This window comes from Nitrincola nitratireducens (assembly GCF_000585235.1).
Lineage (GTDB): Bacteria > Pseudomonadota > Gammaproteobacteria > Pseudomonadales > Balneatricaceae > Nitrincola > Nitrincola alkalisediminis.
On record NZ_AONB01000001.1, the window covers coordinates 344,561 to 458,746 of the forward strand.

Below are 114,186 nucleotides of genomic sequence, written 5' to 3' on the forward strand. Positions count from 1 at the left end.
ACTGGCATCTTGCTGTAAACAGTCCTCTAGTGTTCGGTTAAGTGCGTGCCAACACGCCAAATCAAATTCGGACCAATCCTGTTGTGGACTGACCCAATGACCTGAGTCGAGTGTATGGGGCTCGTGCTCTAGTTGTGCTTTGGGTCGTGCATTGGCGAAACGTAAATACACCAAGGGCAGGGCTAACAGGCAGCTGCAAAGCAAGACCAGTCCCATAAAATAGAGCCCCCATCCCGCTTGCCAAATATGGTATAGGCCGACGAATGACAAGCCTAGAATAGGAAGAGCAAAGAGGCTGGCTAACCAAGGTAGATAGCTCAGGAGGCGTTCAATGTTTCGAGTAGTGGGCGTTGTTGTCTTAGAGGAGTGCTCTGAAGCATGGGGCTTAGGTTGAGGTTTCACGTGTTGCGACCTCTCGGATTTCATTCAATGCTCGCCAGTAGGTTTCTTGCAGCTTAACAGGAGAGGAGGTGAGTCCTTTCTGTTGATTATACCAATATTGGCATGCGACACGTCCGAGCGCGTAGGTTGAGGCAAAGCTCAGAGCAGCAGCACTGATGGCGCCGACGGACTGCCCATACACAGGTATCAATTTCAATAATTGGCGAATGCCCAGTTGCGAGGCATAGTGAATGCTAATACTGACGCCTAAGGCCGCGAGCAATTGCGTGAGCTGTTGACGAGACCAGGGTTGATTGTAACGTGCAGCAAGGCCTTGCAGCATTTTGCTTTGGATGACAGGCACCGTGATAGCGCCCACGACAGGAACACAGTCGGTGGCTGCGGCAACGCCAGCAAAGCGTAAAATTTCGTTGCGATGATCTGCAAAAATTTGAGCTTCTGCCTCTTTATGACTCTGATTGTTTAAGGCTTCAGTGACCGCGGGTAAAAACTTGGCAATGGCCAGCTTTAAGGATGCGACGCCCAGTGGTTGCGCCTCATTTAAGTCCACATGCACTTGAGGGAGGGTGTGTCCCCAGCGTTGTTCAATGTTCTCCTGATTCAGATCTGAGCAAGGTGATGGCCCTGCACTGTGGGTATGAACGCACAGTAAGTGTTTTAATTTTGAATCATTGCGAATCTGTTTGAGTGCATCGAATAGGGCGCTTTGTTCAGGATCATCAGCACGCATCAGTAGGAGTACTGCATGACTTGAGCCTTGGCACTGGGCAATGTCCTCTGTGGCATCGTACATCGCTTCCCCCAGTCCTCGAGTGTCTAAGAACCTGAATAAGGGGTCGGCTGCAGGGAATGCATAGGTATGTGCATGCTGGGTACAGGGTCTAAAGCCACGACCTATTTGAATCTGATTTTCGCCTGTCAGAACCCTAATCAGAGACGATTTTCCGGCTCCTGTTTTTCCCAATAACCATAAGGTCGGTAAGTTGACCTCCGAATCATGAGAGGGCTGCACCATACTTGGGTGAGGCGGTGGTGTGAAAAATGCTGTCAATCGATCAGGTAGTTTCATGAGTAAGACTTTAGAGTCTAGTGTGATTATTGCAAGTCTTGCGCGATTAAAACTAAAAAAAAGCCGAAGCGATATGAACGCTTCGGCCCTAACGTGCTGAATAAGCACTTTGAACTTATGTGCGATGAGGGCACGAGTTCAACCTGTCAATGAGGTTTTAATGTAATGCAAATTATTATCGTTTGCAATAGTGTTTGTGGTTTTTTTTGGTATGCGTGAGATTTTTCGTGAGTACACACTTTACTCTTGGCGGGTTAAGAAGCCTTGGCTCAGCTGAGCTTCCAGTTCAATGTTAAAGGCCTCGGCACTGCGCATGTGTTCCGCCATCAATTGGTGTATTTTTGCGGTGTCTTGAGCTTTAAATGCACTTAGCAGTTTTCGGTGATACTCAAGGTTAGCTTTAGAAAATTCACGTTGCTCGGGCAGTTGTACTTTTTTAAAAATGACAAGATCCTTAATCAAGTCATTCAAAAAGCGCCCCACAAATCGCAGCAATGGGTTGCCGCAACGATCGGCAAGATGATTGTGAAAATCCAGCTCTGCAATACGTTGTTGCAAGCGTTGTTCAATATTCTGAGCGGGTTCGGCGCAGAGCTCGGTTAATCGGGACAGTTCGTCCAAGTCGCTTTCGCTGAGGTGGGCGCTGGCAAGCACTGCAATTTCAGGCTCAACGAGTTTGCGCAGTTGGTAGATGTCCGGGCCTGTTGGGTGTTGGAAGTGGAAAAAATTGCGGAGCATATCAGAGGCAAGTGCATAGGGGACTTCAGCCAAAATAGCCCCTCCATTCGGGCCTGTTTTGACGGTGATCAGTCCCTGAACTTCCAGTGATTTTAACGCTTCACGCACGGTTCCTTTGGAACATTCGAATAACTCCATCAAAGCTTTTTCATTGGGGAGTTTATCACCAGCTTGAATCCCCTCGACAACAACCCAGCGTTTTACCGATTCAACAATTTGGTCTGCACGTTTGACACGCTTCGTTGAGTTGATGCCGGAAAACTGAGTATCCATTTAGACTGTTTCTCGTTGAGCTGAGGTGATTGTAAAGACTTATTAAGCACTATCGATTTTTAAGTCTAGACTATATTAACGCTTGGCAGAGGTTTCGAACAGTGTGTTTTTTATGCCTATGCCACATGAATCATGACTCTTTTCGTGATGCGATAGAAAAAACTTGATTTATGCTATTTATTATAATAAATATAACAAATAAAATCTGTACCCAACAACATTAAATCAAACACGAGGTTTTCCATGACATCTTTTCAGTGGGATGATGCATTACTGCTAGAACAGCAATTAACAGAAGACGAGCGTCAGATCCGTGATGCTGCTCGCGCATACTGCAGCGAAAAGCTTCAGCCTCGTGTTATTTCGGCTGCACGTGAGGAACGATTTGACGCTGAGATTATGAAAGAAATGGGGGAAATGGGGCTGCTCGGTCCAACGGTTGATGAAGCCTATGGCGGTGCAGGTGTTGGCCATGTCGCGTATGGTTTGATCGCACGTGAAGTTGAACGTATTGACTCTGGCTATCGTTCTGCAATGAGTGTTCAGTCTTCGCTGGTGATGTACCCCATTGAGGCCTATGGCACCGAGGCGCAAAAGCAAAAGTACTTGCCAAAACTGGCAACAGCCGAGTTGATTGGGTGTTTTGGTTTGACTGAGCCTGATCACGGTTCGGACCCTGGCTCTATGATTACACGCGCCCGTAAAACGGACGGAGGGTATTTGCTGACAGGTCAGAAAATGTGGATTACCAATAGCCCCATTGCTGATTTGGCGGTTGTTTGGGCGAAATCCGATGCACATGACGGCAAAATCAAAGGATTTATCGTAGAGCGCGGTACTCCTGGTTTTTCAACGCCAAAAATTAACGGAAAACTATCCCTGCGTGCATCGATTACGGGTGAGATTGTCTTAGACAATGCATTTGTGCCTGAAGAAAACCTGCTGCCGGGTGCCAGCGGTCTGTCCGGTCCTTTTGGGTGCTTGAATAAAGCACGCTTTGGTATCGCCTGGGGGGTTTTAGGTGCGGCGGAGTACTGCTGGCATGCGGCGCGTCAGTACACCTTGGATCGTAAACAATTTGGTCGTCCTTTGGCACAAACGCAATTGGTACAGCTGAAGTTAGCCAATATGCAAACCGAAATCACTTTGGGTTTACAGGCGGCACTGCAAGTTGGTCGTTTAATGGATCAAGGTAACTGGGCACCTGAAATGGTGTCTCTGATCAAGCGTAATAACTGCGGCAAGGCACTGGATATTGCGCGTATAGCACGCGATATGCATGGCGGAAACGGTATTTCAGAAGAGTACGGAGTGATGCGCCATATGGTCAATCTTGAAACGGTAAATACCTATGAAGGGACGCACGACGTGCATGCTCTGATACTTGGTCGTGCACAAACGGGTCTACAAGCCTTTTTCTGATTCATCATGATTGAGTAAAGAGGTGAAGTTATGTCCGCACAACCCTTGAAAGGCTATCGAATTCTTGATTTATCTCGAATTTTGGCAGGCCCATGGTGCAGTCAGCAATTGGCAGATTTAGGGGCTGAGGTGATCAAGATCGAGCGCCCAGGCGAAGGTGATGATACTCGCCGTTGGGGGCCTCCTTGGTTGCCTGAGTCAAAAGAAGCCGCGTATTATTTGGCTGCAAACCGAGGTAAGCAGTCGGTTACAATTGATATGGCGCAGGCACAAGGACAAGCCTTGATTCATGAGTTGGTTAAGCACTGCGATGTTGTGCTTGAAAACTTTAAAGTCGGTGGTTTGAAAAAATACCATTTGGATTATGAAAGTTTAAAAGCCATTAAAAACGATATCATCTATTGCTCCATCACTGGCTTTGGCCAAGATGGGCCTTATGCGCATCGTGCGGGTTACGACTTCATGATTCAAGGGTTGGGTGGATTAATGAGTTTGACAGGGCTGCCTGACTCCGAGTTAGGTGGTGGCCCTGTAAAAGTGGGCGTAGCGATTACCGATATATTCACCGGTATGTACGCTGCGAATGCGATTATGGCGGCGCTGTTGCAAAAAAGCCGAACAGGAGAGGGAGCCTATATTGATTTGGCTTTATTGGATGTTCAGGTGGGGGTCTTGGCGAATCAAGCTTGAATTACCTCACGTCCAATCAAGTACCACAGCGTTTAGGGAATGCGCATCCCAATATCGTTCCTTACCAAGCGTTTCCAACGTCGGATGGGTTTATTATTTTAGCAGTCGGCAACGATGCGCAATTCAAGCGCTTCTGTGAAGTCGCTAAATGTGACAATTGGATTGACGACCCTAGGTTCAAAACCAATGCACTGAGGGTAGAGAATCGTCAGATTTTGGTTGAGCTCATCAAGCGTGAGATGGTTAAACAGAGCACCGATACCTGGTTGGCTGAACTAGAGGTCGTGGGGGTTCCCTGTGGGCCCATCAACACGCTTGATCGTGTGTTTGCGGATCCGCAAGTGCAGCATCGCCACTTAAAAATTACTCTGCCACACCCGGTTGATGGACAAGTGGATTTGGTGAGTAACCCTATTCGTTTCAATCATGAAGCGTTAAATGCCACGCTGCCTCCGCCCTTGCTAGGACAGCACACCTCTCACGTCTTACAAGGCGTGTTGGGGTTAAGTGACATTGAGTTAGCAGAATTAAAAGAAGCGAAGATCATTGCGTAAAGTGCCTCATTAATAAAAATGAGGCAGATCGCAGGAGGTACGCACATCATCAGGCGTTGCTTAAACAGAGAGAAAGCGACGCCTGATCCGTCTGATTAAAGGTCTTCGATCTGCTTGCGTAGATCGGCGATTTTACGCTGAACAACTTTTTCAAGATGATCAATCTCTTCAAGAATCAGCTCTTTACGGTCTTTTGATGAGTTAGCTTGGGAAACAAGCTGCTCAAGCTCTTGCATTGCTCTTAAAAAGTAGGGCGATGATTCCGTTGTGTCCCGATAGGCAATTTGCCCCTCATTGACTCGAATACGTTTATTTAGGCGTTTAAATTTGAATTTTTTACTGCGCCCAAACCAGTCGCCTTGCTCACGGTGAAAGTAGATTTTAAGAATATCAGTATCGCCTTCAATGCGAGATGAAAAACGTTCGATTTCTGAAACGTCATCAAACCCCATTTCTTTAAGCGTAGGAAATTGCTGAGTTGTCATGAAAAATAGCTCCTGCTCAGTGTAAATGACTCTTTAGTATTATAGAGAATACGGAGCTAAGAAGCACCTTAGACCCGAGGATTACAGGCTTGACTTAGCGCAATAAAATGTAAAGTACTGGATTGAAACAGGATAAGACCAGTGGGAAGTCGTTTCCCACTGGTCAAAGTAAGATTAAACCAGTTCAGCGAAGCAGGCTTTAATGATTTGGATGCCTTCTTGCAATTGAGCGTCTGGAATCGTCAGTGGAACTAAAATACGAACAACGTTACCGTAGAGTCCACACGAAATCAGAATTAAGCCTTTTTCACGCGCTTTAGCAACCAATGCAGCGGTTAGCTCCGGAGCAGGCTTGCCTTCCTTCATTAATTCCATCGCGATCATGGCGCCTAAACCACGGACCTCTGCAATGACGGGGTAGTCCACAGACAACTGATTGAGAGACTCCGTTAGCATTTGGCCCAGTTGGTTGGAGCGATCCAGCAGCTTTTCTTCCTCGAAGGCTTTAAGAACACCTAGGGCAGCAGCACAGGCAATCGGGCTACCACCGTAGGTTCCACCAAGACCACCTGGATTAATCTTATCCATGATTGAGCTTTGCCAACGATACCCGAAAGTGGGAAGCCGCCCGCAATTGATTTCGCGAAGGTGGTGATATCGGCACTGACACCCATTTGCTCCATCGCAAAGAAGGTGCCTGTTCTACCCGCACCCGTTTGAACTTCATCGGCAATTAGTACGATGCCATGCTCATCGCACAGGTCGCGCAAGGCCTTCATGAACGACTTAGGTGCTACGTAGAATCCGCCTTCACCCTGAACAGGCTCAAGTATAATGGCGGCAATGTCACAAGGTTCTGCATCGAACTTAAAAATACGCTGTATCGAGGCTAGGGCATCTTCAACGCTGACGCCGTGCATTTCGCAGGGGAACAATGCGCGATAGACATCCCCAGGCATTAAGCCCATTCCGCTACTATAAGGCGCGACTTTGCCTGTGAGTGCGAGTGTTGCCATGGTGCGTCCATGGTAACCGGCACCAAATGCAATCACACCTGTACGGCCCGTATGGGCACGCGCGATTTTTATGGCATTTTCGACCGCTTCTGCACCGGTTGTAAACAGGGCGCTTTTCTTCTCATATTCGCCAGGGGCCAGTGCATTGATTTTCTCGCACACTTCCACGTATGGCTCGTAACCCAGTACCATAAAGCAGGTATGAGTGAGCTTTTCGAGTTGTTCAGTAACCGCCGCGACCACACTTGGGTGTAAGTGGCCTGTGTTTAACACAGCAATTCCGCCTGCAAAGTCGATGAACTCGCGACCTTCGACATCAATCAGTGTTGCATTTTTAGCAGATTCAATAAAATGCGGATGCGCAAGGCCTACACCTCTGGCAACAGCTTGATTCTTACGCTCGATTAACGCTGCGTTCGTTTGACTCATTTCTTTCTCCAGAGACTAAATTAGATATTGATGCAGAGATATTTCATTTCGAGGTATTCTTCGATTCCGTGGCGTGAACCTTCGCGGCCTAAACCGGAGGATTTCACTCCACCAAAGGGGGCGACCTCAGTCGAGATAACCCCAGTATTAATTCCAATCATGCCGTACTCCAATGCTTCAGCCACGCGCCAAACACGGCTTAGGTTTTGTGCATAGAAATACGCAGCCAATCCGTATTCGGTGTCGTTGGCAAGCTCAATGACATCCTGTTCATCCTTAAAACGGAATAAAGGTGCTAAGGGGCCGAAGGTCTCTTCACGCGCAACGAGCATGTCTTTCGTTGCATTGGCAATGAGTGTGGGTTCAAAGAAAGTTCCACCGAGGGCATGGCGTTGTCCACCCGCGATCAGTTTGCCGCCTTTCTCGAGCGCATCTTTCAGGTGCTGCTCAACCTTTTGTACGGCTTTTTCATCAATGAGGGGTCCAGTTGTGACTCCTTCATCAAGACCATTGCCAACTTTTAATGATTGCACGGCCGTTGCCAATTTTTCTGCAAAGGCTTCGTAAACGCTGTCTTGTACGTAAATACGATTTGCACAGACACAGGTTTGGCCTGCATTGCGGTATTTTGAAATCATCGCACCTTGAACAGCGGCATCTAAATCGGCATCTTCAAAGACAATAAAAGGCGCATTACCACCGAGCTCTAACGACAGTTTTTTGAGCGTGGGGGCGCATTGTTGCATGAGTTTGATGCCAACACCCGTTGATCCTGTGAAGGATAATTTACGCACAATTGGACTGTCGCAAAGCACCTTGCCTACACCGATTGAGTCATCGAGATTGGCCGTGACAATATTAAAAACGCCAGGTGGGATACCGGCTTGGTGCGCGAGCTCCGCCAGTGCTAAAGCCGAAAAGGGGGTATCGGGTGCGGGCTTCAGCACCATTGTGCATCCTGCTGCTAATGCAGGAGCGGCTTTGCGGGTGATCATTGCCGATGGAAAGTTCCAGGGGGTGATGGCGGCCGTAACGCCAACAGGTTGACGAATAACAACAATCCGCTTATCCGTTTGATGCCCTGGAATGGTTTCGCCGTATACGCGTTTGGCTTCTTCAGCAAACCATTCAATAAAAGAAGCTGCATAGGCAATTTCACCTTTAGCTTCGGCTAAAGGCTTGCCTTGTTCTAAGGTCATGAGTCGGCCAAGGTCATCTTGGTGTACCATGATGAGATCGAACCAACGGCGAAGGATGACAGCGCGCTCCTTTGCAGTTAGGTCACGCCAAGCTGGCAAGGCGGCTTCTGCTGCTTCAATTGCACGCTGGGTTTCTATGCCAGTCATAGCGGGTACTTGACCAAGTAGCGCTTGGGTCGCTGGGTTATAGATGTCGTAATGACGCTGGTCATCCGCATCGACCCATTGTCCATTGATGTATGCCTTTTGTTTAAACAAGGCGGTATCGCTTAATTGCATGGTGCACTCCAAATTATAATAAAGGTCATGAATCGAGTGGTTATCGATTGATACGCATTTTTTCGCTACGACGACGCAGCATCTCCATGACCAGCAGCAATAACACCGACAACAAAATCATGATGGTGGCCATGGCTGCGATTGCGGGGCTGATATTCTCTCGAATACCGGAAAACATTTGCATTGGAAGGGTGCGCTCAGTGGGGCTTGCAATGAACAAGGCCACAACAACTTCATCAAATGAGGTTGCAAAGGCAAAGAGTCCACCGGATGCAACCCCTGGAATAATTTGAGGAAGAACAATCGTAAAAAAGACACGAAGGGGGTGTGCTCCCAAACTCGCACCTGCCCTTACTTGATTGTAGTCAAATCCTTGTAAGGTTGCGTTTACCGTTATCACCACAAAAGGCACACCCAAGACCGCATGGGCTAGTACTAAACCTGCATAACTGTTGAGTAAGCCGATTTGGGCAAAAAAGAAGTACATGCCAACAGCAACGATGACCAAAGGTACAATCATGGGGGAGATTAATAAGGCTAAGATAAAGCTCTTGCCGGGAAAGTCGGCTTTATTCAAGCCAACTGCTGCCAGAGTGCCAAATGCCATTGCAAGTAGGGTTGCTAAAGGCGCAACAATCAAGCTATTTTTTAACGAGTCCAGCCAAGGCCCTGCACTGAAAATGGTTTTGTACCAATGCAATGAAAAACCAGGTAATGGGTAGGTGAGAAAACTACCACTACTGAAGGATAGAGGGATGATGACCAATACCGGAATCATTAAAAATAATAATACCAGTGCGCAGAATCCTCTGAATGTCCAGTACCAGATGCGTTCAATCGGAGATGAATAAGGTTGTAAGCTCATCGTATTAGTTCCTGATTAATTGCTTTTGATTGACCAGTTTGTGGTAAACCAGATACAGAAGTAGGGTGGCAATCAGTAAGAAGGTACCCAGTGCCGCAGCCATTCCCCAGTTGTTGGTGGTATTGGTGTAATAGGCAACAAAGTAACTGACCATCTGGTCTGATGGGCCGCCGACTAATGCTGGGGTAATGTAATAACCAATCGCCATGATAAAGACGAGAATGGTACCTGCCGCAACACCTGAGAGGGTTTGAGGAACATAGATCTGCCAGAAGGCGGCAAACGGGTGGGCGCCTAGCGATGTTGCCGCACGTTGATAAACAGGCGATATACCTTTCATCACGCTGTATAGGGGTAAAATCATAAAGGGCAATAAGATATGGACCATGGCAAAGAATACGCCAATACGGTTGAATACCAGTTGCAAAGGCGACTCAATCAGTCCAAGTGTCATGAGGGTTGTATTGACCAATCCTCCGGACTGCAGCAACACGATCCAAGCCGCCGTTCTGACCAACAAGGATGTCCAGAAAGGCAGTAGAACAAAAATCATCAATAGGTTGCTTTGGCTGGTTGGCAGTGTTGCCAATAGATAGGCCAAGGGAAATCCCATGAGTAAGCAAATGAGTGTAACACCACCAGCGATGACCAAAGTGCGCACAAATACTTGTTGGTAGACGCGTTGATTTTCATCAATACGTTCAATGCTGCCATCGCTTCCACGTTGTAAATCAAGTGCTGCTAACAAGTAACGATCCGTGGTGGCGGGCGCAGCACGCTGCAAGGCAAGCCAAGTGTCTGTTTCGCTCCAGCGAGGATGAATGCTTTGTAAGGTCTCTGACCAAGTTGTCTCAGTGGTTGCAGGTAATGTGCGCAACGTCTGAGTCAGCAGCGTTCTAAAGGTTGGGTCTTCGTAATTAAGACGCCGTCCTATACGGCCTAAACCACCCCCCGTTCTAGAATCACGAAGTTCTTGAGCGAAAACGCTAAACACAGCCTCCGATGGGAGGTCTTTTCCATCCCATTCTGTAAGTAAACGAGCGGTTTCTGGCATCACCTGCATGACTTCGCTGTTATCGACACTGCGCCACAGCATGTTGCTAATGGGGATAACGAAGGCAATCACAAGAAAAATAGCCAAAGGGGCAACGAGCGCAATTGCTTTTAATTTACGCAAGCGTTCAGCACGTCTGAGTTGTGCTTTTAAACCCGGCACTTTCTCCGAGATTGCGGGTTGAGACATTGCAAGTGCACTTGTCATTCGGTCCTCCGGTCTGCTGCAGACCTGTTTAATCACGTCAGTAGATACAGTAAGCGTTTTAAGAACCTGCTCTGGTTACAGAGCAGGTCAGTGGCTAAGACGGTTAGCGAGTTGCCCAAGAATTAAAGCGTTGCTCTAGCTCTTCACCAAAATCAACCCAAAAATCCGTGTTAACTGCGATAGCTCCTATGAGATTATCTGCGTGAGTTGGCATACGCTTAGCCTGTGCTTCAGATAGTGCACCAATGGCAGCAGGATTTACTGGGCCGTATGGAATGTTGCTTGAGTAAACGGCTTGAGTGTCCGCTTGGCTCGCAAAGCGGATAAATTCGTACGCATCTTCAACTTGAGTTGAGCCTTCGATAATGGTCCAGTAGTCCAAGTCGTAGAGACTTTCATTCCAAGTAATGGCAAGGTTACGTCCTTCTTCTTGCGCAGCCGCAATACGGCCATTATAAGAAGACGACATCACGACATCACCTGCAACCAGCCATTGCGGAGGCTGGGCACCGGCTTCCCACCATTGAATGTGTTCTTTGATTTCATCCAGTTTAGCAAATGCACGCGCTACACCTTCTTCGGTGGCAAGCACATCGTATACATCACTGCTTGAAACTCCATCGGCCATCAGTGCAAACTCAAGCGTGTACTTAGCCCCTCTACGTAAGCCGCGTTTCCCTGGAAAGGTTTCAAGGTCCCAGAAGTCTGCCCAGCTTAGCGGTGTGCCTTCAAGACGGTCGGCGTCATAAGCTAAAACTGTTGACCATACGAAACTACCCACGCCACACTCGGTGACTGCTTCAGGAATTAATTGATCTTCTATGCCTAGCTTGGCCCAGTCGATGGGTTGAAACAGCCCTTCAAAGCAGCCACGAACCAGTTCGGGAGATTCAACTTCAACCACATCCCAGCTGACATTGCCTGTTTCGACCATGGCACGAATGCGGGCAAATTCACCGTTGTAATCACCGGGCGTGAGGGTTTTTCCAGTTTTTTCTACGAAGGGGGCATAATAGGCTTTTTGCATGGCGTCCCCTGAGGAGCCACCAAACGAAATAACCGTCATGGCTTGAGCACTGAGTGCAAGAGACGCCGTTGCGATGGCAAGACCTGTGACCAGGGCTGTTTTACGTGTGTTGAGCAGGGTATTTTTCATGTTCATTTGACTCTCCATACAATTAAATAGTGCATCTAACAGTGAGTGACTTACAGGTAATCCAACGCGCGCACATCCTGATCACTCCATCCAAGCTGAATGCGATCACCCGCTTTCAAGTTTGGGCAAAGCTCATTGACAGGAACCTTTACATAAAACTGATCGTTACCTGCCAACTCACATCGAAGTCGCAAGTGATCCCCTAAATAAATAAACTCGTGTAAGGTGGCATTAAACTGGTTTTCTAAATTCAGATGGCCTGAGTTTAGTCGGACCCGCTCTGGACGAATCGAGAGTTGTGTTTTATCGCCGCTGTTAAGGTTCTTTCCTGCGAGCGCGCGGGTTGTAAATCCATCACCAAAGCTGACTTGGCAAGTATTTTGCTCTTTCGATTGAATTTTGCCAGGAAGCGTATTGTTCTCACCGATAAACTGGGCAACAAAGGAATTTGCAGGGTATTCATAGAGGTTGTGGGGCGTGTCGATTTGTTGAATGACACCATCGTTAAATACGGCTACTCGGTCTGACATGGTCAGCGCTTCAGATTGATCGTGGGTCACAAAGACAACGGTTAGGCCCAACTGCTCGTGCAAATGCTTTATTTCTAACTGCATGTGCTCTCTGAGTTGTTTATCCAGCGCCCCTAAGGGCTCATCCATTAAAACCAGTTGTGGCTCAAACACGAGCGCACGTGCAAGCGCAACACGCTGTTGTTGACCACCGGAGAGCTGAGAAGGGCGACGGTGCGCAAACTCTTTGAGTTTGATCTTAGAGAGAATTTTGTCGACCTTTTCTTTAGCAATTGCTTTGGAAATTTTACGCGTTTTCAGAGGGTAGAGTAGATTTTCTTCTACCGACATATGGGGGAATAACGCATAGTTTTGGAAAACCATGCCGATGTTGCGTTTGTGCGGAGGTAAGGTGTTTAATCTTTCTTGGCCCAGAAAAATGTCACCGCTGGTTGGGGTTTCAAACCCCGCAAGCATCATTAGGCAAGTCGTTTTTCCTGAGCCAGAAGGGCCTAGTAGGGTAACAAACTCGCCTTTCTGTATGTTCAGGTTGAGGTCTTTGACAACTAGATGCTCGCCATCATAGGTTTTCTGTACGCCTGAGAAACGAACCAAAGGTTCCATTTCAGTCGTTAGTTGCATATTCTTCTCCTACTGCGTTGGTTGAAGCCAACTTGTTAATTATTATTGACAGCGAGGACGAAAAATAACACTCCACGTGAAGAGTGGGTATTATAATTGTATTTCCTGTTCTTATTAGGAAAGAAACTGTCAGTTATCGTGCTTCTTTGCATGATTTGTGCCAGTTTTCTTTCAATACATGATACGTATTGCGAATCATGTGTTAAGTTTATTTATCGCATATTTTGAGTCTATTCTGCAAGAAGAAAATGTGCACAAGTGTGGTGCTTAATGAAATAGTATGAACCAAAATAATGCATGAAATGGGTGGTGTAAATGAGCAGTCCAAGTAGTAAAGACGAGTTTGATTTAGGCGCTCAGCTTCGTTTTGTTCGCCAAAATGCAGGTTTGTCGCAGCGAGAGTTGGCCAAGCGGGCAGGTGTAACGAATGCGGCGATTTCCTTGATTGAAAACAATCAGAGCAGCCCTTCCGTATCCTCTTTGAAAAAGATCCTTGAGGTGATACCCATTTCTTTAACAGATTTTTTCTCGTTAGAGGCTCCTGAGGAGAGTCGGGTCTTTTTTAAAGCGAATGACTTAATGCCGATTACACAAGGCGAAGTAAAGTATCGTCAGGTCGGCGATATGCGTTTTCATAATTTGCAGATACTGCATGAGCACTATGCGCCGGGGGCCGATACTGGGCGTGCGATGCTTCAACATGAGTCTGAAGAGGGTGGGATTGTTATTTCTGGATCAATTGAGTTGACGGTAGGTGACCAAAAAATGATTTTGAAAGAAGGGGATGCGTATTTATTTGACAGCCGCAAGCCACATCGCTTTCGAAACCCGGGTAAGGAGGTCTGTGTCATCATTAGTGCATGCACCCCGCCTTACCTCTAAGCGATTCGTGAGTGAAGTTATACGAAGGAGATCTTTACACTGACACTTTGCGTAAAGGTTAAAAAGCATAGGAGATGATCAATGACGGATAAGCTGCCAAGGCTGTTTTATGATGGAAAATGTCCGCTGTGTGAAAAGGAGATCTGTTATCTAAACCCTAAGTTGTTAGGAAAGATTGCCCTGATTGATATCAGTGAGGCGGGTTTTGAAGGGTGGGGCGGGGTGAGTAAGCAGGCGATGATGAAGAAAATTCATGTCTGGACCGGGCAGAATTTTTTAATTGGCTTGGATGCAACGCTTTACTACTGGCGCTTGGCAGGCTTGTCTTTGCCCGCTAAATTGCTCAGCTTGCCGCTTGTCTATTCAATTGCAAACGCAGGCTATAATATTTGGGCGCACTGGAGGTATCGACGTCTTTAGATTTTCTTGAAAAGGGGAGGCGCTCCGACCTAAAGCGAAGCGTCTTGAGCTAAATCGAATTGACCCTCTGTTTGGTAGCTGCGAATGACATCGCGAGCAACGCACACGCATTTTCCACAGCAATTGCCGACGCTTAGGTTCTTATTCAGATCCTTAATGCTGGACATGCCTTCGCTGAGTGCTTGGCGAATATCACTATCAGTCACATTGTTGCAAATACAAACATACATGGCTACTGAACCTCAGTGTTAAAGTACATGCAAATGATAATGCTTATCGGATAAATTGCAATGAAGATTTATTAATTATTCTTGCCGTATTGATAAAGTATTGCAATGATTCCAGCGCACGTCGGATTTAAGCATGCGCTGAAGGTGTCATGGCATTCAACAGAATTATTCAATTGGCCAGTCAGCGGCATCTACTCGGTGCGTGGGGAGCATGTGTGTATTGCCTTGCCAGCGCTTGATGAACACAAGCTGAGGATCGTAGGTTTGAGTTTGCTTATCGATATTGAAGCGCCTTAAACCTCTAGGGTCAGCTCCAACACCAGCCAAATATTGCCAGTTTCCCCAATTTGATGCAGCGTCATAGTCAATCAAGTGCTGTTCGAACCAGTCTGCACCGTAGCGCCAGTCGATTTCTAATTCGTTAATTAAGCAGCTTGCGGCAATTTGGCGGCCTCGGTTGGACATATAGCCTGTCGCACGCAGTTGCTTCATGCAGGCATTGACGAGTGGAAAAGCCGTTGTTCCCTCGCACCATGATTTGAAGCGTTGCGGATAAAAGCTGGTGAGCGGTTTGCGCGACTTGATGCCTTTAAAGTGGAAAAGCTTTGCGCCGTGCTTGAGGGCATACCATTGAAAATATTCACGCCATAAAAGCTCGAAAAAAATCCAATAGGTCGAATCGTTAGCTCCCTTAACTTTTTCATAGGTTCGAAGAGTTTCGTAAATACGTTTAACCGAAATACAGCCCTGTGCTAACCAAGGTGAGAATTTGGTTGAATGTTCCCATTGATCTAACGCATTGCGTGTTTCTTTGTAGATTGAGGGGGCTGAAGAGGCAAAATATTGATGCAAGTGGAGGTAACCAGCTGTTTCACCACCCTTGAACTGGGAAGGGCTGTTTTGCACATTGGGGAGATGGCTTGACCATTCACGTTTGTGAAGAGGCGTTTTAGGTAGCTGAGCTGGCCGATCGTAAGGTGTCAGGATTGTACGTTTTTCCACCTGCTTTCTAAATTGGGAAAAAATGTCGGGTAAGTCTTCAAGTGAGAAGGGGAGTTCATTAAGCGACCAGAGGGTATTGGACGCATACTCTTCAAATGTTATATACGGATAAGACCGCTTGAGTGTCTGCCAATAGGCTTGTTCGTTCCAGCCAACCTGTAAACTGCGATATACGGCTGTGATGTCGTACTCAGTAATCATCTTGGGTATTGTGTCTTTTGGCGATTCAAAGTGGATCAGGAGTTGCTGTCCGAGCTGGCTTAAAGCGCTTGCTAGCGCGGTGATTGACTCTTTTAAAAATTGCCATCGAGGTGCCGCAATCGGCTGATGACTATAATGGCCGGGTGAAAAAAGGATGGGATCAAGACAGTAGACGCATACTAAAGTATCACAGGATTTGATGGCGTTGAGCAGGGCTGGATTGTCGTCCACTCGCAAGTCATTGGTAAATAAAAAGAGATGATTGGCTTTCATGGTCGGCCCCAATGCATAAAAACGTCTTTACGATTCGCCGTTATGATTGGAGCCTTACGTGTGTTTAATTTAACGGTCTAGAGCGGTTGATCCGGCGGCTCATTAATTAATGGACTGTTCAACGCGATCACGGAGTTCTGGTTGGGTTTGAACAGCCATGGCGATGGCATTGTAATGTTCAACAGATAGGCCGGCGGCCTCAACCGTTTCAACCATTTTGCTGCCTGCTTCTTGCTGAAGTTCAGCGGCCTCGTCAGGATTGGCGGCAGCAGCTAAACGATCCGCATAGTCGCTACGAATACCATCCAGTTCATTTTGAACAGCAATGAATTTTTCAATATCAGCATCAGTGAAATTAGATGCTTGATGCTGGGTCATATGAGGTTCTTCATTGGCCGGATAGCTAGTTTCCGCCAATATCGCAGGGACCATCGCAAAGCTTAATAATGCAGTGATAAGACCAGCGTTAAGAATTTTCATAATGTCGCTCCTTTTGTTGATTTCACACTAGATAAAGCGATAACCGTGCCAATTTGCTAAAAAGTAAATTAAGTAATTGATTTTAAATTACTATAATTATTTTTGATTGATTTTTAGGCTGTCTGGCAAGGCTTTAAAATACCGGAATAGTGTGTCATTATGGCTCATGTGTCATAAGGTTCTGCTGTGAAGGGGTTGTTTTCATGCGATTTCAGCTGATGTTTTCAAGTTTAAAGCGAGTGTTGATTCTGCAGGTCGTTGCACCTGTGTTGATTATGCTCGGCGTGATTTTAGCGGGTGGGCAAATGGTAATTGAATCGTTTATTGAGGAGAGAATGCAGCGAGACCTGCAACTGGTTGCACGGGCTATTTATCTGCCCGTCAATCAAGCATTGGAGCGTCAAGATCTCGAACAGCTTGAAGAGAGCTTAGCGTCAGTGTTTGGTATTACCGAGGTTTACGGGGCGTATTTATTTGATACAGAAGGCAATCGGCTGATTAGTTTTGGTGCTGTAAATCCGACGAAGCGCCAGGCGACGACAGCATTAGAGAAAACATTGGTTGGAGAATTTGCCCATTATGAGCGGATTCGTGGCCGTAATGTGTATTCATTTTTTCTGCCTTTGTTTGATGCGGGAGGAACCCCGAGTGGTTTGTTGCAGGTGACGCGTCGACGCAGTGATATGGATCAGGCTCTGGTGACGATTCAATACGCATCTTGGGGCGGTTTTGCCGCCGTTGCACTCTTAATCTTGGGTGTTTTAACTTACGCGCACCAGCGTGCGGTGGGGCGCCCCATTGAAAAACTATTAACCAGCATGCGAAAAGTCGAGCAGGGTGATGCGTCTCATCGAGCCGAATTGACGGGGCCTACTGAGATTCGGCAACTTGCCAATGGCTTAAACGGAATGTTGGATGCGATGAAGGCGGCCGAGGAGCGTGAAATCGCACAACGAAAAGAACAAGCATTAATGTCAGATCGGCTCAGGCAAAGCGAAAACATGGCGTCTTTGGGTCAAGTATCGGCGGGGGTGGCGCATGAATTGGCTGCCCCTTTAACCGTGGTGGACGGTCGTGCTCGGCGCTTGCTCAAACGAGCACAATCGCCGGATGAGCAACGCGAACTTGAGGATATCCGCCATCAAACAGGGCGTATGACCTCCATTATTCAACAGTTATTAACCTTTGGACGCGCCTCGAGTGCTTCACAGCAGAGACTGTCTGTCCGCTCTTGGGTGCATCATGCCGAATCAATTGTTGCAGATGAGGGGTATCCTGTTGAGGTGATCGATGCCGAGGATATCACGATTCAGGGCGATTCTTTGGGCTTAGAGCAGGTGTTGATTAATTTGCTGAGAAATGCACGACAGGCCTGCCCTGAAGGGCGGGTACAGGTTTCATGGCAGTCATTGGATGAGGGTAAAACCTTGGCGCTTTGGGTTGATGATGAGGGGGGAGGGGTCGATGAGGCGATAAAAAGCCAACTGTTTGACCCGTTTGTGACCACAAAGCTTCCGGGACAAGGCAGTGGTTTAGGCTTAGCGATAGTGAGTCGAGTCATTAAGGAGCATCAGGGCCGTATTGACATCAGTGAGAGTGCTTTGGGGGGAGCGCGTTTTTTAATAACCTTGCCAACGTTAGTCGAAGGAGACGTTTTATGAGTGCAGTCAAGGTGGGTGCCACTGTATTGGTCTTGGAGGATGACAAAGGCCTTGCGGCATTAATTGCAGATGAGTTGGATGCACAAGGATACACGCCCTTGCTTCATTATCGATTGCAAGATGCACTGCAGGCCCTAAGCCATGATACGCCTTCATTGATCGTGACTGATCTGCGTCTACCTGACGGAAAAGGGATGGATCTAGTACGGTTTGTAAGTGAGCGTTGGTCAGAGGGTGAGCGACCCGGTCTCATTGTGATTACGGCATTTGGCAGTGTGAAGCAGGCGGTTGAGGCGTTACAGGCAGGTGCGGATGACTTTATTACCAAGCCTCTGGACATGGACCACTTTTTATTGAGTGTTCATAAAACCCTGCAAACACGACAACTACAAGATGAACTGCAGCGTTACCGACAACTCTCAAAAGATGCAGGCTTTCACGGTATGTTTGGCTCCAGTCAGGTGATGCGAAATCTGTTTAATCAGATCAAAGTGATTGCTAAGGCGCAAGGGCCTGTCTTGATTATTGGTGAAAGCGGAACAGGTAAAGAGCTCGTTGCAAAGGCGATTCATGCTGAAAGTGACCGTGCTCACGGGCCTTTTTTAGCGGTGAACTGCGCCGGAATTCCTCAGGACTTATTGGAAAGTGAGTTTTTTGGTCATGCGGTGGGTGCATTTACGGGGGCAAAAGGCGCTCGCAAAGGTCTGTTGCAGGAGGCAAATGGCGGTACCTTATTGTTAGACGAGATAGGCGAAATGCCACTGACGTTACAAGCTAAACTGCTTAGAGCCCTTCAGGATGGTTCTATCCGTCCCGTGGGCCAAGACACAGAAGAGCATGTGGATGTCAGGGTGTTAGCTGCAACTCATCGCGATTTACAGTCCAAAGTCAGCGATGGCACTTTCAGAGAGGATCTATATTACCGGCTGGAAACCTTCAGTCTTAAGGTGCCAGCATTAAGGGAGCGTGAGGATGACTTGGAGGCGTTGGCAGCACGTTTTATGCAAACCTTGACGATCTCGCAGCAAAAGCCGATTCAGGGATTTAGCCAAGAAGCTTTGGTGTTGATCAAGTCCTATGAATTTCCGGGCAATGTCAGGGAATTGCAAAATGTAATTGAGCGAGCGGTGACCTTTTGCCGTCACACCTATATTCAAGTTGATGACCTACCCACACGGCTCCTTAAGCCGAGTCAGCCGTCTTTGCAAGAGAGCTCCCATCACGCAGGTATAGAACAGTCGCTTTTATCTGGATCCGTTTTGCCAACATTAGAGGAGTTGCAGCGGCGTTATATTCATTACGTACTCAACGAAGTGGATGGAAATAAACGCCGTGCAGCCGCATTGCTGGGAATTGGTCGAAGAACGCTGTATCGCTGGCTGGATGAGGATGAATAGCAAAGGTTTTTTTTCAATACCCTTTGCGGTAACATCTTGTTTAGAGATCGAATATTCGTAGAGAAAAACTGAGTGATCAGGCCATAGATGTTGGCGATGACAATCACTCAGTGATCAAGTGATCAGGAGAGGTCAAATGAGCGGGCGAGAATGGTATCTAGTGCAGTGTAAGCCCGGGGAGACCCTCAGAGCACAAGAAAATTTAGAAAACCAAGGGTACGAATGTTATCTGCCCTTTCATGAATGCGAAAAAATTCGAAACCGTAAGCGTGTTGTGTTGCAAGAGCCTCTGTTTCCTGGGTATCTGTTTATCTATCTCGATAAATCGATGGATAACTGGCAGCCCATACGTTCAACACGAGGTGTTTCAAGAATGGTGTCCTTTGGTGGATATCCTCTATCGGTTGATCAGAGGATTATCTTTGAACTGAAGCGCCGTTGTTCATCCATCCAAATGGCTCAGGCATTGGAGAAGGGGGAGTCCATCCGTATCACTGAAGGCGCTTTTAAAGAAATTGAAGCCATCTTTGAGTCATTTGATGGTGAAGAGCGCGTCGTTATTTTATTAAATGTGCTACATCAACAGCAAAAAATTACATTGCCCGTGACCAGTATCAAAAAAGTCTAAGATGTTGGGCTTTCTATTTTGAGTATTCATACTTTTCCGATGTTAAAAGGAGGTCATTATGATGACCGAAACGTTTGTAAACGCTAATGTTACCCCTATTAACAGTTTAAATACGCTTTCTCCTTTCGAAATTGCCCGTCTGCAGGATCGCAGTAATAACGGCTTGTACGCGTTATTTCGTCAATGCACGCTGGCTGTGTTGAACACTGGAAGTGAAATGGACAGTACGCGCCAAGTACTTGAGCGCTATCGTAATTATGACGTTAATATCAGCCAGAAGTATCGTGATTTGCAGTTGGAGCTCATCAATGCCCCTGCATCGGCGTTTGTCGATGGTGAGATTATTCAAGGGATACGGGAGCATTTGTTTTCCGTATTACGTGATTTGCTCTATATCCAAGACGATATTGAGAGTTGCTGTGATGGATTGAGTCAGTCGGAAACGATCAGCAATCATGTTTTTCATATATTGCGGCACGCTGGCGCAATTCGTCCTCGTATTAAGCCTGATATGGTGGTGTGTTGGGGCGGGCATTCGATTAGTCGTTTTGAGTACGAATACACGAAAAAAGTCGGCTATGAGCTAGGTCTGCGCAAGCTTAATATTTGCACGGGCTGTGGTCCTGGTGCCATGAAAGGGCCAATGAAAGGTGCGACCATTGCACATGCCAAGCAGCGTATGGACCGAGGTCGATACCTTGGCATCACCGAACCGGGCATTATCGCAGCTGAATCACCGAACCCGATTGTCAATGAATTGCTGATTATGCCGGATATCGAAAAGAGGCTTGAAGCATTTGTTCGTGTCGGACATGGGATTATTGTCTTTCCGGGTGGGGCAGGTACCGCAGAGGAAATTTTGTATATTCTGGGTATTTTGTTACGCGAAGAAAACGCGTCGATGCCTTTTCCTTTGATATTTACTGGGCCGGCGGGCAGTGAATCGTACTTCGATACGGTTGATAAATTTATTCGCACGACCCTCGGTGAACGTGCCGCTTCGTTTTACGAAATTATAGTCGACGATGCTCACTTAGTTGCGCAACGTATGCGTGAAGGTTTAAACGAAGTGACGCTTCATAGGCGCACGTATGGTGAGTCCTACCATTTCAATTGGCAATTAAAGATTCCGTATGAGTTGCAGTTGCCATTTGAGCCGACCCATGAAAATATGGCGAATCTTAATTTGTCGATGCATCAGCCTGACTATGAGTTGGCCGCCCAGTTACGACGTGCCTTGTCGGGTATTGTGGCTGGCAATGTCAAAGAGCCGGGCGTCAAAGCCATAGAGGAGTTTGGACCCTTCCAATTGACAGGAGATCCTCAGGTTATGGATGCATTGAATGAGTTGCTGAGTGCATTTGTTCAGCAGCGCCGTATGAAAATTAATCACGAAGACTACGTGCCTTGTTTTGCCTTGGCCCATCGTAGCTGAGCTTAAGGCGTCATTGAGTTTTGCTCATGCTTTGCTTTGCATCGTTTAACGCTTGCTCACGCAGCACTCGTCGCAACACTTTTCCGACAGGGCTGCGAGGAAGCGTTGTGCAAAACTCAATCGATTTAGGCACTTTGTAGCTGGTTAAGCGCTCTTTGCAATAGTCCCTGATTTGTTGTCCGCCCATTTTGGGGTGGCGGCTGATCACGAATAGCTTAATTTTTTCGCCAGTATGCTCATCAGGTAACCCAATCGCTGCACAGTCCTCAATCTCGGGCATGGCCTTAACAATATTTTCAATTTCCGTTGGATAGACCTTAAAGCCTGAGACATTAATAACCTCTTTGCTTCGGTCAACAATGCGCAACACGTTCTGCTCATTGAGCATGCCGATATCACCCGTTGCAAGCCAGCCGTGTCGTGTGATGACTTTGGCCGTTTCTTGCGGTTGTTGCCAGTATCCGGCCATGACCTGAGGGCCTCGAACTTCAATTTCCCCTATCTCACCGCGCGGGAGAATTTCGCCAAGTGGACCAACAACGCGCACTTGCGTCTGAGGTAACAAAGGTCCAGCTGTTCCAATCTGGACTTGATCTGGTAAATTGACACTGACAACAGGTGAGCATTCTGTGAGTCCATAGCCCTCTGCGATAGGGCATCCTGTGGTGACTTCCCATTGCTGTGCGAGGCTTGGGGTCAAGGCCATTCCACCCGAAATAGTGATGCGTAAGGCCTTAAAATTGACTTTTTTAAAATGCGAGTGCTGGAGTAGTGCTGAAAATAGAGGATTAATCCCTGAAAAAATTGTGGGTCTTTGCCGTTTAAACAGTTTGATTAAGCCTGAGATATCCCGTGGGTTGGGGACAAGTTCGGTGCGACAACCGATGCTGAATAATGACAAGGTCAGCATAAATGCGTAGACATGGTAGATAGGCAGAGGTTGTATTAGTCGCTCTTGTCCTTGCTGGGTATAGTGTCGCAGCAGTTCGTTTAATTGAGCCAAATTCGCGATTAAATTGCCGTGGGTCAGCATGGCACCTTTGGCAATACCTGTTGTGCCTCCAGTGTATTGTAATAGAGCGAGCTGATCGCTTGAGATTTCAATCGGTGTAAAGTCTTCAGCTCGAGCCATCTGCAACAGCTCCGGCAGCGAAATTGCATTGCTCAAATCGGGTGTACAATAGCGTAGTTTAAAATGCCTCAAGTAGGCATTGAGGAGCAAACGCTTTGGGTAGGCATGCAGGTCGGCAAGTTCGGTTAAGATCGTCCATCTCACTTGAGTATTTGGCAAAATCCTCTTTAAATCTTTTGCCAGCGGTGTAAACGCGACGAGGGCTTTGGCCCCGCTGTTAATCAACTGGTTTTCAAGTTCGTTTGATGTGTACAAAGGATTGGTGTTCACAACAACCAAACCTGCTTTGAGGGCACCAAATAAGACCACTGGATACTGAATGCTATTGGGGAGTTGAATGGCTATGCGATCACCCGGTTGAAGTTGGGTGTGCTGCTGTATCCATGCTGCAAAGCGTCTGGCTAGATTGTCGAGTGCAGTAAAGCTTAGCTCTGCCCCAAGATGAGAAAATGCAGGTTTTTCGGAAAATCTCAATACGACTTGATCAATGACTTGATTCAGGTTTTGATATTGAGTCTGAGGCTGATCGGTTATTGTTATCATGATTTCCTCTCCCATCGCTACATCAATTGTCGTACTTCAAGTCAAACTATGCAAATGCCTTACAGGAATACCCTCAATAAATATAACCATTTCACCGGTTTTATAACGATTCCAGTGTTCGTTGTTGGTTAAGGGCTCGGTTGCAATCACCGTGACGATGTCATTTGGTGTCGTGACCGCTTCAAAATTGACCGCTATTTCGCAATCGCTCAGACGGGCTTCTCCAAAAGGAGAGCGACGTGTGATCCAGGAAAGTTTACTTGTGCAGTAAGTAAACAGATGCGTTGACTCACTCAGTAGCATGTTGAAAACGCCTAATGCTCTGAGGGTTTCACAGCGAGCATGGACAAACTGAATAAGCGCGTCCATCGTGTCTGGAGGGGTAGGGAAATGATGGCGAATCTCACCAAGCAACCAACAAAATGCATACTCGCTGTCGGTTGTGCCAACCGGTTGATAGTAATTCAAAGGCCATGAAAATAGGACAGGGTCAAGCTGACCGTTATGTGCAAAGCACCATTGTCGTCCCCATAGCTCGCGGCTAAACGGGTGTGTGTTCTCTAAGCTAATATTGCCAACGTTGGCTTGCCGTATGTGACTAATAACAGTACAACTTTTGATGGGGTACTCGGCGATTAAGCGTGCAATTTTTGAATCAACACTGGGAGCAGGGTCATGGAAGGTTCTCAGTCCTTTACCTTCATAAAATGCGATACCCCAGCCGTCTTTGTGTGGCCCAGTGCCTCCTCCGCGTTGCATAAGTCCGGTAAAACTGAAGCAGATGTCTGTAGGTACATTTGCACTCATGCCTAATAGTTCACACATAGGTCAATTACTCTTGTTTTGTTAGGGTAATACGATCAGGGAGCGAGTCTATCAGTTGCATGGCGTTATCAATCATCAGCTCGCTAGATGAGTAGGTCGAGTGGTGCTCTGTGGGCTTAGGTCGTTCAGATACGTCTGCTGCCGATAATGCATCAGGTAAGGTGCGCTCACCGATAAAGTGTCCGTCATTATCGATTTGTAATTTCGCGCAACACAGGCGTCCATTGACCGTGCCGCCTTTCTCAATATGAAGGTGGTCGCAGATGATTTCACCTTCTAAGCGTCCGTTCACATAAATGGTTTTCGCAAAAATTTGTCCTGCAACTACACCGTTGCGACCGATGGAAATATCATCGGTAGAGTGTAGGCTGCCTTCGAATGTGCCGTCAATATGCATTTTACCGCTGATGACAGTGTCACCATAAAAGCGATTTCCTTCAGCAATGATGGTTACTGCGGACCCGCCTGATTTAGCGGATATATGGCGCTTAATGATTCCCACGGAATATCCTCTACGGCGTTAAAAATATAATCAAAATTACTCAGTCCCCAACGTGCAAAAGGATAAGGGTCTAGAGGGGTGAGTAAGTGTCGCACTTCATAGTGTAAATGAGGGCCTGTGACACGCCCAGTTTTACCCACGGTCCCGATCAGTTGGCCTTTATGGACATATTGTCCCTGTGCGATCTTTATTTCATTTAAATGCGCATAAAAAGTTTTAAAGCCGAAATTATGCTGCAAGATGATGAGATTACCAAATCCTGAACCAGACTCCAAACCTGCACGCTCAACAATACCGTCTGCCGTGGCGTAAATGGGTGTTCCAATCGGTGAGGGGAAGTCGATGCCGTTGTGTTGTGAGCGACGTCGTGAAATTGGATGTACGCGTTCACCGAAGCCAGAACTGATTTTAGCCCCTTTAACGGGGAGGCCATTGGGTATTGAGTGTAATAGAAATAAACGTTGTAAGGCGGCTGCTTTCAGAAGGTCTGTGCGTTCCTCAGGAGAGGCAGGTTGTTCGGGTGAGGGTATAATGCCAAGGATTGATTCCATTTCATTTAAATCGGCATCAAGGCGAATCACTTCTTCTTCTAGCTGATACTTTTCATTTTCCAGCTGATACTTCTCATAAAACGTTTCAGTGAAGAGCTCGCTCAGCTCAATCAGGTTTTTCATATAAGATTGCTGAGTCCCAAGTGCTTCTATGTACTGCTCTTCAAGCATCAGTTTTTCTTGTGCGAGTCCGTTAAGGTGATCTCGGGTTTTTACAAGAAGAAGGTTTGAAACAAAAAAGCTTAAGGCCGAGAGGAGAAGAAAAAGCCCCACTAGGTATTTAGCGAGCTGATTGAGGGTGTACTGTTTTGACCCTCTCACGGTGGTGAGGGTGATAATTAACTTCTGACGCAAGCGAATAACCTAGACATAATAAAAGGCATAGCTCCATGAGCTATGCCGTACAATCAAGGCAGACGTATGTCCCTAATTCTGCCTCGAGTTTTTAGCGTGCTCGAGAGCTTGAGGCATTGCTTGAACGCTTTCCATTCGCTGGAGCGCGGCGCTTGCTTTTGTTGCCAGGTGCGCTGTTGCGATCAGTGCCTCTTTCCTTTCCATCTTCAACCCATGGGCGGATGTTTAGGGCTTGGCCACAAATGCGTGCACGCTTGAGTGTCTGTATTGTATCCGCTGTGATACCTGCAGGTAAGTCAACGGTGCTAAACATCTCGCTAATGTCGATACGTCCAATGTGTTGGCTTTCAACACCCGCTTCATTTGCGATGGCGCCAACAATATTGCCTGGCTTAACCCCGTGCTGATAGCCAACTCCAATCCAATAACGCTGCATTCCTTCTGAAGGGGCATCATTACGAGGTGCGCCGCGACGAGGTTTTTCGTCACGAAGGGATTCGCGAGGACGTCTTTCGCGTGCTGGAGCAGGCTCGCGCTCATCCATGAATAAAGGCTTATCGTTATACATAAGCTTCAGTGCGGCGGCTGCAATTTGCTCTGGAGTTAGCTCACCTGACTCAGTTAAGGTCTTAATTATTGAGGCAAACTGAGTTGCTTCGTTGCTTTCAGCGGCAGCAATTAATTGGCTTTGCAAACGTTGAACGCGTAGCTCATTGATCTGCTTGGCTGTTGGTAGCTCCAGCATTTCAATAGGCGAGCGTGTTGTGCGCTCAATTTGTTGCAACAGACGTTGTTCGCGAGGTGCAACAAACAGTACAGCATCTCCGTTACGACCAGCACGACCTGTACGACCAATACGGTGAATATAGGACTCGGCATCGTAGGGAATGTCGAAGTTGATAACGTGGGTAATACGCTCAACGTCTAAGCCACGAGCTACAACGTCTGTTGCTATAACGATATCTAAATCGCCACGCTTCAGTTTATCAACAACACGCTCACGCTGCGCTTGAGCGATATCGCCATGAAGTGCAAATGCCGGAAAGCCTGCGCGCGTTAATTGCTCTGCGACTTCTTCAGTCGCATTTTTGGTTCTGACGAAGACCAGTACGCCTTCATGCTCGCGAAGTTCGAGTAAGCGAGTTAGAGCCATGATTTTTGTCATGCCACGAACCGTCCAAACGCGTTGGCGAATGGTGCTGGCGGTAGCCGTTTGACTTGCAATCTTAACGACCGCTGGGTTGGTCAAGTAGTTATCCGCGATGCGACGAATCGCAGGTGGCATCGTTGCTGAAAAGAGTGCAATTTGGCGTTGAGCAGGGGTGTGCTCAAGGATCCATTCCACATCATCAATAAAGCCCATGCGCAGCATTTCGTCGGCTTCGTCTAGAACCAGCGTTTGCAGTTTGTCGAGTGCCAGCGTGCCACGACGGATATGGTCCATGACACGGCCAGGTGTGCCAATGACGACATGCGCACCGCGGCGAAGGCCACGCAGCTGCTCATCGTATCCTTGCCCACCGTAGATTGATAGGGTGCGGATACCGTTTAAATGCTTTGAGTACTTCTCGCACGCAGTGGCAACCTGAAGTGCAAGTTCACGCGTTGGTGCTAGGATCAGCAACTGCGGATGAGTTTTAGATGGATCAAGGCGTTGCAACAAAGGGAGTGCAAATGCCGCGGTTTTACCTGTACCTGTTTGAGCTTGGCCTAAGAGGTCGCGTCCTTCCAAAAGAGGAGGAATAGAGCCTTCTTGGATTGGGGATGGGGTTTCATACCCCACGTCGTTAAGTGCTTCAAGAATAGGTGTAGAGAGGCCCAAGTCACCAAAAGTGGTGGGGCGAATATCAGTATTCGACATGCTGTGATTTTTTACCTGGTAGAAGAGAGGTGTTTCGTGAAACGTGCCGCTCAGTTAGCTTAGCAAAGAGGCTGGCCGCACACATCAGCAGCAGTGCCTCAGAAAAGAGGTAGTATTCTACTTAAAGTAATTGTATTTGTCTATAGCCTCTGCGAATCATATTCATCTACTCGTTAAGGAAGGGTCTAAGTGCCTGCCCGATCATTCGTGCATCCGCTAATGCACGGTGCGGACGTTCTTGGATATCTAAGTGGCGATTTAACTGACTTTGCTGTTCGGGAGTTAAAAAGGAGTAAAACCCGCTGACTTTAAAACGCATGGGTTTAGAGGCTTTATCAAACAAACGTTGTAGCCACATGTAATCAAAGTCGGGTGCGTCAGAAATGACGACTTGATCGATCCCTAGGTTGAGTCTGTCACATGCGTCTTCGAGGCTGATGCCTTCTTTATCCAGCAGGTTACGTGAGATGTTATGAATCGATTCTGCATTACTATCCCAGTACTCCCAAGAGGCATCGGGCTTGATTAGAAAGCTGATCGATGTCTCTGGGTGCTGGGTGTCATACACGCCGATCTCAATCGGGTAGGATAAATCTGGATCGAGACCTGATGCCTCAATGTCAATCACTTGCATGCGTGAATAGCCTGTAGTTATATACACTTATTACTTTTTTGTCGGCGTTAGCTTATCATCAGCCGTTGGCGTAGTAACAACTTTTTAAAGTGGTTTTCCGTATTTTGTGTGGTGCCTTTGCTGTGCATCAAATGTTAACTTATTAGGATTGGTTTCTGTATGCAAACGATACAGTCAGATGCAGTAGTTAGTTTTTATTATACATTAAAAAATGAGCAGGGTGAGGAGCTTGAATCAAATCAAGGTCATACGCCGATGGCCTACTTGCACGGTCACAACAATATGATTCCTGGGCTGGAAGCCGCGATGGAAGGTCATGCCGTTGGGGACGAATTTACCGTGACCTTGTCGCCTGAAGAGGGTTACGGCGTGCGCGAAGAAGGGTTGGAAATGAAAGTGCCTGTTAAGCACCTGCAGGGCTTGCCGCAGGGCGCTAAAACCTGGAAGCCTGGGATGATTGCGCTGGTTGAAACCGATCAGGGTCGTCGCCATGTAACGGTTGTTAAAATGGGTCGTTTTATGATTACCGTTGACACCAATCATCCTTTGGCGGGTCAGACGTTGTCCTACGATATTAAAATCGAAGATATTCGCGCTGCTTCAGATGATGAAATCGCACATGGACATGCACATGGAGTCGGTGGTCACCACCATGATTGATACAGATGCGAAGGCATCTGGATTGGAGTTGGTAGGTTGGCGAGAGTGGGTCGCACTGCCTGAGCTTGGTGTATCAAGCTTGAAGTGTAAAGTCGATACGGGCGCGAGAACCTCTGCCTTGCATACGTTCCATATTGATGAATTTAAAAAGGACGGTCAGCGTTGGGTGAGGTTTGGTTTGCATCCCCAGCAAAAAAACACACAGCTTGAAGTGTGGTGTGAAGCGCCAGTGAGTGATGTGCGTCAGGTCACAGATTCCGGCGGGCATATGACGGAGCGCTATTTTATAGTGACACCTTTGTTAATAGGTTCGCATCGATTTGATGTTGAAATGTCCTTAACCAGCCGTGACAACATGTTATTTAGGATGTTATTAGGGCGGCAGGCCTTGAAGCGCATGTTTTGTGTCAACCCTGCAGCATCCTATCTGCAGGGTAGACCGAGTCTGTCTTAAGTTGGAGTTGCCTAGATGCCTTGGCTGTGAAAGGTTGCCATCGCATATTCAACGCGATCATCAGCCAAGCGGTGAGGCTTGCGGATTTTTTCGATGTGACGCAGTCTAGGCAGTAACCCCTTTCCGTTAGCAACTTGGATAGATAAACCGGGGCGGGCGTTCAACTCTAGTAGTTGAGCGCCTCGGCTTTTATCTAGAACAATGTCTGTTCCTATATAGCCCAAATTGCTCATCTCGTAACAGCGCGAAGCCAGTAATAGCATGTTTTTCCAGTCTGGAATTTTCAAGTCGCCGAGGGGCATTTTTGTATCTGGGTGCAGGGTGATTGGGTTGGAAAATTGAACTGCTTTGAGTCCTTGGCCAGTTGCGATGTCCAAGCCAACGCCGACTGCGCCCTGGTGCAGGTTTGCTTTGCCATCGGATGCGTGTGTGGCGAGCCTCAGCATTGCCATAACCGGATAGCCTCTAAAAACGATGATGCGGATGTCGGGTACACCTTCATGGGAGTAACCTTTGAAGGTGTCATCAAACTCGATTAAATCCTCAATAATAGCAACATCGGGTGCTCCGCGCAGTGAGTAGAGGCCTGCTAGTGTGTTGGTCAGATGACGACGTATATCTTCGATGCTAACTTCGGTGCCTGAGGATTTGATGAACTGATTGCCCTTGCGGCCGATGATGACCAGTATGCCCTTGCCGCCAGAGCCGCGTGAAGGTTTGATGGCAAAACCATTCAGATCCATAAGTCGGTCTTCTATGTGACCTATTTCATGCTGAGTTTTCACAACAAAGCGCAGTGTTGGCGTCGCTACGCCGTACTCTTCGGCAAGCAGTTTGGTTTTCAGTTTGTCATCAACCAAAGGGTAAAAGCGGCGAAGATTGTAGCGGCCGATAAAATCAACATTGCGACAGTTCATGCCTAAAATGCCGGCTTTGGCGAGCCTGAATGGACTGACCCAGTTCATGCTTTATCTTCCTCAATCATGGCTCTAAAGCGACGCAGTCAGATAGCTTGTACCCGGTATATTGTCCCATCAGCATGATAATGGCCAGAATGATCAGATTGAGTTCTGGGAAGTTGAAGCTCAAGTGGCCAGATAATGGCAACTGCATGAGTAGGTAGGCAAGTACCGCGACAAACAGGCTGCCACCGCCTTGCGTGACCACTTCGCGAGGGCCTTCCTCTTCCCAGAGGATCGACATGCGCTCAATGGTCCAAGCGATAATGATCATTGGGAAGAAGGTAATTGTCATGCCAGTGCTAAAGCCCAATTGGTAACCGACTAGGCTTAAGAATGAGACTAAAAATACAACCAATACCACCAGTGTTGCAATACGGGATACCAGCAGTAGATTGAGGCGTGAAAGGTAGGTACGTATGACCAGCCCCATGGCGACAATGCTAATAAAGCTAATTAAGCCAGTACCAGGGATGTTTGTAAAAATGCCAAGGCAATCAGAATGGGCATAAAGGTTCCAGATGTCTTTAAGCCCACAATAATGCGCATAAAGACGACAACCATGGCGCCAAGGGGGAGTAAGAACAAGAGTTTAAACATGCTTTGTTCTTCGATGGGTAGCGTGTGAACACCTAGCCATGCAAATCCTTGTCCTGCAAATTGAGTTTGCGCGAGCTCTAGCGCAGGCAGAGTCTGCTCTATCATCGAAAAGCTCACTCTGGAGTTTACCCCTCCGACCACATCGAGTAGCGAGTTTGAGCCACGTTGCCACAGTAAAATGTCTTCGGAGAGCCCTTGTTGCCCAGTGCTCGGGTCGAACACGAGCCAGCGGTCTTTTGCAAAAATTTCAATCACAGGGACGAGAGATTGCCGACGTCGAGCGTCTTCAAGTTGAAGCCCCATGGAAATGCGTGCTGGAATGCCAGCTTGATTTAAGAGTTTATCCATGACAATCACAGGCGGTTGGTTGGCTAAAAGAAGCCCTGTGTTTTGTCCAGGCTCAGGGTTGAGAAGTAAACGCATCAGCTCGCGAGTGAAACTCTCGGGCGAGCTGGATTTGCTCTGCGCCATTTCGATCACGTATTCGGCAGCGGTGGCTTCGGGGCCGTCCCAAAAAACGGGTTGGGGATTGGGGGTGACGTCGACAAGCTCAGTGTCTAGGTTTTTAGATCGAATCAGCTGCGCTTTGTAATAGAGTGTTTGCGCCCCATCAGCGGAGTTTTTTGACCATTCACCGCGCCGTCTTCCATCGTTTTCGATAATTGAAAATCCATAGCCTGGGGAGGCGGCCAGTTCGTTTAGAATTGCATATCCGGGCGGATTGTCGGGTAAGTCTAAGCTAGCAAGAACCGGCGCGTTTTGGGCATTAAAATCAACCCTTGCTTCAATCAGCCAGACTTTTTCTTGCTGTCCGGGTAGGAACGGAATGCCAAGTTGGACGTGTCTAAGTAGGGCTGTGCACAGCCCTGTAAAAATTAACAACGCAACGATTGTATAAAATGGAACTCGGGATACCATGCGGATACCTGTCTAAAAAGCCTGAGGTGCTCAGGCTTAAGGTGTGGTCTGATTAATGTTCAGTGGTGCAATATGTTGTTTGCTCACATCCACCACCATGAGGTCTCTTAGAATATTGCGTCCAATAAGTACAGGGAAGTCCAGATGGCTACGGTCGGTTAATGTGAACTCTGCCGTTTGCGAAATGTTACCCAGTGTAAAGCGCAGCTCAATCACGGGTCTGCGCTCGTAATCATCGGTAATTGACTGACTGATGCGGACTACACGAACAACTTGCCGTTCAAATGTGGCGTCGTCCCCCGTGGTGGGATGCACAAAGTCAAAGCGAACCCAGCGCTTTCCATCGCGTTCAAAAAAATTAATATTGCGTGCATCAATTGAAGAGGTTGTTGCACCTGTATCGATTCGAGCAGGTAGTACGACGTCCAGGTTTGCCAAATAAACGCGTTCAGCTTCACCGACCACTTGTTTTTCGAGGCCGCCAAGCACCAGTGTTCCTGAACTGCCTTGTGGTGGGCAGACCAAGCGTGGTTGGGGAGCGCACTTAGGTGGTTCCACATGGGTTTTGATGGTGTTGGTGAGCCGTTCAATCATGCTCTCAGATACGGCATCGTAAGACGATAGAATATGACTGACTGCAAGCTCTTGCTGTTCAGATAATGAAGAAATCTGATCAGATTGAGCGTCCAGCTTAGTATCAATCCTTTCAACAACACCTTCTTCGATGTACATGTGCCCGGGTGCACAAGCCGCCAATAAAGACGCAAGCGAGAGTGTTAACAGAGTGTGCCGAAAGTGCATCTAAAACTCCAATAGTGAGCAAAATTAAATTGCATAGATTTTACTCGAAAATTGAACCAGTTAAAAATCAATCCATGAATTGTTGCAAAAAATATTCTCGCATGGATGTTTTACGTGCGAAACGTTACTATTATCACTTAAAACTGGATGCGCTAATGCACAGGAATTTTTTCTAAAAACAGTTATAATATAAGTACGTTTAATACGTACTGTTCATACAAGGAGCTTTAAATGATAATTCAAGTCAATACCGATAGCAGTATCGAAGGCAATGAGGCCTTAAATGCCCACGTACAAGCCACTGTCGAAAAAGTTTTAGGGCGGTTTAGTGAAAAAGTTACCCGCATTGAAGTTCATCTTCACGATGAAAATGCCCATAAATCGGGTGACAATGATAAGCGTTGCAATATAGAAGCACGTGTATCAGGGTTACAGCCTATTGCGGTATCTGACCACGCCGACTCAACCGGTAAGGCGGTTAGCGGTGCATGCGAAAAAATGAAAAGCGCGCTCGAGAGCACATTGGGCCGCTTAGCAAATCACTAATCTTCATTGATTTGCGCCCCCGTCAGTCCATGTGACGGGGGTTGGCATGAATAAGAACCACTTAAAGTAACGCTTCAATCGCCTCGATTACTTCACGAGCGTCTGGTCGAGTTGTGCTAGGAAACGCCTGAACAACCTTACCGTCACGATCAATCAGATATTTGTAGAAATTCCATTTAGGTGCGTGGGTTTGTCTGGCAAGCTCTGCAAAAATTGGATGCACATCGGACCCTCGAACATTGATATGTGTGAACATATCAAATGTCACCCCAAAATTCTGGAAGCATACACGCGCTGTATCGGCTTCATCTTTTGATTCTTGTAAAAAACTATTAGATGGAAATCCAGCCAAAATAAGCCCACGGTCTTTATAACGCTGATGCAGCGCTTCGAGCGCTTCAAATTGCCCTGTAAAACCGCAGTGGCTCGCCGTATTAATAAAAAGTAAGGGCTGTCCTTGGTAGTGATCTTTAAGATGGACAATCTCGCTGGAATGTAATCGTTTTAGATCGTGCTTCAAAAGGGCATCAATCGTAGACGCTGGTTGTGCCGAAGAGGTTTGCGAAAACAACATGATACATCCTAAAAGTATATATTTAATGGTAGGCATGGTTTTACCTCATAGAGTCTTGAAGGTATTTACGGGTGAATGGGCATTTTGGATTCATTGTGCTTTTGTCTGTAAACAGTTTTGAATGACTGTCTTTAAAAGGGTGGCTAAACGCCTAACACCGGGGTGAGCGTATTCACCGTCACTTAAAATTAAGTAAATAGGGACCTCCCGTACAGCACCGCTCACCAAAGGAAGGGCTTTTAAGTTTCCTGCTTTAAGTGGCTGTGCAATTTTAAGCGTGGGGTACCATGCAAATCCTAATCCTTGGCAGGCACTTTTAATGGATGTGTGAACGCTGCTAAATGTCCAGCGTTGATGGGCGCCTAGCAGCCTGCATCGAGCCGTCTTGAGCCAGAATCCTTAACAACCAGTTGTCTATGACTTTTTAAATCATCTAGTGTTAAGGGGGCGTCATTGTGATGAAGAGGGTGTGAGGGGTGTGCAACCGCTAGAAACTGAATATTCAACAAAAAGTGTCCAGTAAATCCAGGTGGAACGTGCCCACCAATGACTAAGTCAGCTTCATGTCGTAACAGTGCTTCATCTGTGCCACTCAGCGCGCTTTCCACCAAGGTGATGCGAATCTGCGGATGTTCGCTCGCAAATGCATTTAGAACGGACAGCATCAAATCTTCAGGAAAAATAGTGTCCATGGCAATTCGAATTTCGGGTTCCCAGCCTTGTGTAAAATAATTGGCGAGTGTTTCGATGCGTTCAGCATTTTCCACTAATTGCCGCGCATGTCTTAGCAAGGCTTCACCTGGAGCGGTTAGGACGCTTTTCGGCCATCAATCTTAAACACGGCAACGCCCAGTGCTGATTCTAACTTTGAAATAGCGTAGCTAACCGCTGATTGACTTTTGCGAAGTGCTTCAGCGGCTTGTGCATAGCCACCTTCATCGACAACTGCGATTAACGTTTGCCATTGCTCCAACGTGACGTTCATGGGGTAAACCTATCAGTTTTTTCGATCATATTTAACAGTTTTTATGGGTTTATTATTCATATTATAGATCACATAATGCGCATACTGAACTCAAGGAGATACCTTAATGAAAACATTACTTCAAGTTAAAAGCAGTATTTTTGGTGATCAAGGGCAATCTGCACAATTGGGTGCTGTCCTAATTGAAAAGTGGAAAGCGGCATACCCTGAATCCGCTGTGGTCGTACGTGATCTGGTGGCAGACACTATCCCGCATTTTGATATGTCTGTTATTTCAGCGCTCATGACAGATGAAGCAGATCGTACAGATGAGCAGCGTGCTGTAGTGGCGCTCTCTGACGACTTGGTGAATGAAATTGCATCAGCCGATGCATTGATCATTTCGGCGCCTATGTACAACTTTGCAGTGCCATCTCAGCTTAAAGCTTGGGTGGATATGATTGCACGTAATGGTGTGACATTTAAATACACGGAAAATGGACCTGTTGGTTTGTTGGCAGACAAGCCTGTTTACATTTTGGCTACACGTGGTGGAATGTATAAAGATGCTGGATTGGACCATCAAGTACCTTGGTTGAAGCAAATTCTGGCATTTTTGGGGCTAACAAGTGTTCAAGTGATCTATGCTGAAGGCTTAAACATGGCTGAAAAAGAAGCCTCTCTCGCTGAGGCTCAGGAGATCATTGCGAGCATTTCAGTTTAAGCGCTAGGTTGGAGGAAACGATATGCAATTACGTTCAATCAAAAAGGTTATCAATGCTATTGATAGCCAAGACGGTGCAGGTGTTAAACTCAAACGCAGTCTTGGGCAGCGTCAAAATATGCGGATCGATCCGTTTTTGATGTTGGATATGTTTTCATCTGATAATCCTGATGACTATATTGCGGGGTTTCCTCCACATCCTCATCGTGGGTTTGAAACCGTCACTTATATGCTCGAAGGCAAAATGCTGCATAGAGATCATATGGGGAATGAAGGATTGTTGTGCTCTGGCGGCGTGCAATGGATGACAGCGGGTCGAGGTGTTATTCATGAAGAGCGCCCTCAGCAAGATCAAGGGTTAATGCGTGGGTTTCAGTTGTGGGTGAATTTGCCTGCAGCTGAAAAAATGAAGCCCGCAGCCTATCAAAATATAGACCCGGAAGAGGTGACTCGCTTTTCGTTTGAAGGTGGTACGGCGAATTTAGTTGCAGGTGCTCTGACCTTGGATGGAAAGGACTACCAAGGGCCTGTTGCAGGAATAGTGACCGCGCCTTTGTTTGTTGATCTGACGTTAACCGCTAACGCGACACTGGATGTTCCTGTGTCAGCAGAGCTTTCTGGGTTCATCTATGTGTTTGAAGGTAGAGCGAAAGTGGCCGATCAAGCACTGAGAATGCATGCAGCCTATGAATTAGATGCGGGGGATACGGTTCGTATAGAAGCAGGTGATCAAGGTGTACGCCTACTCTTGATTGCGGCAAAGCCTATCAATGAACCGATTGTGCAATATGGTCCGTTTGTGATGAACACGACGGCTGAGATTGAGCAAGCCTTGCAAGACTACAGAGATGGTGTGCTGGCTCAGTAGATACTTCAAAATTGTCAAGTCCAAAAGCATCAGGTAGACCATGTCTATGCTTGGTGCTTTTTTATTGGGAGTAGGGTGACCCTTTTGCTATATATCCACCTAGTTCTACTGTCACATCTTGTCTAGAGTTGTTGTATGCCCTCTTCACTTTGTAGATAATTCGCTTCGATTAAAGACTGCGAGCCTCTTTTAGTGATTCACGCAGTTTTTGACTGCAATTCAGTCTAGTTGATGCTAGATCTATGCTTTAACTTATTTTGATATTGAACTCGGTGATGTGAATGGCGGATTTGCACGGATACTTGAAACTCATGGTTGAGAAGAATGCATCCGATATTTTTTTTAGTAGTTACGCACGTATTCAAATCAAGATTAATGAAGTGATGCGTCCTGTCGGTGAAAAACGTCTGTCTCCGCTCACGGTTCGAGAGGCTATTTATAGTTTGATGACAGAGCGTCAAATCGAAGAGTTTGAGCGCGAATGGGAGATGAATTTTGCCTACTCTTTAGCCGGTGTTGGGCGCTTTCGCATTAATGTGTTTAAGCAAAGGGGCGATATCTCCTTTGTCATCCGTCATATTCGTAATCAAATTCCGTCCATTAGTGAGTTGAATTTACCGCTTATATTGGAAGACTTGGTGATGGAGCGCAGGGGGCTTGTGCTGTTGGTCGGTGCGACGGGGTCAGGTAAATCGACGTCTCTTGCCGCGATGGTTCAAAGTCGAAACATACGAACAACAGGGCATATATTAACCATAGAGGATCCTGTTGAGTATTTGTTCACTAATCAAAAGTCACTGATCAGTCAGCGAGAGGTAGGTATGGACACCCACTCCTACGCACATGGCTTAAAGAACGCATTACGTGAAGCTCCAGATATGATTGTTATTGGAGAAATTCGCGATAAAGAAACCATGTCACATGCTGTTCGTTATGCCGAGACAGGGCATTTATGCATATCCACCCTTCATGCAAATAACTCCTCCCAAGCCATCGAGCGAATTTTAAGTTTTTTTCCAGAGGCGGATGCGCGAAAGTTGCAGCTTGAATTGGCTCAAAACCTGAAAGCGATCGTTTCCTTGCGTTTGGTGAAAGGGATAGACGGTCAGCTAGTTCCAGCGTCGGAAGTGCTAATTAATTCACCTTACATTGCCAGCTTAATTAACCGTGGTGATTTAGGGAAAATTAAAGAGGCTGTTGAGCAGGGGGGAGATGGCTCTATGTTTACATTTGAAGACTCTCTGTTTGCACTCTACGAGGCCGGTAAAATTAGCTATGATGAGGCTGTTTACAATGCCGACTCGAAAAATAACATGGCCTTAAAGTTAAAGTTGTTGGGGCGTGAGCCTTAAGGTTTTAGCCGCGGTTCTTTTTTTCAACATTTACTTGAGCCAACGCCTGAGCTTCTGTTTCAAGCTTTGCGATGAGTTGTCTGATATTCATCATTTGCTGGGAAAGTGAGTGATCTTTATTGAGACGCTTAAGCACCATAAGCGCACCTCTGAACTTGTGCAACGCAACCCGTGGTCCATGATCCTCTGTTTGTTCCAATGCTTCTAGCAGCGTAATATCGACGCTGCAGCGCTTAAATCCCCGTTTTAAGTCCATTGCTAACGCGTAAGCCGTTGTCTGCTGAACTTGCTGGGCTTGATGTAATTGAGCAAGGATCTGAACGGACTCTCGGATCATCGCTCTGGCTTGCATGGCTGAGTTCCTATCACTGAAATACGTAATGTTGTTTGCCGATAAGGGAATATCCGATGGCTCAACACTTTCCAATGCGGTTAATTCGTCGAGTTTGTATCGATGCTTTTCACTTCTTTCGAGTTGAATAATCGTTTGCCAAATGCGCTTTAATGCACCAATTAGGCATAAGCGCAACGCAGGAGTCTGAAATAAGACGGGTAGGTTGAGCAAAATGTGTTCTATTCCACGTGTTTGGTCGAGGAGGTGTAAGATTTTGATGTGTCGTTCGCGACGTTCATCCTCTGCGTGCTGAACAGCAATCGCAGCAATTGTCATAATGCGACGCCGATCAATATCACAGCCGTGGTTTCAGTGGGACCCATCCAGTACCTTACGCAGTTGTAGCTAACGATTTAATCTTACTCTAGAGTGGAGTCATTAATGTAATGAAAAATTTATTAATTTTTTTAGAAATAAGGGTTGACGTAAAAAGGTCTTATACGTAATATATGCGCCACTTCAGCAAGCAACTTAACTTGCTGAAGTAGCACGAAAGTGCAGGCTGCGTCCCATTCGTCTAGTGGCCTAGGACACCGCCCTTTCACGGCGGTAACAGGGGTTCGAACCCCCTATGGGACGCCATCTCTTTTGAGATAGTGCGGGAATAGCTCAGTTGGTAGAGCACGACCTTGCCAAGGTCGGGGTCGCGAGTTCGAGTCTCGTTTCCCGCTCCAAAGTTTTAGAAGTAAATGCGCCACGTCCCATTCGTCTAGTGGCCTAGGACACCGCCCTTTCACGGCGGTAACAGGGGTTCGAACCCCCTATGGGACGCCATCTCTCTTGAGATAATGCGGGAATAGCTCAGTTGGTAGAGCACGACCTTGCCAAGGTCGGGGTCGCGAGTTCGAGTCTCGTTTCCCGCTCCAAAGTTTTAGATGTAAACATGTCACGTCCCATTCGTCTAGTGGCCTAGGACACCGCCCTTTCACGGCGGTAACAGGGGTTCGAACCCCCTATGGGACGCCATTTACTTCTATACTTCTATTTCATCCTTCATGTATTCAGTCCTGTTTCTTATTCTATTACGCATTTCAAATGCAAATGTCTGTTGCTTCGAATAATTAATTCAAAAAAATGGCGTTATCAGTCTTATCAGTCTTATCAGTCTTATCAGTCTTATCAGTTGTTCGGTGTATCGATTGAGAGGGTGGTGACCCCCTCAATCGATTCTGTTTGGTTTTTATGTGCTAATGCTAGCTCAATTTGAATTGCTGAACGCTTTGTTGTAGCTGAGCAGACAGGCTGGCCAGCTCTTGACTGGCCGCGGTGACCTGTGAAGCCGCAGAGGCTGTTTCCTCAATCGACTGTGAAACATTGTTGATGTTCTGGTTGATTTCTTCGGCAACGGAGGACTGCTGCTCAGCCGCTGTTGCGATTTGGGCATTCATGCTATCAATCGTCATAACGGCGGCTGTGATGGCTTGTAGGGCTTCTCCCGCTTGATTTGCCTGAACAACGCTTTGCTCGCCTTGGTGCTTACTGGTTTGCATCAGTGTCGCAGCCGAACTGGAGCTGTGTTGCAATTGACCAATGCGTTTGTGAATGTCTTCGGTCGATGATTGGGTGCGGCTGGCAAGGGATCTAACTTCATCCGCAACAACCGCAAACCCTCGCCCTTGATCGCCGGCGCGAGCGGCCTCAATGGCGGCATTCAGTGCAAGGAGATTGGTTTGTTCAGCAATCGATTGAATGACCTCCAGCACACTGCCAATTTGTTCGCTGTCTTTGACCAAGCCAGTCATGCTCTGCGAGGCTTGATCGATATTGGTGGCTAGGGTGTTAATAGCGCTCACTACGTCGGATACAATCCTCATGCCTTTGTCGGCCTCGTTGCGAGACGCATTCGCTGCGCTGGCCGCGGCGGTTGCATTTTTGGCAACATCGGCAACCGTGGCGGCCATTTCATTCATCGCCGTTGCGACTTGGGTCATTTCTGATTGCTGGAGTTGAACCTGTGCATTAGTTTGAGCGCTTGAGCTAGAGAGCTCCTCCGCCGCAGCGGTGACGTGTAAGGCAGCTTGAGTGATTTCACTCATGATGTTGCGCAAAGTGATAACCATGGATGAAAAGGCAGCCAATATGCTTGTATTGTCGCCAGATTTGAGTTGGATTTTAACAGTTAGATCGCCTGCCGCAACTCGGCGCACAATTTCATTGACTTCAGAGGGTTCGCCTCCAATCAGTCGCATAACGTAACGTGTAATGCTAAGGCCTGCGACCAATGCAATGATAAAGCCAAAGGCAACAATAATCGAAGTCAGTATGATGGCGTTTTTGGCGCTGCTGGTTGCCTGCTCGACAGTTGTATTGGCAATGCTCAGGTTTTGATCTGATAAATTGTCCAGTAAATCGCCAAGTGCTCTGGATGCTGGCAACATCGCATTATAGGCTTCTCTGTATTCTAAGTAAGGTGATAAGTAGTCACGTTGTGAGTTAGCTAAAACCATAGACTTCATACCAGTCTCCAGCGTTTCGTAGTGCTGTCGCCAGACACTAATCAATAGCTGTAATTGTTCGAAGTTTTGTTGTTCCTCTTGTGTGCTCTTGGGAATGCTGGCGTATTGGCTGATGAGTTTGTTGATTGTATTCCAAGAGTCTTGGCGAACCTCAAGGACGTCTTTAAGCGTGGTCTTAGCTTGATCAGAATACACAGTGTATCTAAGTACATCCAATGTTTGTGTACGAATACGCAGCCGTTCTACATTCAGTTGATTGAGCAAAGCCACGGATTGAAGACGGACTTCCCCAATGTTTGTTATGTCCTTACTCATGCTGAGTTCAGCACGTATTCCTAAGAAACCTACAATAAGCAGTATGATTGCAACACCCGAAAAGCTAGTGGCCAGTAAAGTGGTTAAGCGAATTTTTGGCATACAAAAACCTTTATAATTGTTTTACAAATCCATAGATATGCAATCAGCTGATCGAAGCTGAATGACGGAGTAAATTGATCATAGACCAAATGCTATTCGCTTTGCATCTTTATGTGAACTTTCCATTGGTTAGATTTGTTTTAAACTCGATCTATTTTTCTGTATTTAGAAAGCCCACAAGGTAGTTCCAGCTTTTCTGATCAGCTGATGCATGGTAAGCAACACCGCGTTCTGGGGATTGTGCGTCCGGTATCGCAAACGAATGCATCGCATGACCCAAATCCACAAATGTCCAATCAATATTCATTGTATTAAGGTAGGCGCGCGTGCGCTCAATATCCTCAATGGGGACCATAGGATCGGAAGCACCATTAAGGATGAGCAATGAAGCATTCTCTACAGAAGCAGGTGTTTTTGGGAAGTTTAATAAGCCGTGCAAACTCACGCCTCGTGTGACGTCCTCTACCCACAAAGTGCTCTGAATTGCGCACAACCCTCCTAGACAGTATCCCATCACGCTGACAGTGTCTGAGTGCGCATCTTGCTCAAGGGCGAATTTGGCAAAGTTGCGAAGTGTGTTCCGCAACTCTTCGTAATTGCTCAGTAGTCTGCTCATGGCATCGCTACGCTTCTCCAAGTCAGATAGATCCGTGCCTCCTCCAAATACATCGATAATCCAAACATTCCATCCCATGTGAGACATTCGTTGAGCTATCTCGCGCTCGAAATCAGTGATTCCTGCCCAAGTTGGGTAGAGTAAAAGGGTTTTTGAATTGCTCGTATTCTTTGCTTTTACGTATTGGTGGGAGAATTGGATGTTGTTTAGCGTTTGCGTGATGGCTTGTGTCATGGCTATTTCCTTTAATTAAGATACAAGAGTGTATCTATTTTGGAATGGTTTTGTAATAGATTGTTTGTTGTTCGATCAGTTTTAGACTAAAGTCTAGTAGGTGTCAAGATGCCCATATCCGATTTCAATTCATAAATCATATAATCTATTTGTAATTAATATATTGAAAAATATATAATTTTTTAAAATTATACGTGTGTTTTTTAGATTGAATATCAGCCTACAGAAACTAAGCCTTTTCTATTGACAGATCTTGTGAATCAACTCTAGAATAAAAATACACTACTGTATGTTTTTGAGGTTTAGGCAATGCAAGAGTCAGATCGTAAATTTGTACAAGCGGCAGGGCACGCGACGGCTTACTTTGAAGTGGGTACCGGTCCTGCATTGTTGTTGTTGCACGGTTCCGGGCCTGGCGTTTCGGGGTGGACGAATTGGGCGGGTGTGATGGATGAGCTCGCAACACGCTATCGAGTGGTTGTGCCTGATATTGCGGGCTTTGGTTTTACAGAGTTTAAAGATGACACGCATTACGACATTAAATTCTGGGTGAACCACTTGGTCGAGTTTATGGATGCGGTTGGCATTGATAAGGCCTCTTTGGTTGGTAATTCATTCGGTGGGGCGATGGGGATAGGGCTCGCGCTGTTTAACCCCGAACGTTTAGATAAATTGGTTTTATTAGGAACACCTGCGGGTACCTTTACACAAACAAAAGGTTTGGCGGGTGCTTGGTTGTACGAGCCATCAGTCGACAATATGCGCGCCTTGATGGAATTGTTTCCGTACAACAAAGAGTTAATTACCGATGCACTGGTTCAGTCACGATATGAAGCCAGTGCGCGTCCCGGTGCACAAGATGCGCTACGCAAACTCCTGCCGAAGCCCAATGAAGAGGGTGAGACTCTGGTTAAGGGTTTCCCAGAAAAAGCACTCAAGAATATTCAAGCACCCACGTTGATTCTGCATGGTCGTGAAGATGGTGTTGTGCCTATGCAATGCGGGTTAACGCTGTTAGCGAACATACCCAACAGTGATTTGTTTGTCTTTGGACAGTGTGGTCATTGGGTTCAAACCGAGCAGCGCGCAAAGTTTTTGCAGCAAGTTTTTAACTTTATTGGCGAGTGATGTTATGAAACGTGATGTGTTGGAGCGCATTTTGTGGAGCCTCTCGGTGGACCGTTTTTCCAAGTCCAAGTTTAAAGAGGACCCAGAAAAGTACCTGAGTCGATTTCCACTCGCGCCTGAGGATGTGGAAATGATCCTCAGTTTTGATGTGAAAAAAATGCAAGAAATGGGTGTGAACCCGATGCTAACGATGGGGTACTGGATCGAAATGTCTCCTGATCGTCGCATGTCTTCTTATAACAAAAAGCTGGGCTCAGATGCTCAGTATTCCGCTTCAATTAAAGGGTGATCCCATGGCAGAAATAGTTGGTGGCTTTCTTGTCCTCATGATCCGGTGATGTTTGTTGCACCCGATGCACCTCCTGCTGAGCAAGCGAAAGCTGTCTGGGATGCATACGAAACCTGTGCAAAGCGCCTTGCCGAACTGGACGCCTCTACCGTCATTATTATCGGTAATGATCATTACATGTTGTTTGGAACAACCTGTTTGCCGCAATACTGCATTGCAACAGGGCATACCGAAGGGCCTTTGGATCAATTGCCAGGCTTAAAGAAAGAAGAAATACCCAATAACGAATCCTTGGCTCGCTATATTTCGAACGAAGGCAAGGCATCAGGGTTTGATTGGGCTGAAGCACGCTCCTTTACGACAGATCATTCCTTTTCAATTCCCTATCAGTTGATCGTAAAGCGCGCATCTGAAATCAAAGGCACAACCATTAAAGCGATTCCTGTTTACATTGCCAGTGCAGTGGATCCCTTTATCACAAAAGAGCGGTGCATTGAATTAGGGCGTCATTTGAACTCTGCGATAACACAGTTTCCAGATGCTGAGAAAGTGGCTGTTATCGGCAGTGGTGGTATTAGTCATTGGGTGGGGACTAAAGAGTCCGGTCGTGTGAATGAGGCATTTGATCGACAAGTGATTGAACACTGCTGTTCGATGCAGGTTGATGCGCTTGCCGCTTTAACCGATGACATGGTGTTAGAAAATGGCGGCAATGGTGCCATGGAGATTCGCAACTTTATCTGCGCGATGACCGCAATCGATGCCAAGCGTGGTCATTTAATTGAATACCAGCCTGTGCCGCAATGGGTGACAGGTTTGGGCTTTATAGAATTATGCGTGGAGTGAGTGCAAACATGGAAAAGGTATATCTATGCAAGCTCTCGGAGTTGGCCGAGAACCAAGTGAAAAAAATCGAGAATAAAGCCCATGGTGATATAGCGGTCTATAACCTTGGGGGGCAGGTGTATGCCACGGCTGATCTGTGTACACATGCCACCGCATCCTTAGCGGATGGGGATATCGAAGACGACATGATTGTATGCCCCGTTCATTGGGGGCAGTTCCATATTCCTACCGGAAAGGCGCAAGGGTTTCCCTGTGAGATAGATCTGCGCACCTATCCCGTTGAAATCGACGATGACGCGATTTATGCGTTGGTCGAAGTCGACGCCAATATGATTGCAAAAGGCTGAGGAGCGATTGAATGAGCAATATTATAAAAACCTTAGATGTCACTGAACGCTTAGACAATTTAAAGCAGGTTTGCGATCTGGACGAAGGGCGCATCGCGGGTGAGATTTTCTACAGCCAATCCATATACGAGCAGGAGTTAGAAAAGATCTTTGCACGCTGCTGGCTGTTTGTAGCCCATGAATCTCAATTGGTTAAGACAGGCGATTACATCACGACCACCATGGGTGAAGATGAAGTCATCGTTGTTCGCCAGAAAGATGGCTCCATTAAAGTCTTTTTAAATGCATGTCCTCATCGTGGCAATAAAGTGTGTTTTTCGGAGTCTGGAACAACGCGTGGATTTATTTGCAATTATCACGGTTGGTCATTCGATACCGCTGGAAACCTGGTTGGACAGCATGAGTCCGGCATTTATGAAGCCAGCGAGTTTGATAAGTCGAAATGGGGGCTGCGCGAAGTTGCAAAAGTAGACACCTATAAAGGTTTGGTTTTTGCGACCTTTGATCCCGAAAGCCCGAGCTTACAAGAATACCTAGGTCCTATGACGTGGTACTTGGATGCCTTATTTGATAACCAAGAGGGCGGAACTGAATTTGTTGGCGGCTGCATACGTTCCACGTATGAGTGCAACTGGAAAATCGCAGCTGAAAACTTCGTAGGCGATATTCTGCATGCGGGTTGGACGCATGACTCAGCCGCAAGAGCAATGCTCGGCGGTGCCGTTGCCAAAGTGAGTGATTTCGAAGAGTCCTACTCTGTGAACTGGAATGGCCATGGCTACGAGTTTGCGTTGGATACCGTTGGCAATGTCGCGGTTCTAGGGGAGAGTAAGCTGAATCGCTATATTCACACCATTAAACCGTCTGTCGCAGAGCGTTTGGGCGACTTCCGCTCTAACATGATTGCATCGGTTTCCTCTTGCACGATTTTCCCTAATTTCTCTTTCTTGCCGGGTCAGAATACGGTTCGTGTTTGGCAGCCAAGAGGCCCTAATAAAATAGAGTTGTTTACTTGGGTTGTTGTCAATAAATCAGCCCCGGACGACATCAAAGAAATGTGGCGTAAAGGCGCCATGATGACCTTTTCACCAACCGGCGTCTTTGAAATGGACGATGGTGAAAACTGGGAATATTGCACGAAAACAGCCAAAGGCCGAGTCACCGCTAAGCAAGATTTGTACGTCGGATTGGGCATGGATACCTTCATGGAAGAGACTCGCTTACCGGGCAATGTCTACCAAGGGCAACTTAACGAAGCCAATTCAAGAGCCTTCTATCAATATTGGTATGATCTCTTAAGTGCTCACACTTGGTCTGAAGTCCCCAACAGAAACAAAGGCAAGGTGGAGGCTGAATAATGTTTACTCAATCAGCAGCGTTAGAGAGCGTATCGCAGGATGTATTTTTTGAAGTGGCGGCGTTCCTGAATAAAGAAGCGCGCCTTTTGGATGAGGAGCGCTTTGAGGAGTGGCTCGGGCTTATTCATGAGGACATTCATTATTGGATGCCGGGTATTGAAAATCGCCGTCGCGAGAATCCCTTGAAGCAAGGTTTCTACGATAAAGACCATATGGCGTATTTTGATGACAGCCTGCGCGACTTGCAGCGTCGGGTGGCTCGTTTTCGTCAGCCTTCGGCTTGGGCAGAAAACCCTGCGACGCGCAATGTGCATCAGGTCAACAACCTTGAGGCTTTTATCGCGCAAGAGCCCAATACCTATGAGGTGTATTCCACCTTTACCAGTATTCGCAGCCGTGGCTTGGATGAAGAGTATGTGATTTACGGGCGTCGCTATGACACCTTGATCAGAACCGAGTCAGGTTTGAAGCTCTTAAAACGTCTGATCTTGATTCCGAACGCAACGCTCAGTTGTAAAAACATCAATACCTTCTTGTGAGTGAATTATGAGCGCATTGGAATCCAAAGTTGCATTCGTCTCTGGGGGCGCTGATGGGATAGGGCTGGCTGTTGTCGAGCGCTTTATCCAAGAAGGGGCTCGTGTTGCGGTCTTAGATATTAATCAAGAAAAGCTCGCAGCCCTTCAGGTGCAACACCCGGAGCGAGTCTGTACCGTTTGTGGTGATGTAACCTCCTATGAGGACAATCAAAAGGTCGTGGAGCTGGCTGTGCAGCGTTTTGGTCGACTGGATACCTTTGTTGGCAATGCTGCTATTTTTGACTACTTTGCCCCGTTAAGTCGCATTCAGTCTGAGCAATTGGCCAGCAGTTTTGATCGGCTATTCCGCGTCAACGTGCTGGGGTATATGAACGGTGTGAAGGCCTCATTAGACGCCTTAAAAGCCAGTCAGGGAAATATAGTATTGACGGTGTCCAACTCTGGTTTTTATCCAGGGGGCGGCGGCATTTTATACGTGACGTCAAAACATGCTGTGGTGGGGCTGATTAAACAGTTGGCCTATGAGTTAGCACCGGATATTCGTGTCAATGGTGTGTCACCGGGTGCTACGGATACTGAAATGAAGTCGGTTGAAGGCGTTTCGCGTAAGTCTCAGCCCCTGAATCATATCGACGGCTTCCATGAAAAAGCAGCGCAAGCAGTGCCCTTAAAGCGCATTGCTGCCCCTGCCGATCACACATCGCTTTACGTGCTCCTAGCGTCAAATGAACAATCTCCTATGACAACCGGATGTGTCATTCACAGTGATGGTGGCTGGATCGCCCGCTAGAGGAATGTCGAAATGAACGTGATTAAAACAATAAAACTGCCAATGATTGTTGCACCCATGTTTTTGGTATCGTCACCTGAATTGGTCATTGCAAGTTCAGAAAGCGGTCTGATAGGCAGTTTGCCCGCGCCCAATGCGCGTAATCCAGAGATACTCGATGGCTGGTTGGCGCAAATTAGTGAGCGTCTAAATCCACACCGATTACCCTGGTTGCTCAATATGATTGTGCATTCAACCTATGATCGTTTTGATGCAGAAATCGAACTGGTGAAAAAATACCAACCCTCGGTGGTATCTACCGCTTTAGGGTCTCCTGCACGTGTTATGGATGCTGTGAAAAGTTACGGTGGTGACGTGATCGCTGACGTGATTTCTCCCGCACTGGCTAAAAAAGCTGTGAAGGCGGGTGTAGACGGTTTGATTCTGGTCGTGAGTGGAGCCGGTGGTCATACCGGTAAATACAACCCCTTAGCATTCATTCAAGAAGTGCGGGAATTCTGGGATGGCCCATTAGGTGTGGCTGGCTGTATTTCGCATGGGCGCGATATTTTAGCCATGCAAGTCGCAGGTGCAGACTTCGTAGTGGCGGGGACGCGCTTTATCGCAGCAAAAGAAAGTTTTGCCAGTGACGCCTATAAAGCCATGCTGGTCGACTCTCGTATTGAAGACATTATAGAGACGACATCCGTCAGTGGTGTACCTGCGAATTGGATGAAAGGTAGTCTCGAAATGGCCAACATTGATCCAGGTTCAGCATCCACGGCCAAGATAGATTTCTCCGGTAATATCTCAACCGCGAATAAAGCTTGGAAAGACGTGTGGTCCGCAGGTCAGGGGGCCGGGAGCATCGTACAGGTTGAATCGACCGCTAGCATTGTCGAGTCCCTGTGCCATGAATACCGCAGCGCCATGAAAACACTTAATGACCTTTCTAGCGAGTACTTAAAAAATGTCTGATGCTTTGTATCACCAATTAGCCACTGAAATCCTGGATGCGCGCACTCGTGCCGTCGCGGTTTCTCCATTTTCAGCGCGTTACCCTGAACTTAATGTTGCCGATGCCTATGCCATACAGTCACGTGTAAATGCACATCACATCAACAGCGGAAAGCGCCTTGTTGGCTACAAAATAGGGCTCACGTCTAAAGCCGTACAGCAGCAGCTCGGAGTCAATGAGCCTGATTTTGGCGTCTTGTTCTCGGATATGGAGTTATGTGGACAGGATCGAGTCATGACTCAGGGGCTAATTTCGCCTAAAGCGGAAGGGGAGATCGGTTTTGTGTTTAAACGCGATCTGCTGCAGACCGATTTAACCTTTGCTGAGTTATTGGCCGCCATCGATTTTTTCGTGCCAGTGATTGAGATTGTCGATTCGGTGGTGAAGGACTGGAAGATTACGCTGGTCGATACCGTTGCTGATAATGCTTCTTCCGCCTTGTACATGTTAGGCGCAAAGACCTTCGATCCCCGAGGTGTCAATTTTGCGGAATTACGTCTAACGATTCACACCGCAAGCGGCGACGTTGAAGGCGTTGGTGCCGCCTGCCTTGGCAATCCTCTGTATGCTGCTTGGTGGTTAGCTCGCAAGATGGCTGAATTGGGCACGCCCATCAAAGCCGGTCAACTTGTGTTGTCAGGAGCGATGGCACCCATGGTGGCGATTCAGCCAGGCGATGAAATTCGATTTGACTTTAAAGGCTTGGATGTTTTAACACTGGTTGCTGAATAAAACATAAGACAACAATAATAAAGGTTATTGATATGGGTACAACTGTCTATGCTCAGATGCCTACGCCATCTGCGATTAAGCGTGAGTTAGGCGACGGCTCCTTTGTCGTTGAATCTGCAAATCCTCTTTTGCCTTTCGATCGCTGCGTGGGCGATTGGCTTGAAAAATGGGCAAAAAAACGTCCTGAACAACTCTATATTGCTGAGCGTGCAGGGGATGGCTGGCGCTCACTAAGCTACAAAGCGTTTCGAAATGCCGTGCGCTCAATTGCGCAAGGATTGATAGATCTTGATCTCCCGCAAGGGCGGCCCTTAATGATCATCTCAGGGAATTCAATTGATCATGCGTTAATGAAAATGGCAGCGATGTATATCGGTATTCCAGTGACGTCAGTCTCTGTGGCCTATTCATTAATGTCCAAATCGCATGACCGTTTGCTTGGAATCGTTGAGCGTCTGAAGCCGGTAGCGGTTTTTGCAGAAGATGGCGCGTTATTTCAAGCCGCTCTGAATGCCTGTGACGGTATTGCGGTGAAAATTGTATCGCGTGGGCAGGAGGCAGTGTCGAACACGATCCTGTTGGAAAGTTTGCTTAATTTGTCGCCAAGCGATGAAGTGGACACACGCTTTTCAAAGGTCACTCCAGACACGCATGCCAAGTATATGTTGACCTCTGGTTCAACTGGCCATCCGAAAGTGGTGGTGAACACCCAGCGTATGATGTGCTCAAACCAGCAGATGATTGCTCAGTGCTGGCCCTTTGTTGAGACACAGATACCCAGAGTGCTGGATTGGCTGCCCTGGAGTCATACCTTTGGTACCAATCACAACTTTAATTTGGTTCTGCGCAATGGCGGGTCGCTCTATATTGATGCGGGCAAGCCAGTGTCGGGTTTAATTGAAACGACGCTTCGTAATTTCAAAGAGATTAAGCCCAATTTGTTTTTTAATGTTCCTAAAGGCTATGAAGCGATTCTCGACCATTTGCGTCAGGATGATGAGCTCAAAAATATCTTTTTCTCCAGTTTAACCATGCTGTTTTACGCTGGCGCTGCGTTATCTAAGCCCGTATGGGATGAGCTTAAGTCTATGTGTGCAGAGACTGGACATGAGGTGTTCTTCACAACGGAGTGGGGAGCGACTGAAACAGCACCCGCCATTACAAATGTGCATTGGTATCTCGACAAGCCCGGCAATATTGGGATTCCGATGCCAGGTATGTCGATGCGATTTGTGCCCAACGGCTCGAAGTTAGAGCTCAGAATCAAGGGCCCAATCGTCTTTACCGAGTACCTTGATGATCCTGAGATTACCAAGCAAGCCTTCGATGAACTTGGCTATTACCGCATCGGTGATGCGGGGCGGTTGGCAAATCCTGACAATCCATCAGAGGGGATTATTTTTGATGGACGCGTTTCAGAAGACTTTAAATTAAGTACAGGAACTTGGGTCTGCGTGGCATCGGTTCGTGACTTGGTGCATAAGCACTTTGGTGCTTTGGTGTCGGACGTGGTTGTCACGGGACACGATCGTGATCATATAGGCCTGCTCGCGTTTCCAGGGGAGGCGTTACGTCGTTTAGCTGATGACGCGCAATCCCGTTTAACGGGGACCGATTTGATGTCTCTCCCATCTGTGCGTTCGGCGCTAAAAGACGCACTGGATAGCATGGCCAAACACGCAAAAGGCTCTTCTCAACGCGCCTGCTTATTAAGCCTGCTGGATGCACCGCCGTCTATTGATTTAGGCGAAATTACGGATAAAGGGAATCTGAATCAGCGCAAACTTTTAGAAACCCGCAGTGCGGATGTTGAGCGTCTATACGATGAAAAGGGCCATGAAAGCCTGATTAGTCTTTTGTAAATAAGTGAGTGAAATATGAGCAATAAACTTAAAGCGGTGATCATAGGTCCAGGCAACATCGGCACAGATCTACTCATGAAAATGCAGCGTTCAGAATGGATCGAACCTGTCTGGATGGTCGGTATAGACCCTGAATCGGAAGGCCTGAAACGCGCCAAAGAAATGGGCATTAAAGTCTGTGCAGAAGGGGTGGATGGCATCTTGTCGCACATAGTTGAAGACGATATTCGTGTTGCTTTCGATGCCACATCTGCCTACGTGCATGCTGAAAACAGTCGTAAGTTGAATGAGCTTGGCGTGATTATGATCGATTTAACGCCAGCGGCAATTGGTCCGTTTTGCATCCCACCTGTTAACTTGACGGATCATGCCAAAAACTTGGAAATGAACGTCAATATGGTGACCTGCGGTGGCCAAGCGACGATCCCGATGGTCGCCGCTGTTTCAAAGGTTCAGCCATTGACATATGGCGAAATCATTGCGACGGTGTCCTCACGTTCAGTGGGGCCAGGGACGCGTGTCAACATTGATGAGTTTACACGTACCACGGCTGGGGCTGTAGAAAAGGTAGGCGGTGCTAAACAGGGTAAAGCCATCATCATTATTAACCCAGCTGAGCCACCCTTAATGATGCGCGACACGGTGCATTGTTTGACTGAATCCGAACCAGATCAAGACGCTATTACCGAGTCGGTCCATGCGATGGTTAAAGAGGTGCAGAAATATGTACCGGGGTACCGATTGGTTAACGGGCCAGTGTTTGATGGAAATCGTGTGTCCATGTTTATGGAGGTGGAGGGCTTGGGTGACTTCCTACCTAAATATGCAGGCAACTTAGACATCATGACGGCTGCAGCACTGCGTACAGCGGAAATGTTCGCTGAAGAAGCCGCTGAAGGCAGCATTACACTACCCGCTCGCGGTTAACAGGAGAAAGTAAATGAATTTAGAAGGTAAGCAAGTCACCCTGCACGATATGAGTTTGCGTGATGGCATGCATGCAAAACGACACCAAATCAGCCTAGAGCAAATGGTCGCTGTTGCCTCTGCGATGGATGCGGCGGGGATGCCATTGATTGAAGTGACCCATGGTGATGGTCTTGGTGGCGCGTCGGTGAACTACGGTTTTCCAGCGCATACAGATGAAGCCTATTTAAAGGCGGTTGTGCCTCAGATGAAGCAGGCCAAAATTTCGGCCTTGCTCTTACCGGGTATCGGTACCGTTGACCACCTTAAAATGGCGCGCGATTGCGGTGTGCACACAATACGTGTTGCGACCCATTGCACCGAAGCCGATGTTTCTCAGCAGCACATTGGCATGGCGGCGAAAATGGGCATGGACACCGTCGGGTTTTTAATGATGGCACACATGATTACACCCGAAAAAGTGCTTGAGCAAGCTAAGTTAATGGTGAGTTACGGTGCAAATTGTATTTATTGCACAGACTCCGCAGGTTACATGCTCCCAGATGAAGTGAGTGCAAAAATTGGTTTGTTACGAGCCGAGTTACCCTCTGAAATAGAAATCGGCTTTCATGGTCACCACAACATGGGTATGGCGATTGCGAACTCCTTAGCTGCGATAGAAGCGGGTGCGGTGCGCATTGATGGATCGGTTGCGGGACTGGGTGCGGGGGCGGGCAATACTCCTTTGGAAATTTTGGTGGCTGTCTTAAATCGTATGGGCGCTGAAACCGGCATCGATCTCTATAAGATTATGGATGTGGCTGAAGACTTAGTCGTCCCGATGATGGATCAACCGATTCGTGTTGACCGTGATTCTTTAACGCTTGGTTATGCCGGAGTCTATAGCTCCTTCTTACTCTTTGCTCAGCGGGCTGAAAAGAAATATGGCGTGAGTGCGCGCGATATTCTGGTTGAGCTTGGTCGTCGTGGCACCGTCGGTGGGCAAGAGGACATGATTGAAGATTTGGCGCTGACCATGGCAAAAGCAAAGCAGGCCTGACGATGACCTATCATGTTGAGATACAGCCAGTTGGAAAACACTTTGAAGCAGACGCATCCGGAAGTGTTTTAGATGCCGCCTTAAAAGCAGGCATTATGCTCAAGCACGGATGCCGGGATGGTCGATGTGGAGACTGCCGCACACCCTTAATCTCAGGGCAAGTTGTCTATCCAGACGGCCTTGAACTGTCCAGTACTGATCAAAATGGGGAAACGCTGCTCACGTGCCAAGCACGCGCAACGACAGATCTAGTGATCGATGCACCAGAAGTCACTGAGTTTGAAGGCATTAGCATTCAAAAAGTGATTGGACGCATTATGGGCAAAGATCAAGTTGCAGATGATGTGGTTATTTTGGAGTGTATGCTGGCACCGGGCACGCAATTTAACTACTTGCCGGGTCAGTATGTGGATTTGACCCTTGCAACGGGCGTGACGCGCAGTTATTCAATGGCTAAGCGTTCGGCCGATGACGGTCGTATTGAGCTTCACATCCGACGAGTGAACGACGGACAGGCAACGCCTTACATCTTTGATGAGTTACAGGTTAAAAACAGGGTCACGTTGGAAGGTCCATTTGGGAGTTTTTATTTGAGGGAGTCCGATAGCCCGATGATATTACTGGCAAGTGGAACAGGCTTTGCACCGATTAAAGCCCTAATGGAGCAATTGATTGAGCGAGAAAATACGCGCCCAGTCCATTTGTATTGGGGAGGACGGCGTTTGCAGGATCTTTATCACAACGAACTTTGTCAGCAATGGCAAGCGGCACACCCTTGGTTCGATTATACGCCTGTGTTATCGGATGAGGTGTCCGGTGACTGGGTAGGACGAAGAGGGTTTGTGCATAGGGCTGTGATGGACGATTGTCAGGATCTTTCAGGCTATCAAGTCTATGCCTGTGGCGCCCCGATTGTGATTGAATCGGCCAAGAAGGATTTTGTCGAGTCGTGCGGATTGAAGCAGGATTCCTTTTTCGCGGATGCTTTTGTGTGAAAATTTGCCCTTAAGATACATAACTGTTTGTTATCGTGTGTGTATTTAAGGGAGTCATAAATTGTTAGGTCTTTTATCGAAAAAAATATTGTGATATTTGCTGTATTTCAATGTTTTGTTAGACAAAAGACCAGTTAACGATGAAGATTCATTATTGTAAAGTACAGTAGTGTATGTTAATTTTTAAAATCAGTAATAATAATAAACACGTGGAGTTACAGCCTATGAATAACCCAAAAAATAAACTCATCAAACTGGGTGTGGTACTGTCAGGCATCCTGATTGCCACAAGTACCATCGCCTCAGAAACGGTGACCTTGCGTTACAATCAGTGGTTTCCATCGCAACACTGGTCGCAAGCGGAAGGGTTGTACAAGTATTTTGAAGAAATTGAGCAGGTTACTGAGGGACGCGTAAAGATTCAGGCATCAGCTAAGCCTTTAGCGCCTCCTGCGCGTAACTATCAATCCGTTGTCAGTGGCATTGCGGATATTGCGTGGGGCCCTCACGGGTATAACCCAGGTGCCTTCCCGTTGACTGAAATGGTCGAATTTCCGTTCATGAACGAAAATGCGGGCATCAGTTCGGCGGCCTATCAACGCTTATTTGAGCAGTATTTGTCGGATGCGGGGATGCATAGTGATGTACACACCCTGGCCGTCCATGTAACGTCAGGTGGTAATCTGCACATGCGTCGCGATTCCGTCAAAACACCAGGTGATTTACGTGGGAAAAAGATTCGTGTGCAAACCAACGTTGTTGGTGATGCCCTTCGTACCCTAGGGGCTGTGCCCATCTCGGGATCTTTGTCGGAACTACGAGAGTTCTTGTCTCGCGGAATTATTGATGGAACGACTTTATCCGATGAGCTCTTAACAGGCTTTAAGGTCGATAATTACGTGAATCACATCACGCAAATACCGGGCGGGATTTTTACAAACAGTACATTTATCATCATGAATAAAGATAAATGGAATGCGATTAGCGAACGAGATCGTGAAGCGATCACGGCTATTTCAGGCGAAGCCTTGGCGGTTCGCATGGGAAGCTTATGGCATGAAAATGATCTGAAAGCCCGAGAGCAGTTAAAGGCGAATTTGGGTGATAACTACATTGTTTCAGGTGATGACCTTAACACAGCAATCGATGCTGCGTTTGAGCCTATCCGTGAAGCTTGGTTAGAAAAAGCCAGTGCAGCGGGTCTTGATGGCAGCGCACTTATTCAATTCTACGAAGAACAGATTGAAGCGCTTTCAAACTAAGCCTATTCCGTGCTCTATCGTTCGTAGAGCACGTCTTTTCTGTTTGAGGTTACCATGAAAATGTCGTTTTTAAGCTTTTTAGAGTATTTGTGTGCCAAAATTTCATTACTTGCCTTGATTATTATGGCAGGTATTACCTTCGTTGATGTATTTGGTCGAGTCGTATTCAACAGCCCTCTTGGTTTTGCCTATGAAGTCGTTGGAATATGCCTTGCCATTTCATTTTATGCAGGCTTGTACCATGTGCATAAAAAGCGTAAGCATATTCGGATTGATCTGTTAGAAAAAATATTTAATGGCAGAGCTGGACAGTTTATTTCTTGGTTATCCTACTTAGTGGAAATCGTATTTTTTACGGCTTTAGTTGTCATGATTTATCAGCAAACAATTGAATCTAAAAATTTCGGAGAAATATTTATGTTTCTCGGAATTGAAAAATGGACGGTCTTAGCCGTTATGTCGGTTTTGTCGGCTATTGCACTTACAAGCTTATTGGTCACCTTTCCTGACTCGCCGAGTGAAGTAAAAGAATAATTGGTTTATTTGAATTGAGGTAAAACAAATGGTGATGTCAATCGCGTTTGCTGTGTTACTGGTCATGCTGTTCTTACGTATTCCCATTGCAATCGCCACTGGATTGGTGGGTATATGTGGGTTGGCCTATTATCAGGGCTGGAGTGCAGCCTTCAGTCAATTGGGAATGATCGGAACTGAAACGGTGCTTTCCTATGAGTTTGCTGTTATTCCACTATTTATCTTGATGGGGAATATTATTAGCCGTTCGGGGTTGGCTGAAGAGTTATATAACGCGACTCATGCACTCGTTGGACACTTTAAAGGCGGGTTGGCGATCACCACGATTGGTGCTTCTGGTGGATTTAGTACCTTTTGCGGTTCCAGTTTTGCAACAGCAGCAACCATGACACGTATTGCCTACCCGTCAATGAAAAAGTATGGCTACAGTGATGGCTTGGCCACCGGATCTATTGCGGCAGGTGGCACATTGGGAATCCTGATTCCGCCCTCTATTGCACTGGTCTTCTATGGAATCATCACAGAAACAGATATTGGTAAGCTGTTTGTCGCTGGTGTAATTCCAGGCATTCTCGGTGTTTTATTTTACATTGCGGCTGTTTTGTATGTTGTTCATGTTAAAAAAGACAGTGCAGCAGGTTCGGAGGAAGTTCCGTTTCGAGAAAAGCTATTGGCGCTTAGACAGCTTTGGGCCTTTTCGCTATTAATCATTCTCGTGTTGGGGGGGATTTATTTTGGCTTCTTTTCACCAACGGAAGCGGCAGGCGTCGGTTCGGTCGGAGCGATAGCGATTACAATGATCCGTGGCCGTTTTACGTGGAAGAAACTTCGTGATGCTGTTGAGGATTCGGCTGCAACGACGGTTGCTTTAGTCGCGATCCTTATTGGATCATTGATTTTTGCAAACCTTGTGAATGTATCGAATTTGCCTTTTTACATCGTCAGTTGGATTGAAGGATTAAACCTAAGCCTGTTAGGTGTGATTTTAGTCATTATTCTAATTTACTTCATTTTAGGTGCTGTGCTGGAATCGATTTCAATGCTGCTGCTCACTGTGCCTGTGTTCTATCCAATTGTTTCAGGAATGGGCATGGATCTCATTTGGTTTGGCATTATTGTGGTGGTTGCAACTGAGATTAGTTTAATTACACCGCCGGTTGGCTTGAATGTCTTTGTCTTGAAGTCCGTTGTTCCTGATGTTGATCTTAAGGTGATTTTTAAGGGTGTGTTTCCATTTTTAATCGCGGACATATTCCGTTTAGCGCTGATTATCTTAGTGCCGGGCTTGTCTCTGTTCTTGGTTGAGCTCATGTAAGTGTGAGTCTGCTTATCTAAGTGTTCTTCTAGCCCTGCCTTTAACCCGCTGATGCGGGTTTTTTTATAAGGAAGTGCTAGTGCAGTAAAGATTAATGCGCGTGAGGACGAAAACGACAATCCAGCAGAGGGCAGTTGTCGCTTAAAAAGTCAGACAGTCGTTTCGCGCGTGCATTCTGATTGCTCAGGGAGTCGTTTGGGTGAAGCAAGGACGTGGCAATCATATAAGAGTAGACCAGGTAGGCAAGGTCGTTTGCTTGTTCTGCCGGGTGGGCAAGATCCACAAACAACTGCTCAATAAAGGCAATTCGATAGCGATCAACTTCGTCAACGGCCGCTCTTGCCATATCGTCTCGTCGAGCCCAAGCACGTAACGAAATCTCGATAGAGGCCGCTTCAAAAGACTTGTCCCCTTTGAGTGGCAGCAACATGAGCTCAACAAGCTGCTCTTTGCTTGAGAGTGACTTCTTCTTAAGGCCCGCAATCACGGCCTCCGTGGCTTTAAGGCGCCAACGGTCAAGTATGCCCTTGAGTAAGTCCTGGCGACTTTCAAAATGATAATAAAAGCTGCCGCGTGTAATTTTTAACTCTTTAGCAAGATTGTCAACACGAACCATGTCGATCCCTCCTGTGGAGAGCACATTCATAGCCGCATTGATCCAGTCGTTACGAGAAAGCCTTTGAGATGCCATAGCGATGTTTCTGATACCTGTCCTAGTTGATATTGCATAGCATCATAGCATTCGCGTGCGGTCAAGTTAACTGTCTTAAGAAAAATGAAATACGTTCCTATCTGTATGTTGGATTGCTTGCTTGCATATTCTTCCATCTGTTTATTAATACAATTTAATCATGATATTGGTTGTTAATGATAAGGGTTTTAATCACATAACATACAGATGTGTTTGTAAAATACATTACTGTATGTTAGATTTTAACAACTGCTGATGAGTTCTATTGCCGATCAACGTATCGATCTATAAATACCTTATCCAGTTACGTTTAAATGCTGATCAATAAATCTAAAAAAGATGGTAGTTAACATGAAACCAATACATAAATCCTGTCTTACGGTCGCTTTGGCTGCAGTTATTCCCAGTTTGAGTTATGCGGATGCAACGCTTTATGGATCATTTCGTTTAGGAATGTTCAAAACGGATGATCGTTCCGCTGTCCTAGACGACTACGCTAGCCGTATCGGCATTCGAGGCACGGTTGATTTAGGGTTAGACAATACCAAAGGGATTTTCAATTGGGAGCAGGGTTTAAGCCTGAACACAGGGGCTTTGGGGGGAGGGCGTTATGCTCATGTCGGAGCCAAAGGGGATTGGGGAACGTTGATGGGAGGTAAGTTTGACCATCCCACTTATGCGTATGTCGGGAATGTGAATGAGTTTGCAATGTCTGCCTTACCCACAGGACTGGATGTTGGCTATGTGGCAAATGGCAGTGATCCCAGAACGGGATTTCGTGCTGATCGTCGTGTCTCCAACTCAATTGGGTACATTTCTCCTAATCTGAATGGCCTTGAAGCCATGATTGTCGGCGTCTTTGCAGGAGAAACCTCGGGCAATGTGTTTGCCGGTCCCGCATCCACTCAAAAAGACAATGAAATTGATGGGTATAATTTGGGGGTTAAATACACCCTAAGCGATTTAACACTTGCAACCGCGTATGGAGCCGTAAAATCAGGAAAAGACGCACAGGGTATGTATGGTGTCGACTCAAATTTATGGGGAGTGGCTGCACGTTACCGTTTAAATAATTTTAGATTTGCGGCCAAATACGAGCAGTCGAAAGATAAAGTTCGTAATCTGACCGACAAAGGCTATGCCTTGAATGCGGGCTATGAACTCAATGGCTATGGTGCCTCCGTTGGTTTTGCTACCACTAAGCAGGATCAAGCCGACCGTGAGCGCTCCGCATCTGTAGAGCTGCATCGTCGTCTTGGGAATGCCGTTCTGGCCATTGGATACGTGAATTACAATGCTGCCGCTGTGAGTAATACCAACAGTTACAAGCAATACAATGATGAGCGGGCATTATTCCCAATCGTCGGCGGAAATGACACGGCCTATTTGACCTACCGTTTGCAGTTTTAATGATTTGATTTGGGTTGGAAATCAAATGATGAAAACTGATGTGTGAAGCAAACTTGATGATTGCACGGGCGTGATCTCAGGTATCCCCTTCTGCTTGAGACGTGCAATTGATTGGTGTTTGTTTTAACCCAAAGGCTTCCTTAGTGAAGCCTTTTGTGTGTTGTCGCCCATCTAGTGTTAATGGAGATGTATTTGTGTCAATCAAAACACATCTAAAACCCGATCACCTCATCCAACAAAGCTGAAATTTCATGACATGCAAAGTCAGGTTCTAAATAACGCTCCAAATGCGCATCGACAAAGGTTAAAAAGAGTTTAGCCGTTTTGCTGATTCGGCGGTCGCGTCGAACAATAAAGTGCCAGTGACTTTCAATAGGCAGGGATTCAACAGGCAGAATTGCGATGCCTTTTTGGCCTTCAGGAATGACGTGTTGTGAGATCACAGCCACTCCCATTGAGGCTTCAACGGCCACACGAATCGCGTCATTACTGGCAATTTGCATGCTTTTGGTTAATTGAATACCTTGGGTGCGCAGCCAGCTGTCGAATAGCATGCGTGTTGCTGAGCCAGGCTCTCTTAGTAAAAATCGTTCCTGAGTCAGCTCTTTAAGCGAAACTTGACTACGCTTATGAAACGGATGATGTGTGGGTGCAATGAGCACCAGTGGATTGCGTAGGAAGCGAGCGGCGGCGGCATGCTCCAGTGATGGAGGGTGGCTAAAAATATAGATATCGTCCAGTTGTTGGTTAAAACGTGTCAGCATTTGTGCGCGATTGCCGATTTCCAATGTGATGTCGACGTCTGGAAAAGATTGGCTGAACGGGCCGAGCAGCTTGGGTAGCACGTATTGTGCCGTGTTGACCATGGCGATACTTAAGCGTCCTTGGTGGCCAAGTTGTAACTCACTGAGCGTGTCATCCAGCTCTTGGAAGCGTCCGAGTAGTTCTTGGCACGCATTGTAGAGCGCAAGGCCTGCATCGGTCATTTGTAATTGGCCTTTGTGACTGACAAGTAAAGGCTCACCGACGGTTTCATTAAGGCGCTTAAGCTGCAAGGACACCGTGGGTTGCGTGAGGTGGAGGCGGCGTGCTGCTTCGCTGATGTTGCCTGCACGTACAACCGCAACATAGACCTCAAGCAGCCGGAAAGTAAGATGACGAAGGTTCATGCTCAATCTCCATGTATAGATAATTATCTATAATAGGGTATTGGTTTTTTAATTAGTATAAATATTTTTAGTCAGCGACAATGCGCCATCTTTAACCCGAGTTAGGAGTAAAATGTCGTGCCGGATATCGTCGTGATGTTTTTTGTATTGGGCTTGGTGGCTGGACTCATCAAGTCTGACTTAGTGGTGCCCAAAGCCGCCTATGATTTGCTGAGTCTAATGCTGATGCTCACCATTGGCTTAAAAGGGGGCTTTGCCCTTTACGGCGAGTTTCGCGTATCCATCTTACCTGAGCTGCTGTTATTGATGGTGGTGGGCGGTCTTATTCCCCTTGTTTTAGTGCCTGTCCTTCGTTTTGCTGTTCAGCTTTCCAAGGCGAATGCGATCAGCTTGTCGGCACACTACGGTTCCGTGAGTGCGGGTACGTTTGCGGTTGCATTGGCGTATATTCAAACACATCAGCTCGCCGTTGGTGCTGAAGTCACCCTCTATCTAGTCGCATTAGAGTTGCCTGCGATAGTGGTTGCCGTATTTTTATACCGTCGACATAATCAAGGCAGCCAAGGTGCAGTGAGCAGCAGTGTATGGCATGAGGCGTTTGCAAACCGAGGGGTTGTTTTACTCGTTGGCGGTCTGTTAATTGGCTATCTTTATGGGCCAGAGCAGGGCGTTGCAGTGACCGGTCTGTTAACTCAGGGCTTTCATGTGGTGTTAGCACTGTTTTTGCTGGACATGGGCCTTACCGCCGCTTTATCCTTACGTCCCTTTCCAAAATCCTCTTGGCGTTTGGCGCTGTTTGCGCTGTTAATCCCTTTTGCATTGGCATTCGTAGGGGTATTGGTTGGTAAAACCTTACAGCTACCCGAGGGGTCTACGCTGATTATAGCTAGCTTGTTTGCCAGTGCCTCGTATATTGCCGCACCCGCCATTATTCGTAATGTTATACCGGATGCCGATATGGGCTTGGCCATGTTTGCGGCATTAGGCATGACCTTTCCGATGAATGTGATTTTGGGAATACCGCTCTATCATCAATGGCTACAGTGGATGTATTAGATCAATATGTTTTAGCTGAGTCCTTGAAAAATCGGTTTTAGAACCCACTATAAAGACTTTATTCATCAAGGATATCCTATGGCGAATGCATTAGTACTTGAAGATCTAAACAAAACTTACGCAAATGGATTTGTCGCCCTTAAAGGGATATCGCTTGAGGTAAAAGAAGGTGACTTTTTTGCCCTGCTGGGGCCGAACGGTGCTGGCAAGTCGACAACGCTGGGGATTGTTTCATCTCTGGTGAATAAAACCTCTGGGCGCGTCAAAATTTTTGGTTTTGATTTAGAAACACAAACCGCCGATGCCAAAAAAATGCTGGGTGTGGTTCCGCAGGAATTTAACTTTAATGCCTTTGAAAAGGTCATCGACATCGTCGTGACTCAAGCAGGCTTTTACGGCATCCCTAAGCGCATCGCCACCGAGCGTGCTGAGTTCTATTTGCGAAAGCTGGGTCTGTGGGAAAAGAAAAACCAAAGTGCCCGTATGCTCTCGGGGGGAATGAAGCGACGTTTAATGATTGCCCGAGCCTTGGTTCATGAGCCTAAGTTGCTGATTCTTGATGAGCCGACGGCGGGCGTTGATATTGAGCTGCGACGCTCAATGTGGGAGTTCCTGCGTGAAATTAATGCGCAGGGCACCACCATTATTTTGACCACTCATTATTTGGAAGAAGCCGAGTCCTTGTGTCGTAACATTGCGATCATTGATAAAGGCAACATCATTGAAAACACCAGCATGCGCAGCCTACTGCTAAAGCTGAACACCGAGACGTTTATTCTGGACCTGAAGGATGAGCTACCCGATGCCTTGGCAATCAGTGGCTATGCGTTGCGCCAGATAGATGCGCGCACAATAGAGGTCGATGTTGATAAAAACACCGGGTTAAATCGTGTTTTTCAGCAGTTGGCCGATCAAGGTGTAGAAGTGATGAGTATGCGCAATAAATCCAATCGTTTGGAAGAGTTGTTTGTGTCATTGGTCGAAAAGAATTTAGAAATGAAGGAGCTCGCATGAGAGGTCAGTTGCTGTTCACTGCGTTCTGGACCATCTTGACGAAAGAAGTTCGTCGTTTTACGCGAATATGGGTGCAAACTCTGCTGCCCCCTGCGATTACAATGACCTTGTATTTTATTATTTTTGGTAATCTGATTGGCTCGCGCATTGGTGATATGGGTGGTTTTGCCTATATGGAATACATTGCGCCGGGGTTAATCATGATGTCCGTTATTACCAACTCCTACGGCAATGTTGTGTCATCCTTTTTTGGTACAAAATTTCAACGGAACATTGAAGAGCTGCTCGTGGCGCCCATACCCAATTGGGTGATCCTGGCTGGTTATGTGGCAGGGGGAGCCGCCCGTGGTTTGGCAGTGGGGGTGATCGTTACGCTTCTATCCTTGTTTTTTACGAATCTCTCGATACATCACTTTTTTATTACGCTCAGTACCGTTATCTTGACGGCCATTGTCTTTTCATTAGGCGGCTTTATTAATGCGGTGTATGCCAATACATTTGATGATATTTCGATTGTTCCGACGTTTATCCTAACGCCCTTAACCTATTTGGGGGGTGTCTTTTACTCTATTGCCTTGTTACCTGGCTTCTGGCAGACCGTTTCTCAATTTAATCCTATACTCTATATGGTGAACAGTTTCCGCTATGGATTATTGGGTGTCAGTGATATTAATATCGGTTTTGCCTTTATGATGATTATTGGCTTTATTCTAGTGTTAGCTGCGTTTGCGATGCATTTGTTGAATACGGGTAAGGGGATTCGTCACTGATGAGCGATCATGAAATCATTAAGCAGTCTCCTTTAGGGCAGGGTACGGCCTATGTTAATACCTATGACCCTAGCTTACTCTACCCCATTTCGCGCCAAATCAGTTGGGATGAAAAGGGCGTGAATCGGGCCTCTTTACCTTTTAGAGGCGTGGATATTTGGAATGCATTCGAGGTGTCTTGGTTAAACCCTAAGGGTAAGCCGATTGTAAGGATTGCCGAGTTTCGGATACCGTCGCATTCGCCCAATATCATTGAATCGAAATCCTTTAAGTTGTATTTGAACTCATTCAATTTAACGTGTTTTGCCTCTGAGTCGGATGTTGTGGCGCTGATGCGCAGGGATTTATCTGCCGCTGCTGGCGCGACCGTGCAGGTGCAGCTTAGTAAACTCGATGCTGCTCCGCCCTTTGAGCGCTTTCAAGGGGAGTGTTTAGATGAGCTTGACGTTGAGGTCACGCATTATCAACCCAACCCTCAGCTGTTACGTGCCGGATCACGCATTGTCGATGAAAGCCTGTACAGTCATCTATTGAAGTCGAACTGCCCGGTCACGGGGCAGCCTGACTGGGCCAGTATACAAATTCGTTATAAGGGCCCCGCGCTGGACAGGGCAGGTCTGCTCGCTTACCTCATTTCCTATCGTGAAAAAGGGGACTTTCATGAGCAGTGTGTTGAAACTATATTTATGGATATATGGCAGCAGTGCAAACCACAAAAGCTAACCGTGTATGCACGTTATGTGCGACGTGGAGGGCTGGATATTAATCCTTACCGTTCTAGCTTAGACAGTTTGCCAAGAAACTGCCGTTTATCGCGCCAATAATTGATGAGGTGTATATGCAAGCGCTCGATCTACTGTTAACGCGTGTGTCTTCGCCGGTATTAGATGAGCCAGCGCCAACACCCGAACAACTGGATTTGATTTTTCGTGCAGCGTTTAGAGCACCGGATCACGGTGGTTTACGTCCCTATCGTTTTTTGCAGATTGAAGGGCAGGGGCGTGAGCGCTTAGGAAAGGTGTTCGTTGAAGCGGCGCGTATCGAGAATCCAGCAATTACCGATGCCGAGTTGGATAAGCTGGCGGGGAATCCTTTGCGAGCGCCTATGATTCTAGTGGCGATTGCCTGTTTACAAGATCACCCGAAGGTTCCCTTAATCGAGCAGCAAATTACGGCAGGCTGTGCGGCGCACAGTATGATTTTGGCCGCCTTTGCTCAAGGGGTCGACTCAATATGGCGCAGTGGGGCAATGGCCTTTAATCGCGATGTGCATCGCCTTTTGGGACTTGAGGCGAACGAAGAAATCATAGGGTTTATTTACATGGGAAAAGCACGGAAACATCGTGTGGTTCCTTGTCCTTCACCCGGAGAGTTTGTTCAACGTTGGGGGCATGCATGAATAATAAACAAGTCGCTGCTTTTTTTGACGAGATTAAAGCGCAAATCCCGTTAATCAACGCCATGGAGTTGCAAGATTTGCTGTATGACGGGCATGGTTTGAGTCTGCGTGCGCCCTTATCACCGAATATTAATGATAAAGGTACGGGCTTTGGCGGTTCCTTAGCGGCTCTGGCAACCTTGTCCGGTTGGTGTTTAACCAGCCTTTACGCCCGAGATGCCAATTTACAGGCTGGGGTGGTGATTGCCGAAAGTCATATACGCTATCTTGCACCGGTGACCAGTCACTTCACGGCAAATGTTAACCTGCCCAGTGCTGATGTTTGCAAAGCCTTTATTCGTGATCTTCGTGATCAAGGTAAAGCTAAGTGGACATTAGATGTCGATATTTACGATGCGAAGGGGCACGCGCTGAGTTTAATTGGAACCTACGTGGCGCGCATGCCCACTTAATACTGTTGAGTTTAAGGGGTGACGCGTGTTACCCGCTCAATCACGATGTTGTCAGACGGGACATTCTGATGCATGCCTTTACGCTGGGTCGAAACACGCTCAATCTGATCCACAACGTCCATGCCTTTTACGACCTCACCAAAGACCGCGTAGCCAAAGCGACCTGGTGCGCCATTCAAGTTTGGATTGTTGGCGGTATTAATAAAAAACTGCGACGTGGCACTGTGCGGTGCATTGGTACGAGCCATGGCGATGGTTCCGCGTTGGTTGGCGATCCCATTTTCTGACTCATTTTGCACAGCGGCATTTGTTGCTTTTTGCTGCATTTGCTCGTTAAAACCGCCGCCTTGAATCATAAAGCCAGGAATGACTCGATGGAAAATGAGGCCGTTGTAATAACCTGCATCGACATAAGCCAAAAAATTGGCCACGGTTAAGGGTGAGCGTTCATCGTATAATTGTATCTCGATTGCGCCTTTGTTGGTTTCCATAAGGACCGTGTGTCCGCTTGGGTAATAGACGCAAAGCTCACGAGACAAAGGGTTGAGAGTGCAAAAAATAGCTTCCGCATATAAAAATACCTTAATTCCTTATACATTAAATCGGTTCATTTCGCTGTGCAGTTGTTCAGCCAGTTGCGACAGGGCATTGGTTGCCTCTGTTGATTGTCCGACATGCTCAGCCGATTGATCCGCAATGTCTTTAATACCGTGTATGTTTTGGTTAATTTCTTTTGCAACGGCGGATTGTTCTTCCGTGGCCGTTGCAATGTGTTGAATCATATCATGAGCCGCATGCACTAGGGCGAGAATTTCGTCCAAAGCCACGTTGGCTTTTTCAGAACTTTCGAGTGTCGACTCAGTGTGCTCGACACTTTGGTTGATCGCGGACACCGCCTGCTCAGCCCGTGATTGCAGTTGATTAATGACGGATTGAATTTCATTGGTGGACTCTTCCGTGCGTCTTGCAAGTCCACGAACCTCATCGGCTACAACGGCAAATCCACGTCCACTGTCGCCAGCCCGAGCGGCTTCAATGGAGGCGTTGAGCGCAAGCAGGTTGGTTTGCGAGGCAACATCACGAATCACCTGCAGCACGCTACCAATCGTATCGCTGTCGGATTTTAGGTTTTGAATAATTTCGGCAGCTTTTGAAATTTCGTCAGAAAGCTTATGCATGGACGCAACAGAGGATGAAACAATATTGCCACCGATTTTGGCTTTCTCACTGGCATGAACAATTTGATCTGCCGCTGACTGTGCGCTGCGAGCCACTTCCTCAACGGTGGCCGCCATTTCATTAATGGCGGTTGCGGCGTTATCTAATTGAGAGGATTGGTACTTAACCCCTCTGTCGGTTTCTTGGCTGATTTGGCTCAGCTCTGTGGCAGAGGACGCCAGTGTTTCCGAGTTGGTTTTGATACGATCAATGGTGCCAGAGAGGCTTTTGCGCATGGCTTCAATTGAACCCAGTAAGCTGGACTCTTGGTGTTTTGAAATGGGTATCGTGACGGTTAAGTCACCTTGAGCGACACGTCTGACAACACTGGCAGCAAAGGTTGGATCGCCCCCGAGTGTTTGTACAATTGAACGGACGATAAGTAAGCCGATCGCGGTTGCAGCGATGACAATGAATAAAAAGAAAAAAAGCAAAATCCAAACCGTTTTTTGAACAGGGCGCATTGCCTCGCTGGCCTTGACCTCAAGTACTAATCCCCAGCCGAGGACAGGAATCGGGATATAACTGCCGACCACCTCCTCATTGGCCCCGTTTAAATAGCGACCAGACCCCGCCATCATCTGTGCTATGGCTTCGCTGGCTTGAGACGTAATGGCACGACTGGTATCGGCCATGGATCGAGAGGGTGTGAGCAGTTGTCCATCGGTATTAATTAAATAAATATCCACTTGAGGGTCTTGGTTGAGTTCTCGCACACGGTTGATCAAGGTATCAAGCGTTACGGCTCCGCGCATGACGGATACAATTTGATTGTTTTTATAGATGGGGACCGCAACGGTGCTGACCTGATTTCCTGTAGCCCTTGAAATGACGGGCTGTGAAAAGACGTCTCGACCGGAAATTGCTTGCTTAAACCAATCGCGGTCAGGAACCGAAAAGGCTTGAGCTTCACTCAGAGGTAATATATTGGCGCGGTTTTGGCTATACGAAACGCCTGAAGTACCTAAACCTTGAGGCGAGACAACAAAAATGGTGTCATAAAACCCCTGAACCTGTGCTGTTTGCTGCAGCAAATGGTTGGTTGCATCGAAGTCTCCCTCAATAACGGGAGTGAGTCGCGCTAAAAACCGCATTTCGTCTTGCCGTGCGTCAAGCCAGTCGATAAAACTTTGCGCGTAGCGTTCGCCTTGTCCTGCCAGTTGATTGATGATCATTTGTGTATGTGATCGGTAGTATTGGCTGAAAACAGTGGCGGCAATCAGGCAAACCGACGTGATCACAATCCCTAAAATCATTAGCGTCAGTTTTTTGCCAAAGGAAAGTCTGGGTGAGGCAGTAGATTGGGCGGTCATGGACAGGTGCTCCGAAAAGCAAAGTTAAATTCTAATTGTTATCTGATCTTGATCTTAAATGAAGGCTTGCGTGTTGGGTATCCACCTTGAGTTTAATACCTATGTACTTGAACCATTCGCCAATGACGGTGCGTACACCTAAGAAAAGGAGTTCTCAATGAATCGCTGTGTACGTATGAGACGATGGCAAAGATCGTTTATGTTTATTTTACTCACTTTGTTTATAGCACTTCCTGTTTATTCGTCAACTGACGAGGTTCTTCAGGCACGCTACGCTGGTTCAGCGCTGTATGATGTGTATCGAGATGACCGTCTCATTGGTACACATACACTTCACTTTGATCAAGAGGGCGATCTACTGAGGGTGGATGCAGAAATGAACCTGCAGATTCGCTTTCTAGGTATGTTTAACTACCGTTATCTATACCAAGCGACGGAACGTTGGCGCAAGGGTGAATTGCAGTCTTTAGAGGTGCGCGTTAATGATGATGGCAAGGAAACAGAGATTCAAATGCAACGTCAAGGCGATGTATTGCGGGTGTCTCAGGAGGGTAAAACACACGAAATTGAAATTGAGGGTACACTTTTAACAACAAATCATTGGAATGTGGACATTCTGTCGCAGCAGCAGGTCATTAATACGCTGACGGGCAGGCTCAGTACATTAAATGTAGAGCGCATAGGCGAGATTGAGGTTCCAAGAGGGGCCGACGAGCGTGTGATCGTTCCCCATTATCGTTTGGGTGGTGACTTGAAGGATACAGAGACTTGGTACGATGAAGATGGGCGTTGGCTTGGTATGGAATTTTCAGCTCGTGATCGCTCACGGATTCGTGTGTTAAGTCGCCAAATAGGGGTGGATCGATGAAGTCGACGCATTGCACTTGGATCACGGGTGGAGGCAGCGGTATAGGCTTTGCCCTTGCACAACAGTTGGCAGAACAAGGGCGTGTGATCGTTATTACGGGTCGCGATCCGCAGCGTTTAAGTAAAGCATGCCAAACGATCAATGCTCGCTTGGAGTTTCCTAGAGCCCATTATCAAGTGTTGGATGTGACAAATGCTCAGGCCGTGGCTGAGTGTATTAATGAAATTGAAAAAAACCAAGGGTTGATTGAGTTGGCGGTTTTGAATGCAGGCGATCATTTTGCCAATGGTTTAGATGATTTCTCGGTTGTCCCATTTCGGCAGTTGTTTGAAGTCAACGTGTTTGGGGTGTTAAATTGTGTTGAGGCTCTACTCCCTCGATTTAAAGCTCGAAACGCAGGCCATATTGCCGTCACTGCATCGGTTGCTGGGTATCAAGGTTTACCGCTGGCATCGGCCTACGGGGCGAGCAAAGCGGCTATTATCCATGCCTGTGAAGCACTCTATTTTGAGTTACGTTTAACTCAAATCAAGCTGCAGATCATTAACCCAGGATTTGTCAAAACCCCTTTAACGGATAAAAACACCTTTGAAATGCCGTTTTTAGTGGAGCCAGAGGATGCAGCAAAGGCCATTATCAAAGGACTGACATCACATCGGTTTGAAATTGCATTCCCAACCCCTTTTGTATTGATCTTAAAAACCTTAAGGTATTTACCCTATCGTTGGTATTTCGCATTGGTGGGGCGTATGACGGGATTTTCTTCATCAGGATCTGAAAAATGACAACCCAATCCAATCAAGCTGTTTGTGAGGCCTATGCCTCGGTGTTTAGTCAATTGTCCCCAGCGACAATTGAATCTTTTCGTCCGTTAGTGTCATCGGATATACGCTTTAAAGACCCTTTTAATGATCACTGTGGGTTTGAGAAAATGGCGAATGTGTTGCAAGACATGTTTAGGCATACTCAGAACCCAGGGTTTACAGTGCTTGAGCAAGATGTGTGTGGCGATCATGCGTGGTTGCGTTGGCGTTTTAGGGCGGATATGCCAGTCATAGGCGCTTTTGAAAGTGAAGGGGTGTCACGCATCGTCTTTAATGCCGATGGCAAAGTGTGTGAACACATAGATTATTGGGACAGTGCACCCTTGTATATGCAAATCCCTTTGCTCGGTCGCCTGTTAAAAGCCATTCGTAACCGTATGGCTAGCGATCACTAAAATGCTCACTCAGACTAAAGGGGGCATGATTTAGATGCTCGCCTCGGCTAAACGATAGCGTCACGGTTCCCAGCTCAAACCCCCATTTGCGAATCGTGGCTCGATTAATTAATACGCCGCCCGGTTGTAAGTACATCCAGTCGTCAAAATTGACCTTCCAACTATCATCGCCGACTTTCAAATTCATACTATAGACCCAGTGCAGAGTATTACCTTTAATCTGTCCACTGGCTTGCCCAATAATGTCGTCTGCTGTGCCCGAATATTGACCATTACCTTGTGGTGTTATCGTCCATATACGTCGGTCGAGCTCACCATCAGAATAAAGAAACAGTTCATCTAACACTAACTTTCCATTCTCCATCGTGCCGTCAATTTCAACGATAAACTCGCGACGCAGTTTGCCAAAGCGGTCTTCAAAGATCCCCCAGGCATAGACCTTTCCTTCAAAAAAATCCTCAAGCACCAGCTTAGGCTCTCGTTTATCAAAATGTTCGATGTTCATATTACTGCACCCGACCATGAGTAGCAGAAGAAAGCACAGGTTTAGTGAGCGAGCCCGCATGATGTAAACTCCCAGAAGTACGCTCGTTTAGGCGGCGTATGAGTGCTCGATGATGATGGTTTCGCAACGGAAACCTCCATAAAATTAAGATAGACATGCTTTTGAATACGCAAGGCAATAAGGCGTAGATCAATGCCAGGCTCAGTGATGGAGTCGCGCTTTGTGCATCGAAACCGCTTAGCTCCAATAAACCAAGCGCAAAGAGTGCAGCCAAGGCTAAAGCGGCTTTGGTGGCTGCGTTCCAGAGGGCGAAGAGCAAGCCTGTGTGCTCTCGTTTAAAGCGAAATTTATCCCAGTCGGCCACTTCCGCTTGAATGGCATGGGGGAGCGACAGATCGGCACCAAATGCAAAGCCAGTAAGGATACAGATTAGGACAAAGGCGTGATTATCACCGGGTGTGAGAAAAACGGCCGGTATAAATGCACAGATGGCGAGGATCATGGCGACAGACCAGAGTAGCACCTTGTCAAAACGCCGACTTAAGTAGAGCCAAAGCGGAAGGCTGCAGCAGGCGGCAATAAAGTAAATTAAAATGAACACACCACGTGCATCGGGTGAGTTACCAAGCACAGAGGTGATATACAAAGGGAAGAGCACTGCAGGTATGCCATTGGCTATGCCGTTGAGCAGCCATGCAGCAATCAATCGAATGGCTAAGCGATTGTTTTTGATATCGTGCCAACGACCTTGTGCCATCTTAAGGTAAGAGGGCGTAGGTAAGTCGGATAAGAGTCGATACAGGAAAAAAGCTCCCAGTAGAACCGTGACCAGCATCATCGACTGCAGTACCGCCTGAGTTGAAAAACCCATCAGTGCCAACAACGGAAGACAGGCGGAAAGCAACAGACCCAACAAGGAAAACCCTTCTCGGTAACTGATGGCACGTGAGCGTTGGAAGCTGTCGGAGCTAAGGTGAGTGATCCAAGTGATGTAAGGAATTTGAATCAGCGTCCAGCCCAAATAGAGTAGAGCCGACCCTGCAAACAATGAGATTGCAGCTGTGCTCGGGTCAGGGTGGATGAGCAACCAGAGACCAGGAATACATAGCAATCCTCCCGCCACAAAGGTCAGTTTAAACAGTTTACCTTGCACATGATCCAACCACCGACCAATTAAAGGGTCACTGATGACGTCCAGCACACGTGCCAACACCAACAGCAATCCCACCATGCCCAACGACATTCCAACCTCTTCTACATAAAAAGTGGGGAGCAGAATGTACACGGCGACGGTGGGAATGGCTAAAGGGAGGGCGGGGAGTGCGTAACTCAGCACAGCCCGCTTGGGTAAATGGCTGTTCACTTGGCTTCCAATTGATAAAGACCAACATCAATGGTTTTGTAGCGAAAGCCACCCTCACAGTACGCGAGGTAGAAGAGCCACATACGTCTGAAGCGCTCATCAAATCCTTGTGCCTGAATGCGAGGCCATTGCTCTATAAAACGATGACGCCAGCGGGCAAGTGTGGTTGCGTAATCCAAGCCAAATAGCAACTGATCTGTGATGTCAAAGCCTTGTTGAGCGGCGGCAAGGGTTAGACGTTCAGGTGAGGGTAACATTCCGCCCGGGAAAATGTAGCGTTGGATAAAGTCGGGATTGCGGCGATACTCCTCGAAACGCGTTTCATCAATACTGATGATTTGTAAAATGGCCTTGCCACCGGGACGCAAACAGTTTTTCAATTGCGTAAAGTAGGTGTCCCAATGCTCTTCACCCACGGCTTCAAACATCTCGATTGAAACAATATGATCATACTGCGCCTCAACATCGCGGTAATCCGTCAGGCTGAAGGAGCATAGGTGATCGAGTTTAGCGGATTCAATTCGTGCACGAGCAAAGGCGAGCTGTTCTTGCGACAAGGTGACACCGTGAACTTTGACCCCAAACTCATGCGCGGCAAACTCCGCAAAACCACCCCAGCCACAACCGATTTCGAGGAGCTGCTGACCTGGCTTTAGATCTAGCATCTCGGCAATTCGACGGTATTTATTGAGTTGAGCTTGATGCAATGACTGATTTTCATGGGCAAAGAGCGCCGCTGAATAGGTCATGCTTTCATCCAGCCACAACTGATAAAAGTCGTTGCCAAGATCGTAATGATAGGCAATGTTTTTGCGGCTGCCTTTTTTAGTGTTAGAGCGTTTTAAGTGTATTAACCGATTGAGCGCACGTATCCAGGCTTTACCATTATTGAGCTCTGGCATTTTAGCTTCATTGCCTAACGCCCATTGAACTAAGGCCACCAGGTCAGGGCTGTCCCACTCACCGGCCATATAGCTTTCGGCAACACCGAGCTGTCCGCCTTGTAAAAAGCGGCGTAAAGGTTTCAGGCTGTGCAAACGAATCTCGGCTCTCGGTTCCCCTTCGTGTTGATGACCGAATGTCAGTGTTTGTCCGCTGGGGAGCGTAAACAACAAGGTGCCGAAATCAAGATGAGGTAGATACTTCATCACGGTATTGAAACAAAGACGGTTAAACCAGCCTGTTCGGGCAAGAGCGCTTGTGCAGTGAGAGTTTGGTAGTGTGAAGGCTTCATAATGAGTTCATCTCCGTCTGCTGGACCAATGAAATTCGATGTTCAGGTGGGGTGGGTCGAGGCTGTATACGCAAGCCTTTTCGCCATAATTGCAGGGCTTCCCAGTGAATACCTGCAATGACTTTCATGGTCATCAGCGGATGACGCCAAAATGTTTGAGTGATTGTTTTTTCGGTTATTTCAATACGCTGACCGGTAAAGGTCGCATTCAAAATGGCTCCTTCTGGATCCGTTTGCTGAATCAGAACAGCGACCTTGTCACCCGGAGGCGTCATTCTGAATTGGTAGTTTGTCTCCATCGGCATAAAAGGGGAGACGTAAAAGTGTTTGTTACAGGCTTGCTGTATGACCTTGCCTGAGGCTTTCTCGACAGGAATCAGATACGAGTGGCGCTGATTAAACGTATTACTGACTTCATACAGAATTGCGACGAGTTCGTTATCCTCGTTGTAGCAATAAAACACACTTAAGGGATTAAACACGTAACCCAGTATGCGTGGATAACACAAAAGGCGAATCGCGCCTGCGCCTAGATCGATCTGGTTGTCTTTGAGGAGTCTATTGACCTGCTCCTTCAAAGGCGTTGTACTGCCATCACCGTGATCCTTGGTGTGGAATGAAAAAAGATTGAAGCGGTTGACTGAAAAAAAGCGTAAGCGATTTAAGGCCTCTAGCTCGTCAAGGTCCAATAGCCAAGAGCTGACGTTATACACAAATCGATGTTTGGCAGGCTTTAAGCGTTGATGCATCACCTCGCCGCAGTAAATAGCGGAATGAAGAGAGAGACTCATGCGACCGCTTCCTGATTCAGCTTTGTCGGGACGCTTAGGTGGATGAACATGAATGCGACTGTTGGGGTTATCTAAACTCCAAGGACGTTTGATACCGCCAAGGCGTTCGGCAACGGCAAGTCCTGACTGTAAGCCATCTTCATGGAAACCGTAACCAAACCAAGCACCACAGAACCAAGTGTTTTTAACACCCTGTAAACTCCAAAGTGACTCTTGAGCTTGGATCGACTCAAGTGTGAAGGCTGGATGATCGTATAAGTAACTGCGGCAAATGCTACCTTCTTTTGGCTCGCTCAGCGGATTCAGTGTCACGAATAAAGGCTTTTCCTCGGGTAGATGCTGCAAGCGATTCATCCAATAGGTAACACTGAGCGTGTCAGTGCTGTGCTCTTGGCCTTCGGCAAGATAGTTCCAGCTTGCCCATGCGGCTTTGCGCTTTGGCATTAAGGCAGGATCATTATGAAGAATGGCGCGGTTGCGCTGATACGGAAAATGCCTCAGCAACTGCTGCTCGTCGACAGTGGCTCTGCCAGCATCTCTAAGGATTGATCGGCATGGCACGCCAATACGACATGATCGAAAGTTTCGCGTCGACCATGTAAGTCTTCCAGAATGACCTTACCGTTGTGTCGATGAATTTTATGGATATGTTGGTTCAAGCGCAGATTTTCGCCCAGTGCATCGACAATTTTCTGCACATAGACTCGGCTTCCACCTTTCACCGTGCGCCATTGAGGGCGGTCTTTAAGTTGCACTAACCCATGATTCTGGCAAAAGCGTAAGAAGGTTTGCGCAGGATACTCAAGCATCTGCTTTGCGGGTGTTGACCAGATAGCCGCTCCCATCGGGATCAGGTGTTGTTGAATAAACGCCTCGCCATAACCATGGTGTTTGAGCAACTCACCCAATGACATGTTTGCCGTTGCTGGATTTGTTGCCATGCTGTCGGACTCTTTATAGAAACGAAGCAGGTCTTTAATCAACATCCAAAAACTGGGTTTAAAAAGGTTACGACGCTGGGCAAAGAGACCGTTTAAATCGGTACCACTGTACTCAACCTCTCCTTGATTTAAGCTCACGGCAAAGGACATTTCTGTTTCAAGGCTTTCAACCTCAAGGTGGTCAAAAAATTTAACAAGATTCGGGTAATTAACGGGGTTAAACACAATGAACCCCGTGTCAACGTCAATCCGTGCTCCATCTGGGTAATCAACGGCCACAGTGTTGGAGTGTCCACCGGGACGATCGTCTTTTTCGAAGAGGGTGACATTATGGTGTTGATTAAGAAGCCAAGCGCATGAAAGACCGGAGATACCCGATCCGATTACCGCTATCTTTAAGGGTCTAATTACTTTAACGTTCATTGGGTGGCCTCATGCCTTGCAAAGGTTTCGTTAGTGAGCCTTACGTGTCAGTTTATGTGCTTAGATCACTAAGACTAAACACATATTGTGAACCGACGATTTTGAGGTTAAAAGAGATGATCTATTTCAGACGACAGCCCGTAGGATGATGCAATGAATAACGACGAGCCTTTAGGAGGCGATGTGAACGCAGTCTTAAGCATTGCGGAGGAGAGGAAAAAAGAAATGCGTGACAATTGGTCTGCGCGTTTGACTTCTCTGGCCGAAACCCGGGATAAAGCTGTATTTGCGAGTTTATTTGATTACTTTGCACCACGTCTAAAGGCTTACATTACTCGTCTAGGCATGCCGCCAGCAACGGCTGAAGAGGTTGCGCAAGAAGCCATGTTATCGGTATGGCGTAAAGCGCATATGTTCAATGCTGAAAAGGCCAGTGCAAGCACGTGGATCTTCACCCTCGCACGCAATCTGTGTATTGATAGAATGCGCCGAGAAAAGGCAGTTGAATACGAGTTACCCGAGGAAGAGCCTGATCCGGAGCAGCGAGATCAAGGTGAACACTTAATACTCGAAGAACGGATGCGAGACGCTATTGCCACTCTGCCTGAGAACCAAGCGCAAGTGTTGCATCTATCCTATTACGAAGGGAAATCGCATTCTGAAATTGCCGACCAGTTAGGGATTCCGTTGGGCAGTGTTAAATCAAGATTACGTTTAGCGTTTAGCAAGTTAAAAGCGCATTGGGGAGAAGAAGAGTGAACATTAGCCATCATTTTGACGACGCTACTTTAATGGCCTATGCCTCCGGCAGTCTCCCCCAGGGCATGGCTTTATTAGTGGCTTGCCATTTACATTGGTGCCCACATTGCCGTCAACGTCTCGCCGAGGCTGAAGCGATTGGTGGTGCTCTGTTGGCACAAATTGAGCCTATGAGCCTGAAAGCCGATGCACTTAAATCGGTGATGGATCGTTTGGATCTTGAGGAAGAGATACCGCTGCCGCAGATACGTCCTGTGCAAACGGCAACGGATTTACCTGCTCCTTTACATCATTACCTTCAGACAAACCTTGACCACCTGCCTTGGAAGCGTTTGGGCTATGGTGTTCATCATATTGATTTGAACTTAAAGGGACCCGGCGCAACGCGCTTATTGAAAATTGCACCGGGTGTTTCGGTCCCTCACCATACTCATGCAGGTAACGAGTTGACCTTAATCCTGCGCGGTTCTTACACAGATGAGTTTGGCCGCTTTAGTGCAGGAGACGTAGCCGATTTGGATGGTGAAGTAAAACACCAACCTATCGTTGATACCGATCAAGACTGTATTTGCTTAATTGCGACGGATGCTCCCTTGAAGTTTACGGGTTTAATGGGACGTTTGGTGCAGCCATTTATAGGACTATGATAAGACCTTCATTATGAATGTGTATTGGATTCGAAATGACCTGCGCCGGATAGACAATCCGGCGCTTTTTTATGCCTGTGAATCGCAACAGGGTGTGATTGCCGTGGTGACACTGACGCCAAAACAGTGGCAAATGCACCTTGAATCTCCGGCCAAAATGGCATTGTGGCGTGATCGACTGAAGGTGTTAAAGGATGAGTTGCTGCAGCTCAATATACCGCTGCGTGTGCTGTCGCTTGACACCTTTAAAGAGGTGCCTAAGGCGTTACAGCAGTTTGTCATGTCGGTGGGAGCTTCAAAGCTCTTTTTTAATTATGAGTATCCGTTGAATGAGCGCCAACGAGATCAAGCGGTTTGTCATGAGTTGAATGCCGTTGGGGTTGAATGTTTAGCCTTTCATGGCGAGTTAATTGTTCCGCCCGGTCAGGTACTGACAGGGCAGGGAACACCCTTTAAAGTATTCACGCCCTACAGTCGCGCTTGGCGCCAATACCTACTCAAGCACTTAACGCCCGCGCTGGGGCTTCCGGCAATGCAGCCTCCATCGTTTATGCCGTCTGATGATGTGCCCCATGACCTAGGCTTAACGCTGCTTGCCAATGACGAGCGCGCCTATGATCCCACCCTCTGGCCTGTCACCACGGCTGATATCCATCAACGATTAAATCGTTTCATTGATGAGCGGGAAGCGGACTATAAAGCGCTGCGTGATTTTCCATTTAAAGATAAAACATCACGGCTGTCACCTTACTTGGTCCTCGGTGCAGTGTCGCCAAGGCAATGCCTTGCCGCACTAATCAGTCACTACGCATCAGATGCTTGGCTAGACAGCACTTGGCTCAACGAATTGATTTGGCGTGAGTTTTATCGCCATATGCTGGTGGCATTCCCAGAGCAGAGTAAAGGCTATCCCTTTAGGCCAGAAGTTGAAGAGAAAATACAATGGCAATTTGATGAAAAGCGCTTCAAAGCCTGGTGCCAAGGTGAAACCGGCTACCCGATTGTCGATGCCGCGATGAAGCAGCTTTTGTCCACGGGCTGGATGCACAATCGTTTACGCATGGTGGTTGCTTCTTTTCTCACGAAGTTGTTGCGAGTTGATTGGCGGATAGGGGCCGATTTTTTTATGTCTCAGTTGATAGATGGCGATTTTGCATCGAATCAAGGCGGTTGGCAGTGGTCTGCATCGGTGGGGGCAGATGCTGCGCCGTATTTTAGAATTTTCAATCCAGAGCTTCAAAGTGAAAAGTTTGATGCGTCGGGTGAGTTTATTGCCTTTTGGTTGCCAGAATTGCGACAATTACCGGCTAAGCAGCGCCACACACCGGGTGCCGGTCAGTCGTTAGGGCGGCCTGCACCCATTGTTGAGTATAAAAAGGCGCGGCAAGCAACATTAGATGCCTATCAATCCCATGCAAAATGAGAAGAATATGACACCGAATGAATTAATAACTGCGTTAAATGCAGGTCCAGTTGCCTTTGAAACCGTGATGGAAACCTTAAACGCTCACTACGATTTTACGCCTACGGCCTTTCGAAATGGGGATCTGGAAAATTCAGCTGAGGTGAACCAAGGCTCATGTAAAATTTTAGCCTTTGCACAAGTGCACGCCTTATCGGAGCAAGCGACGCTCAATGCCTTTGGTCGTTTTTACACTGAGGATGTATTGCAGCATCCAGAAGGAGCCGACCATCAAAATATCCGCAACTTTATGAACACAGGTTGGGCGGGTGTATCATTTGATGGTCAGCCGTTACGCGTGAAAAGCGAAGTTTAGAGCCTAGGCTTAGAGCACCGCCAGTGCCGCTTCATAGTTGGGCTCACTGGCGATTTCAGCCACGAGCTCAGTGTGCAGAACGTGTCCGGCCTCATCCAGCACAACCACCGCGCGAGACAACAATCCAGTCAGAGGACCGTCGACAAAGGTCAAGCCCATAGTATTGCCAAAATCACTGCGGAAGGTAGACGCACTTTTAACCTTGTCGAGACCTTCAGCGCCACAGAAACGTGCCAGTGCAAAGGGTAAGTCAGCCGAAATGCAAACGACTGTTGTGTTATCCAATGAGGATGCCGCTTCGTTGAACTTGCGCACGGAGGTCGCACAGGTTGGGGTGTCTACACTTGGAAAAATATTGAGCACAACACGTTGTCCAGCCAAGTCTTGCAATGCAAAATCAGCTAAATCGGTGCCTGTTAGGGTAAAGTTGGGGCATGAGCTACCAACAGCTGGAAGATCGCCAATCGTATTAACGGGGTTACCACGTAGAGAAACGCTAGCCATGTTATTATCCTTCCTTTAAAACTGAGTAAATTACTTGGTTATTATAACCTGTTTAGACTTAATGCCTAGTCTTAATTATTGCGCTTGGCTAGAATTAAGTGATTACAGGACTCAAACGCTTGCCCCTCATGATGCAGGCTGACATTTAGAATAAGGAAGGCACTATGCCGATGCAATGGCCGCAGTTATTGACGACAAAACGTTATGGGCATGAACATCTGACCTCTGCAGAGATTGGCCGCAGTCATTTTCATAAAGATCATGATCGCATCATTTTTTCCAGTGCATTCAGGCGGCTGGGACGTAAAACTCAAGTGCACCCCCTCACGCTCAATGATCATATCCATACGCGTTTAACCCATTCAATCGAGGTCGGTAGTCTTGGGCGCAGTCTGGGTATTCGGGTAGGAGAACTGATTGCGAATGAGCTTCCACCTTGGTCTTCTCCCCATGATGTTGGCATGATTGTGCAGTCAGCGTGTTTGGCACACGACATAGGCAATCCCCCGTTTGGGCATGCAGGCGAGTATGCGATTCGAGACTGGTTTCGACGTCATGCGCAAGATCCGCGCTTTGCATCCTTGCATCCCTTGGAGCTGCAAGATTTGCAAACCTTTGAAGGCAATGCTCAGGGCCTTCGAGTGGTCACCAAAATCGAAAACAATCTATTTGACGGTGGCTTACGTCTGACGTACCCAACATTGGGAACCCTGATTAAATACCCTTGGACGGTTGAAAAAGCAGGAGAGAGGGGGAAGTTCGGTGTTTTCCAATCCGAAGTGGAGACGTTAAATCAACTTGGGCATGAGCTCGGCTGATAAAGCTGGATGAAAATCACTGGTGTCGGCATCCTTTAACCTGGTTGGTGGAGGCCGCGGATGATATATGCTATGCCATCTTGGATCTTGAAGATGCAATAGAGTTGCATATTCTTACGTTTGATGAAGTGAAGCCCATTTTGTTGCAGCTGTGTGGTGATCTTGATTTTGATCATGAGATTTTCAACTCACAGGCATCTGCTCGTCGGAAGATTTCGGCTTTACGCGGAAAAGCGATGGAGAATATGGTTGAGTCCGCGATTATCGCCTATCGCCATCACTATCCCGCCATTATGAGTGGACAGTATAAGGGAGAGTTGTTGGCCGATGGTGATCCGATGGTTAAAGCAGGGTTGGCCACAGCAAAACGCATTGCGCGTGAGCGTGTCTTCCCGAACAATCGTAAAGCGGAGTTGGAAGTCGGTGCCTATACGATGCTTGGTGTTCTCTTGGAGGCGTTTTGTGATGCCGTGTATGAAGCACATGCGGATTCGCCCGCTCGGCCGGGGTATCGAACCGAAAAAATTATGAATTTAATGGGCATTCATGCCCCCGAGCCTCATTGGCCTTTGTATCAAAGTTATTTGCGTGCTATCGATTTCATCTCCGGGATGACCGATAATTACTGCATTTATTTAGCGCGCCAAATTGGCGGCGGGCTCGGTTATTAATCTTCAAAAACAAGGGGACTCAATGGCGTCTTTGCAAGATCAACTTCGTGGCTTGGTGTATTCGACAGAAACAGGCCAGCAGTGCTCTGAATGTCGACGGCCTGTAAAAGAGTGTATCTGTGATCAATTGGCCGATGAAGCGCGTTTAGCCCTACTTGATGGTATTGTGCGTATTCGTCGCGAAGTTTCGGGCCGAAAAGGAAAGGGCGTGACAACTGTTTCAGGTGTTCCTTTACCAGAAGCCGATCTTAAGCGTTTAGCGAAAACCTTAAAGCAGAAGTGCGGAACGGGTGGTGCTTGCAAAGAGGGCATCATTGAAATTCAAGGGGATCATCGAGACTTGATTAAAAGCCTTCTGGAGGCAGAAGGCTTTAAGGTAAAACTCGCCGGAGGATAAGCGCGATTTACAAGGAGTAGGACAGAGCAATTGAGCCAAAATTATGGCTGTTGCGCTGCGTACGGAATTGCTTGGTGCGATACACGCGAGCGTACGACAGTTTCCAGCGTTCGTAAGTGCCAGCCAAGCCAAAGGATGCCTCGGCAAAGGTATGGCGCTTATCAACGGAATGGCTGTCACGCCAAGTATTACCATCCAAGAAAATGTCGCGAACGACAAAGCGTCCATCCAATGACATAAAGCCATGCACGCTCCATTGATTATCAAAGCGTGGGTCACCAAAGCCCGGTACACTGCTGTCACCTCCAGCCCTTAAGGCAGACGTGCCCAAGTCAGAGGGTAAGTTTTTCCCGAGACGAATTTGACCGCCCGTGTTCACATAGGTCGCCACATTGCCAAGGCTGCCCCCTGCATGAACAATGGCATCAAACTCCATGCCCGGAAACAATGATGTACGTGCAATGCGGTTTTTATGCTCATAGACCAGTTGAATACCCGGTTCATTTTTCAATTGGTTATCCCAACCGTCAAAACGGTCAAAGCCACGAAGGTCATGAACGAGGTCTTGAGCTTCTTTAGCTAACGCTGCCGGACCTACCACTCCAAGATTGACCTCAAAGGAGTTCATTTTGTGCTGGCTACGCGTATGGTATCCCATCCCTGCATACAACCAGCCAGCGTAGGGGCGATCGTTTGGGTCGACTTCTGTCAGCAGCCTGTTTTCAGGTGTGAACATTTTTTGGCCCAGACTAAATATCAGACGACGACTGACGGCTTGCTGTTGATCAAAAGGAACGGGATCAAACGGGGTCAGGTATGTATTCACACGGCGTATCCAAATGGGTAACTGCGCATCGTCAACAAAGCTTAGGATATCTGGCGAAATCCAAGATACGCGCACACCATTGGTGTATTGCTGATCTGTGTTGTTAAATAAATCATTTTCGAAATATAAATTAAGCGTCCAGCTTTGACGTATCTCAGGCGCATTGTCGGGTAAGACAACAGGCTCGGTTAAGTCATTGATGTCAAAAACTTCATCTGTCTCTTCAGCGTTAAGGGCAGGTGTGATGGCCAATAAAGCACAAAGTAAAGCGCAGGTGATAGAGGTGAAACGTTGATCAGAGATTGTTCTGAACACGTTAATATCTCCGATGAGAACATTAGGGTAGATTGAAGTAACTGAAACTGCTGCACATCAAATGATTGACGGTAAAGCAGGGTGCTCCCTCACAAACAGGAGCACATTTTGCCAAATGTTCGATTGGAAAAATAGAGACTCGCGTGTCTATTTTGTTAAAAGGAGATCGTGCGTGGGAAGATGGACTTTATCGTTAAGGAGAGACATACCCGACAATGCCTCATTATCGTGAGGCATTGTCAGGAAACGAATGGTTACACGCTTTCCAGTGCCTTTTGCGCTAAATGAAGATCGAGCGTTGCCTTTAAAAGCTTGAACAGATGCACAGAGGCGTCAATTTCTTCTTTTCGGTTCGTTAAGCTTTCGATGTTTAACCCAAGAGGCAGGTCAAGGTGGCGACACGCACTTAGAATTTGATCTAGGTTTGTTTGGCAAATTCTGACAGATTCAGATAGAGGTTTCTCTGAATCTAAAATGCGCCAACGGGTTGCTTCAGGAATGGAGATACCCAGCCATTCCATAAACTCCAGTGTTTTGGCGCTGCCACAAGGTGCGAAGGTTAAAATAATCCGCTTGGGCGCCTGATTCGCTAGGCGGCAAGAACGTGCATAGCGCGTTAATAAGTCGATGGTGGCTTGAGGGTTGTAGACCGCTTGGGAGATAAAAAACTCACAGCCTTGTAAGGTCTTATTCATGAGACGCTCGTGCTCATTGCCTTTAAGTGCGTGGCGTTCAGCAATTGTCACCCCCCCTAAATGATAGTCGAAGCTGCCATTTTTGAGAATTTGATAGGCTTCGTTCAAATTCAAGCGAACGTCACCTTCTGAAGAAGGGCTGCCAACTAACACCAAATTTTGTAGATGGTAGATCTCACGCGTTTCATGTAGCCAAGCTTTAAAGGCTTCGCCGTCACGTTGTGCTACACTTTTATAGGTAATAATTTCGTGGCTGGATTGCTGTGCCAATAAGGCAGAATACTCTCTTGCATCACGTGTATGCGCAAAAGGAAAGGGGCGCGGTGAGGTGATGCGGCTGCTTTCATCCTGTATGTCGTATACAACCAGGCCGTCGTATTCCAAGCCCATCAGACGTGCCAGAAGTTTGTCAGCAATCACGGACATCTGTTCATCATCAGTAGAGTGTTTTGGTGGAGTCGTACCAATAAAATAAACGCCCTGTTGAGGATCTTTGAACTTGGTAGAAAGTGACTGAGACATAAAGTGACACGCCTTTGATTAAATATCGTCTTCGATGTCGTTATTGTAACAATGAATGAGATTCAGATGTGCTTTGTGAGTCTTGAAAGTTTTTTGAGTTAAGCTGAAGATGACTCATATAAATAAAATTACTTAAAATCCATTTTCTTATTCTATTTAGGTGAAGTTACTCATGGAGACATTACCCAATCAACTCTTGATGCAGGTGGGAAGTGATGAAAAATTACCCCCGGTTGATCGTTGGAATCCATCTTTTTGTGGTGATATTGACATGCGCATTGCCAAAGATGGTCGTTGGTTTTATCAGAACAGTCCTATAGGGCGTGAGCGTATGGTCAAAATGTTTTCGCGTATCCTCTGGAAAGAGGGAGAGCACTATTACCTAAAAACGCCCGTTGAGAAAGTGGGGATTCGTGTGGATGATGTCCCTTTTCAAGTGATCTGTTTAGATGTCATTGATGTTCAGGGGCAAACGGGTTTGCGTTTTACCACCTCAGTGGGCGATCAGGTTATTGCCGGAGTCGAGCATCCGCTTCGCATAGGAATCGATTCAATCACCCAAGAGCCTAGTCCTTATGTAATGATCCGTTGGGGTATGGAGGGGCGTTTGTCGCGTAATGTTTTCTATCAGCTGGTTGAGTTGGCGGAAGAGCAAGACGGACACTTAAGAGTGAGCAGTCAGGGTATTTCCTTTGATCTAGGTAGCATTTAACCCTCAAGCTCAGATGAGCTCAGCCGATAGCCTAAGTAATACATGATTGAAATACGTGTTCAGTGCAACGAATACGAACATCAGAGTTGGAGATGACCGTGAATACGATAAAATCCTCCTTGGTGCCGACACCAAGACCCCTCGATAACGCTATCAGCTCATCCAAATCAGCGAAGCCGTCAGAGTCTGGACGCAGTCTGTCTGAGTTGCACGATAAAGTGTTGCAAACCCTATCCCAAAGCATACCGGGTATGTCGGTCGATAAATTTAAAAAGCTGGATGCGAATCAGTTTACACCGGAGAAGGTGGCTGATCGAATCAGTGGTTTTGTCGCTGCAGGACTTGAGAATGCGCGTGCTCGGGGGGCATCGGAAGAGCGTATCCAGCAAATGTATGATGCCGCCATGAAAGGAGTGGAGAAAGGCTTTAAAGAGGCAAAAGAGATTCTTACCAATTTAGATGTCCTCAAGGGCAAGATCGCAGAAGATGTGTCCGAGACAGAACGCTTAACCTTTGATGCATTAGCGAAGTTGTCACCGCAACAACGGCTTGTTTCAAATTTGACACAGATGACGGCCGCACAACGTTTTGAAAAATCAGAAACCTTTGAATTAAATTTGATGACGAAAGAAGGTGATAAAGTCAGTATTTCGTTTGGCCGATCTGAAAGCATGCAAGCGGGTATGTCCATTGCTAAGTCCGATTCGGGAATGGCCGCTATTTTTGATATGAGCCGAAGTGAGACCTCAGGCTTTAGCTTTTCAGTGCAAGGGAATCTGAATGTTGATGAAATTGATGCGATCCAGAACCTTATTCGTGATGTCAATCAGTTGGCAAATGAGTTTTTTGAGGGCGATGTGCAAAAAGCCTTCGAACAAGCCGCTAATTTTAAAATGGACACTCAGCAATTGGCGTCAATGAGCTTAACGCTGACACGCAGCGAAAGTTACAGTGCGGCCATGAGCTACGAAAAAACACAAGCCTTAGGTGGCTCTGCCGAAACTCAACGGCCACAGCAGCGTTTGTCGCAGTTGATGGAGGGTATGAAACAGGCGATGAATGAGCAAATTAAGAGCTTTGTTAAAGAGCCCGAGTCGTTTATGTCTGAGTTGATGAAGGGATTGGTACAGCAAGATATTCGGTATATTGATGCTCAAAAAGAACAACAGGAAAATCTGAATAACAATATGAGTCGCTTGTTAGAGTCAGTGTTTCCAAAACAATAATGGATCGGCAGCTTCAAAAAAACGGAGCTCTAAGAGCTCCGTTTTGTTTATTTAAGCTTTGACGACATCAACGAAATAAGCATCTTTCCCGTCGATTTTTTCTCTAACCAGTCCATGAACATCGGTTTCAAAGCCTGGGAAGAGAGCATTGAAATCGCGAGCAAATTTCAAGTAGCGAATAATCGTATCGTTGAACCGTTCACCTGGCACCAGTAAAGGAATACCGGGTGGGTAAGGGGTAACCAACATTGCGGTCACGCGTCCCTCTAATTCATCAATCGAAACACGCTCAACATCACGATGTGCCATTTTTGACCAGGCATCTGCAGGTGTCATGGCTGGCTCAATGTCAGACAAATACATTTCGGTCGTGACCTTGGCAACATCATAATCCTTGTAGACATTATGAATTTGATGACATAAATCACGTAAGCCAATGCGCTCGTAAGCAGGGTACTTCTTCGCGAACTCCGGCATAATGCGCCACATGGGCTGGTTATGGTCATAGTCATCTTTGAACTGTTGGAGTTCGGTGACCATTGAGTTCCAGCGACCTTTGGTAATGCCTATGGTGAACATGATAAAGAACGAGTAGAGCCCCGTTTTTTCAATGATGATACCGTGCTCAGCCAAATACTTGCTTACGATGGCTGCTGGAATGCCGACCTCGTCAAACTCTCCAGCTAAATTAAGCCCGGGTGTGATAATGGTGGCTTTAATTGGATCCAGCATATTAAAGCCCGACTCAATCTTACCGAATCCATGCCATTTATCATCGGCATGAATCACCCAATCATCACGATTACCGATGCCTTCTTCGGTCAGGTACTCAGGTCCCCAGACTTTGAACCACCAATCCGCGCCAAACTCTTCATCCACCTTACGCATAGCGCGACGGAAGTCCAAAGCTTCTAAAATGGACTCCTCAACCAACGCGTGTCCACCCGGTGGTTCCATCATCGCGGCAGCTACGTCACAGGATGCAATGATCGCATACTGCGGGCTGGTAGAGGAGTGCATCAAGTAAGACTCATTGAAGCGGTGCGTGTCCAGCTTACGTGATTGTGCATCTTGAACCAGAATCTGAGAGGCTTGTGATAAGCCTGCCAACAACTTATGCGTTGATTGGGTGGCAAATACCAAAGTGTTCTCTGAGCGAGGACGGTTTTCACCAATCGCATGCATGTTGTGGTAGAACTCATGGAATGAGGCGTGAGGTAGCCAAGCTTCATCAAAGTGCAAGGTGTCGATCATGTCGCCCAGCATTTCTTTGATGGTCTCAACGTTATACAAAACACCATCATAGGTGCTTTGTGTAATTGTTAGAATACGTGGTTTTTTGTTGGCTGATTCCCGGGCAAAGGGATTTTGCTCAATTTTTTTACGGATGGTTTCTGGATCGAACTCGGATTTGGGTATTGGGCCGATAATGCCGTAATGGTTGCGAGTCGGCATTAAGAACACCGGAATCGCACCTGTCATAATGATCGAGTGTAAAATCGATTTATGGCAATTCCGGTCAACAACCACAATATCACCAGGCGCCACAGTCGAGTGCCAAACCACTTTATTGGATGTTGACGTGCCGTTGGTGACAAAGAATAAATGATCAGCGTTGAAAATGCGTGCTGCATTCGCCTCACTTGCCGAAACAGGGCCCGTATGGTCCAGTAGCTGTCCAAGCTCATCAACTGCATTGCAGACATCGGCGCGCAGGAGGTTTTCACCAAAGAACTGGTGAAACATTTGCCCTACTGGGCTTTTCAAAAATGCAACGCCACCCGAGTGTCCGGGGCAATGCCAAGAGTAAGAACTGTCGCTGGCATAGTCCATAAGCGCTTGGAAAAACGGCGGTGCCAGACTGTCCAGATATTTGCGTGCTTCACGAATAATGTGTCGAGCGACGAATTCGGGTGTGTCCTCAAACATGTGAATGAAGCCATGGAGTTCTCGTAAAATGTCATTTGGAATGTGACGAGAGGTGCGTGTTTCTCCGTATAAAAAAACGGGGATGTCCGCATTACGCTTACGGACTTCGATTATGAAATTTCGAACAGCTTCCAATGCATGACCATTTTGCTCATCGGCAAATTCTTCATCATCAATTGAAAGAATAAAGCAAGAGGCACGGCTGGCTTGTTGGGCAAAGGACGTTAAGTCGCCGTAGCTGGTAAAGCCAACCACTTCCATACCTTCTTTGCCGATTGATTCAGCAAGGTCACGTATGCCAGAGCCAGAGATGTTTTCGGAACGGAAGTCTTCGTCAATAATAATGACCGGAAAACGAAATTTCATTCATGTCGCCTGTCGTTAGAGGGTTTTATGGCATTGTCCTTCTTTAAAGTGACAACTCTGTTAAAGAAAGCCTGGAAACAGCCTTATGTAACTCAGCTATTTTAGGTGATTACTACCTCAGCTGCTACCGCTCTGAAGATACATTCGGATGCTATCACTAGCAGCGATTGGATTTATGAGCTACAACTAGACTAGCACTTAACACATATTTTTGCTAAAAAAGGGATGAATCGGATAAAATGGAAAAAACAGAAAATTAGGAGTTTGCAATGCGACGTATTTTTTTGGAGTTTATCTGTGTTGTTGCTTTATTGAGTGTAGGCGTTGTCCATGCACAAGCCTTGCCTGAACCTAACGGAGCTGTGATCCTGACGGTTTCCGGCAAAATAACCCATACAAACTTTGGAGATCGTGCGGTTTTTGATCGTGAAATGTTAGAGGCATTGGAGCAGAAAATAACTGAAACCACGACACCTTGGTCAGAAACAAAAGACCGATATGAAGGGCCTTTAGGTCGAGCATTGCTGGACGCGGTAGGTGTGGAGGGGGCCGAGACTATGGTGATCACGGCTTTAAATGATTACAGCGCGGAAGTTCCTGTTAGTGACTTTATGCAAATCGATGTTATTTTGGCATTGAAGCACAATGATGCGTACATGCGAGTACGCGATAAAGGCCCCTTGTTTGTGATTTATCCCTTTGATGATGAACCTAAACTTAAAAATGAGCTTTACTATAATCGCTCTGTCTGGCAGATTCGTGCAATAGAGTTCCGTTGAGCTCTAGCATGAGCATGAGCATGAGTGAGTAGCAGTGAGAGAATTCGGCTCAAAAACACACATTAAGCATTTTTTGGCGTATGTATTAAATGTTTGGTTATTACCCATATGTGCTGTTGTTTTTTTGCTGGCGTCTCTCGTTTTACTCTATTCGTTGCATGATCGACAAAATCAAGTGCTGAGTGCGGCTCGGGATGATGCGTTGTGGGCCGCTTATCAACTTGACAGAGAAAATCTAAAGTTAAGCACCTTGATTGCTAAGTATCAGCTTGATTTAGATCCGCACACGTGGGATGAACTATCGCTAAGGTTTGAAATTCTATACAGCCGTTTGGGGCTTCTTGAAAGAGGGCAATTAAGCGAGTTATTTGACTCTTCGCCTCAAACGCGTGTCTTGTCCAATCAAATAGTACAGCGTGTACGTGAGATGGATGCCATCTTTGAGAGAGGGGATGATTACGCTAAACAGTCTCTTGCGCAGGTAGATGTATTATCTAAAGATATTTTACGACTGTCTGAAGAGTTGGTTACGCGCATGAAAGGCGTAAGTGCTCAAATTATCATCTCAGATCGCCAATATCAGCTGACCTTGTATGGATATCTTGGTTCATTGGTCATCTTGCTTGCGATTGTTGTGTCAATGATCATTTTTTTCATTATTCGAAAAATGCTTGAAGCAAAACATGCCCGCAAAAATGCTGAGTTATTGGCGGCTGAATTACAACTTACAGCCATTAAGGCAGAAGCCGCCAATAACTCAAAGTCTGAATTCTTAGCCACCATGAGCCATGAAATTAGAACGCCGATGAATGGTGTGCTAGGAATGGTGACCCTTTTAAAAGAAACGCCACTTACGCCTGTGCAGTCCGATTATGTTTCAACTATTTACGGAAGTGCGTCAGCACTCTTAACAATCTTGAACGACATTCTTGATATATCAAAACTAGAAGCTGGACGTTTTGAAATTGATGATGCTGAATTTGATCTTGTGTCCACCGTGAGTGAAGTAACCAGTTTATTTTCAGTAGCCGCCGCTAAGAAAAACACACGAATTCAGACACACGTAGATGAAGAGGTGAAGGGGATCTATCGCTCTGATGCAGGACGAGTGCGCCAAGTGCTTCTTAATTTAGTTGGAAATGCGGTTAAGTTTACCGATGAGGGCAGTGTCATTGTGTCTGTTAGAAAAGACAAACTGCGTCCGGGGTGGGTATGGTTTAGTATCAAAGATACGGGTCTTGGCATTCCCGATGATGCTAAAAACAAATTGTTCACGGCCTTCACGCAAGCGGATGCATCGACATCAAGAAAGTTTGGTGGCACGGGGTTGGGGCTCGCAATTTCTAAACGAATTGTTGAGTGCTTAGGTGGCAAAATTGGTTTTTCCAGTTTGACAGGAGTGGGCAGTCGTTTCTATTTTACTCTCCCATTAACCTATGTAGCGTCTTCAAATGTCGATGTTTCGAGTCTACCGATCTCAGATCAAATGAAAGCGTTGTTTGATCAGGTATTGGAATCTCAACCGCCTCGTGTGCTGACAAGTGAGCTAAATCCAGCCTTAAACACTGAATCCGAAAACAGGTTGCGTGTTTTAGTGGTCGAGGATAACAAAGTGAATCAAAAAGTGGCAATTGGCCTGCTCTCCAAACTTGATCAGCAGGTATTGATTGCGGAAAACGGTTTGGAGGCTCTGGAGGTACTCGAAAAAGAAAAAATTGATCTTGTGTTCATGGATATGCAGATGCCAATTATGGATGGTTTGGCTGCAGCACGTGCTATTCGTTCTTCAAATAGTTTGTATAAGGAGGTGCCGATCGTGGCTATGACTGCAAATGCAATGAAAGAAGATCGGGATAACTGTTTAGCAGCAGGAATGAATGACTATCTTTCCAAACCCATTAAAAAAGCAGAGTTAGAGCGAATGGTCGAAAAGTGGGGACAGATTGTTATAAAAAAAGAGAGCACTTAGTGCTCTCTTCGAAACGTATGCGCTTTTAGCTGCGACGACTTAATGCCGCAATTCGATCATCAAGGGGGGGATGGGTTGAGAAGAGTGCCATTAGCCCGTTCTTTAAATGACTGTTGATACCAAACGCCATCATTTGATCTGGCATTTGATCAGGGATGCCTTGTTCCGCTTTCAGGCGTTGTAGGGCGCTAATCATGGCTGCAGAACTAACCAAATTGGCACCCGCTTCATCAGCACGGTACTCACGTTTGCGTGAGAACCAGGAGACAATCATTGAGGCTGCAATACCAAAGATAATTTCAAAGACGATGACGGTAATAAAGTACCCAATGCCACGTCCTTCACCTTCACCCTTGCGCAAGAAGCTATCGACAGCGTAAGCGGCAATTCGAGCAAAGAACATAACAAAGGTATTCACAACGCCTTGAATGAGCGCTAGGGTGACCATGTCGCCATTGGCAACGTGTCCAATTTCGTGTGCCAGAACGGCTTTGATTTCTTCTGGACGAAAACGCTGCAATAAACCACTGCTAACAGCAACTAAAGCATCGTTTTTATTCCAGCCTGTAGCAAACGCATTGGATTGCTGAGCTGGGAAAATACCCACTTGCGGCATTTTGATGCCTGCTTTTTGAGAGAGCTCTGCAACGGTTTCAAGCAACCAGCGTTCTTCAGCCGTGCGTGGTTGCTCGATGATTTGCGTTTTGGTTGCCATTTTTGCCATAAATTTCGATAAAAATAACGAAATGAGTGACCCTGCAAAGCCAAAAACAGCACAAAAAATTAACAAGGATTGAAGGTTCAAGCCCGTGCCGGATAAGTAATGCTCAACACCGAGTAAGTTCAGTGTAATGCTTGCAATGAAAATCACTGCAATGTTGGTTGCAAGAAAGAGGAGTATTCTCATAGTGGCTGTCTATTCCTGTTAGAAGTTAAACTGGCTATTAGATGTGGGTGAAAGGTAAAAGTTTCAAGATAGAAAAGCCGGTTTTTTGAACCGGCTTAGGTGAATCAAAGTGTAGACGAATTAAAGATTGGCAACCTGTGTCTCGATGACACCTCTCAGTTCAAGATAAGGGTCTAGGTTTTCAGGTCTAAAGAAAAGTTTGTAAAACTGTCGTTCCGCCATACGACCTTTACGGCCAGCCTTGTCCTCAGTATAGAGCGCATAGAGATAACTCATTTGGAGGTGTACAACTGCTGTGTGCATGGGCAGTTCAATTTCACGACCTTCAAGATCCACGTGGGTTTTTGCGGCTTTTAGTGTGTAGAAAGAGGCTTCAGCCACTTGATCAAGGTTGAGTAAAAAGTTGGAGGTAACAGGAACAATATGGCGCTTATCTATGCCATTGTGCTGCATAGAGATACCGAGGTTTTTTTTGATTTTGATAAACATGTTAGATCTGCATCCCTTAATGTGCATGGAAAAAGAAGTATAGGTCAGTCAGATTACAAAAAGCTGAACCTGAATAAACACTATTCAGGCTCTTTTATCATAGCAGTCTGTTTTACTTATTGCTCGTAGGTTTTTAAAAAAACTGCAATTCGTTCAATTGCTTCGATCAGAAGGTCAGTACTGGGCAGAAAGACTAAACGGAAATGTTGAGTGTCATCAAGATTAAAGCCGCTACCTTGAACAATCAGTACCTTTTGCTGCTGAAGCAAGTCCAGTGCAAACTTTTCATCATTGTGGATGGGATAACGCTCTGGATCCAGTTTTGGGAATAAATACAACGCCCCTTTGGGTTTTACGCAGGATACACCGGGAATGTCATTTAGCATTCGCCAAGCCAGCTCCATTTGCTCATGCAAGCGTCCACTCGGAACGATAAGTTCGTTAATGCTTTGGTAGCCACCTAATGCTGTTTGAATGGCATACTGTGCTGGAACGTTGGCGCACAGGCGCATGCTGGCGAGCATGTCCAACCCTTCTACGTAATCACGTGCTTTGTGTTTTGGGCCGCTGACAATCATCCATCCTGAACGGAAGCCCGCTGCTCGATAGGTTTTTGATAACCCATTAAAGGTGATGCACAGTACATCATCGGCAAGCGAGGCAATGGATGTATGCTCGGCTTCGTTGTATAGGATTTTGTCGTAAATTTCGTCAGCAAAAACGATCAGTGAGTGCTCGCGAGCGATTTCCAGAAGCGCCAGCAAGATTGACTCAGGGTAAACGGCGCCCGTTGGGTTGTTTGGGTTAATAATGACAATACCGCGCGTTCGTTCCGTGATTTTACTGCGGATATCGTCTAGATCAGGCAGCCAGTCATTTCCCTCATCGCACCGATAGTGAACAGGGGTGCCGCCTGAGAGGCTAACGGCTGCGGTCCATAAAGGGTAGTCGGGCGACGGAATTAACATTTCATCCGTGTCATTTAGCAAGCCTTGCATGGCCATAACGATCAATTCCGATACACCGTTGCCGATGTAGATGTCTTCGATGCCGACATGTTTGATGGATTTGCGTTGGCACTCTTGCATTACCGCTTTACGCGCAGAGAAGACACCTTTAGAGTCACAATAGCCTTGAGATTCCGGTAGGTTATAAATAACGTCTTTGACGATTTCTTCCGGTGCGTTAAAACCCCAAGGTGCGGGGTTGCCAATGTTCAGCTTAATGATACGATGACCTTCGTCTTCAAGACGCTTGGCTTCCTGCATGACAGGGCCACGTATGTCATAACAGACATTGATAAGTTTATTCGATTTTCGGATAACAGACATCTTGTAGATCCCGAGCTCTAAAGGCGAGGCCTGAGCGTAAAAAATAAGCTAAATAAAATGGGTGTTAGCGGGCGTTTAGCATGATTTGGATGCAAGAAATGACAGACCAAGCGTCCCGATGTAAGGCGCATAATCATACGCCTTACATGGCTAATTTCAATCGGGAACCACGATAAATTACGAGCATGTTGGTTAATTATTATGACAAAGAAAGTGCTTAAAACTGAAGATGAGTGGGAACGTCTTCTCACGCCAGAGCAATTTTACGTGTGTCGGCAAAAAGGAACCGAAAGGCCGTTTTCGGGTGAGCTGTATGCACTGGATCAAGAGGGGCAGTATCACTGCGTATGTTGTCAGCAACCTTTGTTCTCATCGGAGCACAAGTTTGATGCGGGATGTGGTTGGCCAAGTTTTTGGCAGCCTATGGACCTGTTGCGTTGACAGAGCATGTGGATCGATCACATGGTATGTTGCGAACGGAAGTGACCTGTACTGGGTGTGGTGCACATTTGGGTCATGTGTTTCCAGATGGACCACCCCCGACAGGTCTTCGTTATTGCATTAACTCGGTCGCAATGAGCTTTAAAGCAACCGATACTTAAAAGTAATTCCTTACAGCGACCCTTGAATTAAGTAGCGTGTAAATTCGGGGTCGTTAAACGCTTGCGTGAGCAAGTCAGTCGCCACTTCATTCATGAACTCACGGCTTTTCTGTTCACTGGGCGTCGCTAGGACTTCTTGGCGCTGAGCCGCTTCGAACTTCCCTGAATAGCTACGACGTCCATCGTTAACACTCATGCTCATGCGTATTTCACCCACCAGCTCTCTTCTTACACCGTCGCTGCGAAGAAAATAGGTCACTTGATCAAGTGTTAGGACTAAACGCGCATTGGATGAAGCGCTGGTTTGAACGCCCATACGATTGAGTGTGTTGATCGCGGCTCGCTGAAATTCAGCTGTCATTCCATCGGTTACAGAAATCGTTGTTTCGTTACCAAACCTGTCTGCTAGAGTGCCGATTTTGAGTTGCTGTTGTGGATAGCGTACCTCAACCGATAAGGGCATAGAGGACGGAAGTCTGGGTACTGAGGTGATTTGAGGCTCAAAATAGATGCGCTGTGGCATAGGGCCACTGGTGCATCCGATCAAAAATAGCATCGATAGAAGGATCGTAAGGGATAACGTGCGCACAAATAAATCCTCTAAGCAGTTGTGAGTTCGGGTTCTAAAGCGTTGATGAATTCAGCCAGTGAATCCGCGACACATAAATGGGGTGCTTTACCTGGGCGTTCAACCCAAATGCGCCCATCCGCATTGTCAACGCTGATCATCATCTCAGTGTCAGGAAGAGTCAATGCAAAGAATAGTGTCAGGGGGTGTCTGCGCCGCTTTTTTTGCAGAGCATGTCCAATAAAGTTAGCGCGTAGACGTTCCAAGTCATCGTTATTCCATACCTGCAGTAACGAAAGTTTGCCTTGTGCAGTGTTGGCTGTGATGGGATCTGACCAGTAATGACTGTAAAAGTCGATAATGTCAGGGTGTATAGGTGTCTCCAGTGCCTCACTGAGGCGTTCAAACATATCCGTCTGTTGAGTTTGTCGCTTGGGAAGCCATCTGACATCGTCACCTTCTTTACCATCGTCTAAATAGCAAACGCTAAGCCATTCGGAATCATAAGGAACGAGTGGGGCTCCCTTTTCATCGACAAGCTTAAAAAACTTTGTGTAAAAGTGATCAAGTGCATCTTTAACAGGGGAGGAGGTGTTTTGCATCGGAGGCTCATCTTGGGTGGTCATCAATTTGGGTTACTCTAGCTTTGTGGGTGTAAATCAATCAAGTCCTTGGCGCTAAAATCCGTGTTAGTCAGTTGTTGGGTGTTTGTGTTGTATCTTTGGCAGTCTATTGTTTGTATAAAATTCAATCAATTAGGTGGGAGAGTGTTGGGTGCATGTGAAAAAGAATGCTTTTTTTATAAAATATTTTTAGATGTGAAAAATCGCTGGAGGCCTTGTATTTACTCACTTGTTGGGTGTTTTAAGAGTTGAGGCGTAAAAAATATTTAATTTTTTTGCAAAGAAGTGTTTGACAAAGTTCTGAATATCATTAGAATTCGCACCGTCATTGAGGCACAGCAAAACAGCGACAGCCGCAACGACAGCAATACCAGATTACGGAGTGGTAGTTCAGTTGGTTAGAATACCTGCCTGTCACGCAGGGGGTCGCGGGTTCGAGTCCCGTCCATTCCGCCACTGGTATTGAACGTTATGGGCGAATAGCTCAGTTGGGAGAGCACCTGCCTTACAAGCAGGGGGTCGGGGGTTCGAACCCCTCTTCGCCCACCATAACGGAGTGGTAGTTCAGTTGGTTAGAATACCTGCCTGTCACGCAGGGGGTCGCGGGTTCGAGTCCCGTCCATTCCGCCATTTGTGTAAACGTTTTAGTGGTTACCGACATTTTATAATGTCATTCGTTATGGGCGAATAGCTCAGTTGGGAGAGCACCTGCCTTACAAGCAGGGGGTCGGGGGTTCGAACCCCTCTTCGCCCACCATAACGGAGCGGTAGTTCAGTTGGTTAGAATACCTGCCTGTCACGCAGGGGGTCGCGGGTTCGAGTCCCGTCCGTTCCGCCATTAAAATTGTTTATACTTCCAAATGCATATTCCTTCTCAACCATATTCCAATGCTTTGATACGACAGAAATGTCTTGATGTGTCGATTATTCGACTAGATCTGTCCCATCCCCAAATCAGTGGTAATAAATGGTTCAAGCTTGAGCCTGTGCTCAAACGAAGTCTTGCATCATGCACGCGCAGACCCCTGCTCAGCTTCGGTGGCTGCTACTCAAATCATCTTCATGCGTTGGCCTATGCAGGTTATCATTATGGTATTCCCACCATTGGTGTTGTTCGAGGTGAGAGGCCGTGTCCGTTAAATGCTACCTTGCAAGATGCAGAGTCTTGGGGGATGGCCCTTCACTTCGTTTCAAGACAGGAGTATCGAAACAAAACCCATCCAGATTTTACTCAAGCGCTTTACGAGCAGTTCGGGGATTTTGAGTTGATCCCGGAAGGGGGAAGTTCTCCCGAAGCCGTTTTAAGCTGCGCGAATATCGGGTCCTTCTTGGCGGTCTCTGATTTTGACTATGTGCTGTGTCCTCTCGGAACGGGAGCGACGGCGGCGGGTTTGCTTTTGGGAAAGCCTAAAAACTGCCATCTGATCGTCGTTCCTGCACTTCAAATTAGCGCGCAAGAGGCGCGATCTATGCTGTCTCAGCATTTGGCTGAAATGAGCCAGCCTATGCCTGAGGGATTGACGGTACTGGATGGAACCTTGCCTTATGGGAAGATCAATGCGGAGTTGGCTGCATTATGGTATAAAACCTCACGCCTTTGGGATCCTTTGTATACGCTAAGAATGTATCAAGCGTTTTGTCGACTTGTAATGTCTGATACATTTCCTCAGGGTAGTCGTATCGCTTTGTTTCATACAGGTGGAATGCAGGGGGTGCGCGGCTGCAAGTCGAAGATTGAGAGATTAGCCCCTGAATTTCAAGGGCCATTGCCACTATAATGAAGATAGACTTCTTAACAGTGAGATACCCATGGATAACTTTCGAAACATTGGTTTGATTGGTCGCTTAGGCAGTAAGGCGGTAATTGACACCTTGAAGCAGTTGATTCGCTTTTTGGATGATAAGGGGTTGAATGTCATTCTGGATCAAAAAATCGCCGAGGTGATGCCGGGCCATGGCCGACAAACCAGCAAACAAAAAATGATGGGCGAAATCTGTGATTTGGTCATTGTTGTTGGTGGAGATGGGAGTTTGCTTGGCGCTGCTAGGTCGTTGGCCCAGAGCAATGTTCCCGTGCTGGGTGTTAACCGTGGGAATCTAGGTTTCTTAACCGATATTTCACCGCAAGAAATTGAGGAGCGTGTGAATGAAGTGCTTCAGGGTAAATACAGCGTTGATACGCGCTTTCTATTGGATGTGAATATTCGTCGTAAAGGTGAGATGGTCGGCGAAATGGCTGCCTTGAACGATTGTGTGCTGCACCCAGGCAAAGCGACGCGCATGATTCAGTTTGATTTGTATATTGAAGGGCAGTTTGTGTATACCCAGCGTTCGGATGGGTTGATTATTTCAACGCCGACCGGGTCGACCGCCTATGCCTTATCAGCTGGAGGGCCCATCATGCATCCTAAGTTAGATGCCCTGGTATTGGTTCCCATGTTTCCGCACACCTTATCAAGTCGACCGATTGTCGTGAATGGCAACAGTGAATTGAAAATGGTGGTGAGTGAAGAAAACTCAACCTATCCAACGATTTCCTGTGATGGTCAGTCTGATTTTAGTTTGACCCCTGGTGATATTATTACGGTTCGAAAAAAGTCAGCCAAGCTAAAATTGATTCACCCCGTTGATTATAACTTTTATGAAACCTGCCGTGAAAAACTGGGCTGGTCATCCCGGCCGAGTTAATGGAGGCACTTAGTGAGCGAGCGAGCGTTTAAAGGCTACGACCTAATTGGAGATATTCATGGTTGCGCCTTAAGTCTTCGAATTCTCCTCAGTCGTATGGGGTATACTCAAAATAAGGGTGTATATTCTCATCCAGAGCGCCAAGCCATCTTTGTGGGGGATATTATTGATCGTGGACCCCATATCCGTGAAGCTCTCCATTTGGTGAGGGACATGGTGGATGCGGGTCATGCCCAAATTATCATGGGAAATCATGAATACAACTATCTGTGTTATTCGACACCTGCGCCGAGCGGTTTTGCGCAAGCCTATTTGCGCAGCCATACCCCTCGTCATGAGCGCATACTGGAACAAACCCTGCAACAGTTGGCCAATTACCCGGAAGATCAGAGAGATTTCTTGCAGTGGTTTGAGCAAATGCCCTTATTTCTCGATATGGAGCGTTTTCGGATTGTGCATGCCTGTTGGCATCAGGAAATGATTGATCGCTTTATTGAGATGAACGGGGGTAACCGGATGAAACGAGGGTTTCTCTTTCGCTCCGCTGTTCAGGATTCGCTGGAATACACCATTATAGATCGATTGCTAAGAGGCACTCATTTAAAGTTGCCCAACGATGAGGTTATGATCAGTCGAGATGGGTTCGAGCGACATTTTTTTCGAACTAAATTCTGGGTTAGGGATCCATATTATCTTGTAGACGTGGTCTTCCAGCCGGATCCTTTACCCTCGCATTTGGCGCGCCTGCCCTTAAGTCGAGAGCAACGAGCGGACTTAATCTGCTATCGAGAAGACCAAAAGCCCTTATTTATTGGTCACTATTGGTGTCAAGGCGAACCGGAACCCTTGGCACCCAATATTGCATGTTTGGACTATAGTGCGGTGAAGTACGGTAAGTTGGTCGCCTATCGGATGGATGACGAAGTGAGAATCCAAAAAGATAAATTTGTTTGGGTCGATGTCGCCCGAGAGTTTGTCTTTTCAGATTAAGGAGCCTACATGACCTGGCGTAGATACTGGATGACGCTCATTTTGCTCGGTTTGAGCATTTTTATTTCGATGCTGGTTGGGTTCGGTGATAATCGTGGCATGATGCGGTTGTTGACGTTTTCGGACTTCTCCAGTGTTGGTGCACAGATCTCATATTACAATTTGAAAGGGGTTGTGGCTTCGGGCGAGTGGTGGCGTTTTTTCACGCCTATGTTTATGCACTTTAGTATGCTGCACCTTGTCTTCAATCTTTTGTGGATTTGGGTTGTGGGAACGCGTATTGAGCAATCGCAAGGTCCGGTTTGGTTGCTGATGATTGTGCTAATAGCGGGTGGGTTGTCAAATCTCGCTCAGTTTTTAGTCAGTGGTCCATTATTTGGTGGTATGTCCGGTGTGGTTTACGCTGTGTTAGGATATGCATGGCTCTGGGATCGTATGCGATTTCGCCCTGGATTTTATTTACCTCCGGGCTTGATGGGGTTTATGGTGGTTTGGTTGCTGCTAGGGTATACCGGACTCTTAGGCTTGATAGGTTTTGGAGCTATTGCCAATACAGCGCACTTAGTGGGGTTGTTGGTTGGGCTTTTATTGGTATTGCCAGGTCATCTGCTTCGGCGATATTTTGCGTAAAATGCGTTACGACGAGTGTCTTGTTTTGGAGAGATCAATGTTATCGTTTAATGAAATGATTGAGTCCATGACTCACGATGTCTATGAGTCAATGAAGACATCAATTGAGATCGGTAAATGGCCGAATGGACAGCCGTTAACAGCCGCACAAAAAGAGTACAGCTTAAAAGCGGTCATCGCGTATGAGCACTTGCGTAACCTTCCAGAGGAAAAACGAGTCGGCTTCATTGATCGCACGCGTCCAGATGGAAATCAGCACGGTTGTGATCCGCTGCAGCCTGAAGTGTTAAAAATTTTAAATAGCTAAGGTCTCGCCGTCTTATGTCGCAAAAATCCGTTATTTACCTCAAAGACTATACCGTCCCCGCATTTTTAGTCGAAACGGTTGATTTACGTTTCGAACTTGATGCAACGGCAACTTGCGTTGAATCAGTATTACGGATGCGACGTAATCCGAAAGCCTCCCCAGATCAGCTTATGCTTGTTTGGGCATGATTCCTTGGAGTTATTAAGCCTGTCAATCGACGGTGTAACGGTCCCTGATAATGGGTGGCTGCGTCAGGATGAAGTGTTGCGTTTGAATGTTTCGCTTAACGACACCTTTGAATTGCGTTGTGTTACGAAGATTAACCCCGAAGCAAATACGGCATTAGAGGGGTTGTACCTTTCGGATGGCATGTTTTGCACTCAGTGTGAAGCGGAGGGCTTTCGGCGTATCACCTTTTATCCCGATCGGCCCGATGTCATGGCTGTGTTTACGACAACACTGATTGCTAATAAAAACCAATACCCCGTTCTGTTAAGTAATGGCAATCCAGTGGCACAGGGCTCGGATGAAACGAGTCATTGGGTGACTTGGCAGGATCCATTTCCAAAGCCTGCCTACTTGTTTGCACTGGTGGCTGGCGATCTGAGTTGTGCAGAGGATACGTTTACGACCCAGTCGGGCCGAGCCGTAAAGTTGCAAATTTATGCCGAAGCCAAGGATTTAGATAAGCTAGGCCATGCGATGGAGTCGCTAAAACAGTCCATGCGCTGGGATGAGCGTGTGTATGGTCGAGAGTATGATCTTGATATTTACATGATTGTCGCTGTCGACTTTTTTAACATGGGTGCAATGGAGAACAAAGGGCTTAATATCTTTAATACCTCTTGCGTGCTTGCACACCCAAGAACCACAACCGACGCAGCTTTTCAGCGGGTGGAGTCTGTGGTAGCGCATGAGTATTTTCATAATTGGTCTGGAAATCGTGTGACCTGCCGTGATTGGTTCCAGCTGAGTTTGAAGGAAGGGTTTACTGTTTTCAGAGACCAATGTTTTTCGGCCGATATGCACTCGGCTGCGGTTAAGCGTGTCGAAGACGTGACCCTGCTGCGTACAGCACAATTTGCAGAAGATGCAGGCCCGATGTCTCACCCTGTGCGTCCAGCATCATTTATTGAGATTTCAAATTTTTATACCTTGACGGTGTATGAAAAGGGCGCTGAAATTGTTCGAATGCTGCATACCTTGCTTGGTGAGAAGGTGTTTCGACAAGGCACGGACCTCTATTTTGATCGCCATGATGGTCAAGCCGTTACCACCGATGATTTTGTTGCCTGTATGGAGGCCGTGTCTCAACGAGATTTGACCCAGTTCAAACGTTGGTACAGTCAGGCCGGTACGCCACGCTTAGACGTTGTCGATGAATATAATGCCGGTCAGCAAACTTATACCTTACGCTTTACCCAGTCAACGCCACCCACACCGGGTCAGACTGATAAGCAACCCTTGCATATTCCGATGAGCTTGGCACTCTTTGACTCAACTGGGCAGGCGATTCCTCTGGCAAATGGGCAGCTTTCGCAGTTGGTTGAGTTAACAGATGAAGAGACGATCTTTGTCGTGAAAGGGGTGCTTGAGAAGCCGACACCTTCTTTGTTGCGCGGTTTTTCGGCGCCCGTTAAGCTGTTTTATCCCTACACTGAAGAGCAGCTTAGCTTCTTATTAACTCATGAAACAGATGGGTTTGCACGTTGGGATGCAGGCCAGCAATTGGCGGTTCGGTTGTTGCAAGCACGAATCCTCAAAGGAGGAGAGGTAGACGATGCATTACCTGAAGCCTTCGTTTCGGCATGGCAAGTATTGCTTGAGCGCGCGTCGGACGATCCGGCAATGGCTTCTTTGTTGTTAACTCTGCCCACAGAAGCCTATCTCAGTGAAATATCGACAGTGATTGATGTTGACGCGATTTTCAATGCGCGCCGGACGATGCGCCGTCAACTTGCACAAGCGTTAGAGGCTCAATGGTTAACCTTGTATAACGAGATGGGTAGTGAAGAGAGCTATCGCCCTGATTCTTCTGAAATGGCGCGCAGAAGTTTAAAGAATACTTGCTTGGGGTATTTGATGGCATTGGACAGCCCAACCTATTTGGCCTTGGCTGAGCAGCAGTTCTCCGAGTCGGATAATATGACAGAGCAGTTTGCAGCCTTGTCCACGGTTGTTTATTCTGTTTTTACCGATTCTGCGCGAGAAATGCTGGACGAATTTCTGAATCAATGGCAGCATGAGTCTCTCGTGATGAATCAGTGGCTAGCACTGCAAGCGGCCGATCCAAAATCTGGTGCCTTGTCTCGTGTCAAAGCATTGTTGGAACATCCTGTGTATGATTCACGTAACCCAAATAAATTGCGCGCTGTGATTTCAACATTTTGTAATCAAAATACAGTGAACTTTCATGGATTGGATGGCGAGGGGTACCGCTTCTTAGCAGATAAGATTATAGAATTAGATAAACAAAACCCGCAGGTGGCATCACGCTTACTGACCCCCTTAACACGGTGGAAGCGTTATGATAGCCAGCGGCAGGCGTTGATGAGGGCGCAACTACAGCGCATCATTGAGTCTGGGGATTTGTCGGGTGATGTTTATGAAGTTTTAAGTAAGAGTATGGCTTAACTTTAGTCAAAGGTTGTATTGGATTGACTCGCTCCATTTGCCTAGCTTCGTTATACTCTGTGATAAACTATTTTTAAAATAAACCATTGGGATAAGTAGAATGGAACGATTCTTAGTTGCAGACGATAAGTTTGATATTCAGCAGAATTTTCGCCGTGCATTAAAGTGCCAAGAACAGTTGAGCACAGCCAAAGAAGCGGTTAAAGAGGCCAAGGCCAGTCGAGTGTGGATTGTCGCACTGGTTATTCTGGTGTTTGCGATCAGCTCAAAGTTTTTTTTAGGGGCTGCAGCCGCGCTTGCTGCGCATTATCTCTACCGAGTTATCCGGGCTTGGTACGCCGTTAGCCGCTCTGAAGAAGCGTTGGAAGAAAGTGAGCGTTGGTTCAGCTCTAAAGGGCTTAAGCTTGAAGGTCGCGTTCTCTACTTCAATGAGGACAGCTTGCTAGAGCGCCCACTTGACCCCTTCAATGACGAGCAGTATCGTTAATATCTAAACAAAAAGGCCGCAGTTGCGGCCTTTTTGTTTATGAAGGGGTGTATGTGATTCAAGGCGAGATCAGCATAGGACAGGGTTGGTGGTGGACACAGTTGCGTCCATTGTGCTTGCTCCGATAGAGGGCTTGATCCGCACTGCTGATTAAGTTCGACTTAAGTTTTTCTACGTCACGATAGTATTGCGGGTGTTTTGGATCGCAAACCGTTAATCCAATAGAGCAGGTAACCTGTATCGACTCGCCTTCTTGTCCATAAAAGGGTGTTTCGCTGATGGTTCTGCGCAGTTCCTCTGCTAGTCTTAATCCTGTATCCAGTGAGCAACTTGGCAGCAGCAGCGCAAACTCCTCTCCACCGTAGCGTGCAACACAGTCAAGAATTCGTCGTTTTTCTTTTAGCAAGTGTGCGACGGCTCGAAGCACTTGATCGCCACTTAAGTGACCAAAACGGTCGTTAATGGATTTGAAATGATCGATGTCGAGCATCATGCATACAAAAGGCTCGTTTGAGCGTTGGCAGCGATTGATTTCACGGCTTAAGTGCTCATTGAAGCTGCGACGGTTAGCAGTGGTTGTCAGAGAGTCAATGCTGCTTAAACGGACAAGCGTTTCTCGGCTAATGCAAATTTCCACGCAAGTTGATAAGACGGATGCAAGGTACATGACATAGTCGTAGCTTAAAAACTGGCTATACCGCAGCTGGTCGTGGCTGCCTAGATTTAATGAGCCGATTAAGCAGTTATCTTGGATTAGGGGCAACAACACACAGGATTGAATGGTGACGGTGTGAGGAAAGCAAAACGTTCGAATGGTTTCGCTGGGTTCGCCACAAAAGTAGGTTAAGTCTGGAAACAACTCATTGAGTGGCCCTTGTGATTTAAGCAAATGGAGCTCGGACTCTGTTGAGTTGACTTCATAGCCCTGCAGCAGATCTCGAACAATATCTTCAGGATCAAGTAACATGAGAGTTAAGCTTGATAACTTAAAATCTCGCCTAAAATCATTTAATAAATAGCTTACGAGCTCAGCTAGGGTAGTGGATGACATGAGCTTGAGTTTTGCTTCAAAGAAAGAGTGTAAGAGTTGGTCATTGTGATAGGCTTTTTGCCGCATAATCGTCAGCATGCGACGTAACTCTTTGTTTTCTTCCTCAAGAGAAATAGCGCGACTCATCCAGATATCCTTAGTTGGCTGTCCTGAATAGAATGTAAGGGTCTACAATCTGTATTAACGGTATCAACGTACATATTCACACTAAAGTTTAGCTGCGCCTAGTGTATACAAAAACGAATAAGGAGAGAATCACATGAACCTACTCTTAACAGGTGGTACGGGATTTATTGGGCGTGCTTTGGTGAAAGCGCTGATTGATCGGGGCGATCATGTCATAGTGCTGTCAAGAAGGCCTCATGAGTCAGTGAAAGGTGTTCAATATGTGCAGCGTTTAACAGACATTCCAATGGATCAAACATTGGATGCAGTTATTAACTTAGCAGGTGAGCCAATCCTTGATCAGCGCTGGAGCGCTTCTCATAAGCAGCTTTTGAGAGAGAGCCGTATTAAGACCACTGCGTCATTGGTTGAATGGTTAAGGGGATTAGAACGGAAGCCGGAGGTCCTAGTGAGTGGTTCAGCCATTGGCTTCTATGGCAGCCAAGAAGATGTGTTGATTTCTGAAGATAGCGCTGTTGTCAAAGGGTTTACACATCAGTTATGTGCGGATTGGGAGGCTGAAGCACTGGCTGCAGAGAGCTTGGGAATCAGAGTCTGTTTAGCGAGGACTGGAGTGGTTATAGGCCCCAATGGCGGTGCTCTAGCGAAGATGATTTTGCCATTTAAGTTGGGTCTAGGCGGACCTGTTGCAACAGGCAAGCAATGGATGTCCTGGATTCATTTGCAAGATGAGGTGAAGGCATTGCTGTATCTTGTCGATCATTGTGAGGTTCGAGGAGCGTTCAATCTGACAGCTCCAAATCCTGTCACAAATAACGTATTTTCTAAAACGCTTGCCCAAGCACTACATCGGCCCGCTCTCTTTAGAGTGCCGGAGTTTACACTGGCCGTGATGTTGGGTGAAGGGCGCGAGCTGCTTGTGAAAGGGCAGAGAGTGGTTCCTACACGTTTAACAAGCCTCGGATTTGTCTTTGACTATCCCGATTTGCAAGGTGCAATTAAGGCGTCTCTTTAAACAGGGCGCTTTAGGGTAATGCGTCGATTTAAATGTTGACTCCAGCGTTGATACAGAGTGTAGGCAAGTACAGACAGTAGCATTAAGGTTGCGGTTATTAATCCTAAACGTTGACTATTGAAGTCTCGATCTTCTTCTATGTTTGTCTTTCCGGAAGAGGTAGATGTATCGACATTGCTCCCTGTAGAGGTGACGAACTCGGAGCCAATAGTAATTTCACCGTGAGGCCTGCTCGTGATTCGTGCTTGATCCGACAGCGTATCCCACCAGTGTATCTCAGCCCCAGGGTGTGGGTAAGTGCCTTCTTGTTCTGGTGTCAGCAACCATAGTTCTTGTAGGACACTCGTAACGCCTTGGCTGGATAAATGCTCGTTAGACTCGCGTCCAACGAGTGTGTAATGAGGGTAGGGATCAGCAAGCAACAAGGTATCGGGTAAATGATCGGATGTGAGTCCGACGGCTGTCAATGTCAGACTGCGTAAAAGTCTGGGCTCCTCACCTAAGGGAAGGCTTCCTAGCGTGTCACTTAAAAACACATTCTCTGAAGGTAGCCAATGACCATCATGGGTATCATGCACCTGAGGTAATACTTCAACCTCTAGATCATCCGCGAGAAGCTCATCCAATAAAAAACGATTTCCTTCAGGTAATCGTAATGCTGGTCCTTCAATGCGGATATAGCCTTCTTCATTAGGGAAAAGAGCGAAGCTGAACTCGGTCACTAAGTAGGGTTCACGATTGACCTCAGCCGTACGTGTGCTCGGAGCCTGCAAACGAATAACGCGTCCTGATTCAATGTAGGGTGGCACAAACTCCGTGTCGTCAGGTAAGGGCTGTCGATGAAATAACGTGACATCCATAATCAGCTGCGCATTTTTATAGACGATTAAGCGATCTAATCTCGCCTCAATGACTAAATCATTGAACTGAGCTGTAGACGAAATGGGAGCTCGTTCACGACCTGGGGCGATTGAAAGCTGAATAGGCTCAGACGTGAAGTTTTGCAGTCTCAAAGGCGGAAGTATAACGGAGCCTGTTGTTTTGGCACTAATAGGGATTTGCCAACGTGTTCGGGACTGTCGCTGTCCTGCTGTATGGGTGGTGACCAGTGAGCGTTGAATAGCACCCAGTCGAAAATCTTGCTGCAAGGGAGATAGATCGGGTGGTAATTGGAAGTCACCATTGGCCTCAATCGTCAACAGAGCACGGTCATCCAAGGTCAAGCTTTGGCGATCAATATTGACTTGAAGCTCTGCCGCTGCAGACGCTGAAAAAAAACAACAAATAAAAAAAACAGTGATAAAGGCTTGCTTAAGCTTAGTGTTCATATAATCTTATTTTTAAGTCTATAGGATTATTATCAAGTAAGGCATGCCACTCTGCAATGAGTAAATTGTCTTAGGCGGTTTAATCTAGTCTTAATATAATCAAAAAGAGAGTTTTTATGCCCCGTCAAGCTGTGGAAAGTAAATCTGAAATTCTCGCGAACTTAAAGCGAGAGGTTACAAATCGTTTAGCTGAAAGTAAGTCAGCGGCGTTGCTCCGGTTTATGGATCGTTTTTTCATGACCACTCCGGAGTTAGATCTGCAAAAATGGAGAGCAGATGACCTATTAGGTTCAGTGCTTTCGGTTTGGGAGTTTTTCCAGCACAGCCAGCTTGCCGGCCCAAAAGTTAAGGTTTTCAACCCTGATTATGAGCAACATGGTTGGCAGTCAACGCATACGGTTGTCATGGTGTTAGTGCCAGACATGTCGTTTATTGTTGATTCTCTGCGTTTGGAACTAAACCGACAGAATGTCGCGACGCATGCCATTACCAATGCTGTTATTCGTGTTTCTCGAGACGATCAAGGTCATTTTTTAGAAATGTCCGATAAAAGTGAATCACGTGAGTCCATTGTTTGTATTGAAATCGATCGGCACACCGATAAAGAACGGCTTGAGAACATTCGGCAGGGACTTCTGGCCGTTTTGCATGATGTAAAAGCCGTCGTTAATGATTTCGACGCCATGCTCTCGGCGCTAAAAAATCAAATGGCGCATTATGAGCAGCAAGGGCAGCTTCATGGCCGTCCCGAAATTAAAGAAGCGTCTGCATTTTTGGTTTGGTTGGAAAAGAATTTTACATTTCTTGGGTATGAAGAGTTTGAGCGTGTTGAAAAAGAGACAGGCGCTCATTTTGAGATTAAGCCTGCGTCCGGTTTAGGTTTATTGCGTGATTGTGATACAGATTGTCGATCAGAACTGTTGGAGGTAACACTGCAGCGTGCCCCCCATGTTTTATTGCCGGATTTAATCAGCTTTTCGAAAGCGTCTGTCAAGTCACGTGTGCACCGTCCGGCCTACCCTGACTACATTAGTTTTAGACGGTTTGATGATCAAGGGGAGGTGTGTGGAGAGGTTCGGTTTTTAGGTCTTTATACTTCATCCGTATACACCCATTCACCCAGTGTGATTCCCGTTGTCCGTGACAAGATCAAAGCCGTGATGGATGGTGCTGGTTTTTATCCAAATGGGCATGATTGGAAAGAACTCTTGCAGGTCATGGAAACCTTTCCGCGCGATGATTTGTTTCAGACACAAATCGATGATCTAAGTAAGATTGCGTTGGGCATCTTACAAATTCGTGAACGTCGCCAAATACGTCTATTCTTACGCCGAGATTATCAAGGTCAGTACTTTTCGGCATTGGTGTACGTGCCGCGTGATATCTATAGCACAGAGTTCCGTCTTAAAGCTGAAAATATCTTAAAAGCAGAGCTAGGTTGTGATCTAGCGGAATTTAATACCTATTTCTCTGAGTCAATCCTAGCGCGTACTCAGTTTAACCTTCGTTGTTCCAAGGGTGAGCCCGTTGCGGATGTGTTTGATGTGCGTGAGATCGAGTACAAAATCCGAGTTGCCGCACGTAGTTGGGATGAAGATCTGTATGACGCCTTGATCGAGTCCATGGGCGAGGAGCAGGGAATTCATGCCTTCAATCATTATGGCCGCGGATTCTCGGCAGGTTATCGGTCAGATTTTTCGGCCCGCTCAGCCGTGATTGATATTCAGCACATGAAAGAATTGTCTACCACTTCGCCGATTGCACTCAGCTTTTATCGTGCTTTCGACCGCGAAGAAGATGAGATCAACTTCAAGCTTTTTCATTTTGGTCATTCTTTGCCTTTATCGGATGTTTTGCCAACACTGGAAAATTTGGGCCTGCGCGTCATTGATGAACATCCCTATCAAATTGAAGACAGTCAGGATAACTGCATCTGGATCCATGATTTTAACCTACGTTTTTCAGGTAAGCAGCATGCTTCAATTGAAGAGTTGCAAACCATTTTCACTGATGCGTTTCTCAGTATTTGGCAAGGGGTGAGTAGCAGTGATGACTTCAACCGCTTGGTTCTTGGTGCAGGGCTAAGCTGGCGGGAAGTGTCTGTTTTACGTGCCTACGCATCTTACATGAAACAAATTCGTTTTCCGATTAGTACTGAAGCGGTGAGTCTTGCATTAAACAATCATGTACCCATTGCTCGCGATCTGATTCAGATGTTCAACGCTCGCTTTCATCCGCAGCAATCGAATTTGGATCTTGCCGGCAAAATTGAAGAGCGTGTATTGACCGCTTTAGATGATGTGAGCAGCTTGAATGAGGATCAGGTTATTCGGCAATACCTTGCATTGATCAATGCAACGTTACGAACCAACTATTTTCAAATGTGCAAAGGACAGTCTAAAGGGTATCTATCCTTCAAACTATCACCGGCACAGGTTCCGTTTGTACCGCAGCCGTATCCTATGTTTGAGATATTTGTCTTTTCACCTAGGGTTGAGGGCGTGCACTTGCGGGGTGGTAAAGTGGCACGCGGTGGCCTGCGCTGGTCTGATCGAAATGAAGACTTTAGAACGGAAGTCTTGGGTCTAGTAAAGGCGCAGCAAGTTAAAAATGCGGTGATAGTGCCTGTTGGAGCGAAAGGAGGATTTGTCGCTAAGCGTCTTAACAGTCGGATGACAAGGGACGAGTGGCTTGAAGAAGGGATTGTCTGCTATAAAATTTTTATTAGTGCGTTGCTCGATATTACTGACAACGTAATTGATAACGAAGTTGTACCGCCTAAAGAAGTGGTGAGGCATGATGAAGACGACACCTATCTTGTCGTAGCCGCGGATAAGGGAACCGCGACGTTTTCAGATATTGCCAACGGTATTGCTGAGTCGTACCAGTTCTGGTTAGGTGATGCGTTCGCATCCGGTGGTAGTCAAGGGTATGACCATAAGAAAATGGGTATTACGGCTCGTGGTGCCTGGGTGTCGGTTGAACGTCATTTCCGCGAAATTGGAATTAATACGCGCTATCAGCTTTACGGTCATAGGCATAGGTGACATGTCCGGGGATGTATTTGGTAATGGACTATTGCTGTCTGATCAAATTAAGTTGGTCGCTGCCTTTAACCATATGCATATTTTCATCGATCCAAATCCGGATCCACAAGCAAGCTTTGCAGAGCGCAAGCGTTTATTTGAGCTGCCAAGGTCAGGATGGATGGACTACCAGTCATCTCTGATCTCTAAGGGAGGAGGTGTTTTTGAGCGGTCTGCAAAATCCATTACTTTAACACCTGAGATCCAAGCGCTCACGGGGCTGAGCCAAACCCGTATTACGCCAACTGAATTGATTTCTGCGTTATTAAAGTCTGAAATCGATTTGCTGTGGAACGGTGGTATTGGGACGTATGTGAAAGCCAGCACCGAGACGCATGCAGATGTCGGCGATAAAACCAATGATGCGTTGCGTGTCGATGGTAATGAATTGCGCTGCAAGGTTGTTGGCGAGGGGGGGAATTTGGGGATGACACAGTTAGGGCGAATGGAATTTGCTCGCAATGGTGGTCGTTTAAACACCGACTTCATTGATAACGCAGGAGGAGTTGATTGTTCAGACCACGAGGTCAATATCAAAATTCTGTTGAATGGTTTAGTTGCGGCAGGGGATTTAACCCTTAAGCAACGCAATCAGTTGTTGCTGGAAATGACCGATGAGGTCGCTGGGCTGGTTCTGAAAAACAATTATCGTCAGGTTCAAGCCATCACCTTAGCTGAGCGTCGGTCTTTGAAAGCAATGGCCGAGTATCAGCGCTTCATTAATAAGTTGGAGTCTGAGGGTAAACTTAATCGAAAGCTCGAGTTTATCCCGACTGAAGATCAACTTGAAGAGCGTCGAGTCAGCGGTTTGGGGTTAACTCGTCCGGAGCTGTCCGTACTTGTCTCGTATAGTAAAGCCGACTTGAAAGCCGAGTTGCTTAAGACAGATGTTCCAGATGATGCATACCTTGCACGTGAATTGGTCACCGCTTTTCCTAATAAAATGGTAAAAATTTACAATGAGCCTTTAAAGCAGCATAAGCTTTGCAGGGAAATCGTGGCGACTCAAATTGCCAATGAAATTGTTAACTTGATGGGGGTTAACTTTGTTGACCGCTTGGTTACAACAACGGGGACGGATACGAGTACGGTTGTACGTGCCTATGTGTTGGTTCGAGATGCCTTTGATTTGCCAAATCTCTGGAAGCAAATTGAGTTTTTAGACTATGAAGTTGATGCCCAAATTCAGCTTGAAATGATGGAGCGCCTTCAATATTTGGTGCGTCATGCTGCACGCTGGTTTGTGCGCAATCGCAGAGGTGGCATTGACTGTGCGTCTGAAACCGAATATTTTGCAGACTCAATACGGAGTATCAGCCTGACCCTTGGAAATCTACTCTGTGGTGAGCCTAGAACTGAATGGGAGGATGCCTACCAGCGTTACACAAATGCGGGTGTGCCTTCTGAGCTTGCTAAAGTTGTTGCCGGTTCTGGAGTGTTATTCACAGCGCTGGGTATTATTGAAGTGACACGTGAGCACGAAGTGCCGTTGACGCGTGCGGCTCAAGCGTTCTTCAGTTTGGGTGAGCGATTAGAATTGCATTGGTTTGCGGGTCAGTTAAATGATCTGCATGTCGATAGTTATTGGCAAGCATTGGCAAGAGACTCATTCCGAGACGATCTTGAGTGGCAGCAGCGAGCATTGACTGCAACTGTGTTGCAGGTAGATGCTGAGGCAAGTGATGTTGCACTTGATGCTTGGATAGCCTTGAACAAAACGCATTTAGAGCGTTGGGATAAGGTGCTTTCCGATCTTAAATTGGCTAAGACGCAAGACTATGCAATGTATACGGTTGCTGTGCGTGAGTTGTTTGATCTTGCGCGAACCTGTAAATCATCTTAATTAGTGGGTGGTTATTCTTCAAACTGCCTGCGCTTGTTTGGCAGTTTGAATGAAATACGCAGTGTTAGATGTCAAAATTACTCGAAATGAGTTTCTGAAATACTACAAAGGCGTGGCCTCCCGTGTCTCCGTGCGGGCGCGGGATGGTCGACGTTTTCACCTACCTGCTTCAGTCTTTACGCGCTTTTTATCTCACCATGGTGTAAATGGCAGTTTTATTATTTATTTTTCGGAAGAGGGAAAGCTGATTCAGATTGATAGGATGTCAAACGGATGACTGTCATTCGATCCTTGCAAAGATTATAATGGACGAAATTGTATATAAACTCTGGGATTGCGATGTTATACACACTTGCACGATCACTGATGTTTAAGCTGGATGCTGAGACTTCTCATAACCTTGCCCTTGGTGGAATGAATCTGCTTTCTGGTGTTGGACTCGAGCAGTTAATAGGCTCAAAGCCTATGCATTTACCTGTGGAGGTCATGGGGTTACGTTTTCCTAATCCGGTTGGCTTGGCTGCGGGTCTTGATAAAAATGCCAGTGCTGTTGATGGTTTGGCTGCGATGGGATTTGGCTTTATTGAAGTCGGCACTGTCACGCCTAAGCCTCAGTCAGGTAATCCCAAGCCGAGACTCTTCCGCTTAGAGGATCGACAGGCCATTATTAATCGAATGGGATTTAATAATGATGGTGTTGATCAGCTTCTTAAGAACCTCGAGAACTGTCGTTACGATGGTATTTTGGGCATTAATATTGGGAAAAATAAAGATACACCGAATGCGCAAGCAAACGATGACTATCTCTATTGCATGCGCAAGGTATACTCTCGTGCTAGCTATATCACCATTAATATTTCTTCTCCGAACACACCTGGACTGCGGACGCTTCAATTCGGTGAGTCATTGAACAGCTTGTTGGATTGCATGAAAACCGAGCAGTCAAAACTGAGTAAGGTTCATGGGCGTTATGTGCCTATAGCACTCAAGATTGCACCGGATATGGGGCCTGAAGAGTTTGAGTTGGTGGCAGCCTCCCTTAAGGCCTATGAAATGGATGCGGTGATTGCAACGAATACCACCCTCTCTAGAGACGGTGTGGAAGGGTGTCAGTGGGCGGAAGAGGCTGGCGGTCTCAGTGGTGCGCCTGTTCGAAATCGCTCTACAGCTGCAATTATGGCGTTGTCTAAGCACTTGAAAGGCAGTGTCCCCATTATTGGGGTGGGCGGTATTACTGAAGGTTTTGATGCGGCAGAAAAAATTCAAGCGGGTGCGAGTTTGGTGCAGATCTACACAGGATTTATCTACCAGGGGCCCAGCCTTATTCGAGACTCTGTTAAAGCAATTGCAGAAATACGTTGATCTTTGACTCCGGAAAGTCCTAAGAAAAGGCTATCCGGAGCATCTTGTTAAGTGATAATAATAGAAAGTTTAAGCAAGTGACGGGTTTATCTGTATTGCAGAAACGCCAGACATGCCGTTCCAATGTGCTTCGCGTCCTTCACGCCATCCTGTCATCCAACAACTTCGCATATCCGCGTTGTTAACTGGGCATTCCTCGCGTGATTTTCCGCTGATGCCAGCATTAAAACCACGGTTGTACAGAGTGGAGCTGCGGTCACGTTTCTGTTTTCTCATAGTACGCCTCTCATGTTTCTATTTATCATAGCGCGAAGGCTAATTGCACTTCGCGAGTGGCCGTGAGTTCACTATACTCACACCTTCATTAATAACGTAAATAAAAATCTTTTGCGATTGAAATTTGCTATGGTTGTTAAAGGTGCTGATAGTAAGTTTGTGTGTGCAGTTGCAAAAATATGAATATAATCAACTGATTGAGTAGATATTTCAAACATGTGTTTATGGATGAAAATTTTTCAGTTAGTCATTAAAGTTAAACAAATAAATGTTGAGGTGCGAACTAAACATGCCAATTCAGAATGATGCGATGGGTATATCCTATTTTGTAACCTGTCCAAAAGGGTTGGAGGCGCTTCTTCTAGACGAAATTAACGCACTCGGTGCCATATCAGCTAAACAAACGGTAGCGGGCGTTGCGTGTGAGGGCGATAAAACTCTAGGGTATCGATTGTGTTTAGAGTCTCGTTTAGCGAGTCGAGTATTATTGCGCTTAGCTGAGGCTCCTGCAGCAACGCCTGACGCGTTGTATGACCTAGTGCAGTCCATCGACTGGCTTGAGCTGATGCGTCCTTCAGGGACCCTCAGTGTTGATTTTAACGGCCGTAGTGACGCCATCAATAACACTCACTTTGGGGCTTTAAAGGTTAAAGACGCTATTGTTGACCAAATACGCGGTGCAACAGGTCAGCGCCCCTCTATTGAAAAGCAGCAGCCGGATATACGTGTCAATGTTCATCTAGCGAAAGGGCAAGCGACAGTTTCGCTTGATATGTCGGGTGAGAGTTTGCATCGAAGAGGCTATCGCCAGCAAGCAGGTGAAGCGCCAATGAAAGAAAATTTGGCCGCCGCTGTCTTACTGAGAGCTGGGTGGAATAAAGACGTGTTTGATGCGGTGTTAGATCCTATGTGCGGATCTGGCACCTTGCTGATCGAAGCGGCAATGATTGCAGCGAATATTGCCCCTGGCTTGTATCGACACCAATTTGGCTTCACCCATTGGTTAACGCATGACCGTGGGTTGTGGAAGGAGTTGTGCGATGAAGCGCATGCGAAAGCAGAAGCTGGAAAAGTCGCCCTTACCGCACAATTCTATGGCTTTGATCAAGATGAGAAGGTCTTACATAAAGCGAAAGAAAACATACGTCGGGCTGGTTTAAGTGCGTTTATTCGCGTTGAGTTGTCCGAATTAAGTGGACTTCAGTGTCCCCAGGATATTGAGAAGGGCTTATTGGTTACCAATCCGCCTTATGGTGAGCGGTTGGGCGAAACCGAAAACCTGATGTACCTATACCAATTGCTGGGACAGCAGTTACGAAGCCAATTTGAGGGGTGGCGAGCGGCGGTCTTTACATCAAATCCTGACCTATGCAAGGTCATGAAACTGAAGGCGCAGCGCTCCTACCAGTTGTTTAATGGTGCCTTAGAGAGCCGATTGTTTTTATATGAAGTCTTTGCGCAAGAGGATCGAGTTCAAGATGAAGCGAAAACGCTTGAGCTGACGGAGTCTGCGCAAATGGTCGCGAATCGAATTCAAAAAAATCAAAAAAACTTAGGGAAATGGATTAAAAAAGAAGGGATTGAGTGTTATCGCGTTTATGATGCGGATATTCCAGAATATGCTGTGGCTGTCGACTGCTACGGTGACGAAGTGATTGTTCAGGAGTATCAGGCGCCTTCGTCAGTTGATCCTGTAAAAGCGTTTAGCCGCTTTAATGAAGCGGTTGCAGCGGTGGCTCAGGTGATGAACAAAAAGCCACAACAAATTGTCGTTAAGCGTCGTAAGCGCCAGCAGGGAACGGAGCAGTATGAGCGTCATGATACCACCGACCATTTTTTTGTGGTAACGGAGCTAGGTTGTAAGCTGTGGGTGAATCTTCATGATTACCTTGATACGGGGTTGTTTTTGGATCATCGGCCAGTGCGCCGCAAGATTCAGTCGATTGCTCAAGGTAAAAATGTTCTTAATTTATTTTCATACACGGCGACAGCTAGCTTGCATGCAGCGGTGGGCGGTGCTAGTAGAACAACGAGTGTTGATATGTCGTCCACATACCTTGATTGGGCGCGTCGCAATTTTGCCTTGAATGGATTGGATAATTCGAACCATCATTTTGTGCGAGAGGATTGTTTCAAATGGTTGGAGCGTCAGTCATCTGCGCAATATGATTTGATTTTTATGGATCCACCAACTTTTTCGAATTCAAAACGAATGGAAGGGGTGTTGGATGTTCAGCGAGATCATGTTCGGTTGATTCACTTGGCGATGGGCTTGCTTAAAAAAGAGGGTTTGTTGATTTTTTCCAATAATTATCGTCGTTTCAAGTTAGACAGCGATGCGCTTCACGCCTATGAAGTGAAAGATGTGACAGCAAGCACGATTGATCCTGATTTTAAGCGCAATGCAAAAATACATTGCTGTTTTGAAATCAAGCATAGTCAGGTATAAAGAGTCAGGGTGGATAACCCTCCTAAGACTCACCTTTGGTGAGGTTAGGAGGGCTTTAAGACCTAAGGCTTAATTATGCAGAAGGGTAGTCACGCTTTTTAGCGCCTGTGTAAAGCTGGCGTGGGCGACCAATACGGTTGGGGCTTGA

Annotated in this window: 108 protein-coding genes, 10 tRNA genes and 7 pseudogenes (2 of these 125 only partly in view); 74 read left to right on the forward strand and 51 right to left on the reverse strand. The window is 46.8% G+C overall.

Annotation, left to right across the window (positions count from 1 at the left end):
• The 3 genes from D791_RS01550 to D791_RS01560 form a co-directional block, all read right to left on the reverse strand.
• Positions 1-402 carry the 5' end (the start) of a GTPase family protein gene (locus D791_RS01550; RefSeq protein WP_157682199.1) on the reverse strand. It extends 1,221 nt beyond the left edge of the window, so only the first 402 of its 1,623 coding nucleotides appear in the window; its start codon is at positions 400-402; the stop codon falls past the left edge of the window.
• Positions 386-1,471, reverse strand: coding sequence for a YcjF family protein (locus D791_RS01555; RefSeq protein ID WP_036506830.1), 1,086 nt, complete (start codon positions 1,469-1,471; stop codon positions 386-388). The genes D791_RS01550 and D791_RS01555 overlap by 17 nt, the downstream gene beginning before the upstream one ends.
• 240 nt (positions 1,472-1,711) lie before the next feature.
• Positions 1,712-2,482, reverse strand: a complete 771-nt coding sequence (locus D791_RS01560; RefSeq protein WP_036506832.1) for a FadR/GntR family transcriptional regulator — start codon at positions 2,480-2,482, stop codon at positions 1,712-1,714.
• Positions 2,483-2,725: 243 nt separating this feature from the next.
• On the opposite strand from D791_RS01560, the gene D791_RS01565 reads away from it, so the two are divergent.
• Positions 2,726-3,904 (forward strand): acyl-CoA dehydrogenase, encoded by a 1,179-nt coding sequence (locus D791_RS01565; protein ID WP_036506835.1) that lies wholly within the window; start codon positions 2,726-2,728, stop codon positions 3,902-3,904.
• 30 nt (positions 3,905-3,934) lie between these two features.
• Positions 3,935-5,148, forward strand: a pseudogene (locus tag D791_RS01570) (CaiB/BaiF CoA transferase family protein).
• A 95-nt stretch (positions 5,149-5,243) separates the two neighbouring features.
• Here D791_RS01570 and D791_RS01575 read toward each other — a convergent pair.
• The 7 genes and pseudogenes from D791_RS01575 to D791_RS01605 all read right to left on the reverse strand — a co-directional run bounded on the left by D791_RS01575 (position 5,244) and on the right by D791_RS01605 (position 12,989).
• Positions 5,244-5,633 carry a DUF3461 family protein gene (locus D791_RS01575; RefSeq protein ID WP_036506837.1) on the reverse strand — a complete coding sequence of 130 codons (390 nt, stop codon included), beginning with the start codon at positions 5,631-5,633 and terminating at the stop codon, positions 5,244-5,246.
• Between the two features lie 174 nt (positions 5,634-5,807).
• Positions 5,808-7,078: pseudogene (gabT, locus tag D791_RS01580) on the reverse strand (4-aminobutyrate--2-oxoglutarate transaminase).
• Positions 7,079-7,098: 20 nt separating this feature from the next.
• Positions 7,099-8,556 (reverse strand): NADP-dependent succinate-semialdehyde dehydrogenase, encoded by a 1,458-nt coding sequence (gabD, locus tag D791_RS01585; protein ID WP_036506840.1) that lies wholly within the window; start codon positions 8,554-8,556, stop codon positions 7,099-7,101.
• A 40-nt stretch (positions 8,557-8,596) separates the two neighbouring features.
• A complete protein-coding gene (locus D791_RS01590; RefSeq protein WP_036506843.1) occupies positions 8,597-9,421 on the reverse strand; it encodes an ABC transporter permease in 825 nt (274 codons plus the stop codon).
• Positions 9,422-9,425: 4 nt separating this feature from the next.
• A complete protein-coding gene (locus tag D791_RS01595; protein WP_036506846.1) occupies positions 9,426-10,682 on the reverse strand; it encodes an ABC transporter permease in 1,257 nt (418 codons plus the stop codon).
• Positions 10,683-10,785: 103 nt separating this feature from the next.
• Positions 10,786-11,844 carry an ABC transporter substrate-binding protein gene (locus tag D791_RS01600; protein ID WP_202806785.1) on the reverse strand — a complete coding sequence of 353 codons (1,059 nt, stop codon included), beginning with the start codon at positions 11,842-11,844 and terminating at the stop codon, positions 10,786-10,788.
• A gap of 44 nt (positions 11,845-11,888) precedes the next feature.
• Entirely contained in the window at positions 11,889-12,989 is a 1,101-nt protein-coding gene (locus tag D791_RS01605) for an ABC transporter ATP-binding protein (RefSeq protein ID WP_036506849.1), read from the reverse strand.
• A 315-nt stretch (positions 12,990-13,304) separates the two neighbouring features.
• Here D791_RS01605 and D791_RS01610 point away from each other — a divergent pair, with 315 nt between their 5' ends.
• Together D791_RS01610 and D791_RS01615 are read left to right on the forward strand one after the other, a co-directional pair.
• Positions 13,305-13,871: a cupin domain-containing protein gene (locus D791_RS01610; RefSeq protein ID WP_036506852.1), complete on the forward strand. Its 567-nt coding sequence runs from the start codon at positions 13,305-13,307 to the stop codon at positions 13,869-13,871.
• Positions 13,872-13,952: 81 nt separating this feature from the next.
• Positions 13,953-14,291: a thiol-disulfide oxidoreductase DCC family protein gene (locus D791_RS01615; RefSeq protein ID WP_036506854.1), complete on the forward strand. Its 339-nt coding sequence runs from the start codon at positions 13,953-13,955 to the stop codon at positions 14,289-14,291.
• Between the two features lie 29 nt (positions 14,292-14,320).
• Here the strand turns inward: D791_RS01615 and D791_RS01620 are convergent, their stop codons facing one another.
• From D791_RS01620 to D791_RS01630, 3 genes are all read right to left on the reverse strand, one after another.
• Positions 14,321-14,521: a (2Fe-2S)-binding protein gene (locus tag D791_RS01620; RefSeq protein WP_036506868.1), complete on the reverse strand. Its 201-nt coding sequence runs from the start codon at positions 14,519-14,521 to the stop codon at positions 14,321-14,323.
• 165 nt (positions 14,522-14,686) lie between these two features.
• Entirely contained in the window at positions 14,687-15,997 is a 1,311-nt protein-coding gene (locus tag D791_RS01625) for a DASH family cryptochrome (RefSeq protein WP_051513945.1), read from the reverse strand.
• Positions 15,998-16,099: 102 nt separating this feature from the next.
• The gene (locus tag D791_RS01630) at positions 16,100-16,477 is read right to left on the reverse strand and encodes a DUF4168 domain-containing protein (RefSeq protein WP_036506870.1); all 378 of its coding nucleotides are present in this window, start codon (positions 16,475-16,477) and stop codon (positions 16,100-16,102) included.
• 203 nt (positions 16,478-16,680) lie between these two features.
• Here D791_RS01630 and D791_RS01635 point away from each other — a divergent pair, with 203 nt between their 5' ends.
• From D791_RS01635 to ppnN, 4 genes are all read left to right on the forward strand, one after another.
• Complete coding sequence (locus tag D791_RS01635; protein WP_036506871.1) at positions 16,681-18,138, forward strand: sensor histidine kinase; 1,458 nt, start codon at positions 16,681-16,683, stop codon at positions 18,136-18,138.
• Positions 18,135-19,535: a sigma-54-dependent transcriptional regulator gene (locus tag D791_RS01640; RefSeq protein ID WP_036506873.1), complete on the forward strand. Its 1,401-nt coding sequence runs from the start codon at positions 18,135-18,137 to the stop codon at positions 19,533-19,535. The genes D791_RS01635 and D791_RS01640 overlap by 4 nt, the downstream gene beginning before the upstream one ends.
• Positions 19,536-19,671: 136 nt before the next feature.
• A complete protein-coding gene (gene rfaH / locus D791_RS01645; protein ID WP_036506875.1) occupies positions 19,672-20,163 on the forward strand; it encodes a transcription/translation regulatory transformer protein RfaH in 492 nt (163 codons plus the stop codon).
• Between the two features lie 58 nt (positions 20,164-20,221).
• Positions 20,222-21,598, forward strand: a complete 1,377-nt coding sequence (gene ppnN / locus D791_RS01650) for a nucleotide 5'-monophosphate nucleosidase PpnN (RefSeq protein WP_036506877.1) — start codon at positions 20,222-20,224, stop codon at positions 21,596-21,598.
• Between the two features lie 10 nt (positions 21,599-21,608).
• Here the strand turns inward: ppnN and D791_RS01655 are convergent, their stop codons facing one another.
• The 6 genes from D791_RS01655 to D791_RS01680 all read right to left on the reverse strand — a co-directional run bounded on the left by D791_RS01655 (position 21,609) and on the right by D791_RS01680 (position 28,000).
• On the reverse strand, positions 21,609-23,273 hold the full coding sequence (locus tag D791_RS01655) for an AMP-binding protein (protein WP_162149935.1): 1,665 nt from the start codon (positions 23,271-23,273) through the stop codon (positions 21,609-21,611).
• 36 nt (positions 23,274-23,309) lie between these two features.
• Positions 23,310-24,098, reverse strand: coding sequence for a class II glutamine amidotransferase (locus tag D791_RS01660; protein ID WP_036506879.1), 789 nt, complete (start codon positions 24,096-24,098; stop codon positions 23,310-23,312).
• 7 nt (positions 24,099-24,105) lie between these two features.
• Positions 24,106-24,600, reverse strand: coding sequence for a bactofilin family protein (locus D791_RS01665; protein ID WP_036506881.1), 495 nt, complete (start codon positions 24,598-24,600; stop codon positions 24,106-24,108).
• On the reverse strand, positions 24,549-25,505 hold the full coding sequence (locus tag D791_RS01670) for a M23 family metallopeptidase (RefSeq protein ID WP_036506884.1): 957 nt from the start codon (positions 25,503-25,505) through the stop codon (positions 24,549-24,551). The genes D791_RS01665 and D791_RS01670 overlap by 52 nt, the downstream gene beginning before the upstream one ends.
• Before the next feature lie 91 nt (positions 25,506-25,596).
• Positions 25,597-27,366 (reverse strand): DEAD/DEAH box helicase, encoded by a 1,770-nt coding sequence (locus tag D791_RS01675; RefSeq protein WP_051513953.1) that lies wholly within the window; start codon positions 27,364-27,366, stop codon positions 25,597-25,599.
• A 166-nt stretch (positions 27,367-27,532) separates the two neighbouring features.
• Positions 27,533-28,000: a 3'-5' exonuclease gene (locus D791_RS01680; protein ID WP_051513954.1), complete on the reverse strand. Its 468-nt coding sequence runs from the start codon at positions 27,998-28,000 to the stop codon at positions 27,533-27,535.
• A gap of 159 nt (positions 28,001-28,159) precedes the next feature.
• Between D791_RS01680 and D791_RS01685 the strand changes: the two genes are divergently transcribed.
• Positions 28,160-28,660: an FKBP-type peptidyl-prolyl cis-trans isomerase gene (locus tag D791_RS01685; protein WP_036506892.1), complete on the forward strand. Its 501-nt coding sequence runs from the start codon at positions 28,160-28,162 to the stop codon at positions 28,658-28,660.
• Positions 28,653-29,114, forward strand: coding sequence for an ATP-dependent zinc protease family protein (locus tag D791_RS01690; protein ID WP_036506894.1), 462 nt, complete (start codon positions 28,653-28,655; stop codon positions 29,112-29,114). Before D791_RS01685 ends, D791_RS01690 begins: the two co-directional genes overlap by 8 nt.
• Before the next feature lie 11 nt (positions 29,115-29,125).
• On the opposite strand, the gene D791_RS01695 is transcribed toward D791_RS01690, so the two are convergent.
• From D791_RS01695 to D791_RS01705, 3 genes and pseudogenes are all read right to left on the reverse strand, one after another.
• Positions 29,126-30,079, reverse strand: coding sequence for an alpha-L-glutamate ligase-like protein (locus D791_RS01695; protein WP_036506896.1), 954 nt, complete (start codon positions 30,077-30,079; stop codon positions 29,126-29,128).
• Positions 30,080-30,095: 16 nt separating this feature from the next.
• A pseudogene (locus D791_RS01700) lies at positions 30,096-31,591 on the reverse strand (inactive transglutaminase family protein).
• 36 nt (positions 31,592-31,627) lie between these two features.
• A complete protein-coding gene (locus D791_RS01705) occupies positions 31,628-32,392 on the reverse strand; it encodes an ATP-dependent zinc protease family protein (RefSeq protein ID WP_036506898.1) in 765 nt (254 codons plus the stop codon).
• Positions 32,393-32,623: 231 nt separating this feature from the next.
• Between D791_RS01705 and D791_RS01710 the strand changes: the two genes are divergently transcribed.
• Positions 32,624-32,938, forward strand: a complete 315-nt coding sequence (locus D791_RS01710) for an HPF/RaiA family ribosome-associated protein (protein ID WP_036506900.1) — start codon at positions 32,624-32,626, stop codon at positions 32,936-32,938.
• A gap of 61 nt (positions 32,939-32,999) precedes the next feature.
• Here D791_RS01710 and D791_RS01715 read toward each other — a convergent pair whose 3' ends face one another.
• From D791_RS01715 to D791_RS20560, 4 genes are all read right to left on the reverse strand, one after another.
• On the reverse strand, positions 33,000-33,512 hold the full coding sequence (locus D791_RS01715; RefSeq protein WP_202806786.1) for a glutathione peroxidase: 513 nt from the start codon (positions 33,510-33,512) through the stop codon (positions 33,000-33,002).
• Between the two features lie 90 nt (positions 33,513-33,602).
• The gene (locus D791_RS21625; protein WP_337588586.1) at positions 33,603-33,881 is read right to left on the reverse strand and encodes a LysR substrate-binding domain-containing protein; all 279 of its coding nucleotides are present in this window, start codon (positions 33,879-33,881) and stop codon (positions 33,603-33,605) included.
• Entirely contained in the window at positions 33,875-34,303 is a 429-nt protein-coding gene (locus D791_RS21630; protein ID WP_337588581.1) for a LysR substrate-binding domain-containing protein, read from the reverse strand. Before D791_RS21630 ends, D791_RS21625 begins: the two co-directional genes overlap by 7 nt.
• A gap of 17 nt (positions 34,304-34,320) precedes the next feature.
• Positions 34,321-34,497: a helix-turn-helix domain-containing protein gene (locus D791_RS20560; RefSeq protein ID WP_237748470.1), complete on the reverse strand. Its 177-nt coding sequence runs from the start codon at positions 34,495-34,497 to the stop codon at positions 34,321-34,323.
• A gap of 106 nt (positions 34,498-34,603) precedes the next feature.
• Here D791_RS20560 and D791_RS01725 point away from each other — a divergent pair, with 106 nt between their 5' ends.
• The 3 genes from D791_RS01725 to D791_RS01735 all read left to right on the forward strand — a co-directional run bounded on the left by D791_RS01725 (position 34,604) and on the right by D791_RS01735 (position 37,420).
• On the forward strand, positions 34,604-35,200 hold the full coding sequence (locus D791_RS01725) for an FMN-dependent NADH-azoreductase (protein ID WP_036506904.1): 597 nt from the start codon (positions 34,604-34,606) through the stop codon (positions 35,198-35,200).
• A gap of 22 nt (positions 35,201-35,222) precedes the next feature.
• Positions 35,223-36,068, forward strand: a complete 846-nt coding sequence (locus D791_RS01730) for a pirin family protein (protein ID WP_036506906.1) — start codon at positions 35,223-35,225, stop codon at positions 36,066-36,068.
• 281 nt (positions 36,069-36,349) lie between these two features.
• A complete protein-coding gene (locus D791_RS01735; protein WP_036506909.1) occupies positions 36,350-37,420 on the forward strand; it encodes a PilT/PilU family type 4a pilus ATPase in 1,071 nt (356 codons plus the stop codon).
• Between the two features lie 4 nt (positions 37,421-37,424).
• Here the strand turns inward: D791_RS01735 and D791_RS01740 are convergent, their stop codons facing one another.
• The gene (locus D791_RS01740) at positions 37,425-38,090 is read right to left on the reverse strand and encodes a hypothetical protein (protein WP_036506912.1); all 666 of its coding nucleotides are present in this window, start codon (positions 38,088-38,090) and stop codon (positions 37,425-37,427) included.
• Between the two features lie 230 nt (positions 38,091-38,320).
• Here D791_RS01740 and D791_RS01745 point away from each other — a divergent pair.
• The 5 genes from D791_RS01745 (at position 38,321) to D791_RS01765 (ending at position 38,780) form a co-directional block, all read left to right on the forward strand.
• Positions 38,321-38,396, forward strand: a tRNA-Glu gene (locus D791_RS01745).
• A 16-nt stretch (positions 38,397-38,412) separates the two neighbouring features.
• Positions 38,413-38,488, forward strand: a tRNA-Gly gene (locus tag D791_RS01750).
• Between the two features lie 24 nt (positions 38,489-38,512).
• Positions 38,513-38,588 (forward strand) — tRNA-Glu (locus D791_RS01755).
• A 16-nt stretch (positions 38,589-38,604) separates the two neighbouring features.
• Positions 38,605-38,680: transfer RNA gene (locus D791_RS01760), tRNA-Gly, on the forward strand.
• A 24-nt stretch (positions 38,681-38,704) separates the two neighbouring features.
• Positions 38,705-38,780: transfer RNA gene (locus tag D791_RS01765), tRNA-Glu, on the forward strand.
• 227 nt (positions 38,781-39,007) lie between these two features.
• Here D791_RS01765 and D791_RS01770 read toward each other — a convergent pair.
• Together D791_RS01770 and D791_RS18725 are read right to left on the reverse strand one after the other, a co-directional pair.
• Positions 39,008-40,687, reverse strand: coding sequence for a methyl-accepting chemotaxis protein (locus D791_RS01770; protein ID WP_036506915.1), 1,680 nt, complete (start codon positions 40,685-40,687; stop codon positions 39,008-39,010).
• Positions 40,688-40,838: 151 nt separating this feature from the next.
• The gene (locus D791_RS18725; protein WP_051513955.1) at positions 40,839-41,537 is read right to left on the reverse strand and encodes a dienelactone hydrolase family protein; all 699 of its coding nucleotides are present in this window, start codon (positions 41,535-41,537) and stop codon (positions 40,839-40,841) included.
• Between the two features lie 309 nt (positions 41,538-41,846).
• Between D791_RS18725 and D791_RS01780 the strand changes: the two genes are divergently transcribed.
• The 16 genes and pseudogenes from D791_RS01780 (at position 41,847) to D791_RS01855 (ending at position 56,497) form a co-directional block, all read left to right on the forward strand.
• Entirely contained in the window at positions 41,847-42,665 is an 819-nt protein-coding gene (locus D791_RS01780; RefSeq protein ID WP_036506917.1) for an alpha/beta fold hydrolase, read from the forward strand.
• Between the two features lie 4 nt (positions 42,666-42,669).
• Positions 42,670-42,954 carry an extradiol ring-cleavage dioxygenase gene (locus D791_RS01785; protein ID WP_036506919.1) on the forward strand — a complete coding sequence of 95 codons (285 nt, stop codon included), beginning with the start codon at positions 42,670-42,672 and terminating at the stop codon, positions 42,952-42,954.
• A gap of 42 nt (positions 42,955-42,996) precedes the next feature.
• Positions 42,997-43,800 (forward strand): annotated as a pseudogene (locus D791_RS01790) (DODA-type extradiol aromatic ring-opening family dioxygenase); the annotation flags it as partial.
• A gap of 8 nt (positions 43,801-43,808) precedes the next feature.
• Positions 43,809-44,147 (forward strand): non-heme iron oxygenase ferredoxin subunit, encoded by a 339-nt coding sequence (locus D791_RS01795; protein WP_036506921.1) that lies wholly within the window; start codon positions 43,809-43,811, stop codon positions 44,145-44,147.
• Between the two features lie 11 nt (positions 44,148-44,158).
• On the forward strand, positions 44,159-45,505 hold the full coding sequence (locus D791_RS01800; protein WP_036506923.1) for an aromatic ring-hydroxylating oxygenase subunit alpha: 1,347 nt from the start codon (positions 44,159-44,161) through the stop codon (positions 45,503-45,505).
• Positions 45,505-46,044, forward strand: coding sequence for a 3-phenylpropionate/cinnamic acid dioxygenase subunit beta (locus D791_RS01805; protein WP_036506925.1), 540 nt, complete (start codon positions 45,505-45,507; stop codon positions 46,042-46,044). The genes D791_RS01800 and D791_RS01805 overlap by 1 nt, the downstream gene beginning before the upstream one ends.
• A 7-nt stretch (positions 46,045-46,051) precedes the next feature.
• Positions 46,052-46,834: a 3-(cis-5,6-dihydroxycyclohexa-1,3-dien-1-yl)propanoate dehydrogenase gene (gene hcaB / locus D791_RS01810; RefSeq protein ID WP_036506928.1), complete on the forward strand. Its 783-nt coding sequence runs from the start codon at positions 46,052-46,054 to the stop codon at positions 46,832-46,834.
• 12 nt (positions 46,835-46,846) lie between these two features.
• Positions 46,847-47,791, forward strand: a complete 945-nt coding sequence (locus D791_RS01815) for an NAD(P)H-dependent flavin oxidoreductase (RefSeq protein WP_036506930.1) — start codon at positions 46,847-46,849, stop codon at positions 47,789-47,791.
• Positions 47,784-48,563 (forward strand): 2-keto-4-pentenoate hydratase, encoded by a 780-nt coding sequence (locus D791_RS01820; RefSeq protein WP_036506932.1) that lies wholly within the window; start codon positions 47,784-47,786, stop codon positions 48,561-48,563. Before D791_RS01815 ends, D791_RS01820 begins: the two co-directional genes overlap by 8 nt.
• Before the next feature lie 32 nt (positions 48,564-48,595).
• Positions 48,596-50,425 carry a feruloyl-CoA synthase gene (locus D791_RS01825; RefSeq protein WP_036506941.1) on the forward strand — a complete coding sequence of 610 codons (1,830 nt, stop codon included), beginning with the start codon at positions 48,596-48,598 and terminating at the stop codon, positions 50,423-50,425.
• A gap of 15 nt (positions 50,426-50,440) precedes the next feature.
• Positions 50,441-51,352: an acetaldehyde dehydrogenase (acetylating) gene (locus D791_RS01830; RefSeq protein ID WP_036506943.1), complete on the forward strand. Its 912-nt coding sequence runs from the start codon at positions 50,441-50,443 to the stop codon at positions 51,350-51,352.
• Between the two features lie 13 nt (positions 51,353-51,365).
• Complete coding sequence (gene dmpG, locus D791_RS01835; RefSeq protein WP_036506945.1) at positions 51,366-52,391, forward strand: 4-hydroxy-2-oxovalerate aldolase; 1,026 nt, start codon at positions 51,366-51,368, stop codon at positions 52,389-52,391.
• Positions 52,392-52,393: 2 nt separating this feature from the next.
• Complete coding sequence (locus tag D791_RS01840; protein WP_036506947.1) at positions 52,394-53,386, forward strand: FAD-binding oxidoreductase; 993 nt, start codon at positions 52,394-52,396, stop codon at positions 53,384-53,386.
• Between the two features lie 224 nt (positions 53,387-53,610).
• On the forward strand, positions 53,611-54,648 hold the full coding sequence (locus D791_RS01845; RefSeq protein WP_036507358.1) for a TRAP transporter substrate-binding protein: 1,038 nt from the start codon (positions 53,611-53,613) through the stop codon (positions 54,646-54,648).
• A 54-nt stretch (positions 54,649-54,702) separates the two neighbouring features.
• The gene (locus D791_RS01850) at positions 54,703-55,182 is read left to right on the forward strand and encodes a TRAP transporter small permease (protein ID WP_036506949.1); all 480 of its coding nucleotides are present in this window, start codon (positions 54,703-54,705) and stop codon (positions 55,180-55,182) included.
• Between the two features lie 28 nt (positions 55,183-55,210).
• Positions 55,211-56,497, forward strand: coding sequence for a TRAP transporter large permease (locus D791_RS01855; RefSeq protein ID WP_036506954.1), 1,287 nt, complete (start codon positions 55,211-55,213; stop codon positions 56,495-56,497).
• A gap of 91 nt (positions 56,498-56,588) precedes the next feature.
• On the opposite strand, the gene D791_RS01860 is transcribed toward D791_RS01855, so the two are convergent.
• The gene (locus D791_RS01860) at positions 56,589-57,188 is read right to left on the reverse strand and encodes a TetR/AcrR family transcriptional regulator (RefSeq protein ID WP_036506957.1); all 600 of its coding nucleotides are present in this window, start codon (positions 57,186-57,188) and stop codon (positions 56,589-56,591) included.
• A 351-nt stretch (positions 57,189-57,539) separates the two neighbouring features.
• Between D791_RS01860 and D791_RS01865 the strand changes: the two genes are divergently transcribed.
• A complete protein-coding gene (locus D791_RS01865; RefSeq protein WP_036506958.1) occupies positions 57,540-58,598 on the forward strand; it encodes a porin in 1,059 nt (352 codons plus the stop codon).
• Positions 58,599-58,810: 212 nt separating this feature from the next.
• Here D791_RS01865 and D791_RS01870 read toward each other — a convergent pair whose 3' ends face one another.
• Positions 58,811-59,767: a LysR family transcriptional regulator gene (locus tag D791_RS01870; RefSeq protein ID WP_036506959.1), complete on the reverse strand. Its 957-nt coding sequence runs from the start codon at positions 59,765-59,767 to the stop codon at positions 58,811-58,813.
• Between the two features lie 117 nt (positions 59,768-59,884).
• On the opposite strand from D791_RS01870, the gene D791_RS01875 reads away from it, so the two are divergent.
• The 6 genes from D791_RS01875 to D791_RS01900 all read left to right on the forward strand — a co-directional run bounded on the left by D791_RS01875 (position 59,885) and on the right by D791_RS01900 (position 64,458).
• Positions 59,885-60,823, forward strand: a complete 939-nt coding sequence (locus D791_RS01875) for a sodium-dependent bicarbonate transport family permease (RefSeq protein ID WP_036506962.1) — start codon at positions 59,885-59,887, stop codon at positions 60,821-60,823.
• A gap of 78 nt (positions 60,824-60,901) precedes the next feature.
• Complete coding sequence (locus D791_RS01880; RefSeq protein ID WP_036506965.1) at positions 60,902-61,837, forward strand: ABC transporter ATP-binding protein; 936 nt, start codon at positions 60,902-60,904, stop codon at positions 61,835-61,837.
• Positions 61,834-62,607 (forward strand): ABC transporter permease, encoded by a 774-nt coding sequence (locus tag D791_RS01885; RefSeq protein ID WP_036506971.1) that lies wholly within the window; start codon positions 61,834-61,836, stop codon positions 62,605-62,607. Before D791_RS01880 ends, D791_RS01885 begins: the two co-directional genes overlap by 4 nt.
• Entirely contained in the window at positions 62,607-63,431 is an 825-nt protein-coding gene (queF, locus tag D791_RS01890) for an NADPH-dependent 7-cyano-7-deazaguanine reductase QueF (RefSeq protein WP_036506976.1), read from the forward strand. The genes D791_RS01885 and queF overlap by 1 nt, the downstream gene beginning before the upstream one ends.
• A gap of 14 nt (positions 63,432-63,445) precedes the next feature.
• Positions 63,446-64,006 carry a nitroreductase family protein gene (locus D791_RS01895; protein WP_036506979.1) on the forward strand — a complete coding sequence of 187 codons (561 nt, stop codon included), beginning with the start codon at positions 63,446-63,448 and terminating at the stop codon, positions 64,004-64,006.
• Positions 64,003-64,458: a YiiD C-terminal domain-containing protein gene (locus D791_RS01900; RefSeq protein ID WP_036506982.1), complete on the forward strand. Its 456-nt coding sequence runs from the start codon at positions 64,003-64,005 to the stop codon at positions 64,456-64,458. The genes D791_RS01895 and D791_RS01900 overlap by 4 nt, the downstream gene beginning before the upstream one ends.
• Positions 64,459-64,469: 11 nt before the next feature.
• Here the strand turns inward: D791_RS01900 and D791_RS01905 are convergent, their stop codons facing one another.
• On the reverse strand, positions 64,470-64,949 hold the full coding sequence (locus tag D791_RS01905) for a peptidylprolyl isomerase (RefSeq protein ID WP_051513957.1): 480 nt from the start codon (positions 64,947-64,949) through the stop codon (positions 64,470-64,472).
• Positions 64,950-65,048: 99 nt separating this feature from the next.
• Entirely contained in the window at positions 65,049-66,989 is a 1,941-nt protein-coding gene (locus D791_RS01910) for a methyl-accepting chemotaxis protein (protein WP_036506988.1), read from the reverse strand.
• 157 nt (positions 66,990-67,146) lie between these two features.
• Here D791_RS01910 and D791_RS01915 point away from each other — a divergent pair, with 157 nt between their 5' ends.
• Genes D791_RS01915 through D791_RS01925 form a run of 3 tightly spaced genes read left to right on the forward strand, consistent with a single transcriptional unit; the run spans position 67,147 to position 69,076 of the window.
• Positions 67,147-67,857 carry a DUF6134 family protein gene (locus tag D791_RS01915; RefSeq protein ID WP_036506991.1) on the forward strand — a complete coding sequence of 237 codons (711 nt, stop codon included), beginning with the start codon at positions 67,147-67,149 and terminating at the stop codon, positions 67,855-67,857.
• Positions 67,854-68,642 (forward strand): SDR family NAD(P)-dependent oxidoreductase, encoded by a 789-nt coding sequence (locus tag D791_RS01920; protein WP_036506993.1) that lies wholly within the window; start codon positions 67,854-67,856, stop codon positions 68,640-68,642. The genes D791_RS01915 and D791_RS01920 overlap by 4 nt, the downstream gene beginning before the upstream one ends.
• On the forward strand, positions 68,639-69,076 hold the full coding sequence (locus D791_RS01925; protein WP_036506996.1) for a nuclear transport factor 2 family protein: 438 nt from the start codon (positions 68,639-68,641) through the stop codon (positions 69,074-69,076). The genes D791_RS01920 and D791_RS01925 overlap by 4 nt, the downstream gene beginning before the upstream one ends.
• Here D791_RS01925 and D791_RS01930 read toward each other — a convergent pair.
• From D791_RS01930 to D791_RS01950, 5 genes are all read right to left on the reverse strand, one after another.
• On the reverse strand, positions 69,063-69,581 hold the full coding sequence (locus tag D791_RS01930; protein ID WP_051513958.1) for a DUF3833 domain-containing protein: 519 nt from the start codon (positions 69,579-69,581) through the stop codon (positions 69,063-69,065). The genes D791_RS01925 and D791_RS01930 overlap by 14 nt on opposite strands.
• 1 nt (position 69,582) lies before the next feature.
• The gene (locus D791_RS01935; protein WP_051513964.1) at positions 69,583-70,944 is read right to left on the reverse strand and encodes an MFS transporter; all 1,362 of its coding nucleotides are present in this window, start codon (positions 70,942-70,944) and stop codon (positions 69,583-69,585) included.
• The gene (locus D791_RS01940; RefSeq protein ID WP_081763678.1) at positions 70,941-72,092 is read right to left on the reverse strand and encodes an SAM-dependent methyltransferase; all 1,152 of its coding nucleotides are present in this window, start codon (positions 72,090-72,092) and stop codon (positions 70,941-70,943) included. Before D791_RS01940 ends, D791_RS01935 begins: the two co-directional genes overlap by 4 nt.
• Before the next feature lie 82 nt (positions 72,093-72,174).
• Positions 72,175-73,530, reverse strand: a complete 1,356-nt coding sequence (locus D791_RS20565; RefSeq protein ID WP_237748471.1) for an FAD-dependent oxidoreductase — start codon at positions 73,528-73,530, stop codon at positions 72,175-72,177.
• Positions 73,467-74,333, reverse strand: coding sequence for an NAD(P)/FAD-dependent oxidoreductase (locus D791_RS01950; RefSeq protein ID WP_237748472.1), 867 nt, complete (start codon positions 74,331-74,333; stop codon positions 73,467-73,469). The genes D791_RS20565 and D791_RS01950 overlap by 64 nt, the downstream gene beginning before the upstream one ends.
• Positions 74,334-74,486: 153 nt before the next feature.
• Between D791_RS01950 and D791_RS01955 the strand changes: the two genes are divergently transcribed.
• The 4 genes from D791_RS01955 to D791_RS01970 are packed head-to-tail and all read left to right on the forward strand — an operon-like array spanning position 74,487 to position 77,517.
• A complete protein-coding gene (locus tag D791_RS01955; RefSeq protein WP_036507002.1) occupies positions 74,487-75,092 on the forward strand; it encodes a sigma-70 family RNA polymerase sigma factor in 606 nt (201 codons plus the stop codon).
• Positions 75,089-75,739, forward strand: coding sequence for a ChrR family anti-sigma-E factor (locus D791_RS01960; protein ID WP_036507011.1), 651 nt, complete (start codon positions 75,089-75,091; stop codon positions 75,737-75,739). The genes D791_RS01955 and D791_RS01960 overlap by 4 nt, the downstream gene beginning before the upstream one ends.
• A gap of 13 nt (positions 75,740-75,752) precedes the next feature.
• Positions 75,753-77,162 (forward strand): deoxyribodipyrimidine photo-lyase, encoded by a 1,410-nt coding sequence (gene phrB, locus D791_RS01965; RefSeq protein ID WP_036507017.1) that lies wholly within the window; start codon positions 75,753-75,755, stop codon positions 77,160-77,162.
• Positions 77,163-77,169: 7 nt separating this feature from the next.
• The gene (locus tag D791_RS01970; RefSeq protein WP_036507020.1) at positions 77,170-77,517 is read left to right on the forward strand and encodes a HopJ type III effector protein; all 348 of its coding nucleotides are present in this window, start codon (positions 77,170-77,172) and stop codon (positions 77,515-77,517) included.
• A 9-nt stretch (positions 77,518-77,526) separates the two neighbouring features.
• On the opposite strand, the gene tpx is transcribed toward D791_RS01970, so the two are convergent.
• Positions 77,527-78,021 carry a thiol peroxidase gene (tpx, locus tag D791_RS01975; RefSeq protein WP_036507028.1) on the reverse strand — a complete coding sequence of 165 codons (495 nt, stop codon included), beginning with the start codon at positions 78,019-78,021 and terminating at the stop codon, positions 77,527-77,529.
• Between the two features lie 164 nt (positions 78,022-78,185).
• On the opposite strand from tpx, the pseudogene D791_RS01980 reads away from it, so the two are divergent.
• Both D791_RS01980 and D791_RS01985 read left to right on the forward strand, forming a co-directional pair.
• Positions 78,186-79,510: pseudogene (locus tag D791_RS01980) on the forward strand (deoxyguanosinetriphosphate triphosphohydrolase).
• Positions 79,511-79,532: 22 nt separating this feature from the next.
• Positions 79,533-79,907, forward strand: coding sequence for a translation initiation factor Sui1 (locus D791_RS01985; RefSeq protein WP_036507031.1), 375 nt, complete (start codon positions 79,533-79,535; stop codon positions 79,905-79,907).
• A gap of 7 nt (positions 79,908-79,914) precedes the next feature.
• Here D791_RS01985 and D791_RS01990 read toward each other — a convergent pair whose 3' ends face one another.
• Positions 79,915-81,048: a lipid A deacylase LpxR family protein gene (locus D791_RS01990; RefSeq protein ID WP_237748473.1), complete on the reverse strand. Its 1,134-nt coding sequence runs from the start codon at positions 81,046-81,048 to the stop codon at positions 79,915-79,917.
• A gap of 254 nt (positions 81,049-81,302) precedes the next feature.
• Positions 81,303-82,265, reverse strand: coding sequence for a hypothetical protein (locus tag D791_RS01995; RefSeq protein ID WP_036507032.1), 963 nt, complete (start codon positions 82,263-82,265; stop codon positions 81,303-81,305).
• A 172-nt stretch (positions 82,266-82,437) separates the two neighbouring features.
• Between D791_RS01995 and D791_RS02000 the strand changes: the two genes are divergently transcribed.
• Both D791_RS02000 and D791_RS02005 read left to right on the forward strand, forming a co-directional pair.
• Complete coding sequence (locus D791_RS02000; RefSeq protein ID WP_036507033.1) at positions 82,438-82,977, forward strand: DUF1285 domain-containing protein; 540 nt, start codon at positions 82,438-82,440, stop codon at positions 82,975-82,977.
• Between the two features lie 98 nt (positions 82,978-83,075).
• Positions 83,076-84,203, forward strand: coding sequence for a DUF5610 domain-containing protein (locus D791_RS02005; protein WP_157682201.1), 1,128 nt, complete (start codon positions 83,076-83,078; stop codon positions 84,201-84,203).
• 51 nt (positions 84,204-84,254) lie between these two features.
• On the opposite strand, the gene D791_RS02010 is transcribed toward D791_RS02005, so the two are convergent.
• Positions 84,255-86,498: an arginine/lysine/ornithine decarboxylase gene (locus D791_RS02010; RefSeq protein WP_036507038.1), complete on the reverse strand. Its 2,244-nt coding sequence runs from the start codon at positions 86,496-86,498 to the stop codon at positions 84,255-84,257.
• Between the two features lie 269 nt (positions 86,499-86,767).
• On the opposite strand from D791_RS02010, the gene D791_RS02015 reads away from it, so the two are divergent.
• Both D791_RS02015 and D791_RS02020 read left to right on the forward strand, forming a co-directional pair.
• A complete protein-coding gene (locus D791_RS02015; protein WP_036507041.1) occupies positions 86,768-87,277 on the forward strand; it encodes a putative pterin-binding protein in 510 nt (169 codons plus the stop codon).
• Positions 87,278-87,311: 34 nt separating this feature from the next.
• Positions 87,312-89,246 (forward strand): ATP-binding protein, encoded by a 1,935-nt coding sequence (locus D791_RS02020; RefSeq protein WP_036507043.1) that lies wholly within the window; start codon positions 87,312-87,314, stop codon positions 89,244-89,246.
• Positions 89,247-89,271: 25 nt separating this feature from the next.
• Here the strand turns inward: D791_RS02020 and htpX are convergent, their stop codons facing one another.
• The 3 genes from htpX to D791_RS02035 form a co-directional block, all read right to left on the reverse strand.
• Positions 89,272-90,153, reverse strand: coding sequence for a protease HtpX (htpX, locus tag D791_RS02025; RefSeq protein ID WP_036507045.1), 882 nt, complete (start codon positions 90,151-90,153; stop codon positions 89,272-89,274).
• A 120-nt stretch (positions 90,154-90,273) separates the two neighbouring features.
• On the reverse strand, positions 90,274-90,642 hold the full coding sequence (locus tag D791_RS02030) for a hypothetical protein (protein WP_036507054.1): 369 nt from the start codon (positions 90,640-90,642) through the stop codon (positions 90,274-90,276).
• A gap of 116 nt (positions 90,643-90,758) precedes the next feature.
• Positions 90,759-91,973 carry a pyridoxal phosphate-dependent aminotransferase gene (locus D791_RS02035; protein WP_036507056.1) on the reverse strand — a complete coding sequence of 405 codons (1,215 nt, stop codon included), beginning with the start codon at positions 91,971-91,973 and terminating at the stop codon, positions 90,759-90,761.
• A 201-nt stretch (positions 91,974-92,174) separates the two neighbouring features.
• Here D791_RS02035 and msrB point away from each other — a divergent pair.
• A pseudogene (gene msrB, locus D791_RS02040) lies at positions 92,175-92,575 on the forward strand (peptide-methionine (R)-S-oxide reductase MsrB).
• A 10-nt stretch (positions 92,576-92,585) separates the two neighbouring features.
• Here the strand turns inward: msrB and D791_RS02045 are convergent.
• Both D791_RS02045 and syd read right to left on the reverse strand, forming a co-directional pair.
• Entirely contained in the window at positions 92,586-93,164 is a 579-nt protein-coding gene (locus D791_RS02045) for a YajG family lipoprotein (RefSeq protein ID WP_036507058.1), read from the reverse strand.
• An 11-nt stretch (positions 93,165-93,175) separates the two neighbouring features.
• Positions 93,176-93,745 (reverse strand): SecY-interacting protein, encoded by a 570-nt coding sequence (gene syd / locus D791_RS02050; protein ID WP_036507369.1) that lies wholly within the window; start codon positions 93,743-93,745, stop codon positions 93,176-93,178.
• A gap of 400 nt (positions 93,746-94,145) precedes the next feature.
• Between syd and D791_RS02055 the strand changes: the two genes are divergently transcribed.
• The 13 genes from D791_RS02055 (at position 94,146) to D791_RS02110 (ending at position 101,502) form a co-directional block, all read left to right on the forward strand.
• Positions 94,146-94,222, forward strand: a tRNA-Asp gene (locus D791_RS02055).
• A gap of 17 nt (positions 94,223-94,239) precedes the next feature.
• Positions 94,240-94,315: transfer RNA gene (locus D791_RS02060), tRNA-Val, on the forward strand.
• Between the two features lie 4 nt (positions 94,316-94,319).
• A tRNA-Asp gene (locus D791_RS02065) sits at positions 94,320-94,396 on the forward strand.
• 51 nt (positions 94,397-94,447) lie between these two features.
• Positions 94,448-94,523 (forward strand) — tRNA-Val (locus D791_RS02070).
• Between the two features lie 4 nt (positions 94,524-94,527).
• Positions 94,528-94,604, forward strand: a tRNA-Asp gene (locus D791_RS02075).
• A 79-nt stretch (positions 94,605-94,683) separates the two neighbouring features.
• A complete protein-coding gene (locus tag D791_RS02080) occupies positions 94,684-95,544 on the forward strand; it encodes a 1-aminocyclopropane-1-carboxylate deaminase/D-cysteine desulfhydrase (RefSeq protein WP_081763679.1) in 861 nt (286 codons plus the stop codon).
• Between the two features lie 31 nt (positions 95,545-95,575).
• Positions 95,576-96,454, forward strand: coding sequence for an NAD(+) kinase (locus D791_RS02085; RefSeq protein WP_036507060.1), 879 nt, complete (start codon positions 95,576-95,578; stop codon positions 96,452-96,454).
• Between the two features lie 12 nt (positions 96,455-96,466).
• The gene (locus tag D791_RS02090; protein ID WP_036507063.1) at positions 96,467-97,444 is read left to right on the forward strand and encodes a metallophosphoesterase; all 978 of its coding nucleotides are present in this window, start codon (positions 96,467-96,469) and stop codon (positions 97,442-97,444) included.
• A 9-nt stretch (positions 97,445-97,453) separates the two neighbouring features.
• Positions 97,454-98,074 (forward strand): rhomboid family intramembrane serine protease, encoded by a 621-nt coding sequence (locus tag D791_RS02095; RefSeq protein ID WP_051513974.1) that lies wholly within the window; start codon positions 97,454-97,456, stop codon positions 98,072-98,074.
• Between the two features lie 37 nt (positions 98,075-98,111).
• The gene (locus D791_RS02100) at positions 98,112-98,381 is read left to right on the forward strand and encodes a DUF1315 family protein (RefSeq protein WP_036507065.1); all 270 of its coding nucleotides are present in this window, start codon (positions 98,112-98,114) and stop codon (positions 98,379-98,381) included.
• Between the two features lie 14 nt (positions 98,382-98,395).
• The gene (locus D791_RS21635; RefSeq protein ID WP_337588582.1) at positions 98,396-98,569 is read left to right on the forward strand and encodes a hypothetical protein; all 174 of its coding nucleotides are present in this window, start codon (positions 98,396-98,398) and stop codon (positions 98,567-98,569) included.
• A gap of 4 nt (positions 98,570-98,573) precedes the next feature.
• A complete protein-coding gene (pepN, locus tag D791_RS02105; protein ID WP_337588583.1) occupies positions 98,574-101,015 on the forward strand; it encodes an aminopeptidase N in 2,442 nt (813 codons plus the stop codon).
• A 100-nt stretch (positions 101,016-101,115) separates the two neighbouring features.
• Positions 101,116-101,502, forward strand: a complete 387-nt coding sequence (locus D791_RS02110; protein WP_036507068.1) for a hypothetical protein — start codon at positions 101,116-101,118, stop codon at positions 101,500-101,502.
• A 58-nt stretch (positions 101,503-101,560) separates the two neighbouring features.
• On the opposite strand, the gene D791_RS02115 is transcribed toward D791_RS02110, so the two are convergent.
• A complete protein-coding gene (locus D791_RS02115; protein WP_051513977.1) occupies positions 101,561-102,679 on the reverse strand; it encodes a GGDEF domain-containing protein in 1,119 nt (372 codons plus the stop codon).
• 133 nt (positions 102,680-102,812) lie between these two features.
• Between D791_RS02115 and D791_RS02120 the strand changes: the two genes are divergently transcribed.
• Positions 102,813-103,694 carry a TIGR01777 family oxidoreductase gene (locus D791_RS02120; protein ID WP_036507070.1) on the forward strand — a complete coding sequence of 294 codons (882 nt, stop codon included), beginning with the start codon at positions 102,813-102,815 and terminating at the stop codon, positions 103,692-103,694.
• On the opposite strand, the gene D791_RS02125 is transcribed toward D791_RS02120, so the two are convergent.
• Positions 103,691-105,022: a BatD family protein gene (locus tag D791_RS02125; RefSeq protein WP_036507073.1), complete on the reverse strand. Its 1,332-nt coding sequence runs from the start codon at positions 105,020-105,022 to the stop codon at positions 103,691-103,693. The two genes, D791_RS02120 and D791_RS02125, sit on opposite strands and share 4 nt — an antisense overlap.
• Before the next feature lie 276 nt (positions 105,023-105,298).
• Here D791_RS02125 and D791_RS02130 point away from each other — a divergent pair.
• The 3 genes and pseudogenes from D791_RS02130 (at position 105,299) to D791_RS02140 (ending at position 111,313) form a co-directional block, all read left to right on the forward strand.
• Positions 105,299-109,951: pseudogene (locus D791_RS02130) on the forward strand (NAD-glutamate dehydrogenase domain-containing protein).
• A gap of 49 nt (positions 109,952-110,000) precedes the next feature.
• Positions 110,001-110,228 carry a DUF2835 family protein gene (locus D791_RS02135; RefSeq protein ID WP_036507081.1) on the forward strand — a complete coding sequence of 76 codons (228 nt, stop codon included), beginning with the start codon at positions 110,001-110,003 and terminating at the stop codon, positions 110,226-110,228.
• 62 nt (positions 110,229-110,290) lie between these two features.
• Positions 110,291-111,313 (forward strand): quinone-dependent dihydroorotate dehydrogenase, encoded by a 1,023-nt coding sequence (locus D791_RS02140; RefSeq protein ID WP_036507083.1) that lies wholly within the window; start codon positions 110,291-110,293, stop codon positions 111,311-111,313.
• 69 nt (positions 111,314-111,382) lie between these two features.
• Here D791_RS02140 and rmf read toward each other — a convergent pair whose 3' ends face one another.
• Entirely contained in the window at positions 111,383-111,589 is a 207-nt protein-coding gene (rmf, locus tag D791_RS19465; RefSeq protein ID WP_081763680.1) for a ribosome modulation factor, read from the reverse strand.
• A 289-nt stretch (positions 111,590-111,878) separates the two neighbouring features.
• On the opposite strand from rmf, the gene rlmKL reads away from it, so the two are divergent.
• Positions 111,879-114,038 carry a bifunctional 23S rRNA (guanine(2069)-N(7))-methyltransferase RlmK/23S rRNA (guanine(2445)-N(2))-methyltransferase RlmL gene (gene rlmKL, locus D791_RS02145; protein ID WP_237748474.1) on the forward strand — a complete coding sequence of 720 codons (2,160 nt, stop codon included), beginning with the start codon at positions 111,879-111,881 and terminating at the stop codon, positions 114,036-114,038.
• A gap of 73 nt (positions 114,039-114,111) precedes the next feature.
• Here rlmKL and gltA read toward each other — a convergent pair whose 3' ends face one another.
• Positions 114,112-114,186, reverse strand: partial view of a citrate synthase gene (gene gltA / locus D791_RS02150; protein ID WP_036507085.1) — the final stretch only. The gene runs 1,206 nt beyond the window's last position; the window shows 75 of its 1,281 coding nt (coding positions 1,207-1,281); its start codon lies off the right edge, out of view; its stop codon occupies positions 114,112-114,114.

What these genes read in the sequence shown, in the direction of transcription:
- D791_RS01555 (WP_036506830.1), bottom strand. Translation starts at nt 1,471, where the DNA reads ATGAAACTACCTGATCGATTGACAGCATTTTTCACACCACCGCCTCAC.
- D791_RS01560 (WP_036506832.1), bottom strand. Translation starts at nt 2,482, where the DNA reads ATGGATACTCAGTTTTCCGGCATCAACTCAACGAAGCGTGTCAAACGT.
- D791_RS01565 (WP_036506835.1), top strand. Translation starts at nt 2,726, where the DNA reads ATGACATCTTTTCAGTGGGATGATGCATTACTGCTAGAACAGCAATTA.
- D791_RS01575 (WP_036506837.1), bottom strand. Translation starts at nt 5,633, where the DNA reads ATGACAACTCAGCAATTTCCTACGCTTAAAGAAATGGGGTTTGATGAC.
- gabD (WP_036506840.1), bottom strand. Translation starts at nt 8,556, where the DNA reads ATGCAATTAAGCGATACCGCCTTGTTTAAACAAAAGGCATACATCAAT.
- D791_RS01590 (WP_036506843.1), bottom strand. Translation starts at nt 9,421, where the DNA reads ATGAGCTTACAACCTTATTCATCTCCGATTGAACGCATCTGGTACTGG.
- D791_RS01595 (WP_036506846.1), bottom strand. Translation starts at nt 10,682, where the DNA reads ATGACAAGTGCACTTGCAATGTCTCAACCCGCAATCTCGGAGAAAGTG.
- D791_RS01600 (WP_202806785.1), bottom strand. Translation starts at nt 11,844, where the DNA reads ATGAACATGAAAAATACCCTGCTCAACACACGTAAAACAGCCCTGGTC.
- D791_RS01605 (WP_036506849.1), bottom strand. Translation starts at nt 12,989, where the DNA reads ATGCAACTAACGACTGAAATGGAACCTTTGGTTCGTTTCTCAGGCGTA.
- D791_RS01610 (WP_036506852.1), top strand. Translation starts at nt 13,305, where the DNA reads ATGAGCAGTCCAAGTAGTAAAGACGAGTTTGATTTAGGCGCTCAGCTT.
- D791_RS01615 (WP_036506854.1), top strand. Translation starts at nt 13,953, where the DNA reads ATGACGGATAAGCTGCCAAGGCTGTTTTATGATGGAAAATGTCCGCTG.
- D791_RS01620 (WP_036506868.1), bottom strand. Translation starts at nt 14,521, where the DNA reads ATGTATGTTTGTATTTGCAACAATGTGACTGATAGTGATATTCGCCAA.
- D791_RS01625 (WP_051513945.1), bottom strand. Translation starts at nt 15,997, where the DNA reads ATGAAAGCCAATCATCTCTTTTTATTTACCAATGACTTGCGAGTGGAC.
- D791_RS01630 (WP_036506870.1), bottom strand. Translation starts at nt 16,477, where the DNA reads ATGAAAATTCTTAACGCTGGTCTTATCACTGCATTATTAAGCTTTGCG.
- D791_RS01635 (WP_036506871.1), top strand. Translation starts at nt 16,681, where the DNA reads ATGCGATTTCAGCTGATGTTTTCAAGTTTAAAGCGAGTGTTGATTCTG.
- D791_RS01640 (WP_036506873.1), top strand. Translation starts at nt 18,135, where the DNA reads ATGAGTGCAGTCAAGGTGGGTGCCACTGTATTGGTCTTGGAGGATGAC.
- rfaH (WP_036506875.1), top strand. Translation starts at nt 19,672, where the DNA reads ATGAGCGGGCGAGAATGGTATCTAGTGCAGTGTAAGCCCGGGGAGACC.
- ppnN (WP_036506877.1), top strand. Translation starts at nt 20,222, where the DNA reads ATGATGACCGAAACGTTTGTAAACGCTAATGTTACCCCTATTAACAGT.
- D791_RS01655 (WP_162149935.1), bottom strand. Translation starts at nt 23,273, where the DNA reads ATGATAACAATAACCGATCAGCCTCAGACTCAATATCAAAACCTGAAT.
- D791_RS01660 (WP_036506879.1), bottom strand. Translation starts at nt 24,098, where the DNA reads ATGTGTGAACTATTAGGCATGAGTGCAAATGTACCTACAGACATCTGC.
- D791_RS01675 (WP_051513953.1), bottom strand. Translation starts at nt 27,366, where the DNA reads ATGTCGAATACTGATATTCGCCCCACCACTTTTGGTGACTTGGGCCTC.
- D791_RS01680 (WP_051513954.1), bottom strand. Translation starts at nt 28,000, where the DNA reads ATGCAAGTGATTGACATTGAGGCATCAGGTCTCGATCCAGATTTATCC.
- D791_RS01685 (WP_036506892.1), top strand. Translation starts at nt 28,160, where the DNA reads ATGCAAACGATACAGTCAGATGCAGTAGTTAGTTTTTATTATACATTA.
- D791_RS01690 (WP_036506894.1), top strand. Translation starts at nt 28,653, where the DNA reads ATGATTGATACAGATGCGAAGGCATCTGGATTGGAGTTGGTAGGTTGG.
- D791_RS01695 (WP_036506896.1), bottom strand. Translation starts at nt 30,079, where the DNA reads ATGAACTGGGTCAGTCCATTCAGGCTCGCCAAAGCCGGCATTTTAGGC.
- D791_RS01705 (WP_036506898.1), bottom strand. Translation starts at nt 32,392, where the DNA reads ATGCACTTTCGGCACACTCTGTTAACACTCTCGCTTGCGTCTTTATTG.
- D791_RS01710 (WP_036506900.1), top strand. Translation starts at nt 32,624, where the DNA reads ATGATAATTCAAGTCAATACCGATAGCAGTATCGAAGGCAATGAGGCC.
- D791_RS01715 (WP_202806786.1), bottom strand. Translation starts at nt 33,512, where the DNA reads ATGTTGTTTTCGCAAACCTCTTCGGCACAACCAGCGTCTACGATTGAT.
- D791_RS20560 (WP_237748470.1), bottom strand. Translation starts at nt 34,497, where the DNA reads ATGAACGTCACGTTGGAGCAATGGCAAACGTTAATCGCAGTTGTCGAT.
- D791_RS01725 (WP_036506904.1), top strand. Translation starts at nt 34,604, where the DNA reads ATGAAAACATTACTTCAAGTTAAAAGCAGTATTTTTGGTGATCAAGGG.
- D791_RS01730 (WP_036506906.1), top strand. Translation starts at nt 35,223, where the DNA reads ATGCAATTACGTTCAATCAAAAAGGTTATCAATGCTATTGATAGCCAA.
- D791_RS01735 (WP_036506909.1), top strand. Translation starts at nt 36,350, where the DNA reads ATGGCGGATTTGCACGGATACTTGAAACTCATGGTTGAGAAGAATGCA.
- D791_RS01740 (WP_036506912.1), bottom strand. Translation starts at nt 38,090, where the DNA reads ATGACAATTGCTGCGATTGCTGTTCAGCACGCAGAGGATGAACGTCGC.
- D791_RS01770 (WP_036506915.1), bottom strand. Translation starts at nt 40,687, where the DNA reads ATGCCAAAAATTCGCTTAACCACTTTACTGGCCACTAGCTTTTCGGGT.
- D791_RS18725 (WP_051513955.1), bottom strand. Translation starts at nt 41,537, where the DNA reads ATGACACAAGCCATCACGCAAACGCTAAACAACATCCAATTCTCCCAC.
- D791_RS01780 (WP_036506917.1), top strand. Translation starts at nt 41,847, where the DNA reads ATGCAAGAGTCAGATCGTAAATTTGTACAAGCGGCAGGGCACGCGACG.
- D791_RS01785 (WP_036506919.1), top strand. Translation starts at nt 42,670, where the DNA reads ATGAAACGTGATGTGTTGGAGCGCATTTTGTGGAGCCTCTCGGTGGAC.
- D791_RS01795 (WP_036506921.1), top strand. Translation starts at nt 43,809, where the DNA reads ATGGAAAAGGTATATCTATGCAAGCTCTCGGAGTTGGCCGAGAACCAA.
- D791_RS01800 (WP_036506923.1), top strand. Translation starts at nt 44,159, where the DNA reads ATGAGCAATATTATAAAAACCTTAGATGTCACTGAACGCTTAGACAAT.
- D791_RS01805 (WP_036506925.1), top strand. Translation starts at nt 45,505, where the DNA reads ATGTTTACTCAATCAGCAGCGTTAGAGAGCGTATCGCAGGATGTATTT.
- hcaB (WP_036506928.1), top strand. Translation starts at nt 46,052, where the DNA reads ATGAGCGCATTGGAATCCAAAGTTGCATTCGTCTCTGGGGGCGCTGAT.
- D791_RS01815 (WP_036506930.1), top strand. Translation starts at nt 46,847, where the DNA reads ATGAACGTGATTAAAACAATAAAACTGCCAATGATTGTTGCACCCATG.
- D791_RS01820 (WP_036506932.1), top strand. Translation starts at nt 47,784, where the DNA reads ATGTCTGATGCTTTGTATCACCAATTAGCCACTGAAATCCTGGATGCG.
- D791_RS01825 (WP_036506941.1), top strand. Translation starts at nt 48,596, where the DNA reads ATGGGTACAACTGTCTATGCTCAGATGCCTACGCCATCTGCGATTAAG.
- D791_RS01830 (WP_036506943.1), top strand. Translation starts at nt 50,441, where the DNA reads ATGAGCAATAAACTTAAAGCGGTGATCATAGGTCCAGGCAACATCGGC.
- dmpG (WP_036506945.1), top strand. Translation starts at nt 51,366, where the DNA reads ATGAATTTAGAAGGTAAGCAAGTCACCCTGCACGATATGAGTTTGCGT.
- D791_RS01840 (WP_036506947.1), top strand. Translation starts at nt 52,394, where the DNA reads ATGACCTATCATGTTGAGATACAGCCAGTTGGAAAACACTTTGAAGCA.
- D791_RS01845 (WP_036507358.1), top strand. Translation starts at nt 53,611, where the DNA reads ATGAATAACCCAAAAAATAAACTCATCAAACTGGGTGTGGTACTGTCA.
- D791_RS01850 (WP_036506949.1), top strand. Translation starts at nt 54,703, where the DNA reads ATGAAAATGTCGTTTTTAAGCTTTTTAGAGTATTTGTGTGCCAAAATT.
- D791_RS01855 (WP_036506954.1), top strand. Translation starts at nt 55,211, where the DNA reads ATGGTGATGTCAATCGCGTTTGCTGTGTTACTGGTCATGCTGTTCTTA.
- D791_RS01860 (WP_036506957.1), bottom strand. Translation starts at nt 57,188, where the DNA reads ATGGCATCTCAAAGGCTTTCTCGTAACGACTGGATCAATGCGGCTATG.
- D791_RS01865 (WP_036506958.1), top strand. Translation starts at nt 57,540, where the DNA reads ATGAAACCAATACATAAATCCTGTCTTACGGTCGCTTTGGCTGCAGTT.
- D791_RS01870 (WP_036506959.1), bottom strand. Translation starts at nt 59,767, where the DNA reads ATGAACCTTCGTCATCTTACTTTCCGGCTGCTTGAGGTCTATGTTGCG.
- D791_RS01880 (WP_036506965.1), top strand. Translation starts at nt 60,902, where the DNA reads ATGGCGAATGCATTAGTACTTGAAGATCTAAACAAAACTTACGCAAAT.
- D791_RS01885 (WP_036506971.1), top strand. Translation starts at nt 61,834, where the DNA reads ATGAGAGGTCAGTTGCTGTTCACTGCGTTCTGGACCATCTTGACGAAA.
- queF (WP_036506976.1), top strand. Translation starts at nt 62,607, where the DNA reads ATGAGCGATCATGAAATCATTAAGCAGTCTCCTTTAGGGCAGGGTACG.
- D791_RS01895 (WP_036506979.1), top strand. Translation starts at nt 63,446, where the DNA reads ATGCAAGCGCTCGATCTACTGTTAACGCGTGTGTCTTCGCCGGTATTA.
- D791_RS01900 (WP_036506982.1), top strand. Translation starts at nt 64,003, where the DNA reads ATGAATAATAAACAAGTCGCTGCTTTTTTTGACGAGATTAAAGCGCAA.
- D791_RS01905 (WP_051513957.1), bottom strand. Translation starts at nt 64,949, where the DNA reads ATGGAAACCAACAAAGGCGCAATCGAGATACAATTATACGATGAACGC.
- D791_RS01910 (WP_036506988.1), bottom strand. Translation starts at nt 66,989, where the DNA reads ATGACCGCCCAATCTACTGCCTCACCCAGACTTTCCTTTGGCAAAAAA.
- D791_RS01915 (WP_036506991.1), top strand. Translation starts at nt 67,147, where the DNA reads ATGAATCGCTGTGTACGTATGAGACGATGGCAAAGATCGTTTATGTTT.
- D791_RS01920 (WP_036506993.1), top strand. Translation starts at nt 67,854, where the DNA reads ATGAAGTCGACGCATTGCACTTGGATCACGGGTGGAGGCAGCGGTATA.
- D791_RS01925 (WP_036506996.1), top strand. Translation starts at nt 68,639, where the DNA reads ATGACAACCCAATCCAATCAAGCTGTTTGTGAGGCCTATGCCTCGGTG.
- D791_RS01930 (WP_051513958.1), bottom strand. Translation starts at nt 69,581, where the DNA reads ATGAACATCGAACATTTTGATAAACGAGAGCCTAAGCTGGTGCTTGAG.
- D791_RS01940 (WP_081763678.1), bottom strand. Translation starts at nt 72,092, where the DNA reads ATGAAGTATCTACCTCATCTTGATTTCGGCACCTTGTTGTTTACGCTC.
- D791_RS01950 (WP_237748472.1), bottom strand. Translation starts at nt 74,333, where the DNA reads ATGAACGTTAAAGTAATTAGACCCTTAAAGATAGCGGTAATCGGATCG.
- D791_RS01955 (WP_036507002.1), top strand. Translation starts at nt 74,487, where the DNA reads ATGAATAACGACGAGCCTTTAGGAGGCGATGTGAACGCAGTCTTAAGC.
- phrB (WP_036507017.1), top strand. Translation starts at nt 75,753, where the DNA reads ATGAATGTGTATTGGATTCGAAATGACCTGCGCCGGATAGACAATCCG.
- D791_RS01970 (WP_036507020.1), top strand. Translation starts at nt 77,170, where the DNA reads ATGACACCGAATGAATTAATAACTGCGTTAAATGCAGGTCCAGTTGCC.
- tpx (WP_036507028.1), bottom strand. Translation starts at nt 78,021, where the DNA reads ATGGCTAGCGTTTCTCTACGTGGTAACCCCGTTAATACGATTGGCGAT.
- D791_RS01985 (WP_036507031.1), top strand. Translation starts at nt 79,533, where the DNA reads ATGGCGTCTTTGCAAGATCAACTTCGTGGCTTGGTGTATTCGACAGAA.
- D791_RS01995 (WP_036507032.1), bottom strand. Translation starts at nt 82,265, where the DNA reads ATGTCTCAGTCACTTTCTACCAAGTTCAAAGATCCTCAACAGGGCGTT.
- D791_RS02000 (WP_036507033.1), top strand. Translation starts at nt 82,438, where the DNA reads ATGGAGACATTACCCAATCAACTCTTGATGCAGGTGGGAAGTGATGAA.
- D791_RS02010 (WP_036507038.1), bottom strand. Translation starts at nt 86,498, where the DNA reads ATGAAATTTCGTTTTCCGGTCATTATTATTGACGAAGACTTCCGTTCC.
- D791_RS02015 (WP_036507041.1), top strand. Translation starts at nt 86,768, where the DNA reads ATGCGACGTATTTTTTTGGAGTTTATCTGTGTTGTTGCTTTATTGAGT.
- htpX (WP_036507045.1), bottom strand. Translation starts at nt 90,153, where the DNA reads ATGAGAATACTCCTCTTTCTTGCAACCAACATTGCAGTGATTTTCATT.
- D791_RS02030 (WP_036507054.1), bottom strand. Translation starts at nt 90,642, where the DNA reads ATGTTTATCAAAATCAAAAAAAACCTCGGTATCTCTATGCAGCACAAT.
- D791_RS02035 (WP_036507056.1), bottom strand. Translation starts at nt 91,973, where the DNA reads ATGTCTGTTATCCGAAAATCGAATAAACTTATCAATGTCTGTTATGAC.
- syd (WP_036507369.1), bottom strand. Translation starts at nt 93,745, where the DNA reads ATGCAAAACACCTCCTCCCCTGTTAAAGATGCACTTGATCACTTTTAC.
- D791_RS02085 (WP_036507060.1), top strand. Translation starts at nt 95,576, where the DNA reads ATGGATAACTTTCGAAACATTGGTTTGATTGGTCGCTTAGGCAGTAAG.
- D791_RS02095 (WP_051513974.1), top strand. Translation starts at nt 97,454, where the DNA reads ATGACCTGGCGTAGATACTGGATGACGCTCATTTTGCTCGGTTTGAGC.
- D791_RS02100 (WP_036507065.1), top strand. Translation starts at nt 98,112, where the DNA reads ATGTTATCGTTTAATGAAATGATTGAGTCCATGACTCACGATGTCTAT.
- D791_RS21635 (WP_337588582.1), top strand. Translation starts at nt 98,396, where the DNA reads ATGTCGCAAAAATCCGTTATTTACCTCAAAGACTATACCGTCCCCGCA.
- D791_RS02110 (WP_036507068.1), top strand. Translation starts at nt 101,116, where the DNA reads ATGGAACGATTCTTAGTTGCAGACGATAAGTTTGATATTCAGCAGAAT.
- D791_RS02115 (WP_051513977.1), bottom strand. Translation starts at nt 102,679, where the DNA reads ATGAGTCGCGCTATTTCTCTTGAGGAAGAAAACAAAGAGTTACGTCGC.
- D791_RS02120 (WP_036507070.1), top strand. Translation starts at nt 102,813, where the DNA reads ATGAACCTACTCTTAACAGGTGGTACGGGATTTATTGGGCGTGCTTTG.
- D791_RS02125 (WP_036507073.1), bottom strand. Translation starts at nt 105,022, where the DNA reads ATGAACACTAAGCTTAAGCAAGCCTTTATCACTGTTTTTTTTATTTGT.
- D791_RS02135 (WP_036507081.1), top strand. Translation starts at nt 110,001, where the DNA reads ATGAAATACGCAGTGTTAGATGTCAAAATTACTCGAAATGAGTTTCTG.
- D791_RS02140 (WP_036507083.1), top strand. Translation starts at nt 110,291, where the DNA reads ATGTTATACACACTTGCACGATCACTGATGTTTAAGCTGGATGCTGAG.
- rmf (WP_081763680.1), bottom strand. Translation starts at nt 111,589, where the DNA reads ATGAGAAAACAGAAACGTGACCGCAGCTCCACTCTGTACAACCGTGGT.
- rlmKL (WP_237748474.1), top strand. Translation starts at nt 111,879, where the DNA reads ATGCCAATTCAGAATGATGCGATGGGTATATCCTATTTTGTAACCTGT.